At 45.2% G+C, this 115,343-nt stretch carries 90 protein-coding genes and 4 tRNA genes (1 of these 94 running past the window's edge); 41 read left to right on the forward strand and 53 right to left on the reverse strand.

From position 1 onward, the window contains the following. The 7 genes from L5M37_RS16550 to L5M37_RS16580 all read left to right on the forward strand — a co-directional run. A partial coding sequence (locus tag L5M37_RS16550; protein ID WP_263201270.1) for a VCBS domain-containing protein occupies nt 1-5,981 on the forward strand: 5,981 nt, incomplete at its 5' end. A gap of 90 nt (nt 5,982-6,071) precedes the next feature. Continuing rightward, a complete protein-coding gene (locus tag L5M37_RS16555) occupies nt 6,072-8,249 on the forward strand; it encodes a type I secretion system permease/ATPase (protein ID WP_105250446.1) in 2,178 nt (725 codons plus the stop codon). Next, nucleotides 8,246-9,628 carry an HlyD family type I secretion periplasmic adaptor subunit gene (locus L5M37_RS16560; RefSeq protein WP_168825932.1) on the forward strand — a complete coding sequence of 461 codons (1,383 nt, stop codon included), beginning with the start codon at nt 8,246-8,248 and terminating at the stop codon, nt 9,626-9,628. The genes L5M37_RS16555 and L5M37_RS16560 overlap by 4 nt, the downstream gene beginning before the upstream one ends. Before the next feature lie 28 nt (nt 9,629-9,656). Next, entirely contained in the window at nt 9,657-11,078 is a 1,422-nt protein-coding gene (locus L5M37_RS16565; protein WP_113940855.1) for a TolC family outer membrane protein, read from the forward strand. Next, nucleotides 11,075-11,683 (forward strand): OmpA family protein, encoded by a 609-nt coding sequence (locus L5M37_RS16570; RefSeq protein WP_105250449.1) that lies wholly within the window; start codon nt 11,075-11,077, stop codon nt 11,681-11,683. The genes L5M37_RS16565 and L5M37_RS16570 overlap by 4 nt, the downstream gene beginning before the upstream one ends. 19 nt (nt 11,684-11,702) lie before the next feature. Continuing rightward, nucleotides 11,703-12,410, forward strand: a complete 708-nt coding sequence (locus tag L5M37_RS16575) for a transglutaminase-like cysteine peptidase (RefSeq protein WP_105250450.1) — start codon at nt 11,703-11,705, stop codon at nt 12,408-12,410. 8 nt (nt 12,411-12,418) lie between these two features. Continuing rightward, complete coding sequence (locus L5M37_RS16580; RefSeq protein WP_105250451.1) at nt 12,419-14,338, forward strand: EAL domain-containing protein; 1,920 nt, start codon at nt 12,419-12,421, stop codon at nt 14,336-14,338. A 259-nt stretch (nt 14,339-14,597) separates the two neighbouring features. Here the strand turns inward: L5M37_RS16580 and L5M37_RS16585 are convergent. The 4 genes from L5M37_RS16585 to L5M37_RS16600 all read right to left on the reverse strand — a co-directional run bounded on the left by L5M37_RS16585 (nt 14,598) and on the right by L5M37_RS16600 (nt 15,145). Beyond that, nucleotides 14,598-14,674, reverse strand: a tRNA-Pro gene (locus L5M37_RS16585). A gap of 156 nt (nt 14,675-14,830) precedes the next feature. Further along, a tRNA-Pro gene (locus tag L5M37_RS16590) sits at nt 14,831-14,907 on the reverse strand. Between the two features lie 32 nt (nt 14,908-14,939). Continuing rightward, nucleotides 14,940-15,015, reverse strand: a tRNA-His gene (locus tag L5M37_RS16595). Nucleotides 15,016-15,068: 53 nt separating this feature from the next. Next, a tRNA-Arg gene (locus L5M37_RS16600) sits at nt 15,069-15,145 on the reverse strand. Between the two features lie 206 nt (nt 15,146-15,351). On the opposite strand from L5M37_RS16600, the gene L5M37_RS16605 reads away from it, so the two are divergent. Further along, nucleotides 15,352-18,000, forward strand: a complete 2,649-nt coding sequence (locus L5M37_RS16605; protein ID WP_263201271.1) for a diguanylate cyclase domain-containing protein — start codon at nt 15,352-15,354, stop codon at nt 17,998-18,000. Nucleotides 18,001-18,047: 47 nt separating this feature from the next. On the opposite strand, the gene rep is transcribed toward L5M37_RS16605, so the two are convergent. After that, nucleotides 18,048-20,060, reverse strand: coding sequence for a DNA helicase Rep (gene rep, locus L5M37_RS16610; RefSeq protein WP_263201272.1), 2,013 nt, complete (start codon nt 20,058-20,060; stop codon nt 18,048-18,050). A 234-nt stretch (nt 20,061-20,294) separates the two neighbouring features. Here rep and ubiK point away from each other — a divergent pair, with 234 nt between their 5' ends. The 3 genes from ubiK to L5M37_RS16625 all read left to right on the forward strand — a co-directional run bounded on the left by ubiK (nt 20,295) and on the right by L5M37_RS16625 (nt 21,393). Continuing rightward, nucleotides 20,295-20,549: a ubiquinone biosynthesis accessory factor UbiK gene (gene ubiK, locus L5M37_RS16615; protein WP_006083441.1), complete on the forward strand. Its 255-nt coding sequence runs from the start codon at nt 20,295-20,297 to the stop codon at nt 20,547-20,549. A gap of 94 nt (nt 20,550-20,643) precedes the next feature. Then, entirely contained in the window at nt 20,644-21,009 is a 366-nt protein-coding gene (locus tag L5M37_RS16620) for a hypothetical protein (RefSeq protein WP_263201274.1), read from the forward strand. 36 nt (nt 21,010-21,045) lie between these two features. Then, nucleotides 21,046-21,393 (forward strand): hypothetical protein, encoded by a 348-nt coding sequence (locus L5M37_RS16625; RefSeq protein ID WP_263201275.1) that lies wholly within the window; start codon nt 21,046-21,048, stop codon nt 21,391-21,393. Here L5M37_RS16625 and L5M37_RS16630 read toward each other — a convergent pair. Next, nucleotides 21,390-22,562 (reverse strand): winged helix-turn-helix domain-containing protein, encoded by a 1,173-nt coding sequence (locus L5M37_RS16630; protein WP_263201277.1) that lies wholly within the window; start codon nt 22,560-22,562, stop codon nt 21,390-21,392. The two genes, L5M37_RS16625 and L5M37_RS16630, sit on opposite strands and share 4 nt — an antisense overlap. A 248-nt stretch (nt 22,563-22,810) precedes the next feature. Here L5M37_RS16630 and L5M37_RS16635 point away from each other — a divergent pair, with 248 nt between their 5' ends. The 3 genes from L5M37_RS16635 (at nt 22,811) to L5M37_RS16645 (ending at nt 25,900) form a co-directional block, all read left to right on the forward strand. Continuing rightward, on the forward strand, nt 22,811-23,341 hold the full coding sequence (locus L5M37_RS16635; protein ID WP_263207573.1) for a hypothetical protein: 531 nt from the start codon (nt 22,811-22,813) through the stop codon (nt 23,339-23,341). A gap of 176 nt (nt 23,342-23,517) precedes the next feature. After that, entirely contained in the window at nt 23,518-24,996 is a 1,479-nt protein-coding gene (creD, locus tag L5M37_RS16640; protein ID WP_168825956.1) for a cell envelope integrity protein CreD, read from the forward strand. Between the two features lie 94 nt (nt 24,997-25,090). Continuing rightward, entirely contained in the window at nt 25,091-25,900 is an 810-nt protein-coding gene (locus L5M37_RS16645; protein ID WP_219251761.1) for a phosphatase PAP2 family protein, read from the forward strand. A gap of 83 nt (nt 25,901-25,983) precedes the next feature. On the opposite strand, the gene L5M37_RS16650 is transcribed toward L5M37_RS16645, so the two are convergent. Then, nucleotides 25,984-26,709, reverse strand: coding sequence for a substrate-binding periplasmic protein (locus tag L5M37_RS16650; protein ID WP_198573143.1), 726 nt, complete (start codon nt 26,707-26,709; stop codon nt 25,984-25,986). A 189-nt stretch (nt 26,710-26,898) separates the two neighbouring features. On the opposite strand from L5M37_RS16650, the gene L5M37_RS16655 reads away from it, so the two are divergent. After that, nucleotides 26,899-27,399, forward strand: coding sequence for an Lrp/AsnC family transcriptional regulator (locus L5M37_RS16655; protein WP_105253008.1), 501 nt, complete (start codon nt 26,899-26,901; stop codon nt 27,397-27,399). Between the two features lie 340 nt (nt 27,400-27,739). Next, complete coding sequence (locus L5M37_RS16660; protein ID WP_113940865.1) at nt 27,740-29,104, forward strand: sodium-dependent transporter; 1,365 nt, start codon at nt 27,740-27,742, stop codon at nt 29,102-29,104. A gap of 242 nt (nt 29,105-29,346) precedes the next feature. On the opposite strand, the gene L5M37_RS16665 is transcribed toward L5M37_RS16660, so the two are convergent. The 11 genes from L5M37_RS16665 to ilvC all read right to left on the reverse strand — a co-directional run bounded on the left by L5M37_RS16665 (nt 29,347) and on the right by ilvC (nt 42,423). Then, nucleotides 29,347-30,210: a Tim44 domain-containing protein gene (locus tag L5M37_RS16665; protein WP_263201282.1), complete on the reverse strand. Its 864-nt coding sequence runs from the start codon at nt 30,208-30,210 to the stop codon at nt 29,347-29,349. Between the two features lie 303 nt (nt 30,211-30,513). After that, nucleotides 30,514-30,840 (reverse strand): hypothetical protein, encoded by a 327-nt coding sequence (locus L5M37_RS16670; protein ID WP_147250511.1) that lies wholly within the window; start codon nt 30,838-30,840, stop codon nt 30,514-30,516. A gap of 687 nt (nt 30,841-31,527) precedes the next feature. Further along, a complete protein-coding gene (locus tag L5M37_RS16675) occupies nt 31,528-32,046 on the reverse strand; it encodes a DUF4303 domain-containing protein (RefSeq protein WP_263201284.1) in 519 nt (172 codons plus the stop codon). 47 nt (nt 32,047-32,093) lie between these two features. Next, on the reverse strand, nt 32,094-32,714 hold the full coding sequence (locus L5M37_RS16680; RefSeq protein ID WP_263201285.1) for an imm11 family protein: 621 nt from the start codon (nt 32,712-32,714) through the stop codon (nt 32,094-32,096). Between the two features lie 488 nt (nt 32,715-33,202). After that, nucleotides 33,203-33,463 carry a hypothetical protein gene (locus tag L5M37_RS16685; protein WP_263201286.1) on the reverse strand — a complete coding sequence of 87 codons (261 nt, stop codon included), beginning with the start codon at nt 33,461-33,463 and terminating at the stop codon, nt 33,203-33,205. Nucleotide 33,464: 1 nt separating this feature from the next. Beyond that, nucleotides 33,465-34,598, reverse strand: a complete 1,134-nt coding sequence (locus tag L5M37_RS16690; RefSeq protein ID WP_263201358.1) for a pyridoxal-phosphate-dependent aminotransferase family protein — start codon at nt 34,596-34,598, stop codon at nt 33,465-33,467. 207 nt (nt 34,599-34,805) lie between these two features. Beyond that, nucleotides 34,806-36,407, reverse strand: a complete 1,602-nt coding sequence (gene ilvA, locus L5M37_RS16695) for a threonine ammonia-lyase, biosynthetic (protein ID WP_263201359.1) — start codon at nt 36,405-36,407, stop codon at nt 34,806-34,808. A 17-nt stretch (nt 36,408-36,424) separates the two neighbouring features. Beyond that, nucleotides 36,425-38,284: a dihydroxy-acid dehydratase gene (gene ilvD, locus L5M37_RS16700; RefSeq protein WP_263201288.1), complete on the reverse strand. Its 1,860-nt coding sequence runs from the start codon at nt 38,282-38,284 to the stop codon at nt 36,425-36,427. A gap of 57 nt (nt 38,285-38,341) precedes the next feature. Further along, on the reverse strand, nt 38,342-38,599 hold the full coding sequence (ilvM, locus tag L5M37_RS16705; protein ID WP_006083459.1) for an acetolactate synthase 2 small subunit: 258 nt from the start codon (nt 38,597-38,599) through the stop codon (nt 38,342-38,344). After that, nucleotides 38,596-40,269: an acetolactate synthase 2 catalytic subunit gene (gene ilvG, locus L5M37_RS16710; RefSeq protein WP_168825976.1), complete on the reverse strand. Its 1,674-nt coding sequence runs from the start codon at nt 40,267-40,269 to the stop codon at nt 38,596-38,598. The genes ilvM and ilvG overlap by 4 nt, the downstream gene beginning before the upstream one ends. Before the next feature lie 675 nt (nt 40,270-40,944). Beyond that, nucleotides 40,945-42,423 (reverse strand): ketol-acid reductoisomerase, encoded by a 1,479-nt coding sequence (gene ilvC, locus L5M37_RS16715; protein ID WP_263201289.1) that lies wholly within the window; start codon nt 42,421-42,423, stop codon nt 40,945-40,947. A 231-nt stretch (nt 42,424-42,654) separates the two neighbouring features. On the opposite strand from ilvC, the gene ilvY reads away from it, so the two are divergent. Further along, nucleotides 42,655-43,527, forward strand: a complete 873-nt coding sequence (ilvY, locus tag L5M37_RS16720) for an HTH-type transcriptional activator IlvY (RefSeq protein WP_105250471.1) — start codon at nt 42,655-42,657, stop codon at nt 43,525-43,527. Between the two features lie 193 nt (nt 43,528-43,720). Here ilvY and L5M37_RS16725 read toward each other — a convergent pair whose 3' ends face one another. The 4 genes from L5M37_RS16725 to L5M37_RS16740 all read right to left on the reverse strand — a co-directional run bounded on the left by L5M37_RS16725 (nt 43,721) and on the right by L5M37_RS16740 (nt 50,490). Beyond that, nucleotides 43,721-45,037, reverse strand: a complete 1,317-nt coding sequence (locus L5M37_RS16725) for a hemolysin family protein (RefSeq protein WP_263201290.1) — start codon at nt 45,035-45,037, stop codon at nt 43,721-43,723. 755 nt (nt 45,038-45,792) lie between these two features. Beyond that, on the reverse strand, nt 45,793-47,577 hold the full coding sequence (locus L5M37_RS16730) for a GGDEF domain-containing protein (protein ID WP_105253010.1): 1,785 nt from the start codon (nt 47,575-47,577) through the stop codon (nt 45,793-45,795). A gap of 45 nt (nt 47,578-47,622) precedes the next feature. Next, complete coding sequence (locus tag L5M37_RS16735; RefSeq protein WP_263201291.1) at nt 47,623-48,651, reverse strand: ABC transporter substrate-binding protein; 1,029 nt, start codon at nt 48,649-48,651, stop codon at nt 47,623-47,625. A 693-nt stretch (nt 48,652-49,344) separates the two neighbouring features. After that, nucleotides 49,345-50,490 carry a YwqG family protein gene (locus L5M37_RS16740; RefSeq protein ID WP_263201292.1) on the reverse strand — a complete coding sequence of 382 codons (1,146 nt, stop codon included), beginning with the start codon at nt 50,488-50,490 and terminating at the stop codon, nt 49,345-49,347. 216 nt (nt 50,491-50,706) lie between these two features. On the opposite strand from L5M37_RS16740, the gene L5M37_RS16745 reads away from it, so the two are divergent. The 3 genes from L5M37_RS16745 to L5M37_RS16755 all read left to right on the forward strand — a co-directional run bounded on the left by L5M37_RS16745 (nt 50,707) and on the right by L5M37_RS16755 (nt 54,221). Further along, nucleotides 50,707-52,233 carry a YifB family Mg chelatase-like AAA ATPase gene (locus tag L5M37_RS16745; protein WP_105250475.1) on the forward strand — a complete coding sequence of 509 codons (1,527 nt, stop codon included), beginning with the start codon at nt 50,707-50,709 and terminating at the stop codon, nt 52,231-52,233. A 112-nt stretch (nt 52,234-52,345) separates the two neighbouring features. Beyond that, complete coding sequence (locus L5M37_RS16750) at nt 52,346-53,242, forward strand: acyltransferase (RefSeq protein WP_263201293.1); 897 nt, start codon at nt 52,346-52,348, stop codon at nt 53,240-53,242. A 34-nt stretch (nt 53,243-53,276) separates the two neighbouring features. Then, entirely contained in the window at nt 53,277-54,221 is a 945-nt protein-coding gene (locus tag L5M37_RS16755) for an acyltransferase (RefSeq protein ID WP_263201294.1), read from the forward strand. Between the two features lie 7 nt (nt 54,222-54,228). Here the strand turns inward: L5M37_RS16755 and L5M37_RS16760 are convergent, their stop codons facing one another. Beyond that, nucleotides 54,229-54,723: a DUF523 domain-containing protein gene (locus tag L5M37_RS16760; RefSeq protein WP_263201296.1), complete on the reverse strand. Its 495-nt coding sequence runs from the start codon at nt 54,721-54,723 to the stop codon at nt 54,229-54,231. Nucleotides 54,724-55,023: 300 nt separating this feature from the next. On the opposite strand from L5M37_RS16760, the gene L5M37_RS16765 reads away from it, so the two are divergent. The 6 genes from L5M37_RS16765 (at nt 55,024) to L5M37_RS16790 (ending at nt 66,894) form a co-directional block, all read left to right on the forward strand. Next, on the forward strand, nt 55,024-55,791 hold the full coding sequence (locus L5M37_RS16765) for a GntR family transcriptional regulator (protein WP_006084449.1): 768 nt from the start codon (nt 55,024-55,026) through the stop codon (nt 55,789-55,791). A gap of 52 nt (nt 55,792-55,843) precedes the next feature. After that, on the forward strand, nt 55,844-56,722 hold the full coding sequence (prpB, locus tag L5M37_RS16770) for a methylisocitrate lyase (protein WP_006084450.1): 879 nt from the start codon (nt 55,844-55,846) through the stop codon (nt 56,720-56,722). 167 nt (nt 56,723-56,889) lie between these two features. Continuing rightward, entirely contained in the window at nt 56,890-58,017 is a 1,128-nt protein-coding gene (gene prpC / locus L5M37_RS16775) for a 2-methylcitrate synthase (protein ID WP_219234858.1), read from the forward strand. A 79-nt stretch (nt 58,018-58,096) separates the two neighbouring features. Beyond that, nucleotides 58,097-60,700 carry a Fe/S-dependent 2-methylisocitrate dehydratase AcnD gene (acnD, locus tag L5M37_RS16780; protein ID WP_263201297.1) on the forward strand — a complete coding sequence of 868 codons (2,604 nt, stop codon included), beginning with the start codon at nt 58,097-58,099 and terminating at the stop codon, nt 60,698-60,700. 93 nt (nt 60,701-60,793) lie between these two features. Next, nucleotides 60,794-61,996, forward strand: coding sequence for a 2-methylaconitate cis-trans isomerase PrpF (gene prpF, locus L5M37_RS16785; protein WP_263201298.1), 1,203 nt, complete (start codon nt 60,794-60,796; stop codon nt 61,994-61,996). A 371-nt stretch (nt 61,997-62,367) separates the two neighbouring features. Next, nucleotides 62,368-66,894, forward strand: coding sequence for an EAL domain-containing protein (locus L5M37_RS16790; RefSeq protein ID WP_263201361.1), 4,527 nt, complete (start codon nt 62,368-62,370; stop codon nt 66,892-66,894). A gap of 85 nt (nt 66,895-66,979) precedes the next feature. Here L5M37_RS16790 and L5M37_RS16795 read toward each other — a convergent pair whose 3' ends face one another. Next, nucleotides 66,980-68,071 (reverse strand): branched-chain amino acid aminotransferase, encoded by a 1,092-nt coding sequence (locus L5M37_RS16795; protein ID WP_263201299.1) that lies wholly within the window; start codon nt 68,069-68,071, stop codon nt 66,980-66,982. A 229-nt stretch (nt 68,072-68,300) separates the two neighbouring features. On the opposite strand from L5M37_RS16795, the gene L5M37_RS16800 reads away from it, so the two are divergent. Further along, nucleotides 68,301-68,573, forward strand: coding sequence for a Rho-binding antiterminator (locus L5M37_RS16800; RefSeq protein WP_131524943.1), 273 nt, complete (start codon nt 68,301-68,303; stop codon nt 68,571-68,573). A 13-nt stretch (nt 68,574-68,586) separates the two neighbouring features. Continuing rightward, nucleotides 68,587-68,928 carry a hypothetical protein gene (locus L5M37_RS16805; protein WP_113941614.1) on the forward strand — a complete coding sequence of 114 codons (342 nt, stop codon included), beginning with the start codon at nt 68,587-68,589 and terminating at the stop codon, nt 68,926-68,928. Between the two features lie 150 nt (nt 68,929-69,078). On the opposite strand, the gene L5M37_RS16810 is transcribed toward L5M37_RS16805, so the two are convergent. Next, entirely contained in the window at nt 69,079-69,432 is a 354-nt protein-coding gene (locus tag L5M37_RS16810; protein WP_173248029.1) for a RidA family protein, read from the reverse strand. 81 nt (nt 69,433-69,513) lie between these two features. Continuing rightward, nucleotides 69,514-71,007 (reverse strand): Na+/H+ antiporter NhaC family protein, encoded by a 1,494-nt coding sequence (locus L5M37_RS16815; protein ID WP_263177006.1) that lies wholly within the window; start codon nt 71,005-71,007, stop codon nt 69,514-69,516. A 179-nt stretch (nt 71,008-71,186) separates the two neighbouring features. Between L5M37_RS16815 and L5M37_RS16820 the strand changes: the two genes are divergently transcribed. Continuing rightward, nucleotides 71,187-71,408 (forward strand): cell division protein ZapB, encoded by a 222-nt coding sequence (locus tag L5M37_RS16820; RefSeq protein ID WP_006083484.1) that lies wholly within the window; start codon nt 71,187-71,189, stop codon nt 71,406-71,408. Here L5M37_RS16820 and L5M37_RS16825 read toward each other — a convergent pair. The 7 genes from L5M37_RS16825 to L5M37_RS16855 form a co-directional block, all read right to left on the reverse strand. Then, entirely contained in the window at nt 71,405-71,617 is a 213-nt protein-coding gene (locus L5M37_RS16825; RefSeq protein ID WP_006083486.1) for a DUF1107 domain-containing protein, read from the reverse strand. The two genes, L5M37_RS16820 and L5M37_RS16825, sit on opposite strands and share 4 nt — an antisense overlap. 505 nt (nt 71,618-72,122) lie before the next feature. After that, the gene (locus L5M37_RS16830) at nt 72,123-72,731 is read right to left on the reverse strand and encodes a thiol:disulfide interchange protein DsbA/DsbL (protein ID WP_168826000.1); all 609 of its coding nucleotides are present in this window, start codon (nt 72,729-72,731) and stop codon (nt 72,123-72,125) included. 129 nt (nt 72,732-72,860) lie between these two features. Then, entirely contained in the window at nt 72,861-73,883 is a 1,023-nt protein-coding gene (locus L5M37_RS16835) for a serine/threonine protein kinase (RefSeq protein ID WP_219254229.1), read from the reverse strand. A 2-nt stretch (nt 73,884-73,885) separates the two neighbouring features. Next, on the reverse strand, nt 73,886-74,218 hold the full coding sequence (locus L5M37_RS16840) for a DUF3630 family protein (protein WP_173913160.1): 333 nt from the start codon (nt 74,216-74,218) through the stop codon (nt 73,886-73,888). 13 nt (nt 74,219-74,231) lie between these two features. Then, the gene (locus tag L5M37_RS16845; RefSeq protein WP_263201303.1) at nt 74,232-75,686 is read right to left on the reverse strand and encodes a protein adenylyltransferase SelO; all 1,455 of its coding nucleotides are present in this window, start codon (nt 75,684-75,686) and stop codon (nt 74,232-74,234) included. A 9-nt stretch (nt 75,687-75,695) separates the two neighbouring features. Then, on the reverse strand, nt 75,696-76,007 hold the full coding sequence (locus L5M37_RS16850; protein WP_113941607.1) for a hypothetical protein: 312 nt from the start codon (nt 76,005-76,007) through the stop codon (nt 75,696-75,698). A gap of 143 nt (nt 76,008-76,150) precedes the next feature. Beyond that, on the reverse strand, nt 76,151-76,987 hold the full coding sequence (locus L5M37_RS16855; protein ID WP_263196847.1) for a hypothetical protein: 837 nt from the start codon (nt 76,985-76,987) through the stop codon (nt 76,151-76,153). 273 nt (nt 76,988-77,260) lie between these two features. On the opposite strand from L5M37_RS16855, the gene L5M37_RS16860 reads away from it, so the two are divergent. From L5M37_RS16860 to L5M37_RS16875, 4 genes are all read left to right on the forward strand, one after another. After that, entirely contained in the window at nt 77,261-77,620 is a 360-nt protein-coding gene (locus L5M37_RS16860) for a DsrE/DsrF/TusD sulfur relay family protein (RefSeq protein WP_006083495.1), read from the forward strand. Nucleotides 77,621-77,767: 147 nt separating this feature from the next. Further along, nucleotides 77,768-78,166, forward strand: coding sequence for a nitrous oxide-stimulated promoter family protein (locus tag L5M37_RS16865; RefSeq protein WP_263201305.1), 399 nt, complete (start codon nt 77,768-77,770; stop codon nt 78,164-78,166). 57 nt (nt 78,167-78,223) lie between these two features. Next, the gene (locus L5M37_RS16870; RefSeq protein ID WP_263201306.1) at nt 78,224-79,138 is read left to right on the forward strand and encodes a hypothetical protein; all 915 of its coding nucleotides are present in this window, start codon (nt 78,224-78,226) and stop codon (nt 79,136-79,138) included. 152 nt (nt 79,139-79,290) lie between these two features. Further along, nucleotides 79,291-79,875, forward strand: a complete 585-nt coding sequence (locus L5M37_RS16875; RefSeq protein WP_219251787.1) for a YSC84-related protein — start codon at nt 79,291-79,293, stop codon at nt 79,873-79,875. Nucleotides 79,876-80,022: 147 nt separating this feature from the next. On the opposite strand, the gene L5M37_RS16880 is transcribed toward L5M37_RS16875, so the two are convergent. The 7 genes from L5M37_RS16880 to L5M37_RS16905 form a co-directional block, all read right to left on the reverse strand. Next, nucleotides 80,023-80,877: a universal stress protein gene (locus tag L5M37_RS16880; protein WP_263201307.1), complete on the reverse strand. Its 855-nt coding sequence runs from the start codon at nt 80,875-80,877 to the stop codon at nt 80,023-80,025. Nucleotides 80,878-80,908: 31 nt separating this feature from the next. Then, nucleotides 80,909-82,399, reverse strand: coding sequence for a SulP family inorganic anion transporter (locus L5M37_RS16885; protein ID WP_263201308.1), 1,491 nt, complete (start codon nt 82,397-82,399; stop codon nt 80,909-80,911). A gap of 455 nt (nt 82,400-82,854) precedes the next feature. Continuing rightward, nucleotides 82,855-84,105: an organoarsenical effux MFS transporter ArsJ gene (gene arsJ / locus L5M37_RS16890; protein WP_263201309.1), complete on the reverse strand. Its 1,251-nt coding sequence runs from the start codon at nt 84,103-84,105 to the stop codon at nt 82,855-82,857. Between the two features lie 5 nt (nt 84,106-84,110). Further along, a complete protein-coding gene (locus tag L5M37_RS16895) occupies nt 84,111-85,121 on the reverse strand; it encodes an ArsJ-associated glyceraldehyde-3-phosphate dehydrogenase (protein WP_263201311.1) in 1,011 nt (336 codons plus the stop codon). A gap of 64 nt (nt 85,122-85,185) precedes the next feature. Next, nucleotides 85,186-85,299, reverse strand: coding sequence for a thioredoxin family protein (locus L5M37_RS24110; protein WP_286991869.1), 114 nt, complete (start codon nt 85,297-85,299; stop codon nt 85,186-85,188). 11 nt (nt 85,300-85,310) lie between these two features. Continuing rightward, on the reverse strand, nt 85,311-86,309 hold the full coding sequence (locus tag L5M37_RS16900) for a permease (RefSeq protein ID WP_263201312.1): 999 nt from the start codon (nt 86,307-86,309) through the stop codon (nt 85,311-85,313). Between the two features lie 90 nt (nt 86,310-86,399). Next, nucleotides 86,400-86,747, reverse strand: a complete 348-nt coding sequence (locus L5M37_RS16905; protein ID WP_105250495.1) for a metalloregulator ArsR/SmtB family transcription factor — start codon at nt 86,745-86,747, stop codon at nt 86,400-86,402. A gap of 357 nt (nt 86,748-87,104) precedes the next feature. Between L5M37_RS16905 and L5M37_RS16910 the strand changes: the two genes are divergently transcribed. The 3 genes from L5M37_RS16910 (at nt 87,105) to arsH (ending at nt 89,629) form a co-directional block, all read left to right on the forward strand. Beyond that, nucleotides 87,105-88,388: an arsenic transporter gene (locus tag L5M37_RS16910; RefSeq protein ID WP_263201313.1), complete on the forward strand. Its 1,284-nt coding sequence runs from the start codon at nt 87,105-87,107 to the stop codon at nt 88,386-88,388. An 87-nt stretch (nt 88,389-88,475) separates the two neighbouring features. Beyond that, nucleotides 88,476-88,910 carry a glutaredoxin-dependent arsenate reductase gene (gene arsC / locus L5M37_RS16915; RefSeq protein ID WP_263178934.1) on the forward strand — a complete coding sequence of 145 codons (435 nt, stop codon included), beginning with the start codon at nt 88,476-88,478 and terminating at the stop codon, nt 88,908-88,910. 17 nt (nt 88,911-88,927) lie between these two features. Continuing rightward, nucleotides 88,928-89,629 (forward strand): arsenical resistance protein ArsH, encoded by a 702-nt coding sequence (gene arsH / locus L5M37_RS16920; RefSeq protein ID WP_113941471.1) that lies wholly within the window; start codon nt 88,928-88,930, stop codon nt 89,627-89,629. 158 nt (nt 89,630-89,787) lie between these two features. Here arsH and L5M37_RS16925 read toward each other — a convergent pair whose 3' ends face one another. The 10 genes from L5M37_RS16925 to L5M37_RS16970 form a co-directional block, all read right to left on the reverse strand. Further along, entirely contained in the window at nt 89,788-92,895 is a 3,108-nt protein-coding gene (locus L5M37_RS16925) for an EAL domain-containing protein (RefSeq protein WP_263201314.1), read from the reverse strand. A 586-nt stretch (nt 92,896-93,481) separates the two neighbouring features. After that, on the reverse strand, nt 93,482-94,732 hold the full coding sequence (locus tag L5M37_RS16930; protein ID WP_263201315.1) for a response regulator: 1,251 nt from the start codon (nt 94,730-94,732) through the stop codon (nt 93,482-93,484). Continuing rightward, nucleotides 94,725-97,394 (reverse strand): hybrid sensor histidine kinase/response regulator, encoded by a 2,670-nt coding sequence (locus L5M37_RS16935; protein ID WP_263201317.1) that lies wholly within the window; start codon nt 97,392-97,394, stop codon nt 94,725-94,727. Before L5M37_RS16935 ends, L5M37_RS16930 begins: the two co-directional genes overlap by 8 nt. 32 nt (nt 97,395-97,426) lie before the next feature. Further along, nucleotides 97,427-98,647 carry an EAL and HDOD domain-containing protein gene (locus L5M37_RS16940; RefSeq protein WP_105250501.1) on the reverse strand — a complete coding sequence of 407 codons (1,221 nt, stop codon included), beginning with the start codon at nt 98,645-98,647 and terminating at the stop codon, nt 97,427-97,429. 567 nt (nt 98,648-99,214) lie between these two features. Further along, a complete protein-coding gene (locus L5M37_RS16945; RefSeq protein ID WP_219251800.1) occupies nt 99,215-99,820 on the reverse strand; it encodes a hypothetical protein in 606 nt (201 codons plus the stop codon). 96 nt (nt 99,821-99,916) lie between these two features. Continuing rightward, complete coding sequence (locus L5M37_RS16950) at nt 99,917-100,954, reverse strand: acyltransferase family protein (RefSeq protein WP_263201320.1); 1,038 nt, start codon at nt 100,952-100,954, stop codon at nt 99,917-99,919. Nucleotides 100,955-100,956: 2 nt separating this feature from the next. Continuing rightward, nucleotides 100,957-102,354: a hypothetical protein gene (locus tag L5M37_RS16955; protein WP_105250504.1), complete on the reverse strand. Its 1,398-nt coding sequence runs from the start codon at nt 102,352-102,354 to the stop codon at nt 100,957-100,959. A 193-nt stretch (nt 102,355-102,547) separates the two neighbouring features. Beyond that, on the reverse strand, nt 102,548-102,898 hold the full coding sequence (locus tag L5M37_RS16960; RefSeq protein ID WP_263168460.1) for a YkvA family protein: 351 nt from the start codon (nt 102,896-102,898) through the stop codon (nt 102,548-102,550). Between the two features lie 49 nt (nt 102,899-102,947). Then, entirely contained in the window at nt 102,948-103,706 is a 759-nt protein-coding gene (locus tag L5M37_RS16965) for a helix-turn-helix transcriptional regulator (protein WP_263201322.1), read from the reverse strand. Between the two features lie 24 nt (nt 103,707-103,730). Further along, the gene (locus L5M37_RS16970) at nt 103,731-104,273 is read right to left on the reverse strand and encodes a YbhB/YbcL family Raf kinase inhibitor-like protein (RefSeq protein WP_263201324.1); all 543 of its coding nucleotides are present in this window, start codon (nt 104,271-104,273) and stop codon (nt 103,731-103,733) included. Nucleotides 104,274-104,776: 503 nt separating this feature from the next. Here L5M37_RS16970 and speFL point away from each other — a divergent pair. From speFL to L5M37_RS16985, 4 genes are all read left to right on the forward strand, one after another. Next, nucleotides 104,777-104,860 (forward strand): leader peptide SpeFL, encoded by an 84-nt coding sequence (speFL, locus tag L5M37_RS24165; protein ID WP_224022194.1) that lies wholly within the window; start codon nt 104,777-104,779, stop codon nt 104,858-104,860. 321 nt (nt 104,861-105,181) lie between these two features. Continuing rightward, nucleotides 105,182-107,344 (forward strand): ornithine decarboxylase SpeF, encoded by a 2,163-nt coding sequence (gene speF, locus L5M37_RS16975; RefSeq protein WP_263201326.1) that lies wholly within the window; start codon nt 105,182-105,184, stop codon nt 107,342-107,344. Between the two features lie 86 nt (nt 107,345-107,430). After that, nucleotides 107,431-108,750 (forward strand): putrescine-ornithine antiporter, encoded by a 1,320-nt coding sequence (potE, locus tag L5M37_RS16980; RefSeq protein WP_263201327.1) that lies wholly within the window; start codon nt 107,431-107,433, stop codon nt 108,748-108,750. A 124-nt stretch (nt 108,751-108,874) separates the two neighbouring features. Next, a complete protein-coding gene (locus L5M37_RS16985; protein WP_263201329.1) occupies nt 108,875-110,029 on the forward strand; it encodes a porin in 1,155 nt (384 codons plus the stop codon). A gap of 373 nt (nt 110,030-110,402) precedes the next feature. Here the strand turns inward: L5M37_RS16985 and L5M37_RS16990 are convergent, their stop codons facing one another. After that, nucleotides 110,403-110,963, reverse strand: coding sequence for a gluconokinase (locus L5M37_RS16990; RefSeq protein ID WP_263168381.1), 561 nt, complete (start codon nt 110,961-110,963; stop codon nt 110,403-110,405). Nucleotides 110,964-111,048: 85 nt separating this feature from the next. Between L5M37_RS16990 and gntU the strand changes: the two genes are divergently transcribed. Continuing rightward, nucleotides 111,049-112,392 carry a gluconate transporter gene (gntU, locus tag L5M37_RS16995; protein ID WP_105250511.1) on the forward strand — a complete coding sequence of 448 codons (1,344 nt, stop codon included), beginning with the start codon at nt 111,049-111,051 and terminating at the stop codon, nt 112,390-112,392. A 53-nt stretch (nt 112,393-112,445) separates the two neighbouring features. On the opposite strand, the gene gntR is transcribed toward gntU, so the two are convergent. Beyond that, complete coding sequence (gene gntR / locus L5M37_RS17000) at nt 112,446-113,444, reverse strand: gluconate operon transcriptional repressor GntR (protein WP_113941439.1); 999 nt, start codon at nt 113,442-113,444, stop codon at nt 112,446-112,448. Nucleotides 113,445-113,666: 222 nt separating this feature from the next. Further along, nucleotides 113,667-115,343 carry the 3' portion of a YgiQ family radical SAM protein gene (locus L5M37_RS17005; protein ID WP_263201331.1) on the reverse strand. Its footprint extends 747 nt past the window's final position, so the window shows 1,677 of its 2,424 coding nt (coding positions 748-2,424); its start codon lies off the right edge, out of view; it ends in the stop codon at nt 113,667-113,669.

Here is a 115,343-nt window from a genome sequence, read left to right on the forward strand (position 1 = left end):
CGGTCACCAGTGCCGATGGCACCGCCAGCCACACCGTGACCATCACCATTGTCGGCGCGAACGATCCCGCTGACATYACGGTCGGTAACGGCGACAGCGATGCCGGCACCGTCACCGAAGACGGCGATWCCGACACCCTGCCAGGCACAGTACAAACGGTGGCTGGCACCTTAACCGTCACCGACGTCGACAACGGCGAAGCGGTCTTCCAAGTACAAACCAATGTCGCCGATGGCAACTACGGTTTCTTCAGCATYGATGCCGACGGTAACTGGACCTACACCTTAAACAACAGCCACAGCGACGTGCAGTCACTCAAGGCGGGTGAAACCCTGACCCGTGACATCACGGTCACCAGTGCCGATGGCACCGCCAGCCACACCGTGACCATCACCATTGTCGGCGCGAACGACTATCCAGTAATAAATTCCGTATCAAATGCTACGGTATCTGAAGAGGGGCTACTTAACGGTATAGTAGATGACATTGGTAATTCTGATACTACAGATGATGTTTCTGCTAGCGGCACAATAAATATTAGTGATATTGATGGTGACTCTTTAACCGTTTCACTTTCTGGCCCAACAGAATTAATGTCAGGTGGACAAGCTGTAAATTGGCTCTGGGATACGAATACACAAACACTAATGGGCTACACGGGCACTATTGGCGAATCTTCCTATGTTGAAGTAATGGCTGTTGTTCTAACGGCTCCAACTTCTGGTGATTCCAATTGGACCTATGATGTGACTTTAAAGGCACCACTTGATCATCCAGACACTACATCTGAAGATACTATTACATTCGATATAGGTATTACTGTTAATGATAATCATGGTGGCACCTCTACAGGTAGCTTTAGTGTTACGGTTGAAGATGACGCACCTGAAATCGCATCTATTAGCCCTGTCGAAGTAACGAATATAGATATTCCTGATACTTTAGTCGGTCTATTCTCTCTAACTGGCTATAGTGGCAACAACAATCTTCTTGATTTTGATGGTTTTACGATCACAGCCAAAGGATTTACCTCTTCAACAAACTCTAATTTAATTGATGCCGCAATCTATGGAAGTGGTAACGGGATAGGAGTTAGCAGTGTAGGGGCTCCTTATCATAATCTCGCGAACGAAGTCGATTTCCGTAAATTTGCAGATGGAAGTTCTGCATCTGAAGAAATCATCATTACTCTCGATCCAGGTACTGTTGCCTACGGCGTGAATATCCAGTTTTCCCATATGTTTGGCGGCGAGCTAGAAGTAGGAATTGTTGAGTTCTGGCGTGATGGTCAGCTTATTGCCACTCAAACATTTAGCTCTGACGCTAATAGTGGTGACTATGCTGCTAATTTCCAAGTCTTACAAGGCGGATTTGATACCATGGTTATCAAGGCGCTAGATAATGGTCAAGGGCCTCACAGCAGCGATAATAGTGATTTTACAATAACGGCAATTGAATTTACTGGTTCACCAACCCCTCCAGCAATCGCTTTTGCTACGGGAGTAATCAGCCCAGAGTGGGGGGCTGATGGTAAAGGCTCATTAACGTTGACTGGCAGTACAGAAAACAATCTGCTTACAGCATCAGGCAGCACAATTACCATTACTCAAAATGCAAATACGCTTACTGGTATAGATGAAAATGGTGAATTAGTATTTAGATTAGAATTTACGCCTGGAACAGGCACTTGGGAGTTTTTCCAATACCAAGAAATGCTCCAACCTTCTGATGGCGATATTGATTTCACAGTAAGAGCAACAGATCGTGATGGTGACTACACCGACGGTTCTTTCTCGGTTATTCCGCAGTTATACATAGCGCCACCTTCTGCACCAGAAGTGACCATTATCGATGACACTAATAATGACTCGTATTTAAGTCCTACTGAAGTAGGAAATGACGACGTTCAAATACAAGTCGAAATTGATGCTGCTGATTTTGCTGCTGGAGGCTATGTCAATCTCACTATTACAAACAGTGGTGTAACAACCAATGTCGAACTCAAACTGGTCAACGGTGAACTGCAACTTGCAGATGGTTCTCCAGCAACAGGTTTTAGTTATAGTAATGGTGTCATCAGTTGGACCGAAAGCACACCTGCGGCAGGCCAAAACATTACAGTAACCGCCAGCCAAACAAACTTTGCAGGAAATACTTCTCCTTCCGGCTCTGACAGTGCAACTATTTATCTGCCTGATAATCGCCAAACCATTGTTAATGAAAGTGATCTTCGTGACAATATTCCTAATGTTGTCTCAAGTACAATTAGTTTCACCGCAGGAAACCAACCACTGACACAGTTCCGTTTTAATGAGTCCACCATTAACGCTGCGACCAACCTTGCTGCTGGTGTAAGCATAGTGTGGGCCATTGCCACAAATGGCGCGCTAATAGGTTCGATAGATGGTATTGACGTGATTCAATTAACCCTCAGCGGCGGCTCAATTGCTGCTGGTACAACGGGTGATCTCACTATTAATGTTGAACTTCTCGATAACATAAAACACGTAAATGCTCTCGATGGCACAAATCTAAATTCACTGATCAATGGTATTGTTATTGAAGCTGTTAGCGCCGATGGTAGCATTTTGACCGGTAATTTAAGCATCGTCATTAATGACGATCTAATCTCCATCGACCCTGTAAGTACCTCTGGAGTAAATAGCTCTACTGCTGCCAACATAGTAGGCGCCCTCAATATTATTGGAGCCGATGGTAATGATCATACCCTTGATGATAATTACAGCATAAGCCTTACAACGAATATTACGGGATGGAATGGAACAACAGTTACATTCGCTAACTCTGGTATAACGGCCGATGGATTAACTGTCTTTTACTACGTTGATCCAGCTAATCCAAATGTGCTTATTGCATATACAGATACCAATGGTACAGCCTCTGCCTATACGGGAGCAGCCAACCAAACGTTAATATTTACATTAACGACTGATTCTAATAGCAATGAGTACACTTTCGATATCAATCAAAGCATTGATGAACTTTCGACTATCCAAATCGCAGGCTTAGTTGGTGGACAGGGCGGTATCGGTGACGCTGTCTACGTCACGAGCAATAACTCAGCGAGTGGCTATGGTGTCTATAACGATATTTCTAAAATCCCATCAGGGGAGAATATTGCATTCACACTTACCGCCCGAGATCAAAATGGTGATCTTGGCCGTGTCAATGGCACCAACAACGGCTTTGGAGTTGACAATCCAAGTGTTAGTGGTAACGAAGTTTTAATTGTTAATTACTCTGAAGATGCTGCGACTGCGAGTTTTAATTTTACAGGCGCGACATCAATTCATTTTAAAGCCTATGATGAACAAGGTAATCTGCTAGGTGAAGGAAATATTACCAGCGGCCAAGTCATCCAGAACTTAGGTTCGATTGGTTATATTGAATTATCAGCTTTAGCAGGGACAAACTTCCAATTTACTGGCACAACTGCACAGACAATTGTGAGCTCAACTCAAAATGTCGATTTACATTTTGATGTAACAGTCACAGATAGTGATGGTGATACTAATACTGGCGGATTTAACGTCCATCTTGAAGCACCCAATACAACCCCAATCGCACCTGTTGCTCTAACCACTAACGCTATTGCAAGCCTTAACGAAGCTGACTTGCAGGCTGGCGCCCCTGATATGAGCGTACAAACACTCAGCTTTAAGTCCGGTAGCAACTCCATTGGTAGCTTCCAATTTGGTGATTTTAGTAGTATTTCCGTAACTGGTATTAATGCTCAAATTCATTGGGTGATAAATGCCGCAGGTCAATTAATCGGTACCGTTTATGGACGCGAAGCACTTCGCTTAACTTTAGATTGGGATCGTATTAATGCAGGAGAACAGGGAGATGTCACAGTTACCGCAGAATTACTCACTAATTTACCCCACAGCGTAAATGTGGATAATCTTACGGTAAATGGAATTAAAGTTGTTGCTATCGATGGTGCGGGTAATACAGCACATTCCACTGTCATTGTTAATGTTGCTGATGATGTGGATATTGCAAAAAATGATACAGACCAACTAGATGTTGTTGTTGACTCATTTAAGTTTTCTGGAGTTGTTGCTAATTGGCAAGGTACTACTGGTGGTACAAATATCACTAAATATGATGGTCCAGATAACGATACAGGCCTAGATCAGATTCGTTGGGGTGACCCATCTAGTTGGTATGGAAGCCAATCAGGCTATGGCTTTTTGGATAACGATGCAGCTTTACAGGGCTCGCTATCGCTCAACCAGGATATCGTTTTGGGTACATTTACCCACTACAATTATTCAATTACATCAGGTACATCTATTACTGCAGCCACAATGCAAGTGACCTTTAACGTCACAGATGCATACGGAGTAACCACACCTGTAACCTTAACACTTAACTTCAATCATAACGAAACACCTAATACGAACGACCCAATTGCTTCACGCGATATTGTCACTGTAGGGCAAACTAGTGTGACCTTCAACTATGAAGGTCAAGTATACACAATGCAAGTTATTGGATTTAAAGACACTAATGGCAACATTGTCACATCTATCTACACGAATGAAGATGCTGCGACAAGTTACCAACTGGTTGTACGTATGGTTGCTGGTAATGGGTATACCTTACCAAACACTGACGGTAATGTATTGACAAACGATGTAGTTGGAGCTGATGGTCCATTGACCATTATTGGGGTAGCCAAGGGCGATCTTACCAATACAGGCGGGGTATCTGGGCAAGTAGGTTCAACCATAACGGGCTTATATGGCACTCTGGTACTAAATGTAGATGGTACCTATAAGTACCAACTCACAGCGAATGCAAGCCAATTACCAACAGTAGGAGCGGTAGAAACCTTCACTTATACCATTCGTGATAGTGACGGTGATGTATCAAGTGCAACCTTGAAAATCAACGTTAATCCCGTCAATAGCGATGGTATTAATATTGCGGACGCCAACCTTATTACCACTCAAGGCTCTAGTCTGAATGACACTATGGTCGTTGTTAATGGTGAAAATGCTAATAACCAAAACCAAAAAATATTGAACGTCAGTTTTGGTGGTGGCCAAAGCGGTATCATCACAAACAGTAACGGCAAAGAGGTTATTGCTTCTGGAGCTAACAATAAGAGCTATAGCTCTACGGATACCCAAATCGTTAATAGCGGCGAGGGTAACGATCATATTGAAACCGGCAAAGGCAACGATGTTATCTATGCGGGTAAAACAGGCTCGACTGGATATGGTTCCGATGATGCTCTTGAGCTATCAGTCAATACGCTCCTAAATCACCATATTATGACGGGCGAATTAACTGGCTCTAACAGAATGGTTGATAGTAACGGCCTATTATTGGCTAATGATGTCGCTTCACATAACGCTGATATTGTAAATGCTGGCAGCGGTGATGACCGAATTTATGGTCAATCTGGCTCTGACATTCTCTATGGTCATACTGGTAATGATTATATTGATGGTGGTAGCCACAACGATGCACTTCGTGGTGGAGACGGTAACGACACCTTAATTGGTGGACTCGGTGATGACGTCCTGCGTGGTGATAGCGGCGCTGACACCTTCGTATGGCGCTATACGGATGCAGACCAAGGTACTGACCACATCATGGACTTCAATGTAAGTGAAGATAAGCTTGATCTGAGTGATTTACTCCAAGGAGAAACGGCTAATACTTTAGAAAGCTATCTGAACTTTAGCCTAGATAGCAATGGCTCTACCGTTATCGATATAGATGCAAATAAAGATGGAGTTATTGATCAACATATTGTGCTTGATGGGGTTAACCTCTATAGCCAATATGGTGCAACTGATAATGCGGGTATTATTAATGGCTTACTCGGTACCAATGGTAGTGGGCCGTTAATTATCGATACCCAGCCTGTAAATCCAGAAACACCGCAGGGATTAACTAAATTTACTGATGATCCTAATACCAATGGCAATGTGATCCCTTAGATAAAATCGTTTGGATGGCCTATAGAAATATAGGCCATCATGACCGATACTTGCCATAACCATATAAAAATCCAAAGGATAAGTAATTAGGTGTCTGCTGCAGCTTCTGAAAAAATTGATCAATGGACCATTTCTGCCTCACAAAGAGTGTTAGTGGATCCTTTGCTGGATTGTTTAGTGTTACTCACTGAGCATTTTGGCAATCCGTGCTCGAGCGATTCGCTTGCGGCAGGTTTACCCTTGTCAGGTACCGTATTATCACCTGACTTATTACCTCAGGCGGCTTCAAGAGCGGGTCTAGCGGCTAAGCTATCTCGAAAAGGATTAAACGAAGTATCACCTATATTGCTCCCCTGTATTTTATTATTAAAAGACAAAAAAGCCTGTATATTGCGAGAACTTGATGTTGCATCAGATAAAGCAATTATTCAATTACCCGAGACGGGCGGTGAAGAGACACTGACAATTGAGTCGCTCGAAGCCTTATATGTGGGGTATTTATTCTTAGTCAAACAAGAATACCGTGGCGACATGGGCTTCGATGTTTATCTACACGATAATAAAACCCACTGGTTAGTCCAAACCCTCAAAGATTCAGCACCCATTTATCGTGATGCATTAATCGCTTCTGTATTGGTGAATTTATTCGCCTTAGTTTCACCGTTATTTATTATGAATGTGTATGACAAAGTCGTCCCAAACCTCGCCTTTGAATCCCTTTGGGTTTTAGCGATTGGTGCGGCGATTGCTTATATGTTCGATCTTATCATGCGGCAACTTAGAAGTTACCTCATCGATGTTGCAGGAAAAAAAGTAGATATTATTGTGTCTTCGCGACTTTTTGCTAAAGCGATAGGTATTCCCCTAGAAAAACGTTCTCCTAGTATCGGCGGCATGGCGAAACAGTTAGGTGAATTCGATAACATTCGTGAAATTTTAACTTCGGCAACGATCACTACTTTAGTCGATCTCCCCTTCGCGATATTTTTCTTAATTATTATTTTTATTGTCGCTGGTGATCTCGCTATAGTTCCAGTCATTGGCGGCATCATTATTATTGGCTTCACGCTTTATATTCAACCTAAACTCAAAGCGGCAATCGAAGAAGGCAATAAATTTTCAAGCTTAAAACATGGGCATTTAATTGAGAGCTTATCAGCGCTAGAGTCAATTAAAGCTAATGGTGCTGAAGGAATTGTGCAAAAAAGCTGGCAACAGATGATAGGCCACAGTGCAAACTGGCAATTAAGGTCAAAAAAGCTCTCCAACTCTGTATCGAACGTAGCGAACTTTACGGTGCAATTTACCGTTGTCTGCGTGGTGATTTTGGGCGTTTATCGTGTGGCTGATAATGCGATATCTATGGGCGGAATTATTGCTGCGGTCATGCTATCGAGCCGTGCCATTTCACCGATGGCACAACTTGCAGGCCTGATGACGAGAGCAAACCACACAGCCAGTGCACTACGCCAACTGAATGAAATCATGACTCAAGAAGATGAGTTTGAAAATAAAGGGCATTTAGTTAGCAAACAAAGACTCATAGGCAAGATCAATGCTGATCATGTCGGTTTTAGTTATCCAGGTTCTGAAAAGCCTGTGTTGCATCCGATGTCGCTGACGATTAATCCTGGCGAACGCATTGCCATTATCGGTCGAAATGGTTCAGGTAAAAGTACGCTCGCTAAGCTACTGGTCGGGCTATTTCAACCCACGGCAGGAAGCTTGCGCTACGACGGTTTAGACTCAGCACAGATTCATCCGAGTGATTTACGTCGTAATTTTGGCTACTTACCCCAAGATGTCACCCTATTCCATGGTTCTATTCGCGACAATATTTTATTTGGTACACGTCAAGTCACTGAACATCAACTCATCCGCGCGGTACAGCTTTCTGGTGTGAGTCAATTCACCAACCTAGAAGCAGAAGGCCTAGACCAACAGGTCGGCGAAGGCGGCATGTCACTCAGTCGCGGACAAAGACAAACTGTCGCCCTTGCTCGCGCCACACTGAATGATCCCCCAGTGTTACTTATGGATGAGCCTACGGCGAGTTTAGATGCTCGCGCTGAACAACAATTTATTCGTTCAATGCAAAATGTCAGCAAAGATAGAACGTTAATTCTTATTACCCACAAGATGCATTTATTGCAACTCGTCGACCGCATTATTGTACTTGAACGCGGCCATGTGGTTGCCGATGGACCTAAAGCAGAAGTGCTAGAAAAACTCAATTTTGGCCTAGTGAACGGAGAGGCTAAAAGATGAGTAAACATTTAACAACAAACGACTTAGACATGGTTGATGATGTCTATGGCGCCATGATGACAGACGCTCCCAGCGGACACAGATTAATCATATGGGCACTTGCTGCTATGGTAGTGTGTTTTTTACTGTGGGCGGGGTTTGCTCAATTAGATAAGGTTACTACTGGAACGGGAAAAGTGATTCCTTCATCGCAAGTTCAAGTGATCCAAAGTCTAGATGGCGGCATAATGCAAGAACTCTACGTTCAAGAAGGTGAGATAGTCACAAAAGGGCAGCCTTTAGTGCGTATTGATGATACCCGCTTTCGCTCCGACTTTGCTCAACAAGAGCAAGAGGTTTATGGCTTAAAAACCAATGCTATCCGCATGCGCGCCGAACTCGACAGCATTCTGATATCAGACATGACCTCTGATTGGCGTGAGCAAGTGCTTATCACTAAAGAAGCATTGATATTCCCTGAGGCTATCATTGCTGCGGAACCCGCCTTAGTGAAAAGACAACAAGAGGAATACAACGGGCGCTTAGATAACTTAAGTAACCAACTTGAGATCCTCGTACGTCAAATTCAGCAAAGACAGCAAGAAATTGATGATCTCGCCTCTAAAACAACAACATTAACGACGAGCATGCAGCTAATATCCCGCGAGCTTGAACTCACTCGACCTTTAGCCAAAAAAGGTATTGTTCCTGAAGTTGAGTTACTCAAACTCGAACGCACGGTAAACGACTTGCAAGGTGAATTGAATTCAATGCGTTTACTCCGCCCTAAAGTGAAAGCTGCATTAGACGAGGCTATCTTAAAACGCCGTGAAGCCGTATTTGTTTACGCTGCAGAACTGCGCGCACAGCTCAATGAAACTCAAACCCGCCTCTCTCGCATGAATGAAGCACAAGTTGGCGCGCAGGATAAAGTCAGTAAGGCGATTATCACCTCCCCTGTTAATGGCACCATTAAAACCACGCATATCAATACACTGGGTGGTGTAGTGCAACCTGGGATCGATATTATCGAGATAGTTCCGTCGGAAGATCAACTGCTGATAGAAACTAAAATCTTGCCTAAAGATATCGCTTTCTTACATCCAGGATTACCCGCCGTAGTAAAAATTACCGCCTATGATTTTACCCGCTATGGCGGCCTTAAAGGAACTGTCGAACATATTAGTGCCGACACTTCTCAAGATGAAGAAGGCAATAGCTACTATCTCATCAGAGTTAGAACTGCAGAATCTAGTTTAACCAAAAACGATGGCACACAGATGCCAATTATTCCGGGAATGTTAACTTCAGTTGACGTTATCACGGGGCAAAGATCCATACTTGAGTACATTTTAAATCCAATTTTAAGGGCTAAGGACACAGCGCTCAGAGAGCACTAAGCCTTTTTTATAAACCGGGAGGTTGGTCATGAAGACTTCAGCAATACGACAATTTCAATGTTCAAAGATAGCCATAGTGCTGTCATTAATCCTGTTACCTTTATCGGCTCAAAGTCAGACGTTAGAACAAGCCGTTGCACATACGCTAGATACAAACCCAGATTTACGAGTGGCCTTCAACCGCTTTAAAGCGCGAGAAGAACAAGTTAATCAAGCGATAGCAGGCTATATGCCAACTATTGATGTCAATGGTGGCTACGGTTATGAACAAACCGACAGCGTATCGACACGTAGACGACCCAATATCGGCGAAGTCGATAGCAAAGGGGTGGCTGAATTAAATCCCGGAGAGTTTGGTGTTAGCATAAAACAAATGCTTTTCGATGGTTTCTACACCAGCAGTGAAGTTGATCGTTATAGTTTTGAAGCTAGCGCAGACCAGTGGGCACTGCTTGCTGCCGCTGAAGATATGGCACTCGATGTCAGTAAAGTCTATCTCAACTATTTACGCACCGATGAAGTGTTAAAATTAGCCGAGAAAAACCTTAACAGCCATAAAGAAATTTATGACCAGATTAAACAACGTACTGACTCAGGTTTAGGCTCAATCGCAGATCTATCGCAAATCTCGGGACGTTTGGCGCGTGCTAATGCTAACGTTATTTCTGCTCGCAACAATTTACTTGATGCAAAAGCACAGTACGTCAAAATTGTAGCGTCGGCTCCGGCAGACTTAATATTACCAGTGCCAGATGCAGACATGCTGCCAAAGGATCTTAGCTCTGGCATTATTGTTGCGCAAGAGAATCACCCCATACTCAAATCTGCAGCAAACGATATTAGTGCCGCTGAAAATGAACGCTCTTCAGTACAATCCAATTACTACCCTCAGGTTTCTTTAGAACTAAATGGTAGCTGGAATAACGATATCAGCGGCGAAGATGGAATATCAGGTGCTGGTGCTTTCCGCAGTGATGTGGGTGGTCATAGTAACGATCTCGTCGCCATGGTGAGGGTGAGATACAACTTATTTGCGGGTGGTAAAGATCTTGCCCGTGAAAAAGAAACTGCTTACAAGTTGGGTGAAGCGAAAGAAATCCGCCAACGTGCCCAACGTGAAGTTGTTGAAGGGGTAAACCTAGCTTGGAACGCATTTGAAATGCTAGCGCCGCAAAAACAATATATTCGCGATCATGTCGTGGCCGCAAAGGATACTCAAACAGCCTATGCACAACAGTTCAACTTAGGCCAACGCAGCCTACTCGACTTATTAGATACCGAAAATGAGCTCTTCGAGGCGCGTAAAGACTACTTACAAGCTGAATATGATGAAGTTATTGCTAAGTATCGCGTGCTCAATTCTACAGGGCGATTATTAGACTCACTTAAAGTCACTAGACCTGATGCGTGGCGCGGAGAGCGCAATTATGAAGGAGGAGCTAACAAATGAAAACTCTCACATTTTTTCTAAGTGTCACTCTTTTAGCTGGTTGTTCGATGCGCGATACGGTTAATATTGACGAAATGGTCACAACTCAAACCTATGATCTATCTGATAAAGATAGCGATGGTGTCATTGAAGCCCGTGAACGCTGCAACGACACGGCCCAAGGGGCAGGTATTGATAACTATGGCTGTGGCAAAATAAAAGCGATTAACGAGCGAAAGGAAATAAATATTTTATTCCCGAATGACTCTGCTTATATTGCGCCTGAGTACTATCCTCAAATTGAAGAGGTGGCTATTTTTCTACGTCAGTATCCAACGACCAAAGTGACTATCGAAGGTCACACGAGTCGCACAGGAACCGATGAACGAAATACAGTATTATCTCAAGAACGTGCAAATGCTGTCACCGCAGTACTGGCTGAACGCTTTAGTATTGATAGAAGTCGATTAACTGCTATTGGATATGGTTCTAGCCGCCCAATTGTTTTAGAACAGACGCCAGAAGCAGAAATTCGTAACCGTCGTGTTGTTGCAGAAGTCACTGGTGATGATACGGCAGCAGACATGAAATGGACAATTTACTCGGTCGATGACAACTCAAAATAAAGGACTAACACATTAGGTTATGAACGGCAGACTTGATTATAAAGATTCATTATTGCGAGTCTGCCGCTTTAGCCTAATAGCGTCAGCCTTAGGCATATGTTGCCTATATGCGGCCCCCACACAAAACCTTGATGAAGTGAAGATAACTTCAACCCTAGAAAAACATTACGGCGAACGTGCTGGAATGCGAGCAAGGGCTTGGTTCAAAGTGTTATCGGAAGCGAGTACGCTAGATGAAAAAGAAAAGTTATTGAAGGTGAATAACTTTTTTAATTTATTCCGTTTTGTGGATGACAGTAAATTATGGGGAGACTCGAATTATTGGGCAACGCCGATGGAGTTTATTGGTGTGAATGGCGGTGATTGCGAAGACTTTTCGATCGCAAAATACTTCACCCTACTCCAACTTGGTGTTCAAGAGGACAAGATGCGGATCACTATGGTTAAAGCCACTACGGTTAATCAATACCATATGGTATTGGCTTACTATGAAACACCATCATCAATTCCTTTAGTGCTCGATAATCTTGACCATGAAATAAAACCCGCCACAAAAAGAAAAGATCTACTGCCTGTTTATAGCTTTAACGGTAAACAGTTATGGCTCAATAAAGAGCAAGGTCGAGGCGTACTGGCAGGGTCCTCAAAACGATTAGAAAAATGGAACGATCTTAACCATAGATTAGGTGTTGACCGTCTTAGGCAACCAAAATTAAAACTGGAGTAGCACCAAAAATGACACTGTTTAGACAGATTTATTCGCTGCTTTTTAGCCTGTTCTTGCTTGTAGTTGCAAGCCTTGGCTATGTGCAATTCACTGAGACTCAAAGCTTTTTAACAAAGCAAATGGAGTCCGATCTAAACAATGCCAGCACTTCACTCGGTCTAATGCTTACCCCAGCACTCGAAGCCGGCGATACCGCAGCGGCAGAAACCTTAGTGAATGTTATTTTTGAAGGTGGTTACTATCAAAATGTAAAATTGACTTGGATGGTCGATGGTAAGCAACAAGAGTGGAATAATCCTTTAAAAATTGAAGATGTCCCTCAATGGTTTATCAATCTAGATCTGTTTAAAACCATAAAAAAACAAAGCACTATCACCTCGGGTTGGCTGCAGCTAGCACAGCTTGAAATCACTGCTCATCCTGGTTTTGGTTATCATGAACTATGGCGAATCATGTCCAATACCATCATCGCCTTCTCACTACTTTTTCTCGTTGCTATTTTTACAGCAAGAGTAGGCTTAACATGGATATTGAAACCTCTCCACACCCTGTCTGAACACGCAAAAAGTATCGCAGCACGCCAATTTGGTCCAGACATGGCACTCCCCAAAACCACCGAATTAAAAGACTTAGTGACTGCATTTAACAGCATGTCAGCTCAATTGAAACAAGTGTTCCATTCTCTTGACGAAGAGGTTGGCGCGTTACGTAAGAAGAATCTTGTCGATCCGGCGTCAGGCCTGCCTAACCGCCAATATGTAGTAAGCCGTTTAAATGGTTGGTTAAGTGAACCTAGCAGCGGCGCTTTATTCCTCGCCAAGCTCGACTGGCTCGAAGAAGTGCACAGTAAATATGGCTATCAAGTTCGAGATGAAACCATACGGATCCTCGCAGAAAAGTTTCAACAGCAATTAAACGAAATAACGCCTTCGGTCATAGGGCGTATTGCCGCCTATGAATTTGCATTTTTAGTGACCGATGTTGAACACGATCAGATCAGTAAATATTTACAAACACTTATCCGTACCATCAATCAAGAAATGTCAAAAGCAGGCTGTAAGCCCAACGAAGACTTTGCTATCGGTATTGCAGAACGTATTGGGCAAATGAATGTATCTGATATTTTGGCCCAAGCCGACAATGCCCTTCAAAAAGCGTTACAAGAAAATAAAACCTTCCACTGGTTTGAAACCACAGAGCAGCAATTATTCACCCGCGAGCAATGGCGCGATAACCTCAGCCATGCTATCAGCAATAAGAAGTTTAAGTTTAGATGGCAACCCATCCAATTTTGCGATGGTGATGGCATAGCGCAACGGGAATTGTATTGCCAATTAGAGCTTGGCGATCAACTCGCCCATGCAGGGCAATTTATGCCGTATATCGAATTATTATCACTTGGTGCCTTACTCGATAAATGCTTAATTGAAACTGTCTACGAGCAAAAACTGCTCGAGCGGAGCTATGAACCGCTCGCAATTAACTTAACCCACCAAAGTATTAACGATCCTCAGTTCCATGAATGGCTAAATCAATTTTTGCGAAATGCCACATTTATTGAGCGCATCTGCTTCGAAATCCCTGAGGCTGGTGTTTATAGTGATCTTAAGTCATGCCAGCACTTATGTAACATCATTCGCGATAACGGTGCTAAGTTTGGTATTGACCACTTTGGTCGTCAGTTTGGCTCTATGTCTTATCTACAGGAATTAAGACCTAGCTATGTGAAGCTGGATCAATCCTTCGCCTACTATGATGAGACACACCACAATAGCGAATTGTGCCGCGCCCTAATCAACGTAGCAAAAGGATTGGACATTCAAGTCATAGTGACGGGTATTCAAGAAAAGGCTCAGCTAGAACGTTTTAACGAGCTTAGAACAGATGCCTATCAAGGCTTTATCGCCCCGCCAGTGAATCTTGACTAAGCCGTACTATTAAGAAGTAATTTTGCAAACAAAAAGCTCCGTAAGGAGCTTTTTGTTTTTCTACGGTTGAGTGACTATGCCGATGCAGTTCTGCAAGTCTGCCAGGTGTAAATAAGAACTGTGGCCAACTTCTATACTCGTTGAGGATGCGCTATCAAGCAACAACAAACATTATAATGCCAGTGAGTAAGTTTCATTTCGCCAATGCAAAAAAGCCTCAGTGTATTCATTAATGAATGCTGAGGCTTTTCTACTTATTTGGTCGGTGATAGAGGATTCGAACCTCTGACCCTCTGGTCCCAAACCAGATGCGCTACCGGACTGCGCTAATCACCGTAAATTTTGTACTATTGTTTACATACGCTTAGAGGGTTCACCCTCTCGTCCACTTTCATCCAAAACATCAGGATGCGTTATCGGACTGCGCTAATCACCGTAAAACATTAACTATTTACTTAACTTACATTAAGCTCGCTAGTCACGCGAAGAATTTGGTCGGTGATAGAGGATTCGAACCTCTGACCCTCTGGTCCCAAACCAGATGCGCTACCGGACTGCGCTAATCACCGAGAATGAAAATCTTTATATCAAAGTAAATGAATGGGGTGACTGATGGGGCTCGAACCCACGACAACCGGAATCACAATCCGGGACTCTACCAACTGAGCTACAATCACCACTGATTTTCACTTACTTTGCTAACCTTAAAGCTCACAACTCTATTCGGAAGTGGTGCGCCCAAAAGGATTCGAACCTTCGGCCTCACCCTCCGGAGGGGTGCGCTCTATCCAGCTGAGCTATGGGCGCTCGCCTTGGTTAGCGCCGCATATACTAGGGTCAAATCCCCTTTGAGTCTATAGCTGTTTTGCACTTTTTTTACTGACTGCTCAAGTTTTATCACATTAGCTGACTTTTAAAGCGGAATGCAGCCAAAATATGACTTGGATGTTACAGTATTTCATGCTAATTATAGACTTTGGTAAAAGCAAACATATATTTAACTAGTGAGTATCATGTTTAAGGATGAAGATGAAACTGGCCAGCCACGTGTGAGTGAAATTGAACGCTTACGCAAAAAAATTATTCGCTTAAAACAATTAGCGCATAAATATAAGCATGCTGAGATCATTCAAAACGCATTACTCGAAATATCCAATATTGCGACTCATGCTTCTTCACTCGAAGAATTCTATGTCGGCGTACATAGCCATCTAAAACAGCTCATTCCCGCTGATAATTTTTTTATTTCAACCCTAGATACTCACACAGGTGAACTTGCCATCCCCTTTTTCGCTGATGAGAAAGATGCCCATCCAGCGGAGCTTTATCCTGAACAATCACTATCTACATTATTACAGCAAGGATTAACAGGCTACGTACTCAGAACTGGGAAAGCTTTGTTGTGTAACAATGACACAGTCAATGAACTGATTGCCGCTGGAGAAATTGTTAATTTAGGTTCTCCCTGTCATCTGTGGCTGGGCGTGCCCATCAAACAAGATGACATAGTAACGGGTGTGTTAGTGGTGCAAACCTATGACACAAACATCAGTTATGGTGAAATCGAACTCGAGTTAATGACGTTCATTTGTCACCATATTGCTGGGGTAATGGAACGGCTAAAACATCAAGAACAATTAGAACAAGCTATCCAGCAAAGGACAAAAGAACTCAGCCAAGCCTACGATAAGTTAAAACTAGAAGTCTATGAACGGCGTAGAGCTGAACGCTTACAAAAATCACTGTTCGAAATCGCCGAGCTAGCAAGTTCCAGTGCAGACAACCCAGACTTTTATGCCCAATTGCATAATGTTATTCGACATTTAATTCCGGCCAATAACTGCTATATCGCCCTATTAGACGACACAGAAACCCACCTCACGTTTCCTTTTTATGTCTCGCAATTAGCCAATAAGCACCCAGGCACTCGACCGCTACAAGACGGCTTAACCGAATATGTGCTCAAACATAAGCGCCCACTACTGCTAGATCAAAGCAGTATCAATGCATTAATTGCCTCTGGTGAACTGTATTCCCAAGCGCCAGCATTAAATCATACTCAGACCATGCATCAGTGGATCGGAATCCCACTTTTTATCCATGATCAAGTTCGTGGTGCGTTAACGATTTACAGTTTTAGCATGACACAGAATTACCAAGTTAAAGACTTAGAATTACTGACATTTGTATCACAACATATAGGCTCAGCTATCGAGAAAAAGCTGTCCGCAGAGTCCTTACAACGCAGTTATGAAGAGCTAGAAGAAAAGGTTATTGATCGTACCAAAGCATTAGCCGAACTGAATAAAAGTCTTGAGAAAGAAATTCAACAACGCCGTAGTATGGAAGCCAAGCTAGTTCACGATGCCAAACATGATGCACTTACAGGCCTGCCTAATCGCGCTATGTTTATGGAGCGTTTATCTCAAGCGATCAAGCATGTTCGTCGCCATAGCTTAGAACAGTTTGCCCTACTGTTTATCGACCTCGACCGCTTCAAACAGATTAACGACACTATGGGACACCTAGAGGGTGATAAATTCTTAATTGAGACGGCAAGCCGACTCAAGTCCTGCATTCGTGATAACGACACCTTAGCGCGACTCGGTGGCGATGAGTTTGTGATACTGCTCGATAGCATTAACAACATCAACGACGCGAAAGATATATCAGAAAGAGTGATCCAAAAAATATCCCAGCCCTATCGACTTGGCACAATGGAATTTAGTTCTGGAGCCAGTATCGGTATCACCATCAGTGGCAAGCACAGAATTGATACCAGTGAATCTATGTTACGTAATGCAGATACTGCCATGTATCAGGCGAAAGCCAATGGTAAAGGCTGCTATGTTATTTTTGATGATAACGCCCAACATCAGGCCATGCAGGATGTCGAGTTAGAAACTGAATTTAGACATGCATTACACCATGCTGAAATCCAGCTTAGTTACTTACCAGTAGTCAATTTTAAAACAAGTCAAGTGCATGCATTAGAAAGCCGCCTGTTCTGGCAACATCCGCAGCGTGGGCTCTTACAGCAGGAACAACTTAGCACGCTTGCTGAACAGTCACACCTTACCGTTGAGCTCGATAAATATACGATCAACATCATAGATAGCAGCTATCCCCAACTCCTCAAGCAATATGATGAATCTGTTGAATTACATGTCATGCTTTCGAGCCAACATCTCAAGCATAAGCATGTACTGCGCAGTTTGAAAAACACTCTCAAGCAAACCCAGTTAAACCTGAGCCATTTGTGGTTATTCTTCAATGAAAAAGCCCTAGTGCAGGAAACTGAAAATCATATCAATGGCTTTGAATTGTTGCAGAAGCTCGGGGTAAAACTCGGTATCAGCCAGTACGGTAGCGGCTATAGTGCATTAAATAGCTTATTGTTTCTGCCGATAAAAGGCTTAAAACTCGATGCCAACCTCACCAAACAAATACAAGGCGAGCAACAGCTTAAGTTAATGTCAGCCTATCAAAAAACGGCATCAACCCTAGAGCTTCAAACCTTTGTCGATGGCATTGATAACCCTGAACAAAAACGTATCTTCAGTGAACTGGGTTATCAGCTGGGCCAGGGGGCTTCTTTAGCCGACACTTTTACCTTATGTGAAACCCAACCACAGATATGTGCTCAGCTCGAATATGCCTAGTAAAAAATAAGTAGCTGATTTAAAAGAATAGTAAGCGAAACCGCTCGCTATTTTTTAAACATATCTCTTAAGCTAGAAATATTTGCCCGCCCCGTTTGCATCCGCTCCTGTTCCGTTTGTTGTGGCTTACGATTTTCCCACACCACATCATCTTGAGGTAACTCAAGTAAGAAACGGCTTGGCTCACAACGCATGGTTTCACCAAATTGGCGCCTTTCGCGGCAGAGGGTGAACCAAAGCTCTCGTTGAGCTCGAGTGATACCCACATATGCCAACCGACGCTCCTCATCGACGTTATCTTCGTCTATGCTGGTTTGATGGGGCAAGATACGCTCTTCTACTCCAACCATAAACACGAAGGGAAACTCTAAGCCCTTAGAAGCATGCAAGGTCATCAACTGCACCTGATCGCCGCCTTCATCCTCACTATTGCGCTCCATCATGTCCCTGAGCGTCAATCGAGTCACCACCTCTGGCAGAGTCATAGCTTCATCTAACTCATCACCCGCGAGCATCTCAGTCACCCAACGGTAAAGCTCTGAGATATTCTTCATTCGCATTTCAGCGGCCTTGGCACTGGTGCTGGTTTCGTATAAGTAATCTTCATAATTGATCTTACGGATCAAATGCTTCACCGCCTCGACGGGTTCACCACGTTCGGCATGATCCCCAGTCTCCACAATAAAACGACCAAACTGATACAAAGATGACATAGCCGCAGGCGGTAAATGATGATTCAGTTCAGGCTCAAAAATCGCCGCAAACATAGAAATATGCTTCTCGTTGGCAAAATTACCTAAACGCTCTAAGGTTGATGGACCTATGCCACGTTTAGGCAAATTCACGATGCGCAGGAAAGCATTATCGTCATCGGGATTCACCACTAACTTCAAATACCCCATGATGTCTTTAATTTCAGCACGGGCGAAAAATGATGTACCACCACTCAATTTATAAGGAATACGGTTCGTCATCAGTGCGCGTTCGAGCAACCGTGATTGATGATTGCCCCGATACAAAATCGCATAATCGCCAAACTGAGTACGGCCGACAAACTTGTGACGCACAATTTCGGCAACAACACGTTCAGCCTCTTGCTCCTCATTGGCGGCAAACAGCACCCGCAACGGCTCACCATAGGCAAGCTCGCTAAACAGGGCTTTATCATAAACATGGGGATTATTCGCGATAAGAATGTTCGCAGCCCGTAGGATCCGCTGGCTAGAACGGTAGTTCTGCTCCAGTTTAATCAGCTTAAGCTGCGGAAAATCTTTACCCAATAACACGAGGTTTTGTGGCTTAGCACCGCGCCATGAATAGATAGACTGATCGTCGTCCCCCACCACAGTAAAGCGCGCCCGCTCACCCACTAACAGCTTTACCATTTCATATTGGCTGGTATTGGTATCTTGATATTCGTCCACCAGCAAATATTGGATCTTGGTTTGCCAGCGCGTACGCACTTCTTCATGGTGGCGTAACAATAAGGTTGGCATCAGAATCAAATCGTCAAAATCTAAAGCGTTATAGGCTTTCATATGTTGAGCATAACGCTGATACAACATAGCAAATAAGTGCTGTTGCTCATCTTTAGCGATTTTGCGTGCATGCTCGGGAATAACTAAGCCACCCTTCCAGTTTGAAATCGTACTGGCGAGCGCTTTGAGTAAATCTTTATCTTCATCCAACTCGTCTTGGGTTAACTCTTTGAGCAGTGCCAAGGTATCTTGATCATCAAACAGCGAAAAGCCTGGCTTTAAGCCTAAGACCTTATGCTCACGTTTAATGATCTCAAGCCCTAAAGTGTGGAAGGTTGAAATCCACAGACCTCTGGCTTCCTTGCGGCCCATCGACTGAGCGACCCGCTCTTTCATCTCGCGGGCAGCCTTATTGGTAAAGGTCACCGCCGCGATATTGCGCGCCTTATAGCCACACTTTTCGACCAAGTAAGCGATTTTATTGATAATTACGCGCGTTTTACCACTACCCGCACCCGCCAAGACTAGGCAAGGGCCTGAAACATAATGAACAGCATCGTTTTGGGCGGGATTGAGTTTCATCTTTGCGCAATATCCAAACAAGTCGACAGAAAGGGATGGGATCATAGCAGAATCGACAGTTTTAAGGCTAACAAATCCCCGCTTAGGTTGAGCTGAACTCAACTCTGTAGATAAGCTTCTCCGTGATATAAACCCCAACAACAGCCAACTAAAGTGTTCACGCGTCTGCTTTACTTTTGAAAGCTAACGTACTGAGTTACAATCGAGCTATTCAGTAAAGAGGCGGACAAGATTATGATCAATCCAAAGAAAATCGAAGAAATGGCGAAGCAATTGAGCGAAAGTTTGCCCAGCGGTCTAAAGCAATTTGCCGGTGAATTTGAAGAGCGCAGTAAGCAAGTACTGCAAAATCAATTGCTCAAGTTGGATATGGTTTCCCGTGAAGAATTTGATGTGCAGCAACATGTACTACTGAAAACCCGCGAAAAATTAGAAGCCCTACAAGCTCAAGTCAATGAGTTAGAAAAAAAGCTCAACGCGGCGGGCTAACTTATCATGCATGTTTGAAAGAGCACAGTTAGCGATAGCGCAGCTGTGCTTTTTTGTTTTTAACACTTCAAGCATTGAGTCACTTGGGGAAATAATGCAACAACTCGCCAGCTATATCCTTGCTATTGAAGGCTATCCAAGCCCTGTCTACGTGGTAAGCCAATCAAACGAGCAGCAAACCTATCACGATGATAATGTGGAGATTTGTGAGTCAATAACGCTTTATCACTTCGATAACGGGGTTGTGATTAGCAAGCTAAGCGAGCAAGATAAACAAGCTTATGAGTCAGACATGGTTTGTGAAGATTATTGGCTCAGCTATCGGGTTGTAACAGCTCATATTGCGATTTCACCGCAGCAAAAATCCTTTAGCAATCTATGTCAGCAAAGCTTTTGGCTTAAGATGCAGCAAGGGCAGGCAGTAAAGCCACCGCTGCAACCTGAGCATAAACAGACTTAATGCTTTAGCGTCGAACAATCAAGGAATGAAGCTACAATGGATGTCACAATCAGCACACACTATCAGGACTATCTTCTTTGGGCATTATGGTTGCTTGGTGGCGTGCCGCTACTCACTTATCCCGGTGTGCTTCTCGCCAGTTTGATGGGACTGGCCAGTCAATCAAGCATTAAACCCGCTTTTATCTATCGATTGATGAATCAGTGTTTTCTATGGGGAAGCCTAGTTTATCCCGCCGTGTATATCCTCTGTTATCGCATTACGAGCGATAGCACTGCGACTTCTTCATCTTTAGTCATTGCTGCGTTGCCACTGCTGTATCTAATCTTACTGTATGGCTGCTTTCGCTTTATGGATGCTCCAACTAAAGAGACAAATAATTAAAGCTTTTGTTGGCGAGCATACTTTTGCTTAAGGCCTTTATGGTTAGCTTTGACTAACTTCCAGCGGTCACAGCCATTGAAACGAGCATATTCACTGACTGCGATATCAAAGGCCGCACAGAAATCCTCATCTAAGCCATTCACCATCACGCCCTCTTCTAAGGTTAATTGCTGTAATAGCAATAGGTTAGCTTGGCGATCGGCTTTAACATCCACGCGGCCAACAAAAGTGTCGCGCCACAGAATTGCTAAAGAATAATAACCATACTGACGCTTTTCGGCTGGGACATAGACTTCAATTTGATAATCAAAATCAAACCATTGCTTTAATCTTTGCCGTTGGATCAATAAATTATCGAAGGGATTAAGCAGCCACACTTTATTAGGTAATGGTGCATTTAGCTGTAATGAAGGGCGATAAAAGTAGCTTTGGCCCGCCGTCTTAAAACACGCTAATAACCCGTGAGCTAACAACTCTGCCAACTCTTGGGCTACTGCTGATTTCATACCTTTGCGTAAATAAGCCATTTGCGCCGCAGTACCGAAGGCGTGGGCATCGAGATAACGATCAATCAAATAGCGCGTAAACTCACTATCTGTTGGTGCTTTGGCATTTACATCTTGTGGCAACACTCGCGCGGTAAGATCATAAACCTTTTGAAATCTCTCCCGCCGCACCACCATCAACTCACCACGCATAAACAGCTGCTCTAGGGCTTTTTTCGCGGGTTTCCAATCCCACCAGGTACCGTTTTTAGCTTCACTGTGTTCAAAATCACTGGCCTTGAGTGGCCCTTCTGCAAGGATTCGCGCCCGCACTTCCTGCATTATTTTATCGTCGGGCTCAAACCAATGCTTACCGCCATTTTGCAGCTGCTGTTTACGCTGCAAACTAAAACGGTAATCGGCAATCGGTAAATAAGCTGCCGCATGGGACCAATATTCGAAGATCTCTCCTTTGGCTAAAGCCATATCAAGCATCTTTGGCTGGTATTCGGGCATACGACTATGCAGCACATGATGATGCGCTCGCTCAACCACGTTGATAGAGTCAATTTGTACATAACTGAGACGTGAAATTGCCTCAGCGACTGAGGTATGTGGTTGTAATAATCCTTGCTGCTGCATATTTAATTGCAGCCACTCGCGGGGTGAAAAGGGATTAGACATCGATTCTCCAAATTCAACGACAAGCAAATACCAAACCAGAGAAAAAACATAACAAACTGAAAATAAAAGTATTTAGTACACTATTCAATGAGTAGGTTTGTGAAATGTACGCACAAGTCTACTCACTAGGCTGTATCTTCGGATAACATAAGCCATTTATACCTTAACGGCTATCGGTTTACCTGCCCGTTAGTTTCACGACTCGAAATAGAGCCTATCTGGCATAGGCTCTTCATTAAGGATTGATGATGAATATCTACTATCGCCAAGCACAACTCTGCGGCCGCAAAACGGGTAATGGCACTAAGCTGCCATTTTTGATGAATATCTTGTATTCACTTGCTGCTAAAAATGGCGATCACCGGCCCTTTTTAATGGATGACATTAACGCCGTACTGTTTAATCAGCATCAGTCGATTGGTTGCTCTATCGAGGCGCCGCTACCGATAGTGAGTTGGCGCACCGAAGCGATAGAGTATGAGTTATTTAAAGGCGAAGAGCTGGTGTACCTGCCCCAATGTATCATCTTTAGCAATGGCGCCATTGCCTATGTCATTGTCGTCATGGGTGATGAGTATGAGCTGCGTATTTGGCCCGATTACAGTAACCGTGATCGAGAAAAACACCACTGGTTTTCCCACCATGCCGTAGTCTATTCCGCAGAACTTGACGTCTTTAAGCAAAGCTTCGAAGCACTGCTCAAGCATATTAAAAAAGAAAATGACTACGAGAAAAAACACCCCAAATTTGGCAAAGACATCCCACTATCAGATTCATAAACTTGCATAATGAGTATGGGTTTAGCGGCAATCGCCATAATGTTGCCACTATTGATCAGCAACTTGCCCGCAACTTTTGTAAGAAAATCTGTTTTAATACCCGCCGTGATACCGAGTTAACTCTGCACAATCTTAGCGGATAAGTCTCGGTCGTATTTCATAGGGAATGAAATTCAATGTTCAGCATTATTTTCTGGGTACTCACCCTACTTAGTTTGGCCTTATTTGGTAGCGCAGCCTATTTAGTGGTGCGCGCACTCCTCAAAAAATTTAATCGAAGTCAAGGAATCGATATGTCAGCACAAGAACCGTGGGCAGCAGCCACCGCAAAGGGAACGGCATTAAAAAACACCACCTTATTAAAAGCCTTAACCATTGGCATACTCTCAATCCTCGCGTTGATCCCGCTGGGGATCATTATGGATATGACTTCTGATCGCCAAACCCTTTACCACAGCGTTGTCGATGAAATCGGCCGTTCATGGGGTGAGCAGCAAACCCTCTCAGGTCCTGCGCTGGTGATCCCTTACAGCTATTTTGTGTTACAAGAAGAAGTCAGTAACGACGGTAAAACTCGCCATGAAGTGAAGCGTACCTATCAAGATGAGCTAGTGATCCTACCGAAAAAGCTCACCCTCGACTTAGACCTAAAACATGATTTTCGCACCCGTGGCATTTATCAATCGCTGGTGTATAACGCAGCTCTACAAGGTCAGGCCGACTTCAGCCTTAACCGTTATGATATTCCTAACCTTATCGCCTTCGATAACAAAAATGCCCGGTTAGTCTTTGGGGTGTCATCGAATCAAGCAATTGATAAAGTAGAAAAAATTGAAATCACCGGTGAATCGACATTACTCTCTGGATCACTGATGTCGGGCACGGGATTAACCACTGGCGGTTTAGAAAAAGGCTTTAATCAAAAGATCCAAGTCAGCGAAGCGAGTGATTTTAGTGTGGATTTTGCCATGACACTACGCGGCTCTCAGTCTATCAGCGCATTGCCACTAGGCGAGCAAACGCTAATCAATATTCGCGCCGACTGGCCGCATCCAAGCTTTAAGGGATTATTACCCGCAGAACGGGATATCAACGCGCAAGGCTTTACTGCAAGTTGGAATATCAGCCACTTAACCCGTAACTATCCACAAGAGTTTATTAAGAGTAATCAATCGACTCTGACTGAAGTGTCGGCTAATGCGATTTTATTCGAACCAGTGACTCACTACGGCAAGATTGATCGCTCGGTAAAATACGGCCTACTGTTTATCGTGCTGACTTTTATCATGTTGTTTATCTTCGAAATTGGACAAAAAACCAGCCTTAGCACGATTCAATATGTGTTAGTCGGCAGCGCCATGGCCTTGTTCTATTTGCTACTACTCTCGCTATCTGAGCATCTAGCCTTCTTGCATGCCTATTTAATTGCCGCCTGTATTCCCGTGCTGTCGGTATCGGCTTACGTAGGGAGTGCCACAGCAAGTATTAAGCGCGGTGCATTAGTAGGCATTATGCTGGTGAGTTTATATGCCGTGCTGTACTCGATACTGCAACTGGAAGATTACGCCCTATTGATGGGTTCAGGTTTACTGTTAGTCGTACTGTTGATTTTGATGTTCGTGACTAGGCATCACCCTAAGAACACGGCGCAATAGCGCCCTACCGCTCCACCCTTGAAGACCCCCCGACAGCGCCATCTTTTGCTGTCGGGATTTTTTTATTGGCAAAACCATTGCCGCGTTGTAGCCTATGGCGTTTTATGAAGAGGCTTATATTTTGACCCATAGCGTCTATCTTTTACGCCGTTTAGGTTTAGCTTGGATACTGTTGGCAACCATTCCGGGCTTACTATTACTGACACAGAATCAGCTGTTTCCACTGATCGATCTGCACTCTACCTTAGCCAAAACCTTATATTGGATTACCATGACTGGCACTGCGCCCTATGGCGTCGCAACAGTCTTGTTTGTATTGGCGATCGCCTATCGTCATATGCCTAAACCACTCTTTATAAGTTTATTTTTTGCCATCAGCCTCAGCCAAGTTATCAGTTTAGGCTTAAGCCACACCCTCAAATCCTATTTTAAAGAACCCAGACCTAATCTCGTTTTTCTAGCAGAACAAGCACTGCCTAAGCATGAACCGCTTTCACTCGATGCCTTTTATCAATTGGATAAACAGTCACGTTCAAAGACAATTGCCAATGCACTCGATGGCTTGATCGCTGCAGAACCTGCCTTGAAACTCGACTCACGGATCCATCAGCATTGGGAAGATGAAATCGGCTATTCTTTTCCTTCGGGACATACCATTTTTGCTGTGACGCTAGTGCTTACCGCCAGCTACTATTTGCTACTCGCTGGATTACCTAGCTTAGTCATGGCGTTATGGATCTGGGGATTTTTGATGGGATTAAGCCGTATGCTGCTTGGCATGCATTGGCCGCAGGATGTACTGTTTTCAACCTTTTTAGCCGCCATCATCAGCGGATGTAGCGTGTTCTTTGTCAGTAAGTTGCGTCCACTCTCCCATGCGTTTGCTAAAGGATCTGAGCACTAACGCTGTTAATTCAGCGTCTCGATTTGGCTGTCGACTCAAATACGACAGCTTCAAACACTATGAAGTTAAATACTTAGGCATTGCTAAGCACTGCCTAAGTATTTTGCCACTAGGGCCTGATAAATCCCATTGGCCTTAATTCTAGCGAGCCCTTGATTGAAAGTATCCCGCGCCACTGAGTTGTGGAACACCATTCGATAGGATGTTGGGGGGAAAATAAAGTGGTAGCTTAATGCTTGCTGGGTATCAACATCATCCTCAACGAACTTATTCAGTTGAGCGAATATATAACGATCGGCAATCACAGTATTAATGCGACCTAAGTACAACATACGGTTCTGGCTTAATTGGCTATCGACTTCACGATAAATAGTCTGTTGCGCTACGGCATTAAACTCAGGGCCAAGTAAGAAGCGAGCATTTTCAAAAGCGGCGACACTGTACTTTTTAAGATCCGCAATACGTGTTATTTCCAGGCGTTGTTCGGCCAAACTGATCGCTACATTGGTATATTCAACATAATCATTGGACCAATAACCATCAACGCCATTTGCAGGGTTCATCGTCATTACAGCATCTAATCTATCTTTATTGAAATATAAAACTTGGCGTTTACGAGAGTAGAATTTGAAGTTGACTGGCTGCCCCATTTCCTTAAACGCGGCCTTAATAATATCGATCTCAAGCCCTGATTCAGCATCTTCGATAATATAAGGCGGTCGATTTAGAGCGCTACCAATGGTTAACGATGCAGAAAATGCATAAGTCGGTAATATGAATAAGCAGATTAGCAACAAACTCAAGCGCATACAGTGTCTCACTCTTATTAGTATCATAACAATAGCGGTAAATAACGGGAGTTCCAAACAGCGCGACTCCCAAAATCTCTATCCGTTATCACTGTCACAACCTTAAAATGTCTCATTTGATCAAGATTTTTGGCAAAGTCGGCTAAGACTGGCAAACTAGAGGCTGACTCAGTTAACCCTAAGCTTTCGATGACAGACACTCACCCCTACAAACTCGATCAACTCGATTTAACAATTCTGCGCTTACTGCAAACCCACGGCAGATTATCGAATCTCGAACTGGCCAATAAAGTCGGACTATCGCCATCTCCTTGCTCGCGCCGTGTTAAAGCCTTAGAAGAAGCGGGTTATATTGCCGATTATGCAACGCGTCTGTCGGCGGATAAGTTCAACCTGCATTTGACCGCGTATATCCATGTTCGAATGGAGAAACATACGCCGGCGATTCTCAATCAATTTGAAACCAATGCACTCGCCTACGAAGAAGTCCAAGAATGCGCGCTGATCACGGGCTCAGAGGCCGACTACCAACTTAAAGTGCTAGTACAAGATATGGCGCACTTTCGCACTTTCCTGTTAGATAAACTCACGACCAACGTGCATATCGCAGGGGTGCATTCCAGCTTTGTCCTCAAAAAGGTTAAGGACCACACGGCCATTCCCTTAGGGCACGTCAACATTCAAGCATAAGCCAACACCCGACAGTCACAGCAAACACCGCAAACAAGACAGATGCACAAGTAACATTCATAGCACAAAATAGCGGTTAGACATCTGCCATACGGTATTTTTTGACCATAAGATCACAATTCAATGAATTTTTATCATCGCAATGATTCGCCAAATCTCAACCATCAGTCGCACCTGATAGCAATAAAATCTCGCACAAAACAGATAGACGGCACACAACATCAACTTATAGCCAAAAACCGATAAATTATTGCAGATTAACACCAAATTAACGCACTAAAATTGCGTTGAAATCCTAATTTATCCGCCTAAGATACGCCTTCTTTTTACGGGAGGCACAATGCAATCGGCCAATACAAGTTCAACTAACCACTTCAGCTCACGCTTAGGTTTTATCATGGCGGCAGCCGGTAGCGCCGTTGGCGTCGGCAATATTTGGGGATTCCCCACCCAAGCAGCCACCCATGGTGGCGGCGCCTTTCTACTGGTGTACCTAGTGCTGATTTTCATCCTAGGCATTCCCATGCTGATGGCCGAACTTATGATAGGTCGCCACGGGCAAACCAACCCCGCCGATGCCATGGGCAAACTCGGCTTCAACTCGCTCACCCGCGGTTTAGGCAAGACCATAGGTTTGCTTTCCATAGTGACAGCGGGATTGATTTATACCTTCTACAGTATTCTCTCCGGCTGGTTTGTCAGCTTTGCCATCGCGCCAATTGCCACAGCCTTTGGCTCGAATGATACCGCCGCTTGGCTAGTGGATTTTTCGCTGTCACGTAATCTGGTGTTTACACTGATCTTCAGCACGCTGGTTTTTCTGGTATTACTGCAAGGCGTGCAAGAAGGCATAGAAAAATGGTCGAAACGCTTAATGCCGTTATTACTGATCATGCTGATCGCGGGCGTGGCGTATATCTTCACCCTAAATGGTGCGAGCGAAGGGATAAGCGCGCTACTAACGCCTAACTTTACCAAGGCGCTGGCGCCAGATACCTTGATCAGCGCGCTCGGACAAACCTTCTTCTCCCTCACCATAGGCACAGGTGCCATGATGGTGTACGGCAGTTATCTGAGCCAAAAAGAGAATATCGCCAAACTGACCGTCTGGGTTGCCTTTACCGACAGCGGCATCGCCTTTCTCGCCGCCTTTTTAATCATCCCAGCCATGTATGTCGCCCAGCACAATGGCGTGCAGATTTTTAACGCTGAGGGCAAATTACTCGATTCGGATGCATTGGTGTTTACTGTCTTACCCGCGTTATTTTCCACCTTAGGCGATACGGCTAACCTTATCATCAGCGTGATTTTCTTTGTTCTGCTGATCATCGCGGGTTTAACCTCGGCCATTTCTATCGCCGAAGTGCCGACGAGTTATGTGATACAAAAGTTCGGACTCAGCCGTCAACGCGCCACCTTGATCATCGGCCTATTGTTGACCTCATTATCCCTATTGCTGGCGGTATTTTTTGAGACGCTATTTAGTTTCACTATAATGCTGACCACCCAAATCGCCCAGCCGCTGGTCGCCCTCGGTATTGCGGTTTACTTAGGTTGGATTTGGCGCCAAACCCAACTGCTCAAGGCAATTCGTGGGCAAGAAGGTGTCGATAGCACAGGGCTTTTCTGGCGCATTTGGCCAAGATATGTAAAGTATGTTTGCCCAGTGCTGATTATCGCCATAGCCATCAGACAATTTGTGTAACCCTTTGAGCGAATAACAAAATCCCCGCTAAGTGCGGGGATTTTTTATTTAGCAATTGATGCACTAATTAACTACTTTAAAATAATCAGCAAAGTCTTGCTGCCGCCAATAGTGAATGCGATGACAGCCGGATTTTTTCAATCTATCGATGACGTTGAACTGTTAGGGAAGGCTGGATTGAAGCGAAAGGGGATGTAAACAGCAGCCTTAAGAGATTAAGGCTGCTTTAAACACTGAGCTGATTACTGTTCGATACCCACAATTAACCAAGGTGAATTGGCTTGTGTTACGTTACGCTCTAAATGCCAGATTTCCTTAATGTCCTCTTCTACGCCTTCAACGGTATCGCGGTAGCGCCCGCTAAATTTAACACTCACTTCCGCAAGATTGGCATTGTGCGTGGCGCGGACAAGTTCTGCATCCAAAAACATCACTTCTGTGTGCTGATCGCCAGCTAACTCGCGACGTTGGTTGCTGAATTCATTGTAAAGATCAATAGAAACATACTCTTGGATTTTGCTTAGATCGTTTTCATTCCAAGCCAATTGTAGAGTTTTGTAATGACTGCGAGCGCCTTCCAAAAAGCCGGGTAAATCAAAACCCGCAGGTAAATTAAAGGGCACATCACTTGTCGCTTGGCCAAAACCATTGCTGCCGCTGTTTGCATTGGTAGCAAAACCTGTTTGTTCAGTCTGTTGACGCTGCATATTCGGATTGGGTTGGCCAGCACCCGCATAGGCCGGTCTTGGCTGCGCACCCGCTTTTGAGGCCATCACAGTACGGACGATTTTGAATAGCACGAATGCCAGCAAACCGATAATCAAAATATCCATGATTTGAATATTTTCAAAACCACCGCCCATAAACAGCGCAGCCAATAAGCCACCTGCTAATAAACCGCCTAACATGCCGCCCATCATACCTTTCTTACCCGGTGCTCCCGCTGGCGCCGTAGTCGGTGTGTTGGTCGCCGCTGGTTGAGCCGGAGCCGTTTGATGGCTTTTGCCGATAGATTTACTACCGCCGAATTTTTTCGCTTCAACGACTGGGCTAGTAACTAAGCTAACCGCAAAAATCATCGCCAGCATAATAAATAACTTTTTCATTTATAGGATCTTGTTCGTGTAATCTGAGGTGCTGCCATAATAGCGGGATGACATTATATGTCAATTAGCAAAAATCGGAGGCTGCGGAGCGAGGACTTCCTTCTTGCATCAAAACGTTTAATCCAGCTAGCTTAAAATGACTGCACAACTCAATTCACATCGCTACTCCAGTGACACGCCGTAAATATATCCCTATAGGCTCGACGACGGCATCCATGCCGTCAACGGTCACTTCCATATCAATGTGAATTCATTAGCATGGATGAAACAGTTAACCTTTCCCTGTCTTTTCCCCTATCCTGTTCACTCTATCTTTACTGGCAACACGTACCTTCGACTTGCAGATTCGTAAGGGGATGGACAGGTGTAATCAATAACCATCTTAACGGTATAAAAGCTATCATTCGGAGTAAATCCTAAAACTTTAGGAGCTTCATCGGAAAGTGGTAATGTAGTCAAAAATGCAGCAATCTGGTTGTCATTTTTTTCAGCAAAAAAACTGCCAGTTCTAAAAGGACGGCAATCAGAATTAATAACTAAAGGCCCAACAACTTCAATTGACTGACCGATATCACCTTGAGGTTCAATTTTTATAATAAAGCCTAACTCCTTCGCCAATTCAGAAGTCACTATTTCCTCCACTATAGGTGATGATGCAATTGAACTATATGACACTAAAATCAAATAAATTAAACACAATATTCTAATCATCAAAAAATCCTTAGTGATAAATTCAGTGGAGTAATACTCCATATAAAGCAATAACATAATTCGATTTATGTTTTGCTTCAAGCACTATTCATGTATCTACTATGCCACTATCATCCTGTCTTTTTAACTATGTTGCAGTTTATCTTGGGTGGTCTGATTTATGTCTCCTGATTGTTCAACATGACTCAACTAAGAATGCGTCAAAAGATATGACAATTAGACTCTGTGACGTGAGAAGTGATTAAGCACTGTCATTCCAGTGACGCGCCAACTTTGGTTTAAAAATAAGTCATCCCTGAGGGCTCGACGGCTGCATCTGCTGTATATGGACATACGAATGTCGCGATCACATGGATGTGAATGAGCGGCCATGCCGCCAACGGTCACTTAGATGCCAGTGCTTAATCCCATAAACTGCCGTACATTCTGATAGCCTGAACTACCCAAACCGAAGTCCAGACAGAGGTGACCATCTCAGCAGTCATATCTTTTGAATCAAGATTTAGAATAATCTCCATGAAGAAAAGATGCGTTTTTCCTATATTTTTTCATCTTTTTTAAAAAGAGATTATTTTTCTATTTTTATAGATAAACCTGTACGGTTAATTAGTAAAATCTTAAAATAAATGCCATTAAAAGGGGGGCATCGTTTATTAATTTTGCAGAAGAGTTTTCTATTTCCTCAGACTCATCGTCGTCAGTAATTGAAACAAAACACACTGTCGAATTTAGCTCAATAGGCAGTTCTCTTTTTATTCTGATTAGTACATTTGATAATGTCTTAATTAGTTCATTTTTAAACTTTGCAAAGTTTATTTCTCGAGATGAGTCCTCTCGAAGCATCTTACTTATTTTGCAGAAGGCTCCCGCATTATATCCATCATAAAACCACTCAGATACTGCCCATCTATAGTAATTTTCACACTCTATGCTCTGATCTTCTTCAGCAACGAGAATGCTTTTAAGCTTACCCTCAGAGCTAGCACTTAATGATGCTGACATGGCACTACTGTCAGTGTAAAGAGATACCGCATAGAATGCCTCATCTTTATTTTCTAACAATAACATCTTGATTGTATCGTATGTAATTTCAAAGCATTTTTCTTCTAACTCAATCCAGTCCATTATTCACTCCTTGTACTTAGCTTCAATATTTTCATTTTATGATGCACTCAGCTCCATGCAGAATACTGATAATTATCATTTATCTCCTTAAAACTCACCCCTGTTAAACCAAGAGCTTCGTACTCATTTTTAAACTGAATAGAACATACAGAAGCCGCTATCTCGTTACAAAAGAATAAATGTTCACGTATATTATTCTTTATTTTAAATTTATCTATAGACTCATAATATGTCTTCTTTAACCCACGTTCCTCTTGCGTGTTCAATTTTCCAGAATCTAAGTCAATCGAGATAGTATAAGTGGACTCATCCTTATCTAAGATAGACAAATAACTTAGTGGAAAAAATAAAAAATACTTTTTCTGCGGACGAAATCCTCGATGCAAGTTAATATCGACAGGAATACGAATACACTTAACATTTAATTTCTCACACAAGTATAACATTTCATTAGAAACTAAATTTTCATCAACCAAATAATCACCATTCAGTTGATATGTTTTTGCTTTAAGAGAATAAGCATTTAAAAAATCAACCTCACATGGTGGTGAGTCATAAAACTCATAGTCAGGTAGCTCAGGAGTCCAATGTTTATCCATAAAATACGGTATTCCCTTACCATCAGGATCTGATTGCACAATAAAAAATGGCTGTAGATTTGTACTCAAAATTACTACCCTGTAATAGGTTAAAAGTTTAATGTCTCTAAGAAAGCATTAGCGCAAACTTAAATTTATTTTAAACATCGTTTTACTCTGTTGCTAGCCATAATATTCCTTCGCAAGTCAAAAAAGCTTAACGAGCCACCAATTGTTAAATTCTCGGAATGCATAATTATAAATAACAGACTATCAGGCATACCAAGGGTTTAACGGGATTAAGCACTGTCGTGGAAGTGACCGTTGGCGGCATGGTCGCTCATTCACATCCATGTGTTCGCGACATTCTAGTCTTGTTATAAATCTAGCCATATATAGCAGATGCCGCCGTAGGGCCGATAGGGTCAACTTATTTTTTAAACTAAAGTCGGCGAATCACTGGAATGACAGTGCTAAATCAATATTACCTGCTGCCAAAAGCGACTTTATTAACAAAATTAAAAAATCCCCGCATTGCGGGGATTTTCGTTTAATCAAAACCACTAAAACTAACTAAGTTACAAACACTTTCCATCCGATGAATCATCGGAAGAAAGTGCTCGACTGATGCCGCCGAAGATGACATTCAAGAAGCCGATACCGACATCTTTTTGCCGCTCATCGGCGCTGCCCGTATCGTGGCCGCTCGCATCGCGCATGCTTTGATTATTGTTGGTTCCGCGCACAAAATCGCAGGAGACATTGCTCGTATTATTCACCGAGCAGGCACTGAGCAAAGTGATCATTAGCCCGCAAAGTGCAAGGCGTAATCTTGGCATATTAGTTCAACACCTCTTCTAATGCCTTGAGGCATAAGGCGACATTTTCACGACGGGCACCAAAACCCATGAGGCCAATGCGCCATGCTTTACCCGCAAGGGCACCAAGGCCGGCGCCGATTTCGAGGTTATAATCCTTCAGCAAACGAGTCCGCACCGCAGCATCATCGACTCCAGCGGGGATGTAAACTGCGTTAAGTTGTGGCAGACGCGAATCTTCGGCAACCACAAAATTTAGCCCTAACTTTTCCAGCCCAGCACGCAGCACTAAGTGCATGTCATGATGGCGTTGCCACGCATTTTCTAAACCTTCGGCCGCTAACATACGCAGGGATTCATGCAGTGCATAAAGTGCATTAACGGGCGCAGTGTGATGGTAACTACGCTTGCCGCCCGCGCTGGTCCAATAGGCCATCACTAAGCTTTGATCGAGGAACCAACTTTGCACTGGGGTCTTGCGATTCTTGAGTTTTTCGACGGCAGCAGGCGAGAAAGACACAGGCGATAAACCCGGTACACAGGAGAGACACTTTTGGCTGCCAGAATAAATGGCATCTATGCCCCATTCATCGACCCTTAATTCGACGCCGCCAAGGGAAGTGACCGCATCAACTATGCTCAAGCAACCATAGGTTTTGGCTAATGCGCACAAGGTCTTAGCATCGGACAGTGCGCCAGTTGAGGTTTCGGCGTGCACAAAGGCTAAAAACTTGGCATCGGGATTGGCTTTCAGCGCAGCTTCAACCGCTGCAGGATCAACAGGTGTGCCCCACTCATTGTCCACCAGCACGGCAATAGCGCCCATACGCTCGACGTTTTGGCGCATACGCTCACCAAACACACCGTTACGACAGACAATCACCTTCTCACCCGGCTCGACTAAGTTAACGAAACAGGTTTCCATGCCCGCACTACCCGGCGCAGAGACCGCCATAGTCATTTCGTTTTTAGTTTGGAAGGCGTATTGGATCAGGCTCTTAAGCTCATCCATCATGCCGACAAACAGCGGGTCTAAGTGGCCAATTGTCGGTCTGGACTGCGCCGCAAGCACTTCGGGATAAACATCCGACGGGCCAGGGCCCATCAAAATACGGCGAGGAGGATTAAAAGCGGTAAAACGCGGTGCTGGTAACATCATGTCTCCTTAATGCGTGTAGGTGTAGGTCGAAGTCTAGTTATTATTCGTTAGCCAATCGTCAGCGGATTAAGTAAGCGACTTAACTGTGACGTATTAATCGGCGGCTAGAGTATTAAGTCTACAAAACTACCACAAAAAGGAGCGCCTGTGCGCTCCTCCTTTAGCCTTAGTTATGACTAACATAACTATCACGCGCATGGTGCGCTAAGGTTGTAACGCCTTGTTGCCGTTACCCGCATTTAAAAACAGCTGATAGGCAGGACTTTGAGTTTCCTCTTGATAGACAAAACCCAACTCAGTTAAAAACTGTTGGAACGGCAAAGCATCACTCGCGGGTACTTCAAATCCAGCCAGCACTCGGCCAAAGGCCGCGCCGTGGTTACGATAATGGAACAGACTGATGTTCCATTTACTCTGCAAGGTAGTTAAAAACTTCAGCAGCGCACCGGGATGTTCAGGAAACTCAAAGCTAAATAAACGCTCCTCTAAAGGCTCTGGTGGATGACCACCGACCATATAACGCACATGCAATTTCGCGGTTTCATCCCCGGATAAATCCTGCACTTCAAAACCATTGGCCTCTAAGGTGGCAATGATTTGTTCTAGCTCACCTTGGCCTCGGCTTAAGCGAATGCCGGCAAACACGACGGCAAGATCGCGACTGCTGAAACGATAGTTAAACTCTGTCATCACCCGCTTATCGAGTAACTCACAGAATGTTAAGAAACTTCCCGGACGTTCAGGGACTTTCACCGCCAGTACCGCTTCTTTTTGCTCACCAAGCTCACAACGTTCGGACACATAACGCAGACTGTGGAAATTCACATTGGCACCACTTAAAATCGCCGCGACCTTTTCACCATTGCCGCAATCACCACTGGCATTGGTGCTGACATATTTTTTAAGCCCAGCCAAGGACAAAGCCCCTGCGGGTTCGGCGATCGCACGGGTGTCCTCGAAGATATCTTTTACCGCAGCGCAGATTTCATCCGAAGTGACAGTCACTACTTCATCGACATAAAGTTTCGCGACTCGAAACGGCTCAGTGCCGATACGTTTAACCGCCACGCCGTCGGCAAATAAACCGACTTGCGCCAGTGTCACAGGTTCGCCCGCTTCCATCGCTGCCTTTAAACAGGCGGCGTCTTCTGGCTCGACGCCGACAATTTTCACCTGCGGCATTACCGCCTTGTAATAGGCTGCGATACCCGCTATTAAACCGCCGCCGCCCACGGGTACAAATACCACTTCGAGATCACGCTGCTGCTGCAACATCTCTTGGGCGATAGTGCCTTGGCCTGCGATCACAGCTTCATCATCGAAGGGCGCGATATAGACTCGGCCCTCTTCTTTAGCCATCGCCATCGCAAAGCCATTGGCTTGATCGAAGGCTTGGCCGTGCAATACCACGTTGCCACCTAAACGGCGCACCGCATCGACTTTAATATCGGGCGTCGTCTCAGGCATCACAATCACAGCATCCACACCGCGACTCGCCGCCGACATAGCCACACCCTGAGCATGATTGCCTGCCGAAGCACACACCACACCGCGCTGACATTCTTCTTTCGTCAGCTGGGCGATACGGTTATAGGCACCGCGTAACTTGAAGGAATGCACTGGCTGCATATCTTCGCGCTTCAAAAATACCTGACAACCCAAACGCGCCGATAACTTGTTCATGCTGGAAAGCGGCGTCACTTTCGCTATGTCATACACGGATGACAACAGGATTTTTTGCAGATAGCTTTGTGCCAACTGAAAATGGGCTAAATCCGCCTGAGTTTGCGATGCAAGTGGCAACATAGATGCAGTAAACATAATTAGTCCTCCAGTTTACTGCGATCGCGCACCGCGCCCTTGTCGGCACTGGTGGCGAGCATGGCGTAGGCCTTAAGCGCGAGTGACACATAACGCTGGCGACCAATAGGTTTCCACGCCATTGGGCCAAGACTGTGCATTTTTTCGCGGCGAGCATTGAGTTCAGCATCGCTTAACGCCAGCTTGATGCTGCGCTTGGGTATATCAATTTCGATGCGATCGCCATTTTCAATCAAGGCGATAGTGCCGCCAGCTGCCGCTTCGGGTGAGACGTGGCCAATCGATAAACCTGAAGTGCCACCGGAGAAACGACCGTCGGTGATCAGCGCGCAGGCCTTGCCTAGCCCGCGTGATTTTAAGTAACTGGTTGGGTACAACATTTCTTGCATACCTGGGCCACCTTTCGGGCCTTCGTAACGGATAACAACCACGTCGCCCGCCACCACTTCACCGCCTAAAATGCCCGCCACTGCATCATCTTGGCTTTCATAAACGCGCGCCGAGCCGATGAAGGTCAGATTAGATTCATCTACGCCCGCCGTTTTAACGATACAGCCGTTTTCGGCCACATTACCCGACAATACGGCAAGACCGCCCTCTTGGCTGAAGGCAAACTCGCGGCTACGGATACAGCCTTCTTGTCTGTCATTATCCAGTGACGGCCAGCGACAATCTTGGCTAAAGGCTTTAGTGGTCGGAATCCCCGCAGGTCCCGCCATAAAGAAATGTTTTACTTTTTCATCTTGCGTCTGCATCACATCGTATTTCGCCAATACAGACTTCAAATTGCCACCTTCATCGGCCGCCACATGGAACACATCGGTATGCAGTAATCCGGCTCTGTCTAGCTCACCTAAAATCCCCATCACGCCGCCCGCACGGTGCACGTCTTCCATATGGTATTTAGGCGTCGAGGGCGCAACCTTACAAAGGTGTGGCACCAGGCGCGACATACGGTCGATATCCGCCATGGTAAAATCGACATCGGCTTCCTGCGCGGCGGCCAATAAATGCAATACGGTATTAGATGAACCGCCCATGGCGATATCTAAGGTCATGGCATTTTCGAAGGCTTTAAAGTTAGCGATATTGCGTGGCAATGCCGATTCATCATCTTGATGATAATAACGTTTTGCCAGCGCCATCACCCGGCGACCCGCTTCCAAAAACAGCTCGCGACGATCGGCGTGGGTTGCCAGCATAGAACCGTTACCCGGCAGCGATAACCCTAGGGCTTCGGTTAAACAGTTCATTGAGTTAGCGGTAAACATGCCAGAGCAAGAGCCGCAGGTTGGGCACGCGCTACGCTCAATTTTGGCACTGTCTTCATCGCTCACGTTCGAATCGGCGCCGGCTATCATGGCATCGACTAAGTCGAGCTTGATGAGTTTATCCGACAACTTAGTCTTGCCTGCTTCCATCGGTCCGCCAGACACGAATACCACAGGAATATTGAGGCGCAGCGCCGCCATCAACATGCCGGGGGTGATCTTGTCGCAGTTGGAGATACAGACTAAAGCATCGGCGCAGTGGGCGTTAACCATGTATTCCACACTGTCGGCGATAAGCTCACGTGATGGCAGACTATAGAGCATACCGCCGTGGCCCATGGCGATACCGTCATCGACGGCGATCGTATTGAATTCTTTGGCGATACCGCCCGCTTCTTCGATGGCGCTCGCCACCAGTGACCCCATGTCTTTTAAGTGCACATGACCCGGTACAAACTGAGTAAAGGAGTTAGCAATGGCGATAATTGGCTTACCAAAATCATTGTCTTTCACCCCTGTGGCGCGCCATAGCGCACGGGCACCCGCCATATTGCGGCCTTCGGTACTGGTAGCTGATCGTAACTTTGGCATTGACTGTATCCTTTATCTCAAATCGAAAATCGTATTCTTAATTCACATGGCGAATGCTTAAGCATTCGCCGTTTGTTGCAAGCTCAGCGGTAACAATACCTTACACTGGGTCACATCAATCAGTTTATTCAACTGATTACTTAACAGTTCGATGGCACGTTCGCTATCGACCTCCATATCCAGCGACAGGCTCGCATCGTCATTCATACGCATCTGCATTTGGGTAATCGTAAAGCCTCGATGGCGAGTCACGCGCAAAACACGCTCAAGCACTTCGGGGCGTTGTTGAACCGTTAATTCCAGAGAGTGGATCATGTTTGTTTCTCCATTTCGTCCATCATATCGCTGTTTGATGCGCCGGGGGGCACCAGTGGCCAAACGTTAAAAGCATCGTCGATTGCAACGTGTAACAAATACGGGCCCTTAGCCGCTAACATTTCGGTTAAGGCTTCTTCCACTTCGTCGGAAGAAAAAATCGTCCGGCCGGGGATATCAAAGGCGGAGGCCAATAACACAAAATCTGGGTTATCAGATAAATCCGTTTCGCTGTAACGCTCTTCAAAGAATAGCTGTTGCCACTGCTTCACCATGCCGAGTTTTTGATTGTCGATCAGCACTATCTTCACCGGCAACTTACGGCGTTTGATGGTGGTCAGCTCCTGCACATTCATCATAAAAGAACCATCACCAGAGACAGTCACCACAGTCGCATCGGGACGCGCCACTTGCGCACCAATGGCGGCGGGTAAGCCAAAGCCCATAGTGCCTAAGCCAGCGCTGGACAGGTGATCTTCTGGACGGCGGAACCACATATGCTGGGCCACCCACATTTGGTGCTGGCCCACATCGCAACAAACAACATTGTCTTCGGGTAATTTATTGGCTAAACGGCGCAGCAGCGCAGGCGCATAGATCAAACTGCCGGGGTGTTGATAATCCCATTGATGCTTACGGGATAAATGCTCCACCTCAGCCTGCCAAGGCGTAATGTTCATCGACATGGCTAAGGCGGGGAGGATTTGGCGTAAGTCACCGGCGATTGCCACCTCTGGCATACGTAACTTGCCCAGCTCAGCGGCGTCTATGTCTAAATGGATCACTTTGGCCTTGTCGGCAAAGCTCGCTAAACGGCCGGTGACTCTGTCGTCGAAACGGGCGCCAACCACGATCAGCAAATCACAATCCTGTACCGCTAAGTTAGCCGCTTTGCCACCATGCATGCCTAACATGCCTAAGTAACCTGGCGTGCCGTGGGCGATACTGCCAAGCCCTTTCAAGGTCGCGACCGAAGGTATACCCGTTACTTTGATAAACTCACGCAGTTGATCGACCGCGCCCGCCATGCCCACACCGCCACCGACATACAACATAGGTTGTTTCGCTTCTGCCAACAGCGCACGGGCAGCCTCGATATCACTCATCTCGGCTTGGGGTTCGTTCATGACGGCCAGCAAAGGTGTACGGTATTCGAGGTGAGCGAGTTGGATATCCTTCGGGATATCGACCAACACAGGACCAGGGCGGCCGGATGCGGCGATCTCAAAAGCTTGATACAAGGTTGGGATAAGATCGTTGATGTTTGTCACCATAAAACTGTGCTTAGTGCAGCTCAGTGACATGCCCAGCACGTCGATTTCTTGAAAGGCGTCGGTGCCGATAACGGCGGTGGAGACTTGGCCTGTGATGGCCACGATAGGCACTGAATCTAACAGCGCGTCGGCTAAGGAAGTGATCAGGTTAGTCGCGCCTGGGCCTGAGGTCGCAAAGCACACGCCGGTTTTACCGCTGGCTCTTGCGTATCCTACGGCCGCAAAGGCGGCGCCTTGTTCGTGACGGCTGAGCAGATGTTCAACAGGGCTTCCATAGAGGGCATCGTATATTGGCATAATGGCACCACCTGGGTAACCAAACACTGTGGTGACTCCATGTGCTGCTAACACTTTGATTACCGCGTCTGCGCCTCTGATCATCTGCCCTGGTTCCATATTCTCTCTCGCTACGTTAGTCCTGAATTGCCGAAAATCGACGCTAATTTTTTACTCTTTCGAAGCTTAGAACCTTACTCTAGGCCCTGAAACGAAGAACCCCCCGGTCCTTTCGGAGCGGGGGGTTCTTTCGAAACTTTTAACCTTTTAGGTCTATCAGTTCGCCATGCGCCGCCCCCGCTGTGATTTAATAATCACGACGGTAATAATCACGAGAATGAGCTTGGCAGCTTGGTTAAACATCAATATGGATTCCTAATCGGTGTTTCTAAAATTGGGATATTGCATGAAAGTTAGTATCGCTTTGGGCTTTGCCCTAGCGCGAGCTATTAGCTTTACCATAAAGCAACGGCCAAACACAATAAAAAATATCTTTTGTCAAAAAAAATTCAGCTTCCCTGCCGAGACAATGCAAAACAACAAAGTAAAACGTTAACTGTTGAGCCTCAGTCGGCGCGATTCACCTACTGAACGATAGACTCACTAACTGTGTCGTTTTTGCCCGCTCGACAACCCACTGAACAGGAAAAAATTTGTTTCTCACTAACTGATTTATCACTAAGCAAGCTCAAGATGCGCGTTTCACTATCTTGAGCTTGCTTGGGAACTGAGTTGAGACCCAAGTCCTTTGAGTCTCAACCCTCTCCCCCAATGCTGGGCTTAACTCACTATCACTTAAGCCTCAACAATGCTCTTCATATCAGTCATGTAACCGCGAAGCTCAGCGCCAACATATTCCACTGCCGTTTCACGAATCGCTTCGTTAACAGCGATGAGCGTTAGGTTGTCGACACCGGTTGCGCAGTCTTTCAGGCCAGCACCTAAATACTCAGATGACATGGCATTAACATAGTCGCGCAGCATAGGTACGGCTGCGTGATTGAACAGATAGCAACCGTATTCAGCTGTGTCTGAAATCACTACGTTCATTTCGTATAAGCGCTTACGGGCAATCGTGTTAGCGATCAGTGGGGTTTCGTGCAGTGACTCGTAATAGGCCGACTCTTCCACAATACCCGCAGACACCATGGTATCGAACGCCAGTTCCACACCCGCTTTGATCATAGCAACAAGGAAAATACCTTTGTCGAAATAGGTTTGTTCGTCGATATGCTCACTCGATACGGGCGCATTTTCGAAACCTGTTTCGCCAGTTTCCGCTCTCCAACGCAGCAAGTTCGCATCATCGTTCGCCCAGTCTTCCATCATAGTGCGTGAGAATTCGCCGCTGATGATGTCATCCATGTGCTTTTCAAATAATGGTTGCAGAATTTCTTTTAAATCTTCTGCAATTTCAAATGCTTTAATCTTGGCTGGATTAGACAAACGGTCCATCATGTTAGTGATGCCGCCGTGTTTCAGCGCTTCAGTGACCGTTTCCCAACCTTGCTGGATAAGCTTGGCCGCGTAGCCTGGCTCAACGCCATCGGCGATCATTTTCTCGTAACCTAAGATGGCACCCGTCTGCAACATACCGCACAGAATGGTTTGCTCGCCCATCAGATCCGACTTCACTTCTGCGATGAAAGACGACAGTAAAACACCGGCTCTGTCTCCACCCGTTGCGCTAGCATAGGCTTTAGCAATCTCTAAACCGTCACCGTTTGGATCGTTTTCTGGGTGAACCGCGATAAGGGTAGGCACACCAAAACCACGTTTGTATTCTTCACGCACTTCAGTGCCAGGGCACTTAGGCGCAACCATCACCACAGTGATATCGGAACGAACTTGCATACCCTCTTCAACGATGTTGAAGCCGTGTGAGTAAGACAAGGTAGAGCCTTGCTTCATCAGTGGCATAACTGCGTTAACCACGTTTGAATGCTGTTTGTCCGGCGTCAGGTTAAGTACCAGATCCGCCGCGGGTATTAATTCTTCAAAGGTACCGACACAAAAACCGTTGTCAGTCGCTTTTTGCCATGAGGCACGTTTCTGTTCAATCGCTTCAGAACGCAGGGCAAAAGAGATATTCAGACCCGAATCACGCATGTTCAAGCCTTGATTAAGACCTTGAGCACCACAACCTAAAATAACAATATTCCAATCTTTGATGTAGTTACAGCCGTCGCTAAACTCAGAACGATCCATGAAACGACATTGGCCAAGCTGTGCTAATTGTTGACGTAAATTCAGAGAGTTAAAATAGTTAGCCATCTGATATACCACCTATAAGTCAGAAATTTTGGACGCAACCAAACTAACATAATGTTACGACTTGGTTGTGATTGAAATCACTATAACCCATGCTTATCATTGCTTAAAATGATATATTCGGAACTTCATATTGCATTATACGCAACGTGAGCCGCAATAACGCTCAGTAACACTGGCAGCAACATCGGTGGCAATATGCAGCACTCAAGCTCAGGATAAACAGGATAAGTTATGGATATTCGTACCCTCAAATTGTACCTGCACTTATGTGACAGTTTGCACTTCGCCAAGACCGCGGAGCAGATGCATGTGAGCCCATCGACTTTAAGCCGAGCCCTGCAAAGATTAGAAGAAGAAGTGAACGCTAAACTGTTAGAGCGAGATAATCGCAGCGTGACCTTAACCCACGCGGGACACGAGTTTAAGCGATTCGCCGAGCAGACTTTGAACCATTGGAGCACACTCAAGCACAGTATCGATCTCAAGCAAGACGTACTGCGCGGTCGGTTAAATCTGTATTGCTCGGTCACTGCCGCCTACAGTCATTTACCGGGTTTATTGGATCTATTCCGCCAAGAGCATCCCTTCGTCGAAATCGCCTTAACCACGGGAGATGCAGCCAACGCGCTAGCAGAAGTGCAGCAGAATCGCGCCGATATCGCCATCGCCGCCCTGCCCGATCCTTTCCCCAGCAGCTTACATTTTGCCAAAATCGACGATGTGCCACTGTCGATTATCGCACCGACGATCCGCTGTGCAGTACAGCAACAAGTGAGTCAAACGCCCATCGATTGGTCGAGCGTACCCTTTATCATCCCAGATCACGGCCCAGGACGGCGCCGCGCCGATAACTGGTTCAAACAAATGGGCATCAGCCCTAATATTTACGCCCAAGTTTCGGGCCAAGAAGCGATCGCCTCTATGGTAGCGTTAGGTTGTGGCGTGAGCATGAGCCCAGAAGTGGTGATCAATAACAGCCCAGTGCGTGATCGCATTCAGCTGCTCTCGTCGCCGGTGGCGATTCCACCGTTCGAGTTAGGTTGCTGCTGCAAAGTGAAACGACTTGATGATCCCATCGTTAATGCGTTTTTGGATGTGATTTAAACGGGGAAAGTAATACAAAATAAAAGTGCGAGTAAATAGTTTCAACGAGATAGAAAACCAAAACGGCTCTCAAAAAGCTAAAAACTTAGCTAAAGAGAACCGCTTCACTATCGAACAGTTGCGATCAAATTGGTGCTAACGAGCTATTGCCACAGGATTTCTATCGCAAGGCAATCAACACAAGATGACAGGATTACACATCCGGCGAGTTGAGCTTATCAATAGGATCGATACGGGTCACCAATAGCTGATCGACCTTGTACGAATCGATATCGACCACCTCAAATTTATAGCCCGCATAGTTCACGAAATCCGTACGCTTAGGGATTTTACGCAGCATATACATCATAAAACCAGCAATGGTTTCGTAGTTCTGATTATGCGGAAACTCCTCAATACCAAAGGCGCGCATTACGTCGGTAATAGGCGTCACACCGTCAACTAACCAAGAGTTGCTATCACGGGCGATGATCTGCTCTTCGCTCTCGTGCAATGACCAAGCCCCCATTACAGCGCGCTGTAGATCGTTAGTCGTGACAATCCCCACCACTAAGGCGTATTCGTTCATGACCACGGCAAAATCGGCGCGACTATTTTTAAAGTATTCCATCGCTTCTGACAGGCTGAGCGTATCGGGAATGATCAGCGAAGTATGGACTAAGTTACTGCCTTTTAAGATGATATTCTCACCGTTGATCACACGGATCAGCAATTCTTTCGCATCCACGAAGCCTTTGATCATATCCAACTGACCATCGCAGACGAGGAACTTAGTATGGGGATCTTCAGAAATTTTACGCTTGATATCTTCTTCACTGTCTTGCAGTAAAAAGTACACTAAGCTTTCACGGGCCGTCATGGCCGAAGTCACAGAAACGGTTTGCATTTCAAACACATTTTCCATCATCTGTTGCTCACCGCGATCTAGCACCCCAGCTTCGGCACCCGCATTCATGACGGCATAAATGTCGTCGGAGGTGATGGCATCGTTACGCACGGTTGGGATCTGCAGCAGTTTAAAGATACCACTAGCCATGCCATTGAAAAACCACACTAATGGGCGTAATAGCACAATACAGAAAGACATAGGCCCGACAACAGCTAAAGCGACAGGCTCAGGCATCGCCATGGCAATGCGTTTTGGCATTAAATCGGCGACTAAAATAAAGGCGCTGGTTACCGTTATGAAGGATAAAACAAAGCTCAATTGGCTCAGCCAAGGCTCGGCAACTAAAGGGGAAAGCAACTGATAGAAGTAAGGCCGAAATGCCGACTCACCCACAATACCGCCCATGATGGCAACGGCATTAAGACCAATTTGTACTACCGTAAAAAAGCTGCCGGGAACGGCTTGTAACTGCAGCACTTTTTCTGCTCGTGCATCGCCCTCATCGGCTAACTGACGTAAACGAATTTTACGTGAAGCGGCAAGTGCAATTTCTGACATAGAGAAAAAACAACTCGCGCCGATTAGACACAATATAATCATCACGTTATCAAAGAGACTCATGTAACACCTTTCATTTAACACTGGACTAACTAGGACCAACCCGCGCCTTATTGCTCGCGTGTCAGTTGAATTCATTGTATTTGAGCAAAGTTTGCTTTGTCTGGTCGCTGCACAACAAGATTGTATTGACCACTTTCACCCCTGAGATGAATGAGCGCTTAGATGACAATCATTAGGGTGCACTCAGTATATCTGCAAATTCACGAGTTATGCGTGACTCCGCTCTCGCAGCACACGCATAGCGCTAATGCACTTGCATCATTTAAGTAATGTTTTATGTCGAAGCGACTGAATATACAGCATTTAATTATTTTACTCGACTCGATGGCATTAGACATCCGAGCGCGGTGGCTTTGATATTGAGCTGCTAGAACGTACATTTAAGCCAATAGAATTGACTATGCAGTCGTGGCTTTGCTTAGTTGCGTTACGTAAAATACGTCCAGAATGGCAGCATGGATGTCACTCAGAGTGCATCGCTAAATCGACATTAGGCGGCAGATTATATCTCATCTGCCGCCTAATATTACCTCACCTTGGGTAATTTTTATCTTAGCGACTTATCTACCGCTATGTTTCACATAAATGTTATCAATTAGTTAGCATGATTGAGGGCGTCTGTGGCGTGGTGATGCTAACCGAATATGTCTCCAATTTTGCAGCATAGAGCCTAGACTCTTGAAGCTCAGTAGCCAATCCAGCAACGCGTTGGGATATCTTGGCGAAAGAGTAACGTCACCTTCAACCGGCTCCCATTAAATCACTTCAACCTCGACTCTGTTGCGACCTTTATCCTTAGCGCGATAGAGGCAAACATCGGCGCGGCGTAATACGTCGGCCATCTTAAACCCCGAGATCTTATCTAATGGCAAAAACACGCTGCCAATACTGATCGTCACCACAGCCAAGGGAGATACTTGATGGGGAATATTGAGTTGCTCAACGAGATAACACAGTTGCGTAGCAATAGCCGTTAACTGTGCTGGCGTGACCTGCTCGACGACCAAAGCAAACTCTTCACCACCAATGCGAGCCAATAGAGCATTATGCGGCAGGATATCGCACTGTGCTAAGGCATCTGCCACTCGCTTGAGCACAGTATCGCCTTCAAGATGACCATAAGTGTCGTTGTAGGATTTGAAATAATCGATATCCAACATTAACAATCCCGCTGGAGTGTTAGCTTGTAGCACAGTAGCTAATCTTTCGGTAAAGGGTCGTCTATTAGCTAAGCCAGTTAACTCATCGGTTTCAGCCATCACCTTTAATTGGCTATTCGCGGCAACCAGCGCTTGTTGTAGCACTATCATCTGACGCTCTTTCTGTTCGCGTAGCAGTAACTCGTTCAATGCGGAGGCGAATTGGGTCAGCATATTCTTTTTCTGGGCGTTCCAATTTAATGGCCGCGACACAGTCGACAGCGAGAGCAATCCCAATAACTCCCCAGCATTTTTAATCGCAAAGGCGGCAATCGAACATATCCCCACGGATTTCATTACCTCATATTCCTGTGGTGAAAAAGCCTTTAACGCCTCAAGATCCTCAATCACTAAGGTCGATTCCGTCTCGAATTTTTTAGCCAGTTGAGCAATATTATCTACCGAAATCACTTGGACCTTATTTGCGTGTAAGTCACTGGTCCAAAAGCTGCGGTAATAGGCATGCTGCTGATTGAATTCGAGAAGACTCACCCTTTCAACATCAAATAACTGACCTATTTTGTGGCATACCTCAGTTAAGGTTTTATCCACATTGCAGGTATCTATGCTCAAAAATTGCAACGAAATCTCAGCCAACAATTGATTCGACTGCGACTGCCAATCTAATTCTTTAGTTCGTTCTTTGACTAAGTCAGACAATAAATGCTGTTGTTGTTGCAGTGCACGTTGCTGACGTTTATTGATGGCTAAATCATTACGTATCCTTTGATACATGCCCTTAAGTGACAATGCCACATGGGCTATTTCATCGGGTCTTGCGGTTACCGTCTCGGGCACAGATAACTTTTTTAACGAGTTAAGATTGATTTTATTAGTGAAATCTTCCAGTGCCGACAATCTATCTGTCACCATGAGTCGCACTAAGGTCAAAATCAAATAAATCATCAATAGGGTCTTTAACCCATTACCGAGCACGATAAAAATCAACTGCCTCCACAGCTCGTAGTAAAGCCGATTGGTATCTAACCCTACAGTCAAAGTCGCTATCGACTGCTCTTGATAGGTCACAGGATAGTGAAATAGAGTTTGCGACTCGTCATCGGTTAACAAAGGTTTACCCAGATGCATAGTGACGCCATCGATACTGTCTAAATGTACACTCGACACTAGTGGCATCATCCCCAGTCCAGAGAGCAAATCCGATAACAAGCTACGGTCGACGTCCCACAGCGACTTAGCCACGCTTGGCAAAATAGATTCTGAATACTCGCGGATATCCGAAGTCGCATTATCGATACTATCCTGATAGTTCCAAATCAACTGTACCAGCATAGTTAATACAGCAAAAAACGAGCTCACCCCAATAATAATCAGCGTCATCTTGTGGCTAATAGAATGATTACGATGCTTCATGTACACCTGTTATTACGCCTTGAGGGGCAACTTATTCAAAATCTGAGACTGGAAAATCTGTGGCCAATCTCGAGCAACTAACATTTGATAAAATGCCGAATCTGGTTGCAAAACACCGAACAAGGCAACATTGTCATAGGGGAGATATTTTTTATGCTGCTGATAATATTGCAATTCGACCAAACCTAAAGCGCCAACCAAAAAATGCCCGCCACCAATAACACTCACAGAGTGCTGGCGACAAAGCTGTAAAATCTCAGGTGAAGTATTGATCGTACCGACAAATACATCTTTACCAGACACCAAACCTTTTTCCTTCAATGCCTTAAGCACCCCAATCGCCATACGATCACTGGCGGCCCAAATCACATTCAGATCAGGATAACGATTCAGCAGGGTTAACGCTTGCCCATAAGCCACTGCCTCACTCCATTGGCCATAAACCGTTTGAGTCAGAGTGGCATTGGACTGCATAAAGAAATAGTCACTGGCACCTTGGGTTCGTAGCACTGAAGCAGGCGTCGATTTATCGCCCGAAATCAACAGAACTTTAGCCGCCTTTCCCTCTAAGTCGTCCATTAAGGCCTTAGCGGTCGCCGAACCAATAGCGTAATTATCGGGAATAATGGCGGGTAACAGATATTCTTGCCAATGGGGATCTTGCAGCAAGGCATCACGCTCGCCAGGGGAAATATCATTTAAAATCAATTGCACATAGACAGGGTGAGGATAAAGCGCCTGTAGCATTTTTATCGCGGATTGTTTTTCATTAACCAGAATAACGTAATTAGGTAACGCCTTTGCAGAAGCTAACAACTCATCGAGTTGAGTGATCATCTTGAAGTGATTGCGATCGGAATGAATGATATCGAGTTTAATATCGAGTGTCGTCGATGCCGCCAACATCAATTGGTCGACATCTCCCCAAAAACTGTCATCGACAGCCCCAGGATTAAAAAAAACCACATCGAGTTTTGCCCATGCTGCCCCACCAAAACCCGCAGTACAGATAAACATACACGCTAACATCCACGAACGCATAGGCGAGTTCTCCTCGACCATGTTCCCTCAAATGTCATCCTTCACAAGAGGTCACTTTATTATTATCGATTCACAACCTTGTTACCGCATCACCACCCAAAATGTTGCTAAAATCGGCAGCAGATGTTTCGATTAAACCACAAAATGATACAAAGTATACTTTATATGCTGACTATTTATTCCGACACCCTGTCTGTATAAGGAGTTCGAGTGGCTCAGTAGCAGAATATTTATGGGGATGTAAATGGCGGCCTTATAGTCAGTCTTGCGACCTAACCACGGAGAAAATGACGGGGACTTAAAAGGAATACAAGTTAGAACTCAGACGTTAATGCAGCCTAGCGGTCGAGTTGAATCAAGGTCGTGGGGAGGGGAACCATGATTTTCAGTGGAGGGTAAACCAAATGAGACTGTGCAACGATGCCCTCATATAATGGCATAGGTTGACTAATCTCTATTAACTGATTGAAATAATTAAATATAACTATCAAGCACTCAATCTATTCAGTGGTAATCATTTCTCCCAGAATCAATCCTTTATAACTCATATTCATTCAAAGGCACTAAATTGTGCTTGCGACTCTTCTTTTAATCGGTCACAACATACACCTTCAATCGTCTCGATGTACTCCGATTGCTGTGTAGCCCGGAGCGCCAAACAAAAAGGTTGGCAGTAGCCAACCTTTCAATGAACTAATAATCATAAATGCAGTAAATGCGTTCAAATTGACCCGACGCGAGATCGTCCCGGTGGATAATAAAATTCAATTGCATAGAATGCTCACTGTAGACGACTTTGAACAGTACTAGATAATCTTCGGCATTGCCGCCTAATTCAGCCGCGGCATGGAGTTCGGGGGCTTTATAGCGACTATCGCCATGGCCATTAATGCTGGCGATACCATTGTAATACGGCAGCGGCTGCTCGGGGACCAGCAATGCCTGCAAGTTGGATGACTGCCAGTCGGTATTAGCCCATTGCGATTGAGTGAGAATCTGACCAGGGATAAACCCGTGCTCATTCAATTGTATCAGCTCATAGCCCTTGAGCTGATCTTGCCACTCTGGTGCCAATTCATCATCCACAACCGCTAGGGCCTCCAGCACCATAGCTTGTTGCGGTTCTGGTAGCGCTTGTAAACGTGCCTTGGCTAACTTTACTAAATGCGGGTTGTCACTATTAATCATGTCAGGGGCTATCATCTTAATGCTGGCAATTCCCTGAAGTTGATAAGCCTCTTCATACTCATAGTTTGCACATACCGCATCGTCGAACTTAGGTTCGGCAATCGCTTTTCCAGAGTTCAGTTGCTGATCCTCAGCGACATAATAGACATGGCCGCGAAGCATTTCCGAGAATCGCCAGCGCTCCAAAAAGAACAACAATCGCCCTTCTCGAGGCAAATAAGATTGAAACGCCTTCAGGTCGCTGCAGTTGAGCTGTGCGATAAATTGCATGGGCACACGGAAGGCTTGCGCCGCCTCGTCCCAATCCCAATTATGCTCCTCATCAGTCTCCCAATCGTCCTGCCAGTCCTCCCGCCAATGCTCATTAATAAACTCGCGGGTATGGCCAAAGCTCTCAACATAGCCATCAAGCATCTCCTCCCTTCCGACCAGAGTGACGGGGTAATCCATTCCCACAGGCAAATCCGGCAATCCACCCATCCGGCTGTTACCTAACTGAGCATAATCTTCGATTGCACAGGGATAGAGATCGACACTATTGCGAATAAATGCCGAAAGCGTATGGGCAAGATGTGGGTCTTTAAACTGCGCCAGCTTTTGCTCTAACAACTGCCGACGAATGGGGGAATTTTCTGCTAAAAATATATCCATATTTACCTCACGACTCCAATGTTTGTTTTTTATCATTTCTATCAACTATTTGCCATCTTCAAATAAGGCAAATTGCCAAGCCTATCACACGATTAGCAAAGCCAGAGTCAACGGCTTGCTAATGAGAAGGGCAACGACCTAGGCGATAGGAAACCCCTCCCATTAATTACTGCTACACTCAAATTCAGCGAAAAAGATCAACAAAAGGATTTGTTTATGGCGATTGCCTGTGTCAATACCCGAGCCAGTTGTGGGGTCGAAGCTCCACAAGTCACAGTTGAAGTGCATCTCAGCAACGGCTTACCAGCATTTAATCTTGTAGGCTTACCCGAAGCTTCGGTAAAAGAAGCCCGTGAGCGAGTACGCAGTGCCTTGATCAATGCGGGATTCGAGTTTCCGATGCGACGGATAACCGTCAATCTCGCGCCAGCTGATTTACCTAAACAAGGTGGCCGCTACGACTTACCCATCGCCGTGGGCATATTGGCTGCTTCGGAACAGATTCCCATTAACAGTTTAAAAAATATCGAGTTTGTCGGCGAGCTGGCACTGTCAGGGCACATACGTTACTGCCAAGGGTTATTGCCCGCGATTATCGCTGCGAAGCGCCAAGACCATACCTTGGTCTTACCGCTAGATAACCGCCACGATGCAGAGCTAGTCGGCTATCCCAATGTGTTATTTGGTTCGCATCTGCAAAGTCTAGCCGCGTATTTACAAGGGCAAAACCAACTGCCCACACTGGCGCCACAGTTAGAATGGGTAAGCCAAGAGACACCCGAGTCCCATACTTGCCTGAGCGATGTGATTGGCCAATATCAGGCTAAGCAAGCACTCGAAATTGCCGCTGCGGGTAACCACAACCTCTTGATGCTAGGCCCGCCAGGTACAGGCAAGACCATGCTTGCCAGCCGCATGATGGCACTATTGCCCGCGCTCAATTATGAGGAAGCGTTAGAAGTGGCGGCAATTCATTCCGTTGCTGGACTCGACATTAAACCGCAGCATTTTTTACAGCGACCATTTAGGGCGCCGCACCACACGAGTTCTTCGATCTCCCTCGTGGGCGGTGGCAGTATCCCAAAACCCGGTGAGATCTCCCTCGCCCATCGCGGTGTATTATTCTTGGATGAAGTGGCTGAATTTCCGCGTAAAGTCTTAGATTGCCTGCGCGAACCGATGGAAACCGGCGAAGTAGTGATTTCCCGCGCCGCCGCTAAACTGACATTTTTGAGTCGATTCCAATTAATCGCAGCGATGAATCCTAGCCCTAGTGGCGACTTGGATAGCCATCATAGATCCAGCCCTGAACAAATCCAACGTTACCTTTCGCGGCTTTCAGGTCCGTTTCTCGATCGTTTCGACTTGACCATAGAAGTGCCCAAACTTCCCGCGGGCACTTTAACTCAAGCCGCGCCGCAGACAGAAACCAGCCAAGATATCGCCAAACGAGTTAAGCTAGCACGTGAACTACAACTCGCCCGTGCTGGTGTGCTCAATAGCGAACTTACAGGGAAACAATTGAAACGCTTCAGCGGGCTCAGTGATGCTGATTTAGTGTTTTTGGAGCAAAGCGTGGTCAAGCTTGGCCTTTCGGTTCGCAGTTTTCATCGTATACAAAGAGTCGCCCGCACTATCGCCGATCTTGAACAAGCACCTAACACCGAACGCCGCCATCTTGCCCAAGCACTGGGTTATCGTGCTATGGATAGGTTGCTAGCACGACTATCCCAGCAATATTGAATCAGCCGCTTTACAGTGAAGATGAACAAATGCACCGACCAGCAGTGCCTAAGATTGAGCCAAACGCCTACACCGAGTAACATAGGCCTCCAATTTTTGTCAGGGGGCTCGGATGGGAATGCTGTTTTCACAGATAAAAGGCTGTATTGCATTTTTAGGTTACGTTATAAATACCGTCTTTTGGACTATCCCAATCGTGTTAATCAGTTTTATAAAACTGATACCTATCAGTCTATTAAGGACTGCGACTAGTCATGTGCTCGATTTTTGTGCCAGCGCTTGGATCAGTGTTAATGGCGTAATTGAACGCTGCTTACATCCCGTTAAGATTGAACTGAGTGGTGACACCGACTTTTCCACTAAAGAGTGGTACATGGTGATTGCCAACCACCAGTCTTGGGTCGATATCCTGATCCTGCAGCGGATTTTTAACCGAAAAATCCCTTTCTTAAAGTTTTTCCTCAAGCAAGAGCTGATTTTTGTGCCCGTATTAGGCCTAGCTTGGTGGGCACTCGATTTTCCTTTTATGCGTCGTTATAGCACAGCACAGTTGCGTAAGAACCCTAAGTTAAAGGGCAAAGACATTGAAATTACACGTAAAGCCTGTGCTAAGTTTAAGGCTAAGCCTGTGAGTGTGATGAACTTTGTCGAAGGCACGCGCTTCAGCAAGGCTAAGCATCAAAAACAAAACTCACAGTTCCAACATTTGCTAAAACCTAAAGCGGGCGGAATGGCCTTCGCGCTATCAGCCATGGGTGAACAGATCCACAAGCTAGTCGATGTCTCCATTTACTACCCAGACGCAGTACCGAGCTATTGGGACTACCTGACAGGCAAGTTGCCAAGCGTTAAAGTACACATCAAGGTCTCCGATATTGATCCTGCGATGCGCGGCGATTATATGAATGACCGCGATTTTAAAATTGGCTTCCAAGAACAACTGAATCAACTCTGGCTCACTAAGGATCAAGTGTTAAGCCAACTCGCTAGCCAAGCGAATAAAGAATAAAGAATAAAGAATAAAGAATAAAGGTAACGCCACTATGTTGAATTTCCTGCCTGGTTCAGTGTTGTTTATGCTGAGCTTAAGCTTGCTGATCATTAATACCGCCGTTTGGGGCTCGCTTATCAGCATTGGCGGATTAGTGAAACTTGTGATGCCAGCACAAGGTGCGCGCAATGCGGTGACTACGGTCATGAACCGTTTTATGTGGGCTTGGGCCTGCTGCAACGGTGGCATCTTGTATTTGATCGCTAAAATTGAGTGGGATGTCAAAGGGCTCGAAGGACTCGATAAAAACAGCTGGTATTTGCTGATCAGCAACCACCTCAGTGGATTCGATATCGCCGCGCAAACTTACGTGTTACGTAACCACATCCCTATGCTGAAGTTCTTCCTCAAAAAAGAACTCATCTATGTGCCCATCATGGGCCTAGGATGTTGGGCGCTGGATATGCCATTTATGAATAGAACCAGCCCAGCAAAACTTAAAAAGAATCCAAAGCTTAAGGGCAAAGATTTAGCGACCACACGCCGCGCCTGTGCCAAGTTTAGCAATATGCCCACGTCAATCATTAACTATGTTGAAGGCAGCCGTTTTACCCAAGATAAACATCAGCGCCAAAACTCGCCTTATCAACATTTGTTACGTCCTAAAGCGGGTGGTATCGCCTTTACCTTATCAGCCATGGGCGAACAATTTACTAACCTGCTGGATATGACAATCGTCTACCCAGATGCGCCTGACGATATTCTGTTTGGGGTGATGAATGGTAAGGTCAGTAAGATTATTGTGCGAATTAACGCCCTGCCCGTGCCTCAGGTAGATGCGGCACGTTATTTCTCTGAGTCTGAGTACCGCGTCGAATTCCAGCGCTGGTTAAACCAAGTGTGGGCGGAAAAAGATCAACAAATTCATGCTTTACTCCAAACACATCAAAGTGTGAACAATAAGGCCACCAGCCCAAATCACACTCAAGCAAGCTAGCTCGTCTCTAGCTTTGCTCTAGTTCAGCAACGTATGCCGCTGCAGCGGATAACTCCAATTCATTGAATACGGTTATTCCTGCGGCGCTGAGTTTTTCAGCTGTTAATCCTTGTCCCGCAATTAACTGTTTTACAAATTGACCATCGTAAATCTGCCTATTACCACAGGATGGACTGCGGGCTTTTAGGATCGCCACTTTAATGCCTTCTTGCTGCGCCAGCTTAAGGGCGAGATCGGCTCCCAGACTAAAAGCGTGGGTCACATCCTCACCCTGAGCGGTTAAGATACGCTGCCCAACCCGCTCAGCAGGCGGTCTGGGTGTCGGCAAACCGCCTGCACATTCGGGACAAATCGCTACAATCCGCCCTTGCTCAAGCCACGTCTGTACAAGTTCGCTCTCCATCAAGTTATGACCACCGTCGTAGCGCACCGCTTGCCCGAGTAAACAACTGCTCACTAACACTTTTTCCACTGTCATCCCCAAATGTCTCATTCCGCCCATAGCATAACGCGAAGGATAAACATGCCAAATGCATTTGGACGATTTTCCCCAAAACCATCAACATCCGCAACGAGGTTGGAAGGTTAAAACCACGTCATTGTTGACAATTTAATATTTAAATATTCATAACATAAAATATTAACAACGAGATAATAAAAATAAAATGTTAAAAATCAATAGCAAAAACAGAAATTCATTGAAATATAGACTTACGTCTAAGTAAACACATTGTTGACAATCCACCAAGGGAGGGCTATTTTTTACCCATTGTCGACAATCCTATTAATAGTGATGCGCTCTATGTTGAAGCAAGACACGACGTTCGTTTCTGATGACACTCAAGTTCCCCACCTACACAAGGTCAAATCGACCTCGGCAGATAAGACGTCGACCACATTAGCCGATCAAATTTTGGTGCAGATCCAAACCAGCATCATCAAGGGCGAACTGCCTGCGGGCAGCAAGATTAACGAGCAAGCACTGGCCGAAAAGTACGGCATCAGCCGCGGCCCGACCCGCGAAGCCCTGCAAACCTTAGAAAGACAACGTTTAGTGGTGCGTGCGCCCCATGTTGGTGCCCGCGTCGCCCAGCTAACAGTGAGTGAACTTAACGATTTATATCAACTACGTAGCGTGCTTGAAGGCATGGCCTGCGAACTCGCCGCCAGCCGTATCACCCCAGAACAATTAGCCAAGCTAGAAGATCTGCTCGCAACGCAAGAAGCGGCGCTCGCCAAGGGTGATACTTACTTCCAAGAGGAAGGCGATGTCGACTTCCACTACCAAATTATTCAAGCCAGCGGTAACAAGCATCTGCAGGAAACCTTAGTCGGTGGTCTGTATCACTTGCTACGTATGTACCGCTACCAGTGCACCAATAAAAATCGCCCCGTGAAAGCGATTGCCGAACACAGACGCATAGTCGAAGCCATTGCCCAGCGCGATGGTGAGTTGGCCAGTTTGCTGATGCGCCGCCATATCGAACAAGGGCGTAAAAATACCGAATTACGCTTAATTGAATTGCAAGCCAATGCAGCCGCAAAAGAAACCTTAGCCAACATTAGCTAAGTTCTTACGGCTCAATATGCCCACTTCCCATAAAATGGAAAAGAATAAAACCATGACTCAAAGCGCAGGATTACGTTTTCGCCAAGCTCTTGCTAAGGCCAAACCGTTACAAATCGTTGGCACCACCAATGCCTATTTTGCCTTAATGGCAGAACAAACAGGCTTCCAAGCCTTGTATCTTTCGGGCGCTGGCGTTGCCAATGCTTCCTACGGTTTGCCTGACTTGGGCATGACCTCAATGAATGACGTGCTGATTGATGCCGGCCGCATCACCTCCGCCACGCAGGTGCCTTTATTGGTCGATATCGATACTGGCTGGGGCGGCGCATTCAACATTGCTCGTACCATCAAAGAATTCGAAAAAATCGGCGTCGCTGCTGTGCACATGGAAGACCAAGTGTCGCAAAAGCGTTGCGGCCATAGACCTAACAAAGCGGTCGTGAGCATTGAAGAAATGGTCGATCGCATTAAAGCGGCCGTCGATGCCCGTACCGATCCTAACTTTGTGATCATGGCGCGTACCGATGCGGTCGCCGTGGAAGGTTTAGAAGCGGGAATTGAACGTGCTCAAGCGTATATCGCCGCCGGTGCCGACATGATCTTCGCCGAAGCCTTAACTGAGCTAGACCAATATCGCCATTTTAAAGCACAGGTAAAAGCACCGATTTTGGCGAACATGACTGAATTTGGTCAAACCCAATTGTTCAATAAAGAAGAACTCGCCGAGGCGGGTGCCGACATGGTGCTTTATCCACTCGGTACTTTCCGTGCAGCCAACCAAGCCGCACTGAACGTCATGCAAGCGCTGATGAATGATGGTCATCAACGCAACGTGCTAGACACTATGCAGACCCGTAAAGACTTGTATAAATACTTAGGCTACCACGCCTTTGAAGACAAGTTAGATCAACTGTTCAGCCAAGATAAATAACCGAAAAGCTGCAACCCTACAGGGTTTGACGTTAAAACAGATTTAGCGTTAAACAAATTAAATAAAAAGTGCAGACTTAACCAATAAATGTAGGCGAATGAACACTCAAAAATAAGTGCATTCATCCACCAGCAATAACCACATAGAGTTAACGGAAGGGAAGGATTATGTCAGAAGCTAAAAAACTAAGCGGTGCAGGATTACGTGGCCAGAGTGCAGGCGAAACCGCATTGAGCACAGTGGGCGTGTCAGGCTCGGGCCTAACGTACCGCGGTTATGATGTGAAAGATCTCGGTGAAAATGCCACCTTCGAAGAAGTCGCCTATCTCATTCTTTACGGCGAGCTGCCCACGGCAGCCCAACTTGATGCCTACAAAACCAAACTCAAAGGCCTTCGCGGTCTGCCGCAAGCATTAAAAGAAGTATTGGAGCGCATTCCAGCCGACACTCATCCTATGGATGTGATGCGTACTGGCTGCTCTATGCTAGGCAACTTAGAAGCCGAGCACAGCTTTAGCGAACAGAGTGAAATTACCGACCGTTTACTCGCCGCATTCCCATCGATCATCTGTTACTGGTATCGCTTTAGCCACGATGGCGTGCGTATCGATACTGAAACCGATGACGATCAAATTGGCGCACACTTCCTCCACTTATTACATGGCAAAGCGCCGTCGGCACTGCATGCTAAAGTGATGGACGTATCGTTAATTCTTTATGCAGAACATGAATTTAACGCATCAACCTTTACCGCTCGCGTCTGTGCTTCCACCCTGTCAGATATGCATTCATGCGTCACTGGGGCGATTGGTTCACTGCGCGGCCCGCTGCATGGCGGCGCGAACGAAGCGGCGATGGAACTCATTCAAGATATGAAAGATGAAGCCGATGCGCGCGACATCTTAATGGGCAAACTCGAGCGTAAAGATAAGATCATGGGCTTCGGTCACGCGATCTACCGCGACAGCGATCCACGTAACGCCATCATCAAAGAATGGTCAGAAAAACTGGCGGCTGCCAACGGTGACGACCGCCTATACCGCGTATCAGTTGCCTGCGAAGCCCTGATGTGGGAACAGAAAAAACTCTTCTGTAATGCTGACTTCTTCCATGCCAGCGCTTACCACTACATGGATATTCCGACTAAGTTGTTTACGCCAATCTTCGTGTGTTCACGCGTCACTGGCTGGGCGGCGCACGTGATGGAGCAACGCTCTAACAACCGCATCATCCGCCCGAGTGCCGATTATGTGGGCGTGGCGCCGCGCAAAGTGGTACCAATTGCCAACCGTTAAGCAAAATTGACCACACTTGGCGCGAGATTTCACTCAATGTAAGTCTGCGCCAACTTCATTTTCCGAAATGGATGATGTTATGAGCACTGCTATGAATACCCAATATCGCAAGCCCTTACCCGGCACTCAACTCGATTACTTCGATACCCGCGAAGCCATAGAAGCCATTCAAGCTGGCTCGTATGCCAAGCTACCTTACACCTCGCGCGTTTTAGCCGAAAACTTAGTCCGTCGCTGCGATCCGGCCGTTTTGACCGACTCGCTAAAACAGATTATCGAATCTAAGCAAGAACTGGATTTCCCTTGGTTTCCTGCCCGCGTGGTGTGCCATGATATTTTGGGGCAAACCGCTTTAGTTGACCTTGCGGGTCTGCGTGACGCTATTGCCGCTAAAGGTGGCGATCCCGCCAAAGTGAACCCAGTTGTGCCAACCCAGCTGATTGTGGATCACTCACTCGCTGTCGAATTTGGTGGTTTTGATAAAGACGCCTTTGCCAAAAACCGCGCCATCGAAGACAGACGCAACGAAGACAGATTCCACTTTATTGATTGGACGCAAAAAGCTTTTAAAAACATTGATGTTATCCCTCAGGGTAACGGCATCATGCATCAAATTAACTTAGAGCGTATGTCCCCTGTGGTGCATTCACGCAATGGCGTGGCCTTCCCTGATACCTTAGTTGGCACCGACAGCCACACACCACACGTTGATGCACTGGGCGTTATCGCCATAGGTGTCGGCGGCTTAGAAGCCGAAAGCGTGATGCTAGGCCGCGCATCCTATATGCGTCTACCGGACATTATCGGTGTCGAGCTCACGGGCAGACCGCAGCCTGGCATTACGGCTACCGATATCGTATTGGCCTTGACCGAATTTTTACGCGCACAAAAAGTCGTCTCCTCTTATTTAGAGTTCTTCGGTGAAGGCGCAGCGGCGCTGACATTAGGCGATCGCGCCACGATTTCGAACATGACACCTGAGTTTGGCGCTACTGCGGCCATGTTCTACATCGACCAGCAAACCTTAGATTATTTGACCTTAACTGGCCGCGAAGCCGAGCAAGTTAAGCTGGTTGAAACCTATGCCAAAACCGCAGGTTTGTGGGCCGACAGCTTGACCGAAGTGCACTATCCACGCGTACTGCATTTTGATTTATCTTCGGTGGTGCGCACCATTGCAGGGCCATCAAACCCACATGCACGGGTGCCAACATCAGAATTGGCTGAGCGCGGAATTAGCGGCGTAGTCGAAAACGAGCCCGGCTTAATGCCCGATGGGGCTGTGATTATTGCGGCGATTACCAGCTGTACTAACACCAGTAACCCACGCAACGTGATTGCTGCAGGTCTCATTGCCCGCAACGCCAACGCTAAAGGCTTAAGCCGCAAACCTTGGGTCAAAACCTCACTCGCCCCCGGCTCAAAAGCTGTGCAGTTGTATTTGGAAGAAGCCAAGCTATTGCCTGAACTTGAACAACTCGGTTTTGGCATTGTTGGGTTTGCCTGTACGACGTGTAACGGTATGAGCGGCGCGCTGGATCCTGTGATTCAAAAAGAAGTGATCGACCGCGACTTGTACGCTACCGCAGTGTTATCGGGTAACCGAAACTTTGATGGCCGTATTCATCCCTATGCAAAACAAGCTTTCTTAGCATCGCCGCCATTGGTCGTCGCCTACGCGATTGCAGGCACCATACGTTTCGATATCGAAAAGGATGTGCTGGGATTAGATAAAGACGGTAAGCCATTAAAACTTATCGACATTTGGCCATCAGATGAAGAAATCGATGCCGTGATTGCGACAAGTGTTAAACCTGAGCAGTTCCGTAAAGTGTACGAGCCCATGTTCGATTTAGCCGTCGATTATGGCGAAAAAATCAGCCCGCTGTACGATTGGCGTCCGCAATCTACTTATATTCGTCGCCCACCTTACTGGGAAGGCGCATTGGCGGGTGAACGCGCACTCAAGGGTATGCGACCACTGGCGGTGCTGGGTGACAACATCACCACAGACCATTTATCGCCTTCTAACGCCATTATGATGGACAGCGCCGCGGGCGAATATCTGCACAAAATGGGCTTGCCGGAGGAAGACTTTAACTCCTACGCCACCCACAGGGGCGATCACTTAACCGCCCAGCGCGCAACCTTTGCCAACCCTAAGCTTAAAAACGAAATGGCGCTGGTTGATGGCAAAGTGCAACAAGGTTCACTGACGCGTATCGAACCCGAAGGCCAAGTGACTCGTATGTGGGAAGCGATTGAAACCTATATGGAACGTAAGCAACCGCTGATCATCATTGCGGGTGCGGATTACGGCCAAGGATCGTCCCGTGACTGGGCCGCCAAAGGCGTACGTTTAGCGGGCGTTGAGGCCATTGTTGCCGAAGGTTTCGAGCGTATTCATCGCACTAACTTAGTGGGCATGGGCGTGTTGCCACTGGAATTTAAAGTCGGTGACAACCGCGCCACCTATGGTATAGACGGCACAGAAGTGTTCGATGTCCTCGGCACGCCAGCGCCAAGAGCGAACTTAACTGTCGTTATCACCCGTAAAAACGGTGAGCGCATCGAAGTGCCAGTGACGTGTCGTCTCGATACCGCCGAAGAAGTGTCTATCTACGAGGCGGGCGGCGTATTGCAACGCTTCGCGCAGGACTTTTTAGAATCGAATCTGAAATAACACTCGCGCTAAAAAGGCGGCGATACCCATTTAGAATCGCCGCCTTTGATACCGACGCTAACCTGTATCGCTATTCCCTATGGAGTTAATAGCATGAGTAACAATCTTTTTCCGCCCCAAATAAAAGTCGCCGCGACCTATATGCGCGGCGGCACCAGTAAAGGGGTGTTTTTCCGTCTGCAGGATTTACCTAAAGCCGCACAAGTTGCAGGTCCCGCACGTGATGCCTTGTTACTGCGAGTGATAGGCAGCCCAGACGCTTACGGTAAACAAATCGATGGCATGGGCGGAGCAACCTCGAGCACCAGCAAAACCGTGATCCTCTCCCCTAGCACCCAAACCGATCACGATGTCGATTACCTCTTTGGCCAAGTGGCTATCGACAAGCCCTTTGTCGATTGGAGTGGTAACTGCGGTAACTTAACCGCCGCAGTCGGTGCTTTCGCCATCAGCAATGGCTTAATTGACTCTGCCCGTATTCCACAAAATGGCATCTGCACAGTGCGAATTTGGCAAGCCAACATAGGCAAAACCATTATCGCCCATGTGCCTATCACCAACGGTGAAGTGCAAGAAACCGGTGATTTTGAGCTCGATGGTGTAACCTTTCCCGCCGCCGAAGTGCAAATCGAGTTTATGAGCCCCGCCGCCGATGAAGACGGTGAAGGGGGCAGCATGTTCCCTACGGGTAATGTTGTCGATGTGCTAGAAGTGCCGGGCATTGGCAGCTTTAACGCCACTATGATCAATGCAGGCATTCCCACCATTTTTATCAATGCTGAAGACTTAGGCTACACAGGCACTGAGTTGCAGGATGATATTAATAGCGACAACGCCGCCCTTGCCAAATTTGAGACTATTCGTGCCTATGGCGCAGTGCGTATGGGATTGATTTCACATATAGATGAAGCCGCATCACGCCAGCATACTCCTAAAATTGCCATTGTCGCCAAACCACAGACCTATGTGTCCTCGAGCGGAAAATCGGTGGCTGCAGAGGATATCGACCTACTGGTGCGTGCCCTGTCTATGGGTAAGTTGCACCACGCCATGATGGGCACGGCGGCAGTGGCAATTGGCACGGCAGCAGCCATTCCCGGCACCTTAGTCAACTTAGCCGCAGGCGGCGACACTCAGGGCAAAATGGATGCGGTACGCTTTGGTCATCCCTCTGGCACCTTGCGCGTCGGCGCAGAGGCGTCAATGGTTGACGGGCAGTGGACTGTGGTTAAAGCCATTATGAGCCGCAGCGCCCGGGTACTAATGGAAGGTTTTGTGCGGGTGCCCGCTGCGTAAATTTATCTAAGTAAAACAGTTCAACCAAAGACCTTGCTTCTCCCCCTTCCGGCAAGGTCTTTTTTCTATTCTCGCCCATCATTTTAATCTGCTTCGCCCGTATTTGTCTTAGCATGATATGTTGACATACCTGAAACAATGCTAAGATCCTTTAGCAAAAACGCCAGAATACAAACTCGTCATAAAAAGAACATTGGCAGTGAAACGGTACAGTTAATATATTGCATGATCTATTACAGAATCGCGCCCATCGATTTTGGTTATTTTTAAACCAAGTCAGCAATTTAAGTCGCATTTTTACAGCAAAATGGCATGTAAAGTCTAGGCTAAGAACTAAACTAAATAGAAACCTAATCAGGATGGGTCCGTTTTTGGTAGGGGAAAATTTGAGTCAACTAATCCACAAGCTAATGTTAAGTACGCTTTTTATCCTAAGTTTGTGGGGGATCTCGTGCAATGGATTAGCTCAACCATTGAGCGCGGCTTCTACACAGCTCAAATTTGAACATATTCGCAGTGAAGATGGCCTTACCCAAAATACGATTACCAGCCTGTTTATGGACAATGCAGGTATGTTATGGATTGGCACTCAAGATGGTTTGCATGCTTATAACGGTCACAGCTTCAATATTTTCCCCCATTCACCCAATGATCCGAGGAGTATTTCTGAGAGCTATGTCTCTGACATTATTCAAGACTCAGAAGGTAATATCTGGGTTTCGACTTTCAGCCAAGGGGTAAATCGACTCGATTTGAGCACAGGGACCTTTGAACACTTTGGCCAAGAACAAGGGCTTACCGATCCGCGCACAACCAAACTCAGCGTTGTAGGCAATACACTCTGGATTGGTACTAAAGCAGGACTATTTTCCCTATCGACCAAAACCAAACGCATTACCCAAGTGAACTTAGGTAATAGTGTTCAACCCCACATCACCAGCTTAGCCAATGTTGAAGACACTTACCTGCTGGCAGGAACACAAGATAGCGGCACCTTTGCTGTCAGTGCCAATACTATCACTCGCTTAAATGTCCCGCAGAATCTCACTGCACATCAAATTAGGGCACATTCCGCTAATGCGATCACTTTAGCTCTGGGTGAGCAATTATGGCATTACAACTTGGCGTCACAACAGGGCGAAATCCTCTGGCAGACAGACGATAATGTGCCTTACATTAAAGATTTTATCCAAACTGAGCAGGGTAATTTTTGGGTTGTTGGGCCAGAAGCCGGTCTTATTCAACTCGAGAGAAACGATAAGGCATTTACTGCGACCTACCACAGGTATGATCCTAAGCGTACCAACAGTATCAGTGAAAATAACATACTGAGCTTACTGCAAGATCCCTTTGGCAATTTATGGTTAGGTGCCAGTTATTCTGGTCTAGATAAAATTAATACCCGTCGTCAGTATTTTCAGCATATTTACGAATCCACCCCTAACCTGTCGCAACAAAGTAACAACATTCGCACCTTGTTCCGCAGCCAAGATAATGCGCTATGGATAGGCACCGAAGGTGCTGGGCTTAAACGCATGTTGGCCAATGGAAAATATGAACACTACACGGAGCTCTTTGCTAACGCCTTAGGGATGCATCAACGCAACTTGAATCTTACCCTGCGAGATATCGACCAAGACAAAAATGGCGTGCTTTGGTTTGCCACTAACTATGGGCTAGGTCGACTGGCGCTAGATGGCCACTTCCAGTTACTCAAGGTGACAGAACGCACTGATCAAGGCTCAGAAACCAATTATATCCGTAGTTTAGATATTGATGAGCAAGGTCGCCTCTGGGTGGCAACAACCAATGCCCTCTACCGTAAGGCGATAGATACCGATGAATTTACTTTTATCTCATTGGCACATATTGATAATTTCTATCCGGCACAAAACCAGTTTTTAATCCTCAGAACACACAAAGATACGCTATGGATAGGTACTCTCGATGGCCTACTTAAACTGGATATGAAAACAGGCACAGGTAAATCCTACTTCCATCAATCCTCAGACAAAAACAGCCTGATCAACAACCGTGTCCGCGATATTTTAGTCACAAAGTCGGGCGAGGTATGGTTTGCCACCCATGGTGGGATCAGCAAGTTACCGTCCCAAGAGATTGATGCAGGTTTTAGCCACTATACCCGCAATCTGGGATTACCAAGTGATACCATCTATGCCTTACTCGAGGATCAAGAACACAACATTTGGTTTAGTAGTAATGCGGGGATAGGAAAGCTCAATCCTAAAACCAATCGTGTCATCATATTTAACGAGCAAGAAGGGCTACAAGCACTGGAGTTTAACGGTGGCGTAAAACTTGAAGACAGCGATGGTGATCTCTGGTTTGGTGGCATTAATGGCATAAATCGTTTCAATCCAAAGTCAATTCCAGATCAACGACCCGATGTTAAAGTCGCACTCACTGGCTATAGTATTGCGGGTAAAGGGCACACTATTCTCGATTTAAGCCATCCACCTAGCATAGTAATGGACTATAGCGATCAGCTGATCAGTTTTGAGGTGACCTCATTGGATTTCAGCTATACGGGTAAAAACCGCTTCAGCTATTTTCTTGAGGGATTTGATAACGAGTGGCATGAGCTCCCCACAGGTAATGAAATTACCTTTACCAATATTAACCCTGGTCACTACCAACTGCATGTTCGCCATGGGCTGCAATACAACACTCAAGGTGACTACGCCCTTTCTATCGATCTTCATGTACAAGCGCCCTTCTATCGAACTCAGTTCGCCTACGCCCTCTATAGCTTGCTCTCTCTATGGCTGTTGGCTTGGATCATTATCTGGCGTAAAAGAAAACGTCAGCAACAGCGCGAATTTGAAACCAGTATCCGCGCCTCAGAGGAGCGACTCAAACTTGCACTTTGGGCCTCTGGCGATGGCATGTGGGACTGGAACATACCAGAAAATCGCGTCTATCGTACCAATATGGATTCTTCAGTCCCCCATTGGAATAGCAGCAATATAGCCCATGAGAGCATGCACTCAGAGGATAGAGAAAGATTCAAATTTGAGCTTAACGAACACCTTCAAGGTCGTTCGCCTTTCTTCGAAGCAGAGTACCGAGTCGAACGATCCCCCGGTAATTGGATATGGATTTTAGACCGCGGTAAAGTGGTGGAAAAAGATAACCTAGATAATCCAATCCGCATGACAGGGACCAACCGTAACATTACCTCGCGCAAACTGATTGAAAACGAGTTGGTACTGTCATCACAAGTGCTCAACAGTATGAACGAAGCCGTTGTAGTGGGAGGATTAAACTATCGAATTCGTTCGGTCAACCCAGCATTTTGTGCCATTACAGGGTACACAGAACGCCAAATAACCGACAGGCATTTCATTCACTTAGCCTTTAGTCGCCAACAGCGGGAGTTGTTCAATACAATTGAACAACAGCTACTGCGTCACAAACATTGGGTAGGAGAACTGTGGATCCGCAATAAACAACGTCAGGCCATTTTAGTCTGGCTTGAAATCAACCAAGTGATCGATATCAAAGGCGAAACCAGTCACTTCGTTGCTGTATTTACCGACATCACAGAGCGGAAAAAAGCCGAAGAAGATCTGCGTTTCCTCGCCAGCTTCGACACATTAACTGGCTTACCGAACCGAACTTTATTTCAAGACAGGCTCAACCACGCGATTACTCAAGCGCACAGAGCGAATAATATCGTTGCCTTGCTGTTCTTAGACCTCGACCGCTTTAAACATATCAACGACTCTATGGGTCATCATGTCGGGGATTTGTTACTGAAAGCCGTGGCAAGACGACTGCAAAATGCAGTGCGTGATGGCGATACTGTCGCACGCTTAGGTGGCGATGAATTTACTATTATTTTAGAAGGTGTTGCGAAAACAAAAGCCGCAACCCTGATCTCAGAAAAAGTGCTCAGAGCATTCCAAACACCCTTCCTATTGGACGATAAAACGCTAACCATCTCGACCTCAATTGGTATCAGCTTATACCCTAACGATGCGGACAATGCCGACTCACTGATTAAATTTGCCGATACCGCCATGTACCACGCAAAATCATCAGGTCGAAATAACTTCCAGTTTTATACCTCTAAGTTGAATGAAATCGCCACCCGTCATGTACAACTCGAAAGTGGTTTAAAGGAAGCTATCCAACGCAAAGAACTAAGCTTGGTTTATCAACCTAAATTCTGTTTACGAGACGGTTCACTCACAGGACTGGAAGCACTTTTACGTTGGTATCACACTGAACTTGGTCCTATTTCACCTGTGGAATTTATTCCACTGGCGGAAGAAACGGGTATCATCACTCAAATTGGCCACTGGGTGATCAACCACGCCTGCCAGCAATTAGCCGAATGGAATAGTCTAGGATTTAACGGGATCACTATCGCCGTCAACCTATCGGCTCGCCAACTGAAAGCGGACATTATCTCCACCATCGAAGTTGCTTTAGCCGTATCAGGTCTCCCGGCTCAATCCCTTGAGCTTGAGCTTACTGAATCAATGATCATGGGCAATCCGCAGGAATCGGTCAGCATCCTATCTAAACTCAAGGCCCTAGGATTGACCATAGCCGTGGATGATTTTGGTACGGGTTATTCGAGCCTAAGCTATCTCAAACGCTTCCCGATAGACACACTCAAAATCGATCGAGAATTTGTCAGAGACATCACCAACGATCCCGACGATGCCGCCATCACCAGCGCCATTATTGCCCTCGCTCACAGCTTAGAACTGAATGTCGTCGCCGAAGGCGTAGAGACCCAAGAACAGCTCAACTTCTTGGCGATGCAGGGTTGCGATCAAGTACAAGGTTTTTTACTGAGTAAACCCTTAAATGCCGAAGATTGTTTAACCTTACTCAAAAATCAATCTAAGCCACAGCCACTTTGATTTAAGGCGAAGTCTACAAATGTCATCGCAAAATTCAGCCAATAAAAAAGGCTCCTAGGAGCCTTTAAACATCACCACAAATTCCTTACTTTGCTAAACGTTCAACACGCTTAACCCAACCTTCAGGACCTTTAATATGGCCCTTTTGGATTTCGGTATACAGTTTATAGATGCGCTGAACATGCTCGCCCACTTCACCATTACCGACAGTGACAACATGGCCATCTTCAAAAATGTAGGAGCCTACAGCAGAAACCACGGCCGCCGTCCCAAAACCACCAGCCTCGACAATTTCACCAGATTCAATATCAGCGATAAATTTATCAAGCATGACAGTCTCTTGGCGCACTTCACAACCGAGCATATCTCCCAATTCCATAATAGATTGCGAGGTGATCGACTTCAAAATAGTATCTGTGAAGGTTGGAATAATCACAGTGCCATCTTTCAGAATGTGGAAATGATTCATCGCGCCCGCTTCTTCAATCTGTTGATTGGTTGAATCGAGATATAACACTTGCGATGCACCAAAGGCTGCCGCCGCTTTACCCGCACGCAACGAAGCCGCATAGTTACCCGCAGCTTTTGAGGCGCCAGTGCCACCCGATACTGCACGATGGAAAGTTTTGCTGATCAGCAAGCGTATGCCTTTGTTCACGCCAGCCGCGTAATAAGCGCCACTTGGGCTTAACACGACACAGAAGGTATAACGCGAACTTGGGCTCACAGAGAGGCGGTCTTCGGTCGCAAAAATAAAAGGACGAATATACAGACACGCGCCTTCTTGCATCGGGAACCACAGGCGATCGACATCAATCAACGCATTGATCGCATCCATCTGCATTTGTTCATCGATATTAGGAATACAAACGATATCGGCGGAGCGATTCATCCGCTCGGCATTCTTATTAATGCGGAAAGTATAAATCTCGCCATCTTCGTGCATAAAGGCTTTCGCGCCTTCGAAGATCGACTGGCCATAATGCAACGCCATTGCACCCGGTGCCATTTCAAATGGTCCATAAGGAACGATGCGCGGATCGCACCATTGTCCATCATGATAATCCATCAAAAACATATGATCGGTTCTGAGGCTACCAAAGCCCACATTCCCCTCGGGCTTGAATTGCTCAGTACGGCGCTCGGACGCAGGTTTTAAATTGTAGGTTATTTCCATCGCATACCACCTTGATTACTGAACAAGCAGACTAGGGAGCGACAGGAATAAAGTCAAGAGGGGCGCGCATATCTAAAGGTCTAAGCAAATAAAAAACTCGCTAACACGCTTGGTTCAACTTTTCACACGGCCTCAGAGACAGGATAAAACAATCCGCATTGGGTCACACATAATGCCAATGGCAAGTATTTTTGCCACAATAGGGTCGAACTCCCAATGAGATGATCCAATGTCAGATTATAAAATGATCCCCTGCGCTCACTACGACTATCTCGAACTCGCCTGTCTGCGTGGTTATCAACTCAAAATTGAGCTTATTGATGGCACCCAGTGCCAAGGTAAAGCCATCACCACGCAGACAAGAGCCGACAAAACTGAGTGGCTTATCATCCAACTGCAACAAACTAAACAATCCCTTAGACTCGACCATATCGCCGCCATCACGCCCCTCGAGCCTAATGCTGAATTTAGCCGAGTACTCATTGCGGCCAAGCAACCCTAGCAAAGGATATAACATGGCAACTATGATTTTATCGGTTGAAATCGGTCACTGGATCGGTGGGCATAACGGCAAATACCCCCATCTCATTGAATTTGATATGGCACATCTGGATAGACCCTTTCAGGTCAGCGAAGGTTGGGGGCATGGTTTAGGAGGCTCCGCTTACTCACTCGCACAATTTGTCGAAACGCCTTATTTCCTCAAACTCAAAACCGAGGCTCCTTGGGCGTTTGCCATTATCGAACAAGGCTTAGCCCAACAAGATATTGAGACTATCGCCACCGCACTCTCAGAACAATATGGGGATCATCCGCCGCTTGTCCCTGCACATTTAATGGAATACTTATTAGGTTAAAGCTAAAGGGTTTTGTTAGAAGAGAGTGAACGTGCTGAACAATACAGGTTTAGTTAGTGAGGTGTATTGCGGAAAAGCTTCACCGAGTCATGACACTCGGTGACAGGGATCGAAACAGGCTTCTTAACTGGACGAAAAATAGCTTAGCGCTTAAACCGCAACCGCCGCAATCACAGAAACTTCAACCAAATATTCTGGCTCGGCAATAGCGGCTTGCACACAAGCGCGGGCTGGCGCATGGCCTTTAGGCACCCAAGCATCCCATACCGCATTCATTGCATCATAATCACCCATATCTTTCAGATAAATAGTCGCTGACAGTAAATGCTCACGCGAACTTCCCGCCTGCGCTAACAAGGTATCGACCTCCTCAAGCATAGTGACAGTTTGCTCGGTGATGCCTTGATACTTGTCCTTCGCCACTTGACCACACAGATACACAGTACCTTGGTGGATCACTATACTGCTCATGCGGGTACCTACATCTAAACGGGTAATACTCATATTGATAATCTCTTAAATCAGATGCACTTAAATAAATGGCTCAGCAAGAACCGAATCGGCCATTTTAGCGATAAACTGGCTTTATGTCTGCGCCACGAATCTGGGCAAAGGTGAATAAAAACGTGCCATCAAGACAAATAATCCTAGACTACAGCTCACCACGGCCAGCCACACTAACGGCGTCGCCACGGCTAAATTGACTAATTGAAATCCGACTAAGGCTGCACATGCCGCGATCAAAGCAAAGGGCAACTGAGTCACCACATGGTCATGGGGAGCGCAACCTGAGCTGGTCGCACTGAGCACGCTGGTATCTGAAATGGGCGAGCAGTGGTCGCCAAATACCGACCCCGCCATCACAGCGCTCAGTACAGGTAACAACAAATGAGGATCCAAGTTATGGGCAATCTCTGCGCCAATAGGGATCATAATTGCAAATGTTCCCCAGCTTGAACCCGTCGCAAAAGCCATTATCGCGCAGAGTAAAAACATTCCCGCTACCAGCAGGTGCGGAGAAAGATAAGCCTTAGCCCAAGCAGCCAACAATTTAGCGACGCCAAGATCTTGGATCACAGCGCCAATCATCCAAGTGCAGAGTAAAATCGCAATGGCGAAGGCGATCATGCGAACTCCGTGGCTCAAATCCCCCACTAACGCCGTTAAACGTCGCCCAGACAAGCCTAACATGGCAAGAGTGACTAAGGTTGCCAACAAACAAGCATCGCGCATAGAAGCGCCAATATCAGCCTTAGCAAGCCAAAGTGACACATCCCAAGAAGAGACCTGCTGAGCCCCCGACCACAAAGTTAATCCCACTGAAGCAGACAGCAGAGTCAGCATAGGGATTGCGAGCAGCCAAGGATTTCCCTTAACCTCGACCGTATTGGAGGATTCCACAGCAGTAGCAGCAACAAAAGAGTGAAAACCCACGCCATACCAAGCGACGAGCACGGACAAGCCTAAGGTCACTATGGCGTAAAAGTTAAATAAGGCCACCTCAATAAAGGCTTCCAGCGGCGACACGGGCAAAAAGCTGATCCCCGCGATAAGCGCCATCACATAGGGGCCCCAACTGGAGAAAGGCAATAGCGCACATAAAGGCGAAGCATTGGAATCAACTAAATAGGCGAGCTGCTCATGGCGAATACCATAACGCTGGCTGAGCGGCTGACACACATGGCCGACAGCAAGACAACTGAAAATCCCATCGATAAACACTAACCAACCGAGAAATACGACCCCAAGACGCGCCTGACGTTCAGTACGAATACGGCTATACAGCCAATCACCAAACTGCCCCACGGCACCGCCACGTGCTAACAATTGCGTCATGCTACCGAGCAATAACATGGCGAACAGCACATTGAGATGCCACGCTTGCCAAACACCTTGGGCATAAAATTGTTTTACACCGATATCAAGCAAATACAACCCAGTTTGCAGAGGATCAAATTGGGCGATTAATAGGGCACCAGAGACAATACCTACACCTAACGCCACCAGCGTGCGGCGTAAAAATAGCGCTAAAGTTAAGGTCAACAGTAGCGGGAGTATGGCGAGCAAACTAGGCGACATGGACCATTCCGATAAAAAATAAAACCAAGAATACTAACGAGTTAATAACAAATGCAAAAAAACTTAATTTAGAACCCAGTAATAGGGTGTTTTTTAACCAAACGGCAAGAATCGCTATTCCTTAAGTTCTAGGCACTGCTAGAATCACAGTCCCATCCAGAAACCATAGGACTCTCCAGATGAGCCTTGAATTACTGTCCAAACTGGAAACCAAAATCCAGGCTGCACTCGAAACTATCGAGCTTCTAAAAATGGAGCTTGAAGAAGAGAAGCAAAAAGCGTCTACGCTGAGTGAGCACAATCAACAATTGAATGCGCAAAACCAGCAACTACAAGAAGAACTCACTTCTTGGAACGAAAAAGTGACTGGCCTTGTTGGCTTGTTAAACAGCGAAATCTAAACTGCATTAGTTTGATGATGCTGCGCTTCGATCAGTTCGTTCAATTCTAAAATAGCCTGCTTCACTTTTGGCAGGCTTTTTCTTGGCAGTAAAAACCGTCCCTTCTCAAATTCCAATCGTCCCAAATCTTTAACCCAAATAACACCAGTGAGAAAAATACGCGCGTGCTTAACGATAAGCTTAGGTGCGTAGACAGGAAAAACTCTCATATGACCACCTACAAGCATTCTTGTTGTTATTGATTACAGTTGTTTGACAGAAGCTTTGCCACTTGAGTTTCATCGTTAGAGTGGTATTTTTTATCTTTTATCGCCAAAAATACTTAATCGTTTGATTTAGTTAAACTATGAATATGTCACCCTGTGAGCAAAAAAAGAAGATCGCCATAATAATGTCACTTGCCAATTTTTTGACACTCTGCTAAATTATTAGCGTTACTCAGGGTAAAAATGAGTCCTCTGGCTCAAGTCCGTACTTTCTTTTACAAGAAGTACGGTTTTTTTTGCCCATTTTTTGCCTCGTCTTTATTCCATAAGTTCAAACGACTAGCCTACAGAGGCCTAACTCAGTACGTTAAACTCCCTATCAAAGCTTTATTTGCCTTGTTGTTGCCAACCCCCCAATAAAAAAGAGCCCTTAGGCTCTCTTTAACATGCAATCGATACAATATTATCATCCGCTCATATGACAGCAGTGCGGGTAACGCCTATCGAACTATTTTTTTGCTAGGTAGAAAGCAATTTCTAACAGCTCGTCGTAGGATTTGATTGCCCCTGTTTCAACACGGTACTTACCGTTAACAACCAGAGCAGGTACACCCGTCAGCTTAGCGTTTTCAGTATCACGCTTCATCTTTGCCATTTGCGCCTTTACCATGAAAGACTCTGCGGCCGCATCGAAGGTTTTACCATCGACACCGTTAGCAATAAACACAGCACGAACATCATCGCGATTAGTAAAATGCTGTTTCTTCTCATGAATAGCAGAGAATAACGCCGCATCCATTTTCTCATCGACGTTTAACTGATGTGCGACTGCAAATGCGCGTGACATTTCAACCCCCATCTCTTTGCCGATAAAATCAACGTGTGCTTGGTTAAACGCAACGCCTTCTGGCTTATCGGTGAGAATTTTTGGCACTACGGTTTTAGAGAAAGTAAAACAATGCGGACAATAGAAAGAGAAAAACTCAGTAATCTCAGGCTTCGCTGTTGCTGGGCCATCGTTAATCACTGTGTAATGCACACCTTCTTGGTATTCCACAGCCGATACTGCCAGTGGCGCCAGTAACAGAGCCGCGGCCATGAGTAATACTTTTTTCATGAAAATTCCTTAAATCATTTTGATAAATTGGCTGGAGACTAACATATTCCATTTTTTGAGTGTAACTCAAGCTTAAGAGTTCAATCTAATGTCACAAGATACGTCTGTGAAATCATATTTTGCTCAATGCTAATACGGCACTAGGCTCAGTGGTGGTTCGCTAAGGGCAAATAATTGCTCTTTGAACGCCAAAATCTGCTGTTCCCAATACTTTTCATCCCCAAACCAAGGGAAGTTCATCGGGAAGGCCGGATCGTCCCAGCGACGGCCAATCCACGCGTTGTAATGCACCATACGCAGCGCCCGCAGCGGTTCAATCAAGGCTAACTGCCTTGTATCAAACTCACAAAATTCTTCATAGGCTTCGAGTAAGATCTCAAGCTGCATCATTTGCTGCGCTCTATCCCCGGTTAGCATCATCCATAAATCTTGAATCGCCGGTCCCATGCGAGCATCGTCTAAATCGACGAATCCGGGACCGTCTGGCGTCCACAAAATATTGCCTGGGTGTAAATCGCCGTGTAAGCGAATGGCCGCAAAATCTTGGCGATCCCAAATCGCATTCGCCTTAGCCAGCACCTGCTCTACTACGGTAAAGAACGGCAAGCGTAGGCTATTAGGCACCAGATTAGATTGCTTTAACCACGCGAGCGGCTCGGCGCCTAAAATCTGCGGATTCAGTGGTTCACGTTCAGCAAATACCGTTTGTGCCGCGTACTGGTGTATCCGACCGATGAACCGCCCCACTAATTCCAGCTGCTCTAAATTATCGACTTCGAAGGCGCGACCACCTAAGGAAGGAAACAGGGTAAATCGATAACCTTGGTACTTGTGTAACGTATGGCCTTCGATAATTACAGGTACGGCAATCGGGATATCTTCTGCCGCGAGTGCGAGCGCATAATCATGTTCCTCTTGGATCTGCGCATCGCTCCAACGGTCTGGGCGATAGAACTTCACCACATAACGCAGTCCTTCATCGCTACGGAACTGATACACGCGGTTCTCGTAACTGTTCAGCGCGAGTAAGCCCGTTTCTGGGTACACGCCCAGACTTTCGATCGCATCTAAGATCAAATCCGGTGTTAGGGCTTGAAAATGGAACTCAGCGCCGCTAGAACTCGTGGTTGGTGGCGTCATATTCTGACTCATATTCAGTTCACTCTTAGGTGAGGTTGCAGCAAAGTGGCTAGGTATTCCAGCACCTCAAAATCGGCTTCTCGTTCGGTCGAGAGCCAGCAAATATTGCCGTAAAACTCATAATTGAGCCATAACTGGCTGCCTTCAAATTCTAATAACCATTGATGCCTATCGGCGCCCCACTGACGCTCGCGCACAGTGCAATCGAGCGCCGCGGCTAAGGGTTCGGCAAAGTCGGCGAAACGATCAAAATCGATGTCCGCACTGACCGCTAAACTTAAGGCGCTTTTATCTAAGCTAATGGTATCTAAGCTCATGGCTTTTAAATGCGTGCTTGGTAATTTCATGCTTGTTATCCCATCAACTACTACATGACATGATCAAACCTTGGCCCCAGTCCGGTGGACGCTTGGCTAAGTCTTCATGCTCTGCGTGTTCGGCAAAGGGCTGAGTTAAGATTTTTTGCAGCAAATGCAACGGCGCAAGATTACCCTCTTCCACTGCGATTATCGCCTCTTGGGCTAAATAGTTACGCAAAATATATTTGGGATTCACATTATTACGCTCAGTTTGCCACGCAGGGATATCAGCCACCACGCCCAATCGCTGTTGATAAGCTTGATACCAAGCATCAAACTGGCTGACATCGATAAAGTCATCCCGTAGCGCACTGTGTTTGCTGGTTGGATCTAACTTGCCTAATTGACGCCAAGTCTGAGTGTAATCGAGTTGATTTTTCTCCATCAGCACAGTAAATCGACCTATGAGTTCGAGATCCTGTTTGTCTTGCTCCACCGACGAAACATCAACTGCAGATAGACCTAGTTTTGCCCGCATCAAGCGCAAATAAGGCTGCACTAGCGCCTCTTGGTATTGATTAAGAATGGCAATTAAGTCATCGGATGGGATCACTGGTGTGAGCGCCTGCGCTAAACGTTGCAAGTTCCACAAACCGACTCCCGGCTGCTGACCAAAGGCATAGCGACCTTCGGGATCAGAATGATTACAGATAAAGTCTTCTTGGAATGTATCGAGGAACGCAAAGGGACCGAAGTCAAAACTGTCACCTAGAATCGACATATTGTCTGTGTTCATCACGCCATGGGCAAAACCGACCGCCTGCCAGTGGGCAATCATCTTAGCGGTATCTTGCACTACCTGTAAAAACCACGCTTTATAACCTGCGGCATCACAACTCAAATGGGGATAATGCTGAGTAATAGTGAAGTTGAGTAATTGAGTCAGCTTATCGGCACGACCGCGCTCACTGTGGCAGAAAAACTCGAAATGACCGAAACGAATGTGGCTGCGAGCTAAACGTACGGTAATGGCTGCGGTTTCTTGGCTCTCACGCCATACGGGCAAGTCAGAGCCAATCACAGCCAAGGCGCGGGTCGTCGGCACATGCAGATGATGCAGCGCCTCAGAGACTAAAAACTCGCGCACCGCGGAGCGCATCACAGCACGGCCATCACCACGGCGCGAATAAGGCGTCGGACCGCCGCCTTTAAGAGCGACATCCCATGCGCCATTTGGACCAATCGCTTCACCTAAAATGATCGAACGTCCATCCCCTAAGCGCGGCGTGTAACCGCCAAATTGGTGGCCGCTATACACTTGGGCATAGTAGGTCGCGCCATCGACGGCAGCATTGCCAGATAAGCCCAATAACAGCTCATCGGTGGGTTGGCTTAAGCCAATCAATTGGGCGGCGTCATTACTCCATGCCAGCCATTCAGGCTTAGTTATCCCTTGTGGATATACTTGCGAGTAAAACTCAGGCAACTGAGTAAAAAAATCCTGTTTAAACTTCATCTTGTCCACCTATTGGCTCATGGTCTTGCAAACCAGCACCGACTTATCGTCGAACTCACATAGGTGCCCACATTGGTAAGATCCAAGGCCAAAACCACTCACGCCAGAACGACTTAGACGTTGCATACCATGAGCCTTGCTCTGGCATTGCTCTAGAGTATCGTAGTAACCATTAATATCTTCGGCCTGCAAAGGTGTCACCGGAATGGCACTCACATCGGGATAATAAAATAGGGTCCATTCTGGGGTTTTAGTACAGCCACTGAGTAGCAATAATCCAAGCCCGAATAAGACATTCGGTAAGGCATAGCTTAGTTTCATTTTTCCCCTATTAAGCCCATAAAAAAAGCGAACCTTAGTTCGCCTTTTGCGCATTCAGTTAGCAGGGATTCTACACTGCTTAGACGAGGGAAATAACCGCTTTTCGACTAAGGGTTTACCCGCTAAGCGCTCCCTACAACATATCAAGCCGTGGTTGCTTTAGTCTGTGCTTTCTCAATCCGGTTGATTCGGCCCTCAAAGCCAGTGACAGTGCCATCGCTCAGCCCAAGCTCGAGTGCTTTACGACAGATGACAATGGCGGCATCGAAGGCTTGGGTATCATTTAGCAAGGTGGCTAAATGCAGGAAACCGGAAGATTTAAGCTCAGTATCTTTGCCTTGCTCGGCGCTAGCCGCTTGGAACAGTGCAATATACTCTTCCGCTAATTGAGCACCATAGTTGAGGTAATCCGCCGATTTACGCTGTTTGTAGCATTCAGCAATCATATTTTGCAGCGCGGTATAGCGAGCACTGGCTGACGTCGCTCCTTGATACTCCTCAAAGGCCCGAACTAAAGTCACATTCGCCCAAGCCCCTGGCGCACCGACCTCAGAACGTGTGTTCGATGCTGGCTCTGCTTCAGTCTTAACGTCATCTTGTTCATCTGCAGGCGTGGCGCCTAAAATGATCACCGCCTCTTCATTATGGGCCGCAGGAATATCGACTTCGATGATATCTGTATCTAGCGCCACCGAAATGCTCGCAGGGCTTTCGGTCTCACGGGGCATTAATTCGGCTTCAACTTCGATAACGGGCTCTACTTCAGCCACACCAGTATCCTCAACCCTGTTAACTGGCTCAGGTTCTACACGCTCGGGCTCAACAGCGGAGAAAATAGGTGCCTCTTCGGTGGGAACTACAGGTTTTACCGAGGTCGACTTGGGTTTCATCGCCTCTTGTTCTTCTTTCGCCAATCGCTGCGCGCGAAGGAATAAAAACACCCCGACAGCAATCAGTATAAATACGACTAAGATCTTCATTCTTGTTCACCTTTGATGGCCGCTTCTCATCAGAAGCCGTGTCAATGGGTTTGCCAACGTCCATTAGGACAGTGTCCATGGCAACCGAGTCTAGCTAAAAATTGAGCAGAGATTAACCGCTATTAAAGTCCATTGTGTCGGTGCAAATCAAGTATTTATGCCTTTTTATACGATCTTGCGCTCAAATAGTTATAGCCAATTGCGCTAGACTGGCACAATCGAGTTCCCTAATCCCCCCATCCACCTGCTTATAACAAACATAAGGAAAACCTGATGCAAAGTATTCTTATCGTGGCCCATGCCAGTCCCTACGGAACAGAAAAGCTATTTAATAGCTTACGCATCGCATTAGCCCTGAAGGATCAGGACGAGCAAGCGGTCGATCTTAAACTTTTTCTCATGTCAGATGCCGTGTTTGGCGCACTCAAAAATCAAACCACACCTGACTTAAGCTACAACCTGCAGCAGATGTTTGAAATTCTCTCGGCACAACAAGTTCCTATTCTACTTTGCAAGACCTGCGCTCAAGCACGAGGCGTCACAGCGGAAATGATTATCGAAGGTGCGCACATAGGCACACTACAAGATTTAACTCGCTGGACACTGGCCGCCGACAAAGTGATGCATATCTAAGATTTATTTTTAGGTGTGACATTGGGGATAGTTGGATTATTTAAAGCCCCATTTTGTGCGCACCTTCATAAATTGGCGCTTTCGTTTTGTCAGCGCCAATTTCACTGCCTATGATAGGATATCCGAGTGACAAGCTAAGGTATTCCAATGGGCACAGCCACACTGCTTACGGGCAAACTCCTGTACGAACACCAAACCATTGCCGCAATGGTGACAATTTATTGCAAGGCGAAACACCAAGGCAAAGACGCGACGAGCCTATGTGCAGATTGCATTGAGTTATTGGATTATGCCGCAACACGGCTAGATCGCTGCCCCTACGGACAAAACAAACCCACCTGTAATAAATGCCCAGTGCATTGCTACAAACCCGCGCAGAAACAAATCGTCAAAGAGATCATGATCTTTTCTGGTCCACGGATGTTATTACCGCATCCCGTTCGTGCAATCAAACACTTACTCGCGGAACGCATCCCCGTTCCCAGCGTTGTGCCCGAAGCGGCTTCAAATCGCCATCAGCGCATAGCAAGCCAACAGAAAAACTAACGGCGATACTTTTACCGAGCCGATTTCCCTGATATAACAGGGCTCGAGGTATCGCATATGAACGAGTTTCATAGTTTTTTCACTCAAGCTTACTGGTGGTTGTCATTATTTGGAGGCGTACATTGCCTCGCGTTAGCTATTTATATTCGCTATTTCTATCACCCAGACGCTAACCAAAAACTCCTCGCCGCTTTCTTAAGTCTTATTGCTCTATACTTTCTCACGGGTATGCTGAACCGCGATAACAGTCCAATTCCCATTCATATCCTATTCAATCTGATTAACCCTATCTATTTTTTACTCATGCCTTTGCTCTATCTATATTGCAAACGCAGTTTAGCACCAACCAATAAACCGCTAGGGTTTTCAAAGCATTACTGGCCATCTGCATTAACATTAGTTTTCGCCATTTTAGATATTGCCCTAAGATTAACTGCGCATCCCATTAACGAGTGGCAACCCATAGCTCTGATGCTTAAAGAAATGAGTATCAGCCAATGGGGCGCTCTACTCCCAGCGCTGTTATCTGTACAAACCTGTTGTTACTTTATCGCGCTGTGGATGTTGTTTCGTCGACATAAACGCAATCAAAGAGATGTCACTCAAACCCAAGAGGCGCTCGGCACCATTCGGTTTCGTTGGCTGATAAGCTTGACCTTGGCCATGTTGTTGAATTGGTTAATCCGCGTATTTGTGGTGATTTTGCCTTTCTATCTTGGTGATAATCTATCGCTACTTTCCCACGCATTGCCAAGGCTGACCTTACTACTGAGCATGTATATGCTGGCGGTGTATGGGCTAAAGCAAATCACCCGCTCTGCCTACTTAAAAGGCCGCATGGCCGAACCAGAGCTAGAGCAACGCCCACTCGTCATTGAAAATATTCTCACCCCAGAGGAGTATGAATTTTTGCATCAAATTCAGCAGGACGATGCAGAAAAAAACCAAGGTTCTTCGCCACCTAAGAACTAATTGGCGAAACTGCACTCCAATCATCACCACCAATATCACTCCAACCATTAAGTCGAACACTGAACCTAAGCTGACACATATGTCACTTTTGGCTGTCATTTGTGTCGATAAAGGCTAGTCTGGAACAACTAAAGACTTGAAGAGGCGTTACCATGAAATCATTTTTAACAGCCATTGCGGCATCAACATGCCTTATTGTGAGCCTATTTGCTGCCCCAACTGCACATGCAGATGAAAGCTACGATCAGGCAGTAGTCAATTTCCAAAAAGCGAAAGAAACCAGTAAATTTTTCGACACAGCCTATGGCTATGCTTTATTCCCAACTGTGGGTAAAGGCGGAATTGGGATCGGTGCAGCCTATGGCAAAGGCCGAGTCTACCAAGGCGGTGCCTATATGGGTGATTCGAGTCTGACTCAATTATCCATCGGTTTTCAATTAGGTGGACAAGCCTACAGCGAGATCATCTTTTTTAAAGATGCCAAAGCCTATGAAGCCTTCACGAGCGGCAGTTTCGAGTTTGACGCCCAAGCGTCGGCAGTTGCCATCAACATGGGAGCAAGCGCTCAAGCAGGAACCACAGGCAACTCAGCAGGCGCAGGCCAATCGGGTGGTAATCGCTCCGCAAGCGGCTCTTATATCAACGGTATGGCAGTATTTACCGCAGCAAAAGGCGGCTTAATGTTTGAAGCCGCTCTTGCGGGTCAAGCCTTTAGCTTTGAGCCTAAAGCTAACTAAGACGAGCCATTCGGCTGTGATATCAAACGGCGAGCCTAAATGCTCGCCGTTTTTTCTTAAATGATTACCTCAAGCTTCTGACTCAGATGTTCTAACTAAAACCAAGTCATTAGAATTGAGCGAAATAAGTTGAAATGCATATTTAACTTAGCGAAGTAATAATAAGGGGATATGGCTTTTACTGATCATCCTTGTGGTATTACTACCCACAAAAAACTCCCGAATACGCGAATGACCATAGGCGCCCATCACCATAAGATCGATTTGATGCTCAAGTTGATAGATCTCAAGGGCCGTTTGCACTTCTCCCTGACAAACGGCGGTAACCACATTGAAATCCGCCGCAATCAGAGATTCGGTCACCAACGCCAGTTCAGCTGTCGCCAGCGATTGATCATCAGACACCATCACTAAATGACATTCAAGCCCTTTTAAAAGTGGACTCGTTAGCACTTGATTAAGGGCTTTTTTCGCAGTAATGCTGCCATCATAGGCGATCATAAATCGAGTCGGTGCAGTAAACTCGTCCATCACCACTAAAATAGGCTGCTTAAGCGTGCGAATGACATTTTCTAAATGACTGCCAATAGCCTGCGCTTGATCTTGATGCTGCTCCCCTTGGCGCCCCATCACCACCAATCTGGCATGGGATTCTTGCTCTAACAGAGTTTCGACTAAATCGCCGTGACGCTGCAAGGTTGCAACCATTCTGCTAGGCTGCTTCTCAACAACGCGGATTTTTGCGTCTTGCAGCATATACTTACCCTGTTCGAGTGCCAGCTTGCCTCGGCGCGCTTCGAGCTCAACCATTTCATTGAGCAAGTGCTCCCGTGTACCTAGGCCAATATTTCCCGACAGATCTGACTCTATCGGATAGGCTGACTTATCCAATACATGTAATAGGGTTACTGAGGCATCCAGTTGCTGAGCGGCCCAGGTACTGGCGTCACATACGGCGAGTGTCACTTTTGAACCGTCGATACAGGCAATCACATTTGTCATCGTTTTTTCCTTTTCCTGTGTTGCTAAGGGCTTAGTGACCAGACATCATGTTTTCAACGTTTTCAGGCTTATCGTGCCCCCCAAATTTATCGACTATGGTTGCACTGGCTTGGTTAAGGCCAATTAACTCCACTTCAGTTCCCTCGCGACGGAATTTAATCACTACCTTGTTTAGGGCCGATACCGCAGTAATATCCCAAAAATGCGCTTGAGATAAGTCGATAGTCACCTTATCAACCACTTCCCTAAAATCAAATGAATTACTGAACTTATCTGCCGAGGCAAAAAAGACTTGCCCAATAACTTGATAATGGCGACCTGCGTCGGCAGCAGCCGTTACACTCTTAACCACCATAAAACGGCCCACTTTATTAGCAAAGAACAGGGACGCGAGTAATACCCCCACAAATACTCCCATAGCTAAGTTATGGGTAGCGACCACCACAGCAACGGTCGCCACCATCACAAGGTTGGTTGATATTGGATGATGCTTAAGATTACGAATTGAATCCCAAGAGAAAGTACCGATAGACACCATGATCATCACGGCAACCAGTGCCGCCATAGGGATGAGCTTTAACCATTCGCCGAGGAATACAATCAATATGAGTAGGAATACCCCCGCTGAAAAGGTCGATAACCGTCCGCGACCACCCGATTTAACGTTGATGATCGACTGACCAATCATAGCGCAACCGGCCATACCGCCCATTAAGCCCGCGCCAATATTGGCAATACCTTGGCCCTTACACTCGCGGTTTTTATCGCTTTGGGTATCGGTTAAGTCATCGACTATGGTGGCGGTCATCATAGATTCCAGCAAACCCACCACGGCAAGGCCGGCCGAATAAGGGAAGATGATCATCAGAGTTTCAAGGGTCAATGGCACTTCAGGCCAGAGGAAAATAGGCAAAGTATCAGGCAGTTGTCCCATGTCGCCGACAGTACGAATATCTAACCCCATATAAACCGCAAAAAGTGTTAATCCGACAATACACACGAGAGGCGAAGGTAAGGATTTACCGATCACTGGGATGAGTGGGAATAGGTAAATGATACCGAGGCCAGCTACCGTCATCGCATATACGTGCCAAGTCACATTGGTCAGTTCGGGCAACTGGGCCATAAAGATCAGAATCGCCAGTGCATTCACAAAGCCCGTCACCACAGAGCGGGAGACGAAACGCATCAAGCTTCCTAGCTTTAAGTAACCCGCGGCAATTTGCAGCACACCAGTTAATAGGGTCGCCGCGAGTAAATACTCGAGGCCGTGTTCCTTCACTAAGGTCACCATCAACAACGCCATAGCACCCGTTGCGGCAGAGATCATACCAGGACGGCCGCCTGTAAACGCGATGACCACTGCGATACAGAATGAAGCATACAGGCCGACTTTAGGATCGACGCCTGCAATAATAGAAAAGGCAATCGCCTCAGGGACTAACGCCAGTGCAACCACAATACCGGCTAACAGATCTCCGCGTATGTTGGAGAACCACTCTTTTTTCATGGTTTGTGTCATGTCACTCACTCTGATTGAAATTTAATCATATCTTCCAATAGCTAATATCAACACTTGACTCAAATGTCAGCGCATAGCCAATGAGGTACTTATGCGTCAAGGTGACGAAATGCAATTGGGATTATGGGGTACAGCAAAACAACTACCGAGTCGGTAGCGACTAAGGACGGATCTTAACGATCCAAAAAGGAAGGATTAAACTAATGCGGCTTAATGCTCATCACCGAAAAATAACCTCACTTATATGAGCCAACTCAAATTTGACTGCATTAAAAATAGTAGTGCTATTGGGAATAGCGACATAATGACGTGTATAAAACAGGCCGGAGTATAGAGAGTTGTTTGCTCAAAATCAAAAAACTTCAGTTAACATCAGAGTGATTAAAATACCCACCATACTTTGGCGGGCATTGAATAAAAAAACTGCAACAACTCAGGGATAGCTTAGGTAAGTATTAAGCACCATCTGATATCGCTTTATGCCGAGGCAGTTTGATTGAGATAAGCGCCGCTAACGCAATAAATGCCGCCGATATCCACAGACAAGCCGCCATGCCATACACTTGATACACCCAGCCAGACAACACAGTCCCGATCAAACGCCCCATAGCATTAGCCATGTAGTAAAAACCCACATCTAACGATACGCCATCTTCATCCGCATAACTGACGATAAGATAACTGTGTAATGAAGAGTTGATCGCGAATAAGGCGCCAAACAGCATCAATCCCCAAATCAGTATATTCGCGGCATGGAAGTCATAACTTATCGCCAGCGCAATGCCTGCCGGCACTATGCTCAATATCGCCGCCCAACCTAAGGCGCTACGTCCATCGGGAACCTTGTTTTGGCTCGCCGACTTTGTCCCCGTCAAGCGAGGTGCGAAGCCTTGCACTATGCCATAACCTATTACCCAGAGTGCGAGAAAACCGCCGACATACCAATGATCCCAACCAAAGGCTGAGGCCAAATAAACGGGTAAAGCCACCACAAACCACACATCACGCGCACCAAACAAAAACATGCGTGCGGCAGAAAGCGTGTTTACCGCCGGACTCTTAGAGAAAATTTCCGTGAACTTAGGTTTGTTTTTGGCTTTACCTAAATCGCGTTGCAAACTTAACAGACTAAAAATCCACACCAGCAATAGGCTAATCGCCATGCCTAACACGGCCAGCTGGAATCCAAACAGGGTCAGCAAGGCGCCGCCCAAGAAGAACCCCGCGCCCTTTAGCGCATTTTTGGATCCAGTGAGCATGGCAACCCACTTATACAGCTCACCCTGAGCATCATTGGGCACCAACAACTTGATACTGCTTTTTGCACTCATTTTATTGAGATCTTTAGCGATACCCGACAAGGCCTGCGCCGCCATCACCCAAGCAACCGTCAGCATACCGCTAGGCACAAGCAGCATGCTAAGGGCAACAATCTGCATAAATAGGCCCACATTCATGGTCTTATTTAAGCCTAAACGCGCCCCGAGCCAGCCGCCGACTAAGTTCGTTACCACCCCAAAGATTTCATAGAAGAGGAATAGCATGGCAATTTGCAGCGGGCTATAACCTAAGCCATGAAAATGGAGCACCACTAACATACGTAATGCGCCATCGGTAAGCGTGAATGCCCAATAGTTGCCTGTGACCACCAAATACTGGCGGATCTCGGGTGATATGTTAGACAAGAACCCTGTCAGCTTACCCATAAAGCTTATGCCTTATCCATCAGACCGACCATGCGGGCCAGTTCGACGGTGCGATTGGCATAGCCCCACTCGTTGTCATACCAAGCGTAGAGTTTGACCTGAGTGCCATTGATTATCATGGTCGATAGCGCATCGATAATGCTCGAACGCGGATCGGTTTTATAATCGACTGAGACTAATGGACGTTCCTCATAACCTAAAATGCCTTTTAGCGGTCCGTCTGCAGCTTCTTTTAACAGGCGATTGACCTCAGCTTCGGTCGTTTTGCGACTCACCTCGAACACGCAATCGGTTAATGAGGCATTCGCTAATGGCACCCGCACCGCATGGCCGTTGAGCTTACCTTTGAGTTCAGGGAAAATATGGGTAATGGCCGTCGCTGAGCCTGTTGTCGTAGGGATAAGGCTTAAACCACAGGCCCGCGCCCGGCGGAGATCTTTATGCGGCGCATCTAAAATAGTTTGAGTGTTGGTAATATCATGAATGGTTGTCATGGAACCATGCACTATGCCGAGGTTTTCGTGGATCACTTTAACGATTGGCGCCAAACAGTTAGTGGTACAGGAGGCCGCAGTCACAATCGGATGAATGGCTTTGTCATAGAGCTGATGATTCACCCCCATGACAACGTTTAACACGCCCTCTTCTTTAACAGGCGCCGTGACTACAACGCGTTTAACGCCTTGATCTAAATAAGCTTGTAGCACTGCTTTGGTTTTCATTTTACCCGAGGCTTCAATCACCACATCGCAGGCGGACCAATCGGTTTCCCCGATGGTTTTATTGCGAGTACAGCGAATACGCTTGCCATCGATAATGATGTCATCGCCATCGGCATTGGCTTCGTACTGCCAGCGACCATGCACAGAGTCGAATGTCAGCAAATGGGCTAAGGTCGCCGCATCCCCTGCGGGATCATTAATCTGCACAAACTCAACCTCTTCCCAGCCCCAAGCAGCGCGCAATGCTAAACGTCCCATACGGCCAAAGCCATTTATCCCGATTTTGATTGTCATACCTGCATCCTTCCCACTCAGTTTTATATTAGGTGTTTTATATTATTTGTTTAAGATTAAAGCGTTATCTGTTCGATATAGCCGCGTTGATGCCCTTCTCGTTGGCAATGGCGGTAATAATCTCAGCGGTTTTAGTGCATTTAGCGCATCCACTACCTAATGCTTTGATATTTAACATTTTTACAATTCTCACAGAACGGGACCTATAGCGTTAAAGATCCAACCGATTAAGGTGAATGAAATCAATAAAATGGCAAAAACGATGGCCAGCAAACGCCATTGCATCACCTGCTTGAGCAAAATGAACTCGGGAAAACTGGCGGCAACCGTAGACATACAAAATGCTAATGTCGTCCCTACGGGCAAGCCATTAGTGATAAGGCTCTCCATGATAGGAATAACCCCTGTGGCATTGGAATACAGAGGAATACCAATCAATACCGCCACAGGAACCGACCACCATTGACCATCGCCTAAGTGAGCTTCAATCCAACCATCAGGAACAAATCCATGGAGCGCGGCGCCAAGCCCAACTCCAATAATGACCCATTTCCACACTCGGCCAAAAATCTCTAGGGTCTCGCCTTTCGCAAACTCATGTCGCTCGGTTAACGTCATGGATGTTGATGTCATACCCTCGCCATTATCGTGACTTGCTTGCGCCTGACCTTGCTCGAGTGCTTTGGCGGCAAAGGATTGCAGCCAACGCTCAGCGCGAATCGTGTCTAAAAATGCCCCCGCCAACATACCCACTGACATGCCGACTAGCACGTATATCACAGTGAACTGCCAGCCCAGCAGACTCACAAGCAACAGAACGGCGACTTCATTAATTAACGGCGAAGAGATCAGAAACGCCATAGTGATCCCAACGGGGATCCCCGCGGAAGTGAAACCTAAAAAAACCGGAATACTCGAACATGAGCAGAATGGGGTAACAGCAGCAAAACCCGATCCCATAACGTAACCGACAAAACGATTTTTACCCGCCAAGTAATCCCGAACACGCTCGACATTGAGCGAGGCCCGCACCAAAGCGATGCCATAAATCATCAGCAACAGGAGCGCAAAAATCTTAGTGGTATCTTCAATAAAAAAATGGATGGCGTCGGCGAGCTTAGTATTGGGCTCTAAACCCATCAAATCAAAAGTTAACCAGCTCGCTAAATCTGAAAATATTTGCAGCATTGTTACGCCACCTTAATATTAAGCAAAACTTTAGACACGTAAACATATGAAAAAACGTATATTTGAGGTTAAATTTTTGCTGCTAGTCTTCTAGCAGCAAGCTTTAGCACGGTCAGGACGCCCGCCCATCTTGCACAAATTACGCATATTTTCTTCAAGGAATACAGTGTTTTGGTTGGTAACTTCACTCAACACTAACTGACTCCATTCGGGTAAGTCATTATTGATACGATAGAAAATCCATTGCCCCTGACGGCGATCAACTAATAAACCGCATTTACGTAATTGGGCCAAATGTCGCGAAATCTTAGGCTGGGTCTCTTGCAATGCCTCGGTCAATTCACAGACACAGAGCTCCCCCTCTTGCTGGATCAACATCATGCAACGCAAGCGGGTTTCATCGGCTAAACATTTAAAAAACTGGGTTGGATTAATCATTGATGCCCTTAGACTGAACTAGTACAAACATTTTGTTCCTTTTGTTAACTTTCCTAAAGGTTCATTCAAACAGCAAGCTGTGAGCGGTAAGAAACAACACTCGTTTTTCATGGCTATGGATCTTTTGGAAAGACCTTGTACAATATATACGAATTTTCATATATGTAAATATCCGTATATAAGATCACCTTAAGTTTCACGCATTAGTCAAAATGGTGTTTGAGTATAGTGTTCAACACTAAGATACATACGAAAATTCACATATAAAAAATCATTCAAACCCACCGACAATATCGTTAGGTGAGGGCATTATTTTATGATTACGGGTAGACAGTCTCTGCCCTTTTAGGAGCTTGTATGTGGTTAGCAGGGGCAATTTTTGTTCTCACCATAGTGTTAGTAATTTGGCAACCTAAGGGGTTAGGCATAGGTTGGAGTGCTACCTTGGGCGCCGTATTGGCCCTACTACTGGGTGTGGTGCACTTAGGGGATATTCCTGTGGTATGGAATATTGTCTGGAATGCGACCGCCACCTTTATTGCCGTGATCATCATCAGTTTATTATTAGATGAGTCGGGATTTTTCGAATGGGCCGCGCTACATGTGGCCCGTTGGGGCAAAGGTCGTGGCCGTTTACTCTTTACTTACATAGTATTACTCGGCGCGACTGTTGCCGCATTGTTTGCCAATGATGGCGCGGCGCTGATCCTCACCCCGATCGTAATTGCGATGTTACTGGCTCTGGGCTTTAGCGCCGGAGCAACCTTAGCCTTTGTGATGGCGGCGGGTTTTATTGCCGATACCGCAAGTTTGCCGTTAATTGTCTCTAACCTAGTCAATATTGTTTCAGCAGACTTCTTCAACATAGGTTTTAACGAATACGCCTCTGTGATGGTGCCCGTCGATATTGCAGCTATTAGTGCCACCTTAGTCATGCTGCATCTGTTTTTCCGCAAAGATATTCCCGCGACCTACGACTTGCAAAAACTGCGCGAACCTAAGGCCGCCATTCGCGACCCTCAAACCTTTAAAACCGGTTGGGGAGTATTAGTCTTACTCTTGGTGGGCTTTTTTGGCTTAGAACCCCTCGGTGTGCCCGTGAGTTTAGTCGCTGCCGTGGGTGCCCTGATCCTGTTTATTGTCGCGAAAAAAGGCCATGCCATAGATACCACTAAGGTACTGCGCGGCGCGCCCTGGCAGATAGTGATCTTTTCACTCGGCATGTATTTGGTTGTTTATGGTCTTCGCAACGCAGGCTTAACCGATTACCTATCAAGCGTATTAAATAGTTTGGCTGAACAAGGGCTTTGGGCTGCCACTATGGGCACAGGCTTCTTGGTCGCGTTTTTATCGTCCATCATGAACAACATGCCAACGGTGTTAATTGGCGCCCTGTCGATAGACGGTAGCAATGCAACTGGCGTGATTAAAGAGGCCATGATTTACGCTAACGTGATTGGTAGCGATTTAGGTCCTAAAATCACCCCCATCGGCAGTTTAGCAACCCTGCTATGGCTGCATGTACTGGCGCAGAAAAATATTAATATTACCTGGGGTTATTATTTCCGCGTCGGCATTGTGATGACGCTACCTGTGCTATTTGTCACCCTAGCGGCACTGACGCTGCGCCTCTCCTTCTAATCTTCGTCCATGGGCACTAGAGCATCTGTTTAGTGCCTATGGATAAATTTATAAGCGATTATTTATCAGAGACATGTTATGACTAATATGATTGATGACAGCATTAAGATTTACCACAATCCAGCCTGTGGCACATCGCGCAACACTTTAGCATTGATCCGTAATAGTGGAGTCGAACCCCAAATCATCCACTACTTAGAAACGCCACCCTCCCGCGATGAATTACTTAAGCTAATTAATGAGATGAAAATCTCTGTGCGTTCATTGCTACGCAACAATGTTGAACCATTTGAACGACTAGGACTTTCTGAAGACACATTTAATGATGAAGAACTGGTTAACTTCATGCTGACTTATCCCATTTTAATTAACCGTCCTATCGTCGTTACGCCGCGAGGCACAAAACTCTGTCGCCCGTCTGAGACTGTGCTTGATATTTTGACCAAAGCACAACAAGGTCCTTTCACGAAAGAAGATGGCGAAATCATCATTAATGAACAGGGACAAAGAGTTCGCACATGAAACCACTAAACCACGATATGCCAGCGCTCAAACAAGAATTAATGGTTAATAACATGGATATGAACTGTTTTAATCTAACTCCTCTAACCCATCCGCCTAGAATACTGATGCTTTATGGCTCAGTACGAGAACGCTCCTATAGCCGACTGACGACGGAAGAAGCCGCTCGACTATTAACACACATGGGCGCAGAGGTGCGTATTTTTAACCCTTCTGGACTTCCACTTCCTGATGATGCGCCTGACAGTCATCCCAAAGTCATGGAACTAAGAGAAATGGTACGTTGGTGCGAAGGTATGGTGTGGTGTTCACCAGAACGCCACGGTGCGATGACCAGTATTATGAAAGCCCAAATCGATTGGATCCCTTTGGCTGAAGGTGCTGTCCGGCCTTCACAAGGTAAGACATTAGCAATAATGCAGGTGAGTGGTGGTTCACAGTCCTTCAACACACTAAACCAAATGCGTATATTGGGACGATGGATGCGCATGTTCACCATACCCAACCAGTCTTCAATCGCAAAAGCTTGGTTAGAGTTTGACGAGGCAGGCCGAATGAAACCTTCGCCTTACTACGATCGCGTAGTTGATGTTATGGAGGAATTGATGAAATTCACTTTACTCCTGAGGGGCAATGTTGATTTCCTCACGAACCGATATAGCGAACGCAAAGAAAGCGCTTCAGAGCTATCAACCCGAGTAAATCAAAAAGAAATATAAATTAAACACTAAAAGTATTCTCGACTATGGAGCAAAAGATTAGCCCTGCGCCAACTTTTGCTCCAGATAAGAACCATCACGCCAAATAAATACATTCCAAATACACGAGTGAGCACCTAAATCCTTAAAACCAGCTAAAAACTCTCTGTAACTTGCTATTAACGATGCAATTCGTCCATTTGCTTGAATTCATTTTTAATCTGTTGGTATTGCGATGGCCATTCGTCGTACCAAAGAGCAAACTCCTCTACAGGCATAGGTCGAGCAATACCATAGCCTTGGCACAATTGGCAGCCCAATTCAGCTAAACTTTTACCATGGGCAATGGTTTCAACACCTTCAGCAATCACATTAAGATTAAATACTGACGCTAAGCGGATAACACCCTCCACGATACGCCAATCATCTTCGCTATCGAGCATGCCTCGCACAAAACTCTGATCAATTTTTATCGTCGATATGGGTAATTGGCGTAAATACGTTAACGACGAATAACCTGTACCAAAATCATCTAGGGAAAAATGAACACCCAAACGCTTACATTCCTGAAGGATCTCAATTGCCAATGTCATATCTTCAATGGCGGCACTCTCTAAAATTTCCAATTCTAGATCCGAGGCCATCAAATCGGGATATTGCATTAACGTCGATTTTAAGAACGCGCTAAAGCGTTCAGCCAATAGCTGCCGAGCGCTTACGTTAATACTTACTGCTATCGGACGACCACTCTGTTGCCAATTCTGCCATTGCGCTACTGCAGTATTGATAACCCATTCACCTAAAGCAATTTCAAGATCACTGCCTGCAATATCCGGTAAAAACTCACTCGGACCGACTATACCTCGCAGTGGATGACGCCAACGAATTAAGGCTTCCGCACCAATAATTTTACCGGTAGCGAGATTCACTTTTGGTTGGTAAAACATCACAAATTCATGACGTTCAAAAGCTGACTTAAGTTCTTCTAACCAAGTTCTCCGAGCAATAATGTTACGATCAATGTCAGGATCAAACATTTGGAAACGATTCTTACCTGCCGATTTTGCCATATACATGGCTTGGTCGGCATGGCGCAATAAAATGTCGGGGTCAACGTTATCCTCTGGATACAAACTCACGCCAATACAAGCCGTTAAACAAAGATTTAAATCGCCGATTGATATCGGCTGATCGACCGCCGCCAGTATTCGTAATAGTACTTGAGTACATTCTTCCTCAGACATCATCTCAAATAAGATAACGAACTCATCGCCTCCTACCCGGGCCAACGTATCTTGCTGCCGAATCACCACAGACACATTATTTGCAATCGCGATCAACAGTTGGTCACCAACCTCATGGCCATAACGATCATTGACCACCTTAAACCCGTCAAGGTCCATAAAACACACGGCACAGATACTGCCATTACGTTGAACATGGGCAATCATTTGCTGAAAACGGTCTAAAAGTAAGCGACGATTTGGTAATCCTGTGAGTGCATCATAATTTGCCACGCGATCTAACTCAGTCTCATGGGTCTTTAATAACGTGATATCGGCTTGGGTTCCCGAAATCATCAACGCTCGACCTTGACTATCCTCTTCAACGACTCGCCCCTTACACAATATCCAGCACAGCTCGCCAGTCTTTTTAATGCAGCGCACTTCCAACTCTATACTGCTTGTTTTATGGATGAGATGCTGTAGAACCTGTTGCTCTATATTTTGCACATCTTCGACATACACATATTGGCGCCAATTATTAACCGTCAACTTCATCTCGCCAGCTTGATATCCCAAAATGGCTTCAAATCTTGGGCTGATTTGCACTTCTCCAGTAACAGCATTCCAGTCCCAGAATCCTTGTTCAGAACCTTGAATAACCCTTTGCAATTGTGCTGTTTGAGCCGCTAGTTGTTGTTGAAGCTGTCGCGCCTGGGTAATATCTTGCACTGTACCGTGCAATTTAAATATCTTACCGTGCGGATCACGCTGTGCTTGACCCCTAGCCATAATCCAACGATGGGCACGATTAGGATCTAGCAACTCAGCTTCGCATTCATACTCTTCTCCCGTATGCACACATCGCATCACCAGCGTACTTAACGCTTGCCAACTCTCAGGAGTAAATAATTTCTGCACTTGTTCTATCGAAGGGGCAGCTTCTTTATATGGCAAGCCATAAATCACAAAAACCTGTTCAGACCAAGTATGCGAATCAGTAACTAAATCCCACTCCCAACTGCCAATCCCTGATAATTGTTGTGCTTGTTTTAATCCCAACTCACTAATGAGTAAATGTTCAGCATTTTTTTCTTGAGTCGTGACATCCCTTGCTATTCCAAATAAGCCACAAATTGCACCTTGAGCGTCAAACACAGGACCTTTGGTCACTTGAAAAATGGCTGCTTCACCCTGAATATGTAAATACTCTTTATGTGTGGTGACCATTCCGGACACTAATACAGTGCGATCTTTTTCTTGGATAATATCAATAGAGTCAGCATCAAAAATATCAGTGTCATCTTTGCCCAAGATGTCACCCATGCTCTTGCCGACAAAGGTAGCGGCACCTTGGTTGACCAAGATATAACGCCCCGCCAAATCCTTCACAAAAATACCATCAGTTGTTTGAGAAACCACAGAATCGAGCAGTTGATGATTCACATCCAATTTCTGTAATGAAGCACGTAAATAGCCGCTTAGTGCACTGATCACTATGCCGTAAACACTTAGACTAATAAGCTGTAACCAATCTACCGAATGAATATTGTCGAGACTATTGGCGGTTGGATGAAGATAATAGACACACAGAACAGAGAGACATGTCGCGACTAATCCGGGGGCGAATCCGCCACCAATAGCGCTTAATGAAATAGGCAACATAAAAATCAGCAATAGTAAGCGCTGGTGCTGCTCAGCTGAAAGCGAATTGGCAAACCATAGCGTTATCAGCGTAAAACTCAATATCGCAATGTATTTAAGCCATGAGATATTGCTTATCGCTACAGAGCGAGCAAAGGTTATTTCTAGCAAATTACCCGATGGAGCATTATGACGGTCAGGAACGGCATTCAGAACAAAAAGTAGGATAAAGGCACTGGTAAATACAAAGAAAAAACCTTTAGCGAGGGATAAACGAAACACAGTTTCAGTGTCCGTAAATACAAGCAACAATTGATCGGATAAAAAGATCCACCCAAGAGCTGCAAGCGCATAAATAGCCACAGCTAAAATAATATATTGAGTCCGAGATTTATGATTATGTACAGTATTGTCAACCATCCTAACTCCATCACAACTAGCGCCATCAAAACGACTCCCTTGATCTATGATTGGCACTAACGCCAGCCAACAATAGGTGGTCATTCCACAGATGAACATCATATTCAAGCTAAAGACTATAACTTAAAAAGTATCAGTATAATCTAATAAAAACCCGAAAGAATAATGTACAACATAAAAATGCAAATCAAATACATGCCTAAAATATAGCTATCAGATATTAAACTGCAAACAGTATCTAAAAATGATTATTGAGCGTTCAATCATTAACGATAGAAAGCGATATATTGCTAACTTACAGTAAATTTCCTAAGTAAATGCACAGCATATCTGGCTCACAGTGCGATGAAAATCCAAAATCCCCGGCGTAAATCATTAGGAACTCAGTCACCACATCGCATTTCTAACACACCAATAAGATGAGTGCTGAATCAGCCATGCTGACATAAAACCTCTACCTCCAAAACATAAAAAAACCATAATTTAAATACCTAAAAAGGTAGATATTACGGGTAAGGATATAAGCCCATACCTGTGAGGTTAAAAGAAAAATATACAAGAACTATTAAAACCCATGTCTATAGAACTATCGCAAATGCAATGGAATATCATACTTCCTAAAAAGCTTGACTATTGAATCCTTATATAGTGGCTTGATAATGTAACCTTTAGCTCCTGCAGCTATTGCCTGCTGAACTGATGACTTATTTTTATTCCCAGTCAACATAACAATGGGCGTAATTGCATTTATTCCATTAGACTTATTAATGTGGTTAATAATATAAAACCCATTAGTATCAGGAAGATTTATGTCCATTAAAATAACGTCATATTTTTTCTTAGAAAGTAAATCTAACGCCATACGTCCAGACAATGATGTATCAAGTTCAATGGCATACGTTCTAAGAAGCATAATAGTTAAATTCAAACTAATGTGATCATCCTCAACAATTAACATCTTTGGCACTACAGGAACTTCAACTGATACAAGAGAATTTTTTGACTCCGAATACAATCGATTATACGTATATTTAGTATCAGGCACGGTTGGAGCGGCCTTATTGCTAACCTCAATATGCCCCTGTTCTGGCAAAGGGGCTTCTGCGACCGTCGCCACATTTGATACATCAGTAACAACAAGTTCAAGTAAGTGCAACGCCTTACTTTGTAGTTTCAACAAAGCTGGTCTAATTTCATTAGAACGAATAAATGATAATATCTTCTTCAATGAAGCTAGATCTAACTCAGCGGTTCTATTACTTGCAAGGTGCGCTTCTGCCTTATCTAATGATTGCTCGATTTCAATCAAACTTAATTCAAAGCTATGTTCTAAATCCTTCTTGCGCTGAACACCTTTAAGGACAATCTCCTTGATATGCGAAGAGTAGTTATCTTGTACATTTACAAACTCTTCTACTTTTTTATATTTTCCTCTTAACCCAATTTCCCGCAATAAATGTGTACATATTATAATTGCTCTATGTACTTCATACATTGGCCTAGCGATTAAATAATCATTAATCACACCACTACGGTAAGCCTCGTACGCTTCTCTTTCTTGATGTTTTGGAATAAGAGAAACAACGGCATGCTCACATATTTCTACAGCCTGCAATTCCTCTATGGCTTCGTAATAAATAAGTAAAGTTTCTTGTAAAGTTTCAGCAGCAACAAGAATCACTTTTGGGGTTGATTGTTTGATTTGCTCAACAAGCTCAGCATTCGTTTTAATCACATGAATACGAGAAAAGTGACGAATTAGAACACTTATCAATAATCTATCATTATCTTGGTCGTTCGTATAGAGAACGATATGCTCAAAATTGACTCTATCCACTAGCATTACTCCTTTGCATAAAAAACTCAATTAACGCAAATAAATCATCATCAACCTCTTGCCAACATTTTAAGATAACTTTGTAATCAATAGCATTGTTACGCGAAACACGCTCTAGTTCTTGGCAAGATAAATTTAATTTTTTTGCACCTATGTAAAGAGAATTACTTTTAAGGGTGTGGCTAATTGCAGTAATAATACGAAGATCATTATCCACAATTGCAGACCTTAATGCTTCACGCTTAACAAGTAAATTACTGTAATATTGCTCTAAAAAAATAGATAACTCTTCATCGCTTATATCTTCACCTACAAAATTATATATATCTGACAAGTTGACTATCTGTAAGATGTCTGCTAATTCCTGCGGTGTTTCATCACAACAGAAAAAACTATTATCAAAAGAAGTATTATCTGCTTTAACTGTAGACTTTTTTAAACTTGTATTATTTGACAAAGTGAGTTTTACTTCATCTAAAAGGCCAATCAAATCATTCAACGTCAGAGGCTTTACAAGTACGCGATTTGCCCCAGCCTGCAAACATTCATCTTTACATATGTCGCCATGATCAGCGGTCAACATCACAATAATCGATGGTGCTAATTCCCGATACCCTTCAACTTCTCTAATGACGCCAATGAGGTCTGAGCCCGATATAGTTGGCATTATTACATCAGAAATAACGACATTAAATTTATTTGTCTTAAAAAGCTCAATTGCTTGCATCGGATCTTGAACACAGGAAACTATGACTCCAACAGATAATAACTGTTTTTCGATAACAAATAAGTTTTCTTGACAATCATCAATAACTAACACACTAATATTACTATAATCAGCACTATCCGAAGCCTGCTCGTCAATAATATTCAAATAATTTTTAACATTAATAAAATCAGTTACTGATTGAATTCTGAGTGGTGGATATGAAATCACTTCGTAGTCGGAGTTAGACTTAGAAAGTGACACTCTCCTTAACTCTGCAACTCTTTCTTTCCTTGTAAAAAGACTAGTTACAAATTCATTCTTTGAGATAATATCATTTTGATTCAAGTCAATAAAAAGTATTGAGCTTTCAGTTTCAAATTCCAGTAATTCATTACTTGGTAAATATAGCAACTCGAAATCAAGCTCTTTGGAATATCTTGAAACTGATTCGTGAAAAATGGAACTGTTAGTATATGCTGTTACTGAAGCATCAATATCAGAACGATAGGAGCCGCTTACATCAGGTGCCGTAAAGTGACTATCTAAAGCAAAATCAATAACAAAATAGAAAACGCTACCATCACCGATACGACTAATAACCTGAAGGTCACTTCCCATTGAACGACATATACTTTTACTTATGTATAGGCCTAAGCCAACACCACCATACTGACGGTAAGAATTTGATGATGCCTGCTCATACTTACCGAACACTTTTGATTGCTCCTCTTCAGTTAAACCGATACCATTATCAATAACAGAAAACTTTAGTTTTACATTTTCGAATGACTGTTCCAGAACTTCTACTTCTAATAGAATCGACGAGTCAATTTTATTGGAAAACTTAATTGAATTGGAGATTAAATTATAGATAACTTGATTTAGTTTAACTTCATCACAAATAACCCTGCGATTAAAGTTTAATGGCATAAAAAAGTCTAAATTAATGTCTTTTTTATCTGCTTGAAGGCTAAACGCATCAACAACAGATTCGCCTAACAACCTAACATCTACCGAGTCATTTTTAACATCTGCACTACTCTCATTTGTCTTTTTAAAATCCAACATACTATTAATGAGTAATAAAACTTGTTTTGAAGTACTGAATGCGACAGATAATAACTTCTTATCCTGTGCCCTTACATTACCTAAACTGAGCTCAATTAAGCCTAGCACTGCATTTAATGGTGTTCTAATCTCGTGACCTAGAGTGGCAATAAAATCACTTTGAAAGCTATTCAATTGTTCCAGCTCTGAACATTTCTCTATTAATACTTTTTCTTTCTCATATCGTTTAGATTCATCTATAATTAATCCAAACCGAGTTCTATCATCAAGGAAGAAATCTCTATACTCAAAATACAACCCTGATTTAGTTTTAAAAGATAGACATATTTTTTTATTAGTTGCACATTTATATCTAAACCACTTCATAATTCTATAATTATCTCTACCAACAACCTCATAGCTAACAATATCTTGAATTAAACTAAAAAATGACTTGCCAATATAATTATAAAAATGTAAATGTGGGAAAAGGTATTTAACCCCGCCACCAATAAAATCAATATTACCAAGACTATTTACGACAAGAACACCATCTGAAGTAATTTCTTGATATCTAGAGTCATCACCCGCAGGATTCTCACACCTAAATTGGCTATACTCGAAATTTTTTGTTATTGACGCATCATGCTCTACAACACAGAGCACAATAAAATTTTTATTTGCCATCTTTAATAGGCTAAACTTTAAACAGTTACTTCCTATCATTAAGCATTCATTAGGCGTGATATTCTGTTTAATCTTTTCAAAATGCTGAATTATTTTTTTCTTGGCATTTTTTAAAAAATTATTATTTGAGAAAATTTGATTCTCGCCTAACCACTCCACCTCAGGTGATAACATAAATGCACAAGAATCAAACAAGTCTAAATCAATACCATTCATCATCGCATATCCTTATTGCAAACTAGCATTCATTACTACTGAACTGAATTTTTATACTGATTAAACCAGCTATACACTTTATCACACGCTGAGATGAGCCTCTCAGGATCAATATTATAATTATCAATGAAATAATCGACAGTAACCCAATCACCTTCCATATACGCTAGAGTAAGTTGTAAACAATGAGCTAGGTATCCATGATTATTAAGTAAAGCACGCTTTATTTGCTGTTCAAGAGGAAGCGGCTCTATCGCTCTGTTCATCGGTTTATCTAAAATGGCATCTAAAGTAGATAATAATCCAGTCAAAAATGCTGACTCTTTCAACAAAGGAAATCCCATTAATGATATTAACTCTTCACATAACCGAGCCCTGATTATAGTATTATTAATTAACACAACTGGTTTATTGGGGTTAAGTTCAGCCAAAATAATGAGACTTACAAACTTACGAAGTTTATTTTCACCTAAAAAAACCATAGTCTGCTTAATAGAGGTAAATTCATTCACATGCTCAAACTGACTTGAATTGACATATCTTAGTAATTTATAAGTAAGATCTAAATCTTGAGAAAAATAATTTTCAAGTTTTTTATAACTAAAATCAGACTTAAAAACCTCATTATAAATAGACATAACAAAATGTTGTGTAGCACCTATTTCACTCCCCTCTATGAGTTCTGGCTTATAAAAATAATAACCTTGAAAATAATCAAAACCGAGTGACTTAGCTAGCCTATACTCTTCCAATGTTTCAACTTTCTCTGCAAGTAGTTTTAAATTATACTGTCTAAATTTAGGGATCAGATGAGAAACACTATCCAAAGGCGTTGAAATTATATCAATTTTTATAAGTTTAAAAAAAGGAAAAAAACGTTCCCACTCAGGAGAATAAACAAAGTCATCTAAAGCAAGATAATAACCCAAGTTAAATAACTCTTTAATTAAAATAAAGTTATCCTCACTTGGGCTAACAGTTTCCAATACCTCAACAATAATATTTTTGTATGGGAACATGTATAATAAATGGTCTCGCAAGAAATGAGATGGAAAATTAATTAATGCTGGCTTCCCTTCGGTTAAATCCTCTAGATCCATACTTAAATAACTATTTACAAACACTTTAGCTGTAGCAACATTGTCTGTAACACCCTGTGGGAAATAGTTATCCCGGCTATTTCTAAAGAGCAACTCATAAGCAACAACGTTTTTATTTCTATTCAGTATAGGCTGTCTTGCCATATAAAAGCGCATAGTTCACCTCTTCCCTTTGGGTCACTTAACTTTATAATCATTAGTGAATCAGTCCTTTAATTTTTCAGTCTAGACCTAGGTGCACCATCTTTCAACTGCACTTTTCTAGCCTAGACTATAAATTAGCAGAAGTAGTGATTAAATCCGGTTTAAATCTCAGATTTATGTTTAATTTAGGTGAATATTTAAAAAATTATCCTCAAGACATAAATACCTATTTTTAGGTATAACCATCTTGTTTATCCATAAAAATTAAGTATTAAATGAACCGCAATTCTAGTATTCCGCAACACAATAAAATGAATAAAAAGAACAGTTAAAACTGAAAAAAACTATTATTAATCCTTTTAGACATAATGGACTTATTGGCTTATTGCCAGTTAATGGCGTCATTACATAGCAGTGATACTAGATGAAGAACTTACCGCACTAGGGTTTGCTGGCGAGGATGTCACAACGATTTGACTGGATTTGATGCGAGGCTGAGCCCGTGTAGTGTCGTTATCCACATAAACGGGCAACATAAGCAGGTGATGAACACCATTTTGAGCTAGCTTAATAACAACACTAGTCGTGTCCCCAAGGTTTGGGTGGTAATGCTACTGGCTGGGTAAGATCAAAATCGACTTTAAAATTGCGTTGTTCTCGCGTGAGTTGGTAACTAAAAATCGTTGGCGTAATTTCCATGTGCCACACATTGGTAATCGACTGAGTGAGTCCATTCTTGACGAAGTTATCGATAGATTCCCTATCAATGGGAAATGACTGTTTCTGTACTGTCCCATCATTCATAGTGTCGCCGCCATACATGGTCACAGCATCTTCACTTCCATCCTGATGGCGATGGTCGTGCTTCAACTTAAGCCCTTGCTGCGTTTTAGTCAGCACCCAAGTACGCGAGTGGTCATCACCCACATGGAACGGGATCTTAAGCTCAGTGTCGCTACATTCACGCACGTGCATAATTAACGACTTGCCGCTAAAGGCCGAATCGGCACTGTCACCCGATACCACTTTTCCCGCAAAGGCTTGGCCACAATGGGCCGCAATTTGTGCGAAAAAAGTATTCTGCGTCTTGGTGGATAGCGACTCAACTTGAGCGGCGATGGATGGCAACGCGATAAAAGACAAACTGATGAGCCCGAGGCTCGGTAGGGTAATGTTGGGATTCATTATGTTCTCCACTTTTTTAGATGGAAAACACCCTAACACTAGGAAATAAATTCAAACTGAATTTCACCTAGTGTTAGTGATGATAAACCAAAGTGATTACCAGCCGATATAAGTACGCGATCGATTACCCAGACGCTTTTTGATAAAGCGAGCCGTCATAATACTGCCTACCATCATGAAAATGAAAATCCCAGCGGAAAAGAGCACGCTAGTCACAGCAGAACCTGGTGGTAAACGGTAACGCATTACGGTTGCAGCTGTGTTAAATAGCATATCGAAGAGTGGATGAATAAAGAAAATTGCAAAACTCATCTCGGCGACTTCGACTAACCAAGGCAAACGACTTCGTCCCGACAACCATTCACAGAAATTCAGTACTAATACACATAAACAAAGTTTCTGAATAAACTGCCAATCGATACCGTTGTACTCAAACGGTGCCTTATGATAGTTACCAATATGCTGCACTATGTAAGTTTGTTCGACTAAGCTCACCACTAAAAAAATCATCGCTAGTGCGGTGAAAATAGAGCCAAAGCGCGTCACAATATGTTCATCTTGCGAATATAAAATACCAATCAAGTAGAAAGGTACAAAATACACGACTGAGTGGATGAAATTGACGTTACCTATAGGTCTATGCAATAGGATTGCTACCACACAGCTCAGTACAAATAGTGTCCAACGCATCTGCTGCGAGCAACGGATAAACCATAAAAAAATCGGCGAGAATAAAAACACCGCCATGATGAAGGGAATGTACCAGTGCGGATACAGAATATAACCGTTACGCACAGTATAAAAAATACTCAGCAAGACATTATCGAGCGGCTGATGCTCCATAAATATCCAGCGCAAACACAAACAAAATAGACCAATCAATGACACAACTAAAAAAGGATAAAGTACGTTTTGTACTTTGTTCTTCATAAACTTGCTGTAGTCGAAATCCTTATAAAAAATGCGATGGAAAAAGTATCCCGAGATAAACACAAATAACGCTGTGCCACCACGCAATAGATTTTCCAGCAACAGCGGGAAACCTTCACCAGAGTTGTAAATACTGTGGCCAAGCACGATAAAAATAATCGCAATGCCACGCATGTAGGTAAATTCGAGCTGATTTTTTCTCATTATTAATTCATCGCACAGTAGAGGGTTCTTCCATCAACAACACTCGCAGAAACCCTAATAGTTCCATGGACTTCCGCTTCGTTGAATACCAGATACTGACCCTCACGCTGAAAGGGGAATGCTAAAGGTAACAGAGTTGCCGCCTCAATGCCCTCACAAAAATTTTGTACCGGAACATCAAGTAATGGACTGCCACTCACTGACAAGTTACTAAATTGCGCACTCATCCCTAAATAAGCTTGAGTCATTTCCTCTTGATAGGGCACCACATAAAAGCCAGAACGTACGTCACCCACATCAATAAAACTGCTGCTATCGCTCACGCTCGGCATAACCAATAACGGCACTTTTGGATCCTGCACATTCAACAACAACTGAGACAATTTTGCTTGAGTGGCAGGGTAATACGCTAGCATCTCCTGCAGCTGTTTCTTCTGTTTAGTGTCTTTCTTGTCTAACGGGGATACTGGCTTTACGCGGTTCAGTAGTAAATCCACAGGCAACATACCCGACATGACCGACTCTTTCCATACATAAGGGTCTTGAGTGCTATCCAACAATATGCCCGCCAGAGCGCCAATATTTGCCGCCTCAGCCGTCCAACCAACCCACATTTTCTGCTGTTGATAATAGTCATACACATATTTTGTCAGTATTTGCTGATAACCAAGTAAAGTTTGATTTTGACTCAATACACGCGCACCTGCGGCCAATTCCACATACTTAGCGCTGCCTTCAACGAGATCATTGATGTAACCGACTCTATCTTCATTCGGCGCAATTTGGCGCCATTGCTGCAACCAATAAGCAGCATAGCTAAGATGTAATGACTGTTGTTCGGGTTGTGCCAGCGCCGCCATTAAGGCATCAAATAACTGTAAACGATAATAGCGAGCATCGAAGTTGAGCGGAAAGACCTCACCCTCATAACGCTTACCGTCTTCTAATACTCGCCATTCGGATTGGGCATAAAAATGGAAGGCTTCATGCAAGCCATTGCTCGCCCAGATTAAAAAAGCTAAATCCGTTGGCTTAGTGTCGCGAGTAAATTGGATGTTCGGCACTTCGAGCTGGATCAATACGCCTGGCTGGCCATTATATTGTGGAAAGCCGAAGCTCACCGATAGACCAGAGTGCAGATTGACCGACTCTAACACACTGTTATCTTGGATTATTTCGCCACCAGGCTGTCGAAGCCAGACATTACCACCATAACTAAAGAGGTGTACTTTATCTTCAAGGCGAAAACCGGGCCACAAAGCTTCGCTCTGGCGACTATTCTGTGCCATAAAATCGAGGTAAAGACGGGCGAGTTGTTCCGGAGAGGCCTCATCGGCAAACGCGGGGGTAGCGGCAGAGACACCTAAAAGCCATAGGATCACTACCATAATATTTTTCATTTATCTGCCTAAACAAACACAAGGGGTTTACAAAACAGCGCTAGCATATAGCGCAATCAAGCAATAGTGAAACATTTGCAAAAAAATATTTTTACCCCAGAAAATCTCAGTCAAAACCAAATCAACGACTCCTAATGAAATCATATTTTTAGCACAATTTTGCATCACTTAGGCGATTGCGCTCGCAATAGGTTTAAGTCTTAGGTTCGCTCGGCTTATCTCCAAACCACAGTGTGAGTTTATCCGCTGCAAGGGATTTCACTTCATCATCGATATATAAGGTCACCATAGTCAGGGCCGCGGCAAGGGCACCTAAATCATCGGTAAAGCCAACTAAAGGAGTCAGATCGGGAATCGCATCTAAAGGCAAAACAAAATATGCTAACGCGCCGTAGATGACTGACTTAGCCCACTTAGGCGTATTGGGTTGTTGCGCTGCATAATAAAGCCATAGTGCCCGCTCGATGACCTCTCTACCTGCTTGACGGCTAAAGAGTTTGATCTTGTTCCAAAATCCGCTGTCAGTAAATTGCTCATCCGCCATCATATTTCTCCAATACCCTAAAGTTGTTTGGGTATACACCCATGCCACTTCACAGTGTACGACGATAAGCCGCAGGGGTCAGGCCAAATTGCTGCTTAAAACGTAAGGAAAACTTTTCCGCAGATTGATAACCACAGGCCAAAGCCACTTGCAATACTGGCTCGCTCGAATTCTGCAACATGGCTAAACCATGACAAAGCCGCACTTCTACCAGTAACTGCCTAAAACTAGTGTCTTCTAAGGCCAATTTACGCCTAAGGCTTGCCGTGCTCATGTGTAACTTGTCGGCAATATCCTCCTGCTGCCATGACGCCGAAGGACTCACACTCATCAAGGCCAAGGCCGCTTGAGTCACGCTGCGTTGGGTGTGTCCATACAACCAGTTCACACTGCGTTTATCTGGCAAACTTAACAGTAATGCAGCCAAATAATGCAGTTGAACAGGATCGGCCAGAGACAAGGTCAAACTCTGTAATAGCGCATTCCAAGCTAAGTCCACAGCGCGTGATACGTTTTGGACTGGCATAGGGTCACGCCAATCGGTAGCACTTGATAAAATACCTTGGGGTAAATCGTGGGGGAGTAATAACTGCACCGCCCGATAACGCCCAAGAAAAGGTCGATTAACAAAGCTAATATGCGAACCAGCAGGAATTAACAGTAACTGCCCTTGGCCTACTAAAATAGATTCATCTTGCCAGAGCAGAGACTTTTCACCATAGATAACCCGAATAATCGACGGCTGATGTACAGGGACTTGAGATAAAGATTGTGCCTGCTTCGAATCATATTCAAACATACGGATCATGACACCAGCCTAATTATCAATGGATTATCGATTATATACCGCAGTCAACTTGGCGTTGCCGAGCGCTTGTGCCCTGAGCATAAAGCCCAATAAGGCAGGGCTAGCATCCTTTGGCAATTCTAAAGCACTGGGTAATGCCCACACAGTAAATTCGTACCTGTGAACACCATGACCTTGGGGCGGGCATGCGCCACCAAAATTTGTAGTGCCAAAATCGTTCTTCAAGGCAATAGCACCTTTGGGCAGTGCATCAACATGCGAGCCCGCACCTTGTGCGAGCGAAGTTTGCGCTACGGGTAAGTTATATACGGCCCAGTGCCACCAACCGCTGCCCGTTGGCGCATCAGGATCATAAGCTGTCACTGCAAATGCTTTAGTTCCTGTGGGCACCTCAGTCCAAGTCAGTTGCGGTGAAGTATTTTCCCCTTGGCAACCAAAGCCATTAAACACTAATTGCGATGTCAGTTTATTGCCCTCGCTCATATCTTTGCTCGTTAATGTCATAGCACTTGCCTGCCCAACGAATAACCCAAGCACTAAACTCGCCCCTAACCACCCTTTATTCATGTCTATCTCCTATTCATGTTCGACCTGACTCACTTTACGTCAATCAAAAAAATAACATCTGCCCTAAAACGACAACTTTCTGCCCCAAATGCTCAAATGTGATAAAAAAGTTATCATTTTTGCATTTTTCAAGCAGGAAGATGATTTTGTAGCGAAAATATCTGCATAACAATTCAAATATGGAATGCGGTATAAATCGGAATGATGATTACAGCAGCCTTTAAATTAAGATTAGATATTTGAAATAAGATATTTTATGCAAATAATATTATTTAAATAATGCTGACAATATTTACTTTCATAATTTAGATAAAGATACTTAAGCATGATTGACTCCATTTAATATCGATAAATTAAGTTAAATTGACGTGCTAATTATTTAAAAATAAGACATAGGTCATGATTTTATTTATAACTCGCATATAAACTTCATTACGTAATAAAAACCTAACCATTTTCTCTAAGTCATAATGGAGTCGTATATGAAGAGGAAATCTAAAATTATGGCGCATATCAGGCGCACACGGCATATCATGATGCCTAGTCAACGTGACTATTTCGATCACTCCTTTATCTTCCTCCGCTAACCTTAGCGTAGGTAGTAGGCCAATTAACAGGTCTAAAGTGCTATTGCTCTAATAGGCGCAAACACTTATCGTACTGTTTTCATTTGGTTTATTATCTAACACCTTAATCAAAGCATTCTTTTATCAGTGCAGTTTTACTGCGGCTAAGCTATTCATACGCTCAATAAATATATTTCTACTTATATTTATTTCGTAACTTTGGCATAACCACATTTAATCTGCGCACGGAATAGCTATATCTAATTTTCATACCATTAATGTTTTTAATTAGGTATAGGCACACTTGTATCTATTTTTTATAAAGTAAAAGGGAAATTAACTATGAAATCATTAAAAGTAGCCGCTAGCTTATCTGTTAGATCTTGTTTCGATATCGACAGAGAAGTTGTCAATGTATTAACCACAGATTTTTGCGATGTGGGCGCGGCTGTCGTCTCTGTTGATGATGTTAGAAATGGTATTGTTGAAAAGATTAAAAACACCGGATTGAAACTGCCCATTTTCGTTTCAGTTTGCTGTGAAGAAACCTTCCCTGATGATGTTTGCTCATCGATTACAGGGGTATTTGAACTCTGCGGTGATAACACTGACTTCTACGGAAAACAGGTTGAGACTGCAATAAGTAAATATGAACAAGCGCTATTGCCACCTTTCTTCGGTACGTTAAAAAAATACGTCGAAATGGGTAACTCTACCTTTGCCTGTCCTGGTCACCAAGGCGGACAATTCTTCCGTAAACACCCTGTGGGCCGCCAATTCTTCGACTTTTTTGGCGAAACAATTTTCCGCGCGGATATGTGTAATGCCGACGTGAAACTGGGTGATTTACTGATCCATGAAGGCGCTCCACTGGAAGCACAGAAATACGCTGCCAAAGTTTTTAATGCCGATAAAACCTATTTCGTACTTAACGGCACTTCGTCATCAAATAAAGTCGCGACTAATGCGCTGTTAGCGAAAGGCGACCTCGTGTTATTCGACCGCAATAACCACAAATCAAACCACCATGGCGCATTAATTCAAGCTGGTGCTACACCTGTTTATTTAGAAACGGCACGTAATCCCTTCGGATTTATTGGTGGCATTGATGCCCACTGTTTCCAAGAGTCCTATTTAAGAGAGCAAATTCGTGAAGTCGCGCCAGAAAGAGCCGATGAAAAACGCCCATTCCGCTTGGCGATAATCCAACTCGGCACCTATGACGGCACCATCTACAATGCTCGACAAGTGATTGATAAAATTGGCCATCTTTGTGACTACATCTTATTTGACTCGGCTTGGGTGGGTTATGAACAGTTCATCCCTATGATGAATGACTGCTCACCACTCTTGCTCGAACTGACTGCTGAAGATCCAGGCATTATCGTGACTCAGTCGGTGCATAAACAGCAGGCAGGTTTCTCACAAACCTCGCAAATCCATAAAAAAGATAAACATATCAAAGGCCAAGATAGATATTGCAACCATAAACGCTTCAACAACGCCTTTATGATGCATGCCTCTACCAGTCCCTTCTATCCTTTATTTGCGGCGCTAGATGTAAATGCGAAAATGCATGAAGGCGCAAGCGGTCGTTATCTGTGGCGCGAAGCGGTAAAAGCGGGTATCGAAGCACGTAAGCTATTGCTCAAAAAGTGTAAATATATCAAACCATTCGTGCCAACAATGATCGATGGCCGCCTATGGCAAGACTATGAAACCGAACAAATGGCCGATGACTTACGCTTCTTCGAATTCGAACCTGGTCAGAAATGGCACTCCTTCGAAGGTTATGAAAAAGGCCAATACTTTGTTGACCCTTGTAAGTTCTTATTAACAACACCGGGCATAGATGCTGAAACTGGCAAATATACCGAATTTGGTATTCCAGCGACTATTCTGGCTAACTTCTTACGGGAAAATAATATTATTCCAGAGAAGTGCGACTTGAATTCGATTTTATTCCTGATGACACCTGCTGAAGATATGGCCAAGATGCAACATCTGGTATCACAAATATCTCGTTTCGAGAAATTAGTCGATGAAGATGCGCCATTATCTGAAGTATTACCTAACGTTTATAACGCCAATAAAGCCCGTTATAAAGACTATTCTATCCGTCAACTCTGCCAAGAAATGCACAATCTTTATGTCAGCCATGACGTAAAACAACTGCAGAAAGAAATGTTCCGTAAAGCGCATTTCCCTACAAAAGTGATGGACCCGCAGGAAGCAAACCTAGAGTTTATTCGTGGCAAAGTAGAATTAGTCCCACTCTCGCAAATTGAAGGAAGAATTGCAGCAGAAGGCGCACTCCCTTACCCACCAGGCGTGTTATGTATGGTGCCAGGTGAAATATGGGGCGGTTCTGTTCAGCGTTATTTCCTTGCCCTTGAAGAAGGTATCAACCTATTGCCTGGATTCTCACCAGAACTGCAAGGTGTTTATCTCGAAAATACCGCAGACGGCAAAATTCAAGCAATGGGCTATGTACTAAATAAATAATGAAGACTGACTGCAGGGTTTATTAACCCCACTCTGCAGTCAAATTCATGCCTCCTATAATAAGTCACCTAAATTAGGTTATTAGTATGAGTAAATCAGAAAATAAAATTGGCGTCGTCCAATTAACTATTATCACCATAGTCAACATGATGGGTTCGGGCATTATTATGCTGCCAACCCAATTAGCTCAAGTCGGTACTATCTCCATTTTATCTTGGTTAGTAACAGCAGCAGGGTCAACAGCCCTCGCCTTCGCCTTTGCTAAGTGCGGTATGTTCAGTAAAAAATCCGGTGGTATGGGCGGTTATGCCGAGTATGCCTTCGGCCGTTCTGGCAACTTTATGGCCAACTACACCTATGCCGTCTCACTGTTAATCGCCAATGTCGCGATTGCCATCTCTGCCGTGGGTTACGCTGCCGTGTTGCTGGAAGTTAACTTAAGCCCGATGGCAATTTGTCTTGCGACCATTGGCGTACTTTGGTTGGCAACCATTGCTAACTTCGGTGGTGCCCGCATCACGGGTCGCGTCAGTAGCGTGACTGTGTGGGGAATTATTCTGCCTGTGATTGGCGTATCTTTAATTGGTTGGTTCTGGTTTGACATCGACCTCTATAAAGGCGCATGGAACCCGCATGATATGCCATTCTTCAAAGCGTTAGACGGTTCTATCGCTATGACTTTGTGGGCGTTCCTCGGTTTAGAATCGGCCTGTGCAAACTCAGAAGCCGTCGATAACCCAGAAAAAAACGTACCTATCGCCGTGATGGGCGGTACCTTAGGTGCAGCAGTGATTTATATCGTTTCCACTAACGTCATTGCCGGTATTGTGCCAAATGCCGAGCTTGCCATGTCGAATGCGCCATTCGGTTTAGCCTTTGCACAAATGTTTAATCCAGTAGTCGGTAAAATCGTGATGGCCTGCGCCATTATCTCCTGTACTGGATCACTCTTAGGTTGGCAGTTCACTATTGCCCAAGTGTTTAAAGCCTCTGCCGATGAAGGATTTTTTCCTAAAATATTCTCTAAAGTCAGTAAAGCCGATGCGCCAATTTGGGGCATGACTATTATCGTCTCGATCCAAACAGCATTATCGCTGATGACCATTAGCCCATCACTGAGTAAGCAGTTCGAAGCACTCGTTAACCTCGCCGTCGTCACCAACATTGTGCCTTATATCTTATCTATGGCCGCGCTTGGCATAATGCAAAGACAGCAAAAAGTGCCCATCAATAAAGCCCGCGTTGCCAACGTGATCGCCGTAATCGGTGCGTTATATAGCTTCTACGCTCTGTACAGCTCAGGCGAAACCGCAGTGATGCTTGGCGCCATAGCCACCTTCTTCGGTTGGACTATTTTCGGCGTGATCTCAAACCAAGCGCCTGTTGCCGACACACGTCCAGCCTAAATACGGCTAACGCATGATCGGAAACAATTAATACCAACATCCACATCAAGACTAACGATAACTCAGGGATCATAGGCCAAGCCTATGATCCCCTGGAGAATACTTGCTCATTATCGGGGGATTTATGAATAAGACTTGTCTCGCTTTAGTGTTACCTATGCTATTAACGGCCACCAGCAGTCAGGCGGTTGAACTCTATAAAGATCAAAAAAACACATTAAATTTAACGGGTTGGTTAGGGTTTGCAGCATTAAATGACAGCCACGATACTTCAGTTATCGACGACTCGTCACGCCTAAGATTCAGCTTCGAACGCAGCGAGAAAAATGGCTGGACCGCTTTTGCTACCACAGAATGGGGGATCAACATGGTCTCCAGCGACGATGGGCTAGTGATGCAAGGGGGCAAACTCGCCGCCGAAAAAACCGATGATTTTCTCTATAACCGCTTAGGTTATGTTGGCATGTCCCATGATACATGGGGCAACCTGAGTTTCGGTAAACAATGGGGCGCCTATTACGATGTCGCAGGCACTACAGATTTACCGAACGTATTTGCAGGTTACAGCGTTGGCGCTTACACCTTCGGTGATGGCAGCCTCACAGGTACAGGCCGTGCCGATTCCGCCTTCATTTACCGTAATAATTTAGGCCCAGTACAAATCGCCCTGCAATATGCCGCCAAAACCAATGGTGATGTCAGCCTAAAAAACGATGACGGTAGCGAGATGACCAACTCAGAACTGAGTTTTGACAGCAGCTACGGCGCCAGTATCACTTATGCGGCAACCGACAAATTCAAGCTACTCGCAGGCTTTAACCGCGGTGATTTTGAAGGCCACTTAGGTAATACCCAAGTCGATGAAACCAATGAAATCATCGGTATTGGTGCCATGTATGGTGACTACTACCACTATGCCGAAGGACGTGAGGCCAGCGGTCTCTATGTGGGCTTTAACGCTCACCAAAGTAAAAATAATGAACTGGTCAACGGCGATCTCTACGACGCCACTGGTGCCGAGTTGATGACGGCCTATCAATTCGACAACGGTTTTGTGCCTATGGTTGTACTCAGTTATTTAGATTTAGACACAGATGTAGCTACGCCTATTCAAGGTCAATGGACTCGCCAATTTGCCATGCTGGGACTGCACTATCGCTATAGCAACGACACTGTGATGTTTGCTGAAATGAAGTTAGATTTCAGTGATATGGATGATGCCGCGCTTGAAGCGCAGGAAGACAACAGCTTCGCAGTCGGGATTAATTACTTCTTTTAAGGCTCAAGGGGATATTAACCAAGGTGGCTAAAGCGCTCATTCAACTTTGGCATTCCTTGGTCATATATAGCGAGACTATTTTAAGTAACAGTCTTCAGTGGCTGTTTTAGTCACATGTTGAATTAACCATGTTTTGCAGGACAAGCAGCTCGCGTCATCGCTCATATGCGTGAGCCTATTTGAGGCTGAGGTGCGGCGCACGTTCCGTCTACAAACGCTCGCAGTAACACTCATTGGATGGTACCGCTGGCTTACCATTATCTCTACGCCACTCCAAGTTAGTTTCTGGAGTGGCTTTTTTTCTAAAAAATTGAGCGGTTTAAGCCGATGTGCATTACGACTTTGCGCTTGACTTCAATGGCCAACGTTTACCCTACCCTTCGCCATTTATCGCATTAATACAGCGTTGTACGACTTCTTCGAAAGTGCCATCTATACTCACTTGGATAACGTCAGCTTCATCAGTCGCGGGCATTTCCAGCGTGTCGAACTGACTCTTGAGTAGCTCAATCGGCATAAAGTGGGCTTTTCTGGCAAACATGCGTGTTTTGACTAATTCAAAATCTCCGTATAGATGAATGAACACCAGCTTGCTGTTGTTCTGACGGATTAAGTCACGATACTGGCGACGCAGTGCAGAGCAGACAATCACCCCCTCTTCACCCTTTTGCTCAATGCTATACACAGCATCGTTGATGCGCTCAAGCCAAGGAGCGCGATCGCTATCGTTGAGCGGTGAGCCAGATTTCATCTTGATAATATTGGCTCTAGGATGCAGATCATCACCATCAATAAATTTCGTCTCTAAAGCCTCTGCGACCGCGGCACCAATCGAAGATTTGCCACAACTAGAGACGCCCATGAACACATAGCTATTGCCTTTTTTTCTCTCAGTCACTTTGTTAACCTCATGCCAATTCTCGAATTTAGTCACTTCCCACTCTACCATATTACGGGTAACATGTTACCGGTAACCTACAAGAATGTGGACAACTTAACTAACAAGGAAAAGTCCTCTTATGTCTGATATGTCATTGATTCTGACAGCGCTGGGTTCAATTGCCCTGCTACTGTTCTTAGTGATGAAAGTGAGATTACATGCAGTAGTATCACTGATACTGGTGTCGATCATTGCCGGCCTTTTCTCTGGCATGAACCCAGCTGATATTACCAATACAATTCAACAAGGTATGGGGGGAACACTGGGCTTTGTTGCGGTGGTGGTCGCTTTGGGAGCCATGTTTGGCCGGGTAATGGAAGAGACTGGCGCGCTAGATCAGATAGCCCATACACTGCTGAATAAATTTGGTAACGACAAAGCTCACTGGGCCATGACCTTTACAGGCTTTATCTGTGCACTCCCCCTCTTCTTCGATGTTGCTGTGGTACTGCTGATTGGCATCGCCTTTGCCGTGGTTCGTAAAGGGGGCGGCAGCGTCGTTAAAATTGGTATTTCACTGCTCGCGGGTATTGCCACCTGTCAGGCGTTTCTTATCCCTGCACCTGGGCCAATTTTAGTTGCTTCCCAGCTCAATGCCGACTTTGGCTACATGATAGTCTTCGGTCTACTGGCATCGATTCCTGCAATGATTCTAGGCGGCCCACTCTTTGCCAGCCTCATCTCCCAAAAAGTCCATGTTGAGCTGCCTGCCCACGAGCAGCAGGAAAAAGGTGAACGAGAAGGCGGACCGATCCCCTCATTCGCGCTATCAATCAGTATTGTGGTGTTCCCACTGCTGCTTATCGGTTTAAAGACAGTGGTGTCACGCTTTATTGATGAAAAATCCGATCTGCATAATTGGCTCGCCTTGATAGGTCATCCCTTCACCGCCATTTTGCTAGCCTGTTTAATCGCATTCTATGTACTGGGCGTTAGACGCAATATTCCCAATGAGCGCATCATGGAAATCTGTAGCAGTGCGTTACAACCTGCTGGGATCATTATTCTCGTCACCGGTGCTGGCGGCGTGTTCAAGCAAGTGCTGATTGACTCGGGTGTCGGCGATGCATTAGGCAATATGTTGGCAGGTTCGGGATTACCGATTGTAATACTGGCATTTATTTTGTCGGCGTCGGTGCGCGTGATCCAAGGGTCGGCAACCGTGGCCATGTTAACGGCTTGCGGCCTTATCATCCCAATACTTGAACCACTAAACTTAGATGGGGCTCAATTGGCGGCAATTACGATTGCCATTGGCGGTGGTTCGATTGTGCTCTCGCACGTCAATGATTCAGGCTTCTGGCTCGCTAACCGTTTTCTTGGATTATCAGAAAAACAAACACTGCAAACTTGGACTGTAATGGAGACCATTATCGGCACGACGGGCGGCATAGTTGCAGTCATCATCTCTGCGTTTCTCTAACGCTAGCTGGTGATGGCAGACATAAGTCGTTAAGCGCAAGATCGAGGGGAAGTCTACAGTGTTTCCCCTAAATCAATACGATAGCCCAGATCGATAACCGATTCTGCTATCTCTTTGCCATTTAGCCTGTCTAATAGCTCAGTGGCCGCAATTCGACCAATCTCTTTTCTTGGCGTAATAATGCTCGCCAATTTTGGCGTCATAGATTGGCCAATATCATGGCCATGAAACCCTGCAACACCAATTTGTTCAGGGATCTTGATGCCTTGTCTTTGACACTCAAATATCACCCCTGCCGCCAAATCATCGTTGGTGCAGAAAAAGCTATCCACATAGGGATATTTCGCTAATGTTTGTTGCAATAACGACGCCCCCAACGAAAACGACGAGGCCTCATTTGTGGTCATCGCCAAAGGTGTAAGCTGAGCTTGCTGCATCGCTAACTCGTAGCCTCGCATCTTAAGCTGAGTGCGAATATCCATGCGCGCACCTAGGTAGGCAATGTGGCGATAGCCTTGTGCAATCATGGCCTTAACCATTTCGCATGCGGCCGCTGTGTTATCGAAACCCACACACTGTTGAATCGAAGGCGACACGCTATCCATCATTTCGATGACCGGAATGCCTGCCGTTTCAATCATTCGCACGGTACGCGGCGTGTGGTAACTTTCGGACAAGAGTAAGCCATCGATATTGTAAGAGAGCAGTGATGCCACCCGCTCTTCTTCTAATTCTGCCTGATATCCGTAGTGAGCCAGCATGGTTTGATAACCGCGTTTGCCGGTCACATTCTCGATACCGCGCAGCACTTCAGCAAACACTTGGTTGGTTAACGACGGCACTAACACGCCAATGGCGCGACTAGTTGCTTGCGCTAAAATTTCCGGCGCGCGATTAGGAATATAACCTAAGGTTTCTAGTGCGACAGCAATCTTCTCTTGAGTGCTTTGCGCCACCCTTGTTGGATTTTTTAAATAGCGACTCACCGTCATTTTGGTGACCCCAACTTGATCGGCAACGTCTTGAAGACTGGGTCTACGCTTTTTATTCATAATATCTAATGTTAGTTAACGAACCGCGGATATGGGTGAGATGTATAGCTAAAATATCGAATATAAACAAATAGTAGACATAAACATCAGACAGGGATCTTATAATAGTTCGCCCAGCGATACCAGTTGAGGACTATTTTAGCGGAATAACCATGCTAGCTAGGCCACTCCAAACTCATATCTGGAGCGGCCTTTGAATATTATTTGTGATGGCGAAAAGTGTTACTTAGCCTGTTGGCGCCCCTGAGCGGGCTTTCCTGCAGGTTTACCACCCGTTTTTGATGGGTTTCCGCCTTTAGCCTGAGAGCCGCTGGCCTTAAAACCAGACTGGCCGAAGGGCGCTTTCGCTCCCGGACGGCTCGAATGGGCTCCACTAGGTTTAGAGCCAGTTGGTTTAGATCCCGTTGGCTTAGCGCCATTCGCTGCAGGTTTTCCACCTTTAGCGGCTGGTTTTGACTCAGCACCAGCCTGAGTTTGCGCGCCGCCTTTCGCCGCACCTTTAGATTTGCCATCGCCCTTGCGGTCATCAAATTGATTACCCGAGAAGCGAGTAAAGGCTTTTTGGCCTTGGTTGGCATCTTTCATCCACTTAGGTCCGCGCTCATTTCGACCTTCTGGCGGAACTAACTGATGCGGACTATTACCGATCAAGTCTTCACGCCCCATAGCAGTTAAGCCTTCACGGATCAATGGCCAACCCGCAGGATCGTGATAACGCAGCAATGCTTTGTGCAAGCGACGTTGACGGCCTTTCTTCGGCACAGATACCACTTCGCTGGTGTGCTTGACGTTTTTCAGCGAGTTCAACTCGGTATGATAAATCGTGGTCGCATTCGCCATCGGTGACGGATAAAAATTCTGTACTTGGTCGAGCTTGAACTTACGCTCCTTCAACCACAACGCTAAGTTCACCATGTCTTCGTCGGTCGTGCCTGGATGCGCCGAAATAAAGTAAGGGATCAGGAACTGCTCTTTGCCCGCTTCCTTAGAAAACTTGTCGAACAATTCTTTAAACTTATCGTAGGCGCCCATGCCGGGCTTCATCATCTTGCTGAGCGGACCTTCTTCGGTATGCTCAGGGGCGATTTTTAAGTAGCCGCCCACATGGTGCTGCACTAACTCTTTAACGTAGGCCGGATCTTCGATCGCCAAGTCGTAACGCACGCCAGAGGCAATCAATACTTTCTTGATGCCAGGTACAGCACGCGCCGCGCGGTACAGGTCGATAGTGTGTTTATGATCTGTGCCTAAGTGGCCGCAAATCGATGGGAACACACAGGATAAACGCCTACAGGTTTTTTCGGCCTTTTCGCTAGTACAACCTAAACGATACATGTTGGCGGTTGGGCCACCTAAATCGGAAATCACCCCAGTAAAGCCAGGCACTTTTTCCTGAATATCTTTGATTTCTTTAACAATCGACTCTTGTGAGCGACTCTGAATGATTCGACCTTCATGCTCGGTAATCGAGCAGAAAGAACAGCCACCAAAGCAACCACGCATGATGTTGATAGACGTCTTGATCATGTCATAGGCAGGAATTTTTTCCTTGCCGTAAATCGGATGAGGAATACGCTGGTAAGGTAAATCGAATACGGCATCCATCTCATCGGTATTGAGCGGCCATGCGGGCGGATTCACCCAAACGGCGCGGTCGCCATGGGGTTGAAATAACGCGCGGGCACAACCTGGGTTTTGCTCTTGGTGCAAAATCCGTGAAGCATGGGCATATAAATATTTGTCTTCAGAGACTTTTTCAAACGCTGGCAGCAGCACATAGGTTTTATCCCATGGCTTAGGTTTAGGCGGCTGAACACTAATTGGCTTAGGGGCTTCGTTATCGAATATCTTCACATCCGACGGGCCGGACAAGTTAGCACAACCCACATCATCGGCGCC

The organism is Shewanella sp. SM69 (genome assembly GCF_025653985.1).
Taxonomy (GTDB): domain Bacteria; phylum Pseudomonadota; class Gammaproteobacteria; order Enterobacterales; family Shewanellaceae; genus Shewanella; species Shewanella oncorhynchi.

Excerpts from the sequence above, each read along its gene's own strand:
- L5M37_RS24110 (WP_286991869.1), bottom strand. The coding sequence starts at position 85,299 with ATGTTAAATATCAAAGCATTAGGTAGTGGATGCGCTAAATGCACTAAA.
- ilvM (WP_006083459.1), bottom strand. The coding sequence starts at position 38,599 with ATGATCCACTCTCTGGAATTAACGGTTCAACAACGCCCCGAAGTGCTT.
- L5M37_RS16905 (WP_105250495.1), bottom strand. The coding sequence starts at position 86,747 with ATGATTAATCCAACCCAGTTTTTTAAATGTTTAGCCGATGAAACCCGC.
- ilvG (WP_168825976.1), bottom strand. The coding sequence starts at position 40,269 with ATGGAACCAGGGCAGATGATCAGAGGCGCAGACGCGGTAATCAAAGTG.
- arsJ (WP_263201309.1), bottom strand. The coding sequence starts at position 84,105 with ATGGGTAAGCTGACAGGGTTCTTGTCTAACATATCACCCGAGATCCGC.
- L5M37_RS16795 (WP_263201299.1), bottom strand. The coding sequence starts at position 68,071 with ATGGAAATAACCTACAATTTAAAACCTGCGTCCGAGCGCCGTACTGAG.
- L5M37_RS16960 (WP_263168460.1), bottom strand. The coding sequence starts at position 102,898 with ATGGCGGATGAGCAATTTACTGACAGCGGATTTTGGAACAAGATCAAA.
- ilvY (WP_105250471.1), top strand. The coding sequence starts at position 42,655 with ATGGATATTCGTACCCTCAAATTGTACCTGCACTTATGTGACAGTTTG.
- L5M37_RS16970 (WP_263201324.1), bottom strand. The coding sequence starts at position 104,273 with ATGAATAAAGGGTGGTTAGGGGCGAGTTTAGTGCTTGGGTTATTCGTT.
- ilvA (WP_263201359.1), bottom strand. The coding sequence starts at position 36,407 with ATGTTGCCACTTGCATCGCAAACTCAGGCGGATTTAGCCCATTTTCAG.
- prpB (WP_006084450.1), top strand. The coding sequence starts at position 55,844 with ATGACTCAAAGCGCAGGATTACGTTTTCGCCAAGCTCTTGCTAAGGCC.
- L5M37_RS16910 (WP_263201313.1), top strand. The coding sequence starts at position 87,105 with ATGTGGTTAGCAGGGGCAATTTTTGTTCTCACCATAGTGTTAGTAATT.
- L5M37_RS16965 (WP_263201322.1), bottom strand. The coding sequence starts at position 103,706 with ATGATCCGTATGTTTGAATATGATTCGAAGCAGGCACAATCTTTATCT.
- arsC (WP_263178934.1), top strand. The coding sequence starts at position 88,476 with ATGATTGATGACAGCATTAAGATTTACCACAATCCAGCCTGTGGCACA.
- L5M37_RS16730 (WP_105253010.1), bottom strand. The coding sequence starts at position 47,577 with ATGACGCTGATTATTATTGGGGTGAGCTCGTTTTTTGCTGTATTAACT.
- L5M37_RS16900 (WP_263201312.1), bottom strand. The coding sequence starts at position 86,309 with ATGCTGCAAATATTTTCAGATTTAGCGAGCTGGTTAACTTTTGATTTG.
- acnD (WP_263201297.1), top strand. The coding sequence starts at position 58,097 with ATGAGCACTGCTATGAATACCCAATATCGCAAGCCCTTACCCGGCACT.
- L5M37_RS16630 (WP_263201277.1), bottom strand. The coding sequence starts at position 22,562 with ATGTCTAATCCCTTTTCACCCCGCGAGTGGCTGCAATTAAATATGCAG.
- prpF (WP_263201298.1), top strand. The coding sequence starts at position 60,794 with ATGAGTAACAATCTTTTTCCGCCCCAAATAAAAGTCGCCGCGACCTAT.
- L5M37_RS16645 (WP_219251761.1), top strand. The coding sequence starts at position 25,091 with ATGGCGTTTTATGAAGAGGCTTATATTTTGACCCATAGCGTCTATCTT.
- L5M37_RS16825 (WP_006083486.1), bottom strand. The coding sequence starts at position 71,617 with ATGAGAGTTTTTCCTGTCTACGCACCTAAGCTTATCGTTAAGCACGCG.
- L5M37_RS16875 (WP_219251787.1), top strand. The coding sequence starts at position 79,291 with ATGAAATCATTTTTAACAGCCATTGCGGCATCAACATGCCTTATTGTG.
- L5M37_RS16560 (WP_168825932.1), top strand. The coding sequence starts at position 8,246 with ATGAGTAAACATTTAACAACAAACGACTTAGACATGGTTGATGATGTC.
- L5M37_RS16925 (WP_263201314.1), bottom strand. The coding sequence starts at position 92,895 with ATGGTTGACAATACTGTACATAATCATAAATCTCGGACTCAATATATT.
- speF (WP_263201326.1), top strand. The coding sequence starts at position 105,182 with ATGAAATCATTAAAAGTAGCCGCTAGCTTATCTGTTAGATCTTGTTTC.
- L5M37_RS16745 (WP_105250475.1), top strand. The coding sequence starts at position 50,707 with ATGGCGATTGCCTGTGTCAATACCCGAGCCAGTTGTGGGGTCGAAGCT.
- L5M37_RS16570 (WP_105250449.1), top strand. The coding sequence starts at position 11,075 with ATGAAAACTCTCACATTTTTTCTAAGTGTCACTCTTTTAGCTGGTTGT.
- L5M37_RS16845 (WP_263201303.1), bottom strand. The coding sequence starts at position 75,686 with ATGAAGTTTAAACAGGATTTTTTTACTCAGTTGCCTGAGTTTTACTCG.
- L5M37_RS16830 (WP_168826000.1), bottom strand. The coding sequence starts at position 72,731 with ATGAAAAAAGTATTACTCATGGCCGCGGCTCTGTTACTGGCGCCACTG.
- L5M37_RS16740 (WP_263201292.1), bottom strand. The coding sequence starts at position 50,490 with ATGGATATATTTTTAGCAGAAAATTCCCCCATTCGTCGGCAGTTGTTA.
- L5M37_RS16880 (WP_263201307.1), bottom strand. The coding sequence starts at position 80,877 with ATGACAAATGTGATTGCCTGTATCGACGGTTCAAAAGTGACACTCGCC.
- L5M37_RS16855 (WP_263196847.1), bottom strand. The coding sequence starts at position 76,987 with ATGAAGATCTTAGTCGTATTTATACTGATTGCTGTCGGGGTGTTTTTA.
- L5M37_RS16870 (WP_263201306.1), top strand. The coding sequence starts at position 78,224 with ATGAACGAGTTTCATAGTTTTTTCACTCAAGCTTACTGGTGGTTGTCA.
- L5M37_RS16820 (WP_006083484.1), top strand. The coding sequence starts at position 71,187 with ATGAGCCTTGAATTACTGTCCAAACTGGAAACCAAAATCCAGGCTGCA.
- L5M37_RS16675 (WP_263201284.1), bottom strand. The coding sequence starts at position 32,046 with ATGGACTGGATTGAGTTAGAAGAAAAATGCTTTGAAATTACATACGAT.
- L5M37_RS16800 (WP_131524943.1), top strand. The coding sequence starts at position 68,301 with ATGTCAGATTATAAAATGATCCCCTGCGCTCACTACGACTATCTCGAA.
- L5M37_RS16660 (WP_113940865.1), top strand. The coding sequence starts at position 27,740 with ATGCAATCGGCCAATACAAGTTCAACTAACCACTTCAGCTCACGCTTA.
- L5M37_RS16690 (WP_263201358.1), bottom strand. The coding sequence starts at position 34,598 with ATGTTACCAGCACCGCGTTTTACCGCTTTTAATCCTCCTCGCCGTATT.
- L5M37_RS16765 (WP_006084449.1), top strand. The coding sequence starts at position 55,024 with ATGTTGAAGCAAGACACGACGTTCGTTTCTGATGACACTCAAGTTCCC.
- prpC (WP_219234858.1), top strand. The coding sequence starts at position 56,890 with ATGTCAGAAGCTAAAAAACTAAGCGGTGCAGGATTACGTGGCCAGAGT.
- L5M37_RS16940 (WP_105250501.1), bottom strand. The coding sequence starts at position 98,647 with ATGCGCTTTTATATGGCAAGACAGCCTATACTGAATAGAAATAAAAAC.
- L5M37_RS16605 (WP_263201271.1), top strand. The coding sequence starts at position 15,352 with ATGTTTAAGGATGAAGATGAAACTGGCCAGCCACGTGTGAGTGAAATT.
- L5M37_RS16945 (WP_219251800.1), bottom strand. The coding sequence starts at position 99,820 with ATGAATCCCAACATTACCCTACCGAGCCTCGGGCTCATCAGTTTGTCT.
- L5M37_RS16850 (WP_113941607.1), bottom strand. The coding sequence starts at position 76,007 with ATGAAACTAAGCTATGCCTTACCGAATGTCTTATTCGGGCTTGGATTA.
- potE (WP_263201327.1), top strand. The coding sequence starts at position 107,431 with ATGAGTAAATCAGAAAATAAAATTGGCGTCGTCCAATTAACTATTATC.
- L5M37_RS16895 (WP_263201311.1), bottom strand. The coding sequence starts at position 85,121 with ATGACAATCAAAATCGGGATAAATGGCTTTGGCCGTATGGGACGTTTA.
- L5M37_RS16865 (WP_263201305.1), top strand. The coding sequence starts at position 77,768 with ATGGGCACAGCCACACTGCTTACGGGCAAACTCCTGTACGAACACCAA.
- L5M37_RS16935 (WP_263201317.1), bottom strand. The coding sequence starts at position 97,394 with ATGATGAATGGTATTGATTTAGACTTGTTTGATTCTTGTGCATTTATG.
- L5M37_RS16955 (WP_105250504.1), bottom strand. The coding sequence starts at position 102,354 with ATGAAAAATATTATGGTAGTGATCCTATGGCTTTTAGGTGTCTCTGCC.
- rep (WP_263201272.1), bottom strand. The coding sequence starts at position 20,060 with ATGAAACTCAATCCCGCCCAAAACGATGCTGTTCATTATGTTTCAGGC.
- L5M37_RS16750 (WP_263201293.1), top strand. The coding sequence starts at position 52,346 with ATGGGAATGCTGTTTTCACAGATAAAAGGCTGTATTGCATTTTTAGGT.
- L5M37_RS16840 (WP_173913160.1), bottom strand. The coding sequence starts at position 74,218 with ATGAAATTACCAAGCACGCATTTAAAAGCCATGAGCTTAGATACCATT.
- L5M37_RS16805 (WP_113941614.1), top strand. The coding sequence starts at position 68,587 with ATGGCAACTATGATTTTATCGGTTGAAATCGGTCACTGGATCGGTGGG.
- L5M37_RS16635 (WP_263207573.1), top strand. The coding sequence starts at position 22,811 with ATGAATATCTACTATCGCCAAGCACAACTCTGCGGCCGCAAAACGGGT.
- L5M37_RS16860 (WP_006083495.1), top strand. The coding sequence starts at position 77,261 with ATGCAAAGTATTCTTATCGTGGCCCATGCCAGTCCCTACGGAACAGAA.
- L5M37_RS16815 (WP_263177006.1), bottom strand. The coding sequence starts at position 71,007 with ATGTCGCCTAGTTTGCTCGCCATACTCCCGCTACTGTTGACCTTAACT.
- L5M37_RS16685 (WP_263201286.1), bottom strand. The coding sequence starts at position 33,463 with ATGCCAAGATTACGCCTTGCACTTTGCGGGCTAATGATCACTTTGCTC.
- L5M37_RS16650 (WP_198573143.1), bottom strand. The coding sequence starts at position 26,709 with ATGCGCTTGAGTTTGTTGCTAATCTGCTTATTCATATTACCGACTTAT.
- L5M37_RS16655 (WP_105253008.1), top strand. The coding sequence starts at position 26,899 with ATGACAGACACTCACCCCTACAAACTCGATCAACTCGATTTAACAATT.
- L5M37_RS16810 (WP_173248029.1), bottom strand. The coding sequence starts at position 69,432 with ATGAGTATTACCCGTTTAGATGTAGGTACCCGCATGAGCAGTATAGTG.
- creD (WP_168825956.1), top strand. The coding sequence starts at position 23,518 with ATGTTCAGCATTATTTTCTGGGTACTCACCCTACTTAGTTTGGCCTTA.
- ilvD (WP_263201288.1), bottom strand. The coding sequence starts at position 38,284 with ATGCCAAAGTTACGATCAGCTACCAGTACCGAAGGCCGCAATATGGCG.
- L5M37_RS16625 (WP_263201275.1), top strand. The coding sequence starts at position 21,046 with ATGGATGTCACAATCAGCACACACTATCAGGACTATCTTCTTTGGGCA.
- L5M37_RS16755 (WP_263201294.1), top strand. The coding sequence starts at position 53,277 with ATGTTGAATTTCCTGCCTGGTTCAGTGTTGTTTATGCTGAGCTTAAGC.
- L5M37_RS16835 (WP_219254229.1), bottom strand. The coding sequence starts at position 73,883 with ATGAGTCAGAATATGACGCCACCAACCACGAGTTCTAGCGGCGCTGAG.
- L5M37_RS16575 (WP_105250450.1), top strand. The coding sequence starts at position 11,703 with ATGAACGGCAGACTTGATTATAAAGATTCATTATTGCGAGTCTGCCGC.
- L5M37_RS16725 (WP_263201290.1), bottom strand. The coding sequence starts at position 45,037 with ATGAGTCTCTTTGATAACGTGATGATTATATTGTGTCTAATCGGCGCG.
- speFL (WP_224022194.1), top strand. The coding sequence starts at position 104,777 with ATGGCGCATATCAGGCGCACACGGCATATCATGATGCCTAGTCAACGT.
- L5M37_RS16665 (WP_263201282.1), bottom strand. The coding sequence starts at position 30,210 with ATGAAAAAGTTATTTATTATGCTGGCGATGATTTTTGCGGTTAGCTTA.
- gntR (WP_113941439.1), bottom strand. The coding sequence starts at position 113,444 with ATGAATAAAAAGCGTAGACCCAGTCTTCAAGACGTTGCCGATCAAGTT.
- gntU (WP_105250511.1), top strand. The coding sequence starts at position 111,049 with ATGTCTGATATGTCATTGATTCTGACAGCGCTGGGTTCAATTGCCCTG.
- L5M37_RS16735 (WP_263201291.1), bottom strand. The coding sequence starts at position 48,651 with ATGCGTTCGTGGATGTTAGCGTGTATGTTTATCTGTACTGCGGGTTTT.
- L5M37_RS16620 (WP_263201274.1), top strand. The coding sequence starts at position 20,644 with ATGCAACAACTCGCCAGCTATATCCTTGCTATTGAAGGCTATCCAAGC.
- ilvC (WP_263201289.1), bottom strand. The coding sequence starts at position 42,423 with ATGGCTAACTATTTTAACTCTCTGAATTTACGTCAACAATTAGCACAG.
- L5M37_RS16760 (WP_263201296.1), bottom strand. The coding sequence starts at position 54,723 with ATGGGCGGAATGAGACATTTGGGGATGACAGTGGAAAAAGTGTTAGTG.
- L5M37_RS16950 (WP_263201320.1), bottom strand. The coding sequence starts at position 100,954 with ATGAGAAAAAATCAGCTCGAATTTACCTACATGCGTGGCATTGCGATT.
- L5M37_RS16580 (WP_105250451.1), top strand. The coding sequence starts at position 12,419 with ATGACACTGTTTAGACAGATTTATTCGCTGCTTTTTAGCCTGTTCTTG.
- L5M37_RS16565 (WP_113940855.1), top strand. The coding sequence starts at position 9,657 with ATGAAGACTTCAGCAATACGACAATTTCAATGTTCAAAGATAGCCATA.
- arsH (WP_113941471.1), top strand. The coding sequence starts at position 88,928 with ATGCCAGCGCTCAAACAAGAATTAATGGTTAATAACATGGATATGAAC.
- L5M37_RS16985 (WP_263201329.1), top strand. The coding sequence starts at position 108,875 with ATGAATAAGACTTGTCTCGCTTTAGTGTTACCTATGCTATTAACGGCC.
- L5M37_RS16885 (WP_263201308.1), bottom strand. The coding sequence starts at position 82,399 with ATGACACAAACCATGAAAAAAGAGTGGTTCTCCAACATACGCGGAGAT.
- ubiK (WP_006083441.1), top strand. The coding sequence starts at position 20,295 with ATGATCAATCCAAAGAAAATCGAAGAAATGGCGAAGCAATTGAGCGAA.